The following is a 105,594-nucleotide window of genomic DNA, read 5'->3' as shown; positions in this document are numbered from 1 at the left end:
AATATGGATTAAAAATTCCGTGTTAAAAGATCGGGGTTAAAAACCCGCAACCAGCAATGCAGCATGTCTACATATACTAACCAAAGGGAATTGCATTTTAACTCTTAAATGATATATCTTTGTCATAATGAGCCTTCAATATATTTCTGACAATACGGGAAAGACTACCGGTGTATTCATTCCTATCTCTGAATGGAACGAACTCAAAAGTAAATACAAGGGTATTGAACAGGAGCATACGGACATTCCCGTTTGGCAGATGGAAGAAGCGGGAAAGCGTCTTCAGGATTACAGGAACGAACCAACACAGGCATTGGATTTTGATGCTGCCATGGAAGATATTGAAAAAGACCTTTAGATGTACAAAGCCATTATATTGCCTTTGGCCAAACAAGACATCAAAATAGCGGCTGAATGGTACGAGGAAAAACAGAAAGGCCTCGGCAAACGATTTATGCAAGAGGTACGCGGCAAGGTATCTTATATCAGAAGTAAGCCGAAGTCAATAGCTATATGTTATGATGGCACTCGTTGCGCAGTTCTGGAAGTGTTCCCGTTCATGGTTCACTTTATTGTGGACGATGTCCTGAAAATGGTGGTCATTTCTGCCGTATTTCATACTTCGCTAAGCCCTGACAAGTGGGTACAAAGATAGCAAGCTATTTATCGTCTTATGTTATAATTGACAAAAATTCCTGGTAAAAGGATTAGAATACTGGCAGCAGTTGGGATATGTTTTTAAAAGTTTGTGATGGATGATTATTATTTTCCCGCAAACAGGAAAAACATAGGTACTCCTTTTGTATTTTGCATGATAATTATTACCGGTAAAAAAGCATTGCTATTTATAAATATGGGATTAAAAATTCCGGGTTAAAAGATCGGGGTTACAAACCCGTAACCAACAGACAGTTTGAAAGCATGGCCGCGACTGGAATATGCTTTGCCAAAAGCATTGGAATACTGGCAGCAGCAAGGTTATGAATTTAAAAGCCTGTAACAGAAATTTTAAACATAAAAGCTTGTTTATAACAAATCAAAATTGCAAAACCGCTACTTCTTTTAGCTGTTATTTTTGTAGATTCGCCTCAAACTGTGATGGTTTAATAATTAATCACCTAAATAAAAATCAATAAAATGGCTTTTGATTTAAATATGATTCAGCAGGTTTACAATCGCTACGGCAGCCGTATCGAGGCCGCTCGTAAAGCAGTTGGAAAACCGCTAACGCTTACTGAAAAGATTTTATACTCCCATCTTTCGGCAGGTGACCCTACACGCGAACTTCAACGTGGCGTGGATTATGTAGATTTTGCCCCTGACCGTGTAGCGATGCAGGATGCAACGGCACAAATGGCCCTATTACAGTTTATGCAGGCTGGCAGGCCGCAAGTGGCTGTTCCTTCAACCGTACATTGCGATCACTTGATCCAGGCAAAAATTGGTGCTGAGGAAGATTTGGACACTGCAAAAAGCCAGAATAAAGAAGTTTACGATTTCCTTTCTTCTGTTTCTAATAAATATGGTATTGGTTTCTGGAAACCCGGGGCCGGTATTATACACCAGGTAGTTTTAGAAAATTATGCTTTCCCTGGCGGAATGATGATCGGTACTGATTCTCACACCCCAAATGCCGGCGGTTTAGGCATGATTGCAATTGGCGTTGGCGGTGCCGATGCTTGTGATGTGATGGCCGGATTGCCCTGGGAACTAAAATTCCCGAAACTGATTGGCGTTAAATTAACCGGAAAACTTTCTGGCTGGACTGCTGCTAAGGATGTGATCCTGAAAGTTGCAGGTATCTTAACCGTTAACGGCGGAACAGGTGCGATTGTAGAATACTTTGGCGAAGGTGCGCGTTCGATATCAGCAACCGGAAAAGCAACCATTTGTAATATGGGCGCGGAAATTGGTGCAACCACTTCTATTTTTGGTTACGATGAAAAATCCGAAGCTTATTTACAAGGAACGGAAAGAGGCGAAATTGCAGAATTAGCAAACGCCATTAAAGAATATTTAACCGGCGACCCGGAAGTTTATGCAAATCCGGAAGCTTATTTTGACCAGGTAATTGAAATTAACCTTTCTGAACTGGAGCCTTATGTAAATGGTCCGTTCACACCAGATTTAGCCTGGCCGATCTCTAAATTTGCTGATGCTGTAAGAGAAAACAACTGGCCATCTCAATTAGAAGTTGGTTTGATCGGTTCCTGCACCAATTCTTCTTACGAAGATATTACCCGTGCCGCTTCTATTGCTACACAAGCAATTGATAAAGGCTTAAAAACGCGGGCTGAATTTACAGTTACACCTGGTTCTGAACTGGTTCGTTATACTGTTGACCGTGATGGTTATTTAAATACTTTTGATCAGATTGGCGGCGTTGTCCTGGCAAATGCCTGCGGGCCGTGTATTGGCCAGTGGGCACGTCATACCAATGACCCTACCCGCAAAAATTCCATCATTACTTCTTTTAACCGGAACTTTGCAAAACGTAATGACGGTAACCCGAATACACATGCTTTTGTAGCCTCTCCGGAAATCGTTACCGCTTTTGCTATTGCCGGTGATCTGACTTTTAATCCGTTAACAGATACGTTAACTAATGAAAGCGGACAGCAGGTAAAATTAGACGAGCCGCAAGGTATCGAAATGCCGATTAAAGGTTTTGCCGTAGAAGATGCCGGTTATTTGGCGCCTGCTGTAGATGGCAGTACGGTTGAAGTAAAAGTTCGTCCGGATTCCGATCGTTTACAGTTGCTTGATCCGTTTAAAGCATGGGAAGGCACAGATATTTTAGGTTTAAAATTGCTGATCAAAGCTAAAGGAAAATGTACAACTGACCATATTTCGATGGCTGGACCGTGGCTGAAATACCGTGGCCACCTGGATAATATTTCCAATAATATGCTGATTGGTGCCATCAATTTCTTCAACCTAAAATCTGACACTGTTAAAAACGAATTAACAGGCGAATATGGTCCGGTTCCGGCAACGCAACGCGCTTATAAAGCAGCAGGAATAGGAAGTATTGTTGTTGGTGATGAAAATTACGGAGAAGGTTCATCCCGCGAACACGCTGCAATGGAACCTCGTCACTTAGGTGTTCGTGCAATTCTGGTAAAATCTTTTGCCCGTATCCACGAAACCAACCTGAAAAAACAAGGTATGCTGGCCTTAACTTTTGCAGATAAAGAAGATTACAACAAAATTTTGGAAGATGATACTTTTGACATCACCGGCTTAAATCAGTTTGCGCCAGGCAGTCAGTTAACTATTGTTTTGCATCATGCAGATGGTTCTCAGGAATCTTTCCCGGTAAACCATACTTACAATGCACAGCAGATCGAATGGTTTAAAGCAGGCGGTGCTTTGAATATCATCCGCAGGCAACAAAAAAATGTAGCCTAAAAGCAGCATGTATTAAATAGAAAAAGCCCCTGAAATTTCAGGGGCTTTTTCTATTTTAGGAAAGATTTCGGCCGGAAAATTGAAACAACTACGAATACTTCTTTTATCGGTATTTTTTTTAGGTCTTTCGGCTGCGCTAAAGGCGCAGGCTCCGGTTAATGATGATTGTTCTGGCGCAATTGCGCTCACTAATGTTTCCAATTTCTGTTCGGACAATGCAGCTTATACCAATGTAAATGCAACAGCAGGCGGTTTGGCAAAATCGCAAGCATGGCCTTCTGAAGGTAATGATGTGTGGTTTAAATTTATCGCCACAGCTTTTGATGTTAATATTTCGGTAACCGGAAATGCAAACGGCGGCGGCACGCTTACTTCGCCTTTAATTGCTTTGTACACTACGCCTGACTGCTCTAATTTTACAGAACTGATTGGCTCTAATACCAGTACCACAACTTTGGGTACATTATATAAAGGCGGCTTAACAATCGGCCAAACTTACTATATTCGTGTAAGCGGTGCCAATACTGGTACTTTTAAACTGTGCATCAATAATTATTTCCCCATTCTAAAAGCTGGCCAGGATTTTGGCAGTGCTTCTATCATTTGTGATACAACAGCTTTTACCCAAACTAATGTAACCGGTGCAGGTACTAACAACAGGGAATCTGCCGGGACTTGTTTAGATGTAAATTCTGGAAACGGGCCAATTGAAGCTAATTCTGCCTGGTATAAATGGACGGCCGCTAACAACGGAACATTAACTTTTACGATTACACCAACCATTTCCGACAATGATATTGATTGGGTTTTGTATGATTTAGGAACCAGTGGTGCAGCAAGCAATGTAACTGCGGCAAATGCCATCCGATGCGCTTCTGGCAGCGGTATTGGATGTACGCCATTTTACAATAAAACCGGGCTTAACTTAACTTCTACCGATTTAGTAGAAATGCCCGGTTGTGTGGCAGGACAAGATGGTTTTGTAAAATATGTTGATATGATTCAGGGGCACGTTTATGCGTTATTGATTAACAACTTTACTTCAGGGTCCAATGGTTTTACCATATCCTTTACCGGCAGTGGTGCCACGACCGGAACATTTTTGGGCCCAACCGCAAAACTGGATATGCAAGTAAACAATGCTTGTACAGCAAGCCCAAGTTTTACTTTCACCAATAAATCCACTAACTATACATCTTTAAAATGGAGTTTTGGTGATGGCGCCAGCATAGACTCTGCTGCCGGGCCAGGTCCATATACGGTTACTTATTCAACTCCCGGAACAAAAACTGCTGTTTTATTGGCGTATAATGCTCAAGGCTGTTTGACGGTTGATTATAAAACCTTTGATATTCCGGCAAAACCAGCCATACCTGTTGTTTTATCTGCTAAAAACAGCTATTGTTTGGGAGATAATTTAGTGTTAAGGGCACAAGTACCTTCAGCCAAAACAACTTACGCCTGGCAGGGGCCAAACGGTTTTACTTCTACCGATTCTGTAGTTACCATTCCAATTACCAATTACAATCAGGCCGGAACCTATACGCTTGCTATTACCCAAAATGGTTGCACAAGCGATCAGGCTTCTATCACCATTCCGCCTATTGGTAAAACGCCTGTGCTTAATTTCACCATTACGCCCAATAATCTTTGTACCAATCAACAAAGCTTTACCATCACCAATAATTCTACTGATTATACCAGTTTAAAATGGGATTTTGGTACTGATGCCAGCATAACCAGCGCAACTACAAACGGGCCTTTCACCATTACCTATGCTTCTTTTGGCAATAAAAAAATTACGCTTACCGCCGTTGGAATGCTGGGCTGTACATCAGTAATATCACAAAATGTAAATGTGCCACAGAAGCCGGTGGTAACGCAACTGAACAAGGTAAACGGCCCTTATTGCATTGGCGATACTTTAGTAATGAGCACAACGGCGCAAGCCAATACTATTTATAGCTGGACCGGCCCTAACAATTTTACCTCCAACCAAACAGTAGTGCGTATTCCTATTACTGGCCCTTCCGTTGCCGGAACTTATGCCCTCACTATTACGCAGGGTCAATGTTCCAGCGATCCGGTTGGTACAACCATCAATCTTTCGGATATCGTTCCTGTTCCGGTTGCTGCTTTTGATGTTACGCCAACTATTCCGCTTAGTGCCTCTGTGCCGTTAACCGTATCTTTTAAAAACCTTTCTACCAATGCCGATAGCTATTTGTGGGATTTTGGTGATGGCACAACTTCAACTGCTGTTAATCCGCAGCACACTTATACGACAAAAGGAAACTTTACGGTAAAACTAACGGCAACTAATAAAGGCGCCTGTTCTAACACCATATCGTTGGGCAAATTGATTTTGCGTTATAATGTTACCATTTTTATCCCCAATACTTTCACGCCAAACGGTGATGGCATCAACGATGATTTTGGGGTGAAGATTACCAACCTGAAAAATTACCGCATCCAGATTTTTAACCGGTACGGAACCCAGTTGTATGAAGCCAAAGATATTTTAAAACGATGGGACGGATTATATAACGGAGAACCCGTTCCCGTTGGCACTTATTATTATGTAATTACCGCAACTACTTTAAATGATGATCTGCTGAAAGAAGCTGGTTATGTAACGGTAATCCGTTAAAATAACACAAGGATAATCCAGCATTTGCAGGAGTGGTTTAATAAACCCACCATGTAAATCCTGAGTTTATTAAAAGAATGCAGATAGCACGGCACGAAGGGGAACATCAAAAATACAACACTAATTTTTTGCCGGTAAAAGAAGCATGACAGCTTTCGTTGATTTGATTTTAGCAGAAAAAATCAAATCGTAAAAAAGAATAATTATGTTTGAAGGCATTTACTAAAACCAATAAACCTGAAATCATTTTTCAGTTTATAAACCTTCCTAATTTAACTGCTGATGAAAAGAAACCTGTTGATAGGGCTGCTTATTTGCCTGAACACAATTGTTTTTGCACAAAAGAAAACATATAACATTACCGATTTTGGTGCCAGAAACGATGCGAAGACCATTAATACGGCTGCCATACAAAAAGCCATTGATGCTTGTTTTGAAAACGGTGGAGGAATGGTATATGTGCCGCCAGGCACTTTTATTACGGGTACTTTTAGCTTAAAAAGCAATGTTAACCTTTATCTGGAAAATGGTGCAACCCTAAAAGGAAGCGCTAACCTGAAAGATTATAAAAGTTTTACGCAGCCGGTTTATGGTTTAACTTATTTCGGACTACTTTATACCATAAACGCGCAAAATGTTTCGATAACCGGCGAAGGGAAAATTGATGGCAGCAACGAAGCTTTTCATGATTTTACAAAAGCTAAAAAGATTGATACGGCTACCACTCGTTTTACAAGGCAGAGAAACAATTACCGAAAGGTGGAAAACGGCATTGGCGATGGCCCTGTTGTCCCTAATAAAGACCGCCCGCACCAAATGGTTATTTTTTCTGAGTGCAGCAACGTGCAGGTACGCAATATTTCTTTGCTGAACTCGCCTTTCTGGACCTTACATTTTGCCGATTGCGATGCCGTACTGGTATCCGGAATTAAATTGTGGAGCGGGATGCTTGTTCCAAACGCAGATGGTATTGATGTAACCAGTTGCAGCAATGTAGCTATTACAGATTGTGATATCCGCGCCGGTGATGATGCCATTGCGATTGTTGGATACGATCATCATTTTGAAATACCTGGTTTTAGCGGCAAAAAGCATGTTTCCGAAAATATTTTGGTAAGCAATTGTAATTTGCAATCAGCTTCCAGCGGTATCCGTATTGGTTTTCTCGATCAGAATACAGTGCGTAATATCCATGTGGATAATGTTAATATTACCAATTCTACACGCGGGGTCGGAATATTTTTAAGGGATGAAGGTTCTTTGGAAAACATCACTTTTTCTAATATGACTATTGAAACCAAATTTCGTACCGGCGACTGGTGGGGAAACGGCGAGCCGATACATATTTCGTCTATTCGCGGAAAAGAAGCAGTAAAATTAGGGACAATCAAAAACGTTAAATTCAGCAATATTTTTTGTAAAGGTGAAAATGGGATTTTAGTGTACGGAACGGATGAAAGCATTATCCAAGACCTAACTTTTGATAATATTAATTTTGAACTATTTGACAGTAAACTAAATGAGGTTGAAGGCGGTAATATAGATTTAAGAGGTGTAATTGGAGATAAGAACCAGGTTTTTAAAAGAGATATTCCCGGAATTTTAATAGATCATGCAAAAAACATCCGGATCAGTAATTTTAAATTAACCTGGACTGATACCAGAATGCCTTTTTACACCCATGGCATTGAAGCCGCTAATTTTAACAATTTGCGCATCGTTAATTTTGATGGCGGCCCTTCGCCTGTTAATAAAAAAGCGGCAAGGGTTTATTTAGAAAATGGAATTGGTTTTGTAATAGATGATGCAAAAGGGGTTGTTGATAATAGTGGAAAGAAACGGTAGCACATTAAGCCAAAAACATACAATTAAATTAACAAACAGGATAATGCAGCGCTTTGCAGGTACGTGAGGGATAGTAGCGGAAAGCCCGGAGCGTAGCGAGGACTTGCAGCGGATAGCCCGACCCGAAGGGGCACGCCCAAAAGTATTTTAACACCAATTTTTAGTTGATAAAAGAAGCATCAGAAAGATAAACTACTCCACTCCCAACCCAATTTCCCGTAGCAAAATAGCAGCATTAAAAGTTTTGCAAGCGCCATCCTTGATCTTGTAATCAAAAAACATATCGTGGTTTTGCATTTTAATATCGAAATGAAAGTTACGGACCAAACCCGGATGTTCGTCAGCGAGATCGGCAATTTGCAGATCGTGTGTTGCAACCAAAGCTGCTGTTTGTTGTTTTACCAAACGTTCAATAAAAGCTTTAGAACCGGCATATTTATCTTTGCTATTCGTGCCGCGCAGCATTTCGTCTATTAAAACAAGCACATCGCTTTCGGTTGCTGTTTTTTGGAGGATCATTTTTAAACGGTCTAATTCTGCTTTAAAAGTCGAAGTGCTTTCATTCAGCGAATCTTTGATACGCATGTAACTAACCAACTTCATTACCGAAACCGTTAAACTTTTAGCACAAACGGGCGCACCGGAATAAGCTAAAACCAGATTAATTCCAAGCGTTCTTAAAAACGTGCTTTTGCCAGCCATGTTCGAGCCGGTAATTACATCAACTGTTTTTTGTTCCATTTTAAAATTATTGCTAATGCGTTTTTCTTCGACAATTAGGGGATGACCAAGTTCCAATGCTTCAACATAAAAGTCTTTTTCAATTGTTGGAAAAGGCCAATCCGGATGATTGTAATGCAGCGTACTTAAACTGATCAAAGCTTCAAAAGCAGCGATTACTTCGAAGCTATCCGTTACATTAGCAGAAGCGTTTTGGTGCCAGTTGGCAAGTTTGATGGTGCAACGCAAATCCCAAAGTAAAAAAAAGTTTAAAATTGCACCTACAATCATGTTTAAACGGTAATCAAACTGAGATAAAATTTTAGCTAAAGATTGGATAGAATTATGTGCTTTTTGTCCGTTTGCCGAACCGCAACTTGCAATCAAATTTTGCAGATAATTACTCTTCCAGAGTTTTTCTTCCATCCAATTTAAAACTGAAGCAAATGCAGAAAGCTGGTTACTGCTTCTGCTAAAACCAGTATAAACCTGGTTAACCTGCTTTGCATAAATTCCACTAAAAAAGAAATTAACAAACACAAGCAATCCAAGTAACTTTAAAAATAGGCCATTAAAAACAGCACCGATAATTAAAGCCGCAATTATAAAAGGCAACGCTTTTACATAACTTTTTAGCCAGTTTTTATGTATGAAAGCGAGCCTTTCTTTTAATCCTTCTTTAAGAGAAGACGATAAAGTTGTGAGTTCTGTACCGCTAAAAGCAATTAGTTCTGCACGGAAATCCAAAGTTTCTGAAGGATAATTTTGAAGTTCAGTTACAGCTTGTTGCCTGCTTTCGATGATTGCTTTTTCTACAGGATTTTTAAACCAATCCGCTAAAATATTTTTGCCCGATTGCGTGTTGCAGCGGTTAACGTAATGAAACAAAGATTTCTCGCCGAAAATATCCAAGTCATCTGTGTAAGGATGAAATCCATCAGCAAAAGCAGAACCATTATCGTAACTATTTTTTGCTTCTTTTAGATGATTAATTTCGTTGCTTAAAACTTTTAGCAGGTTTTCATCAAAAATCAGTTCCTTTTGTAGTTTTGATTGCTTGTTAATCAATTGTACAAAAGCAGTTACCATTGTTGAAACTATCCATAACGCATAACTCGATTTTATGCTCCCTAAGATGTAAATCAGAATAATTCCCACAAAAAAAACAATTAACCGAGAGAATGAAATTTGGTTAATGCGTTTTTTATAAAATAAAATTTTTGTTGAAAGAGAAGTAGCTTCTTCGGTATAAGTTTTTAAAACTTCCTGTTCCTTCGCGGTCATTTACTCCTGATTTTAATGTATAGCTTTGCAATTTGGCGAAATTATCCAATTAAGCTCAAAGTCTGTTATTTATTCTGATTATGAAAATCACGCTCCTCTCCGTCGGAAAAACCGAAGAAAAGTATTTAAACGAAGGTATCGACATCTACCTGAAACGTATAAAGCATTACATCAAGCTGGAGATTATCGAATTACCCGAACTTAAAAACACGAAAGGATTGAGCCAGGAACAGCAAAAAGCGAAGGAAGCAGAACTAATTCTGAAGAAAATAACTTCTATGGATTTTTTGGTTTTACTGGATGAAAGAGGCATGGAACTTTCTTCGCTCCAGTTTGCAGATTTGCTTAATAAACGGATGCTTGCCTCAACCCAAAACCTGATTTTTGTAATTGGCGGTCCTTATGGTTTTGATAATACTGTTTACCAGCGTGCAAATGATAAGCTTTCGTTATCCAAACTTACCTTTTCGCATCAAATGGTACGGTTGTTTTTTGTGGAACAGGTTTACCGTGCGTTTACGATTTTAAAGGGAGAACCTTATCATCATGAGTAATTTCTGTTGCCAGTTGTATGTTTTAGGTTGCCTTCTGATGTTATAACTATTGTTGAAAGTGGAAATGCTTCTTTTAGCACACTAATTTTTAGGTGATAAAAGAAGCATTTGTTGCTGTCATTTCGAACGAAGAGAGAAATCCTCTTCAAACATCATTGATATCGCTTTGATGAAGGTCCCTCCTATCGTCGGGATGACAATAAAAACCTATTCTGCCGGAGTTTCTGTTTCAGTAGTTTCTGCGGCGGCGGCTTCCGGTTCTGCATTAAATTCCGGCCTGCTTTTCAAAATTTCAAACCAACTGATAATTTTTTTAATATCAGAAGCATAAACTTTTTCTTCGTCATGATCTGGCGCTACTTCTCGAAAAAATGCACGTAAAGCTTTTCCGTCTGCTTTTTTGGCATCCGGAATATTTTCCAGCGCTTTCATCTTTTCCAGAATATCCGTCAGTTTTAAATCTTCATCTTCTCCAAAAACCGTAATTTCTTCTAAAGCCGCCAGCTTAGCCGTGTTTAAATTAACTACTAATTTCAGCTTTTGCGCGTCTAAACTTTCCAGTATAAACCCGGTTTTACTTTGTGCCATTGCCCGCCACAAACCTGGTTTCCCGGAAACGGAAACTATTCCATGTAAATTCATATTTTAAGTTTTAAGTTTTCTGTTGCCGGTTGCCAGTTTAGGGTTTCTATCTTCAATAATCATGAACCCGCAACTGGCAACGGTCAACCGGCAACTGTTCCTATCCTTCAATCACTTCAATACTGGTAATTTTATCGCCCTGGCGAATTTCATCTACCACGTCCACATTCTCAACCACTTTACCAAAAACGGTGTGGTTACGGTCTAAATGTGCTGTATTGGTACGGCTGTGGCAGATAAAAAACTGGGAACCGCCAGTATTACGGCCAGCGTGTGCCATAGAAAGTACGCCGCGGTCGTGGTACTGATTTTCGCCGGTCAGTTCACAATCAATTTTATAACCCGGACCGCCGCTGCCTGCACGGAAAGCTGTTGCAGGATCTTTAGAAAGCGGATCGCCGGTTTGGACCATAAAATTCGGGATCACACGGTGAAAAGCTACCCCGTTATAAAAGCCTTCTTTGGCTAATTTTAAAAAGTTTGCTACGGTATTTGGCGCATCCTGCTCGTAAAATTCTACGGTCATGTCGCCTTTTTCGGTTTTAATAATTGCTTTGCTCATTTTTTTGTTTAAGAGGTGCAAAGTTAGTATTTTGGTGATAATATCAGATTTTCAAAAAGATTTAGGATGAAATGTGCACGTGCTGTTTTTATTGCATTTATTTTTTGTTTGGCCGTTTCTGTTAGTAAAGCTGCTTCCATTTTAATTCCGATGGACGAAACGCAGCACGATCATTTAAAATCATACGGCATTGCGTTTTGGGTTTTAAAAAACGGCGAGGAAGTAGATTGGCTGCTGAATTATCGTGGCGGAAGTTTTATGCTGAAATATGACCAGAAAGCCGAAGCAGAATGCAAAATAAGAGGCGTAAGTTACGAGGTTTTAGCCGATGCAAAAGTTACTTCTATTTTAAACGAAATTACCGATCCTTCGGTTAATATGGATCTGGTAAAATTGGAAAAAGCACCTAAAATGGCTGTTTACTCGCCTAAAAGCAAATTGCCCTGGGACGATGCCGTAACGCTGGTTTTAACGTATGCCGAAATCCCGTACACGGTTTTATATGATGAAGAAATCATAAAAGGCGAACTGCCGAAATACGATTGGCTGCACCTGCACCACGAAGATTTTACGGGGCAATATAGTAAGTTTTATGCCGCTTTTCATACCGCTTCCTGGTATATTGAAGACCAGCAGCAGCAGGAAGCTTTAGCGCATAAATTAGGCTTTAAAAAGGTATCGCAAATGAAGCTTGCCGTAGCTAAAAACATCCGCGATTTTTGTTCAGGCGGCGGGTTTTTATTTGCCATGTGTTCTGGCACAGATACTTTTGATATTGCCCTGGCTGCTGATGGGACCGATATTTGCGAACGCATGTTTGACGGTGATCCCGCCGACCCAAATGCACAGGCTAAATTAGATTTTAATAAAACTTTTGCTTTCCAGAATTTTAAACTGGATGAAAACCCGTACAGTCATCAATTTAGTAATATTGATGTAACCACAAGCCGGACCGTAGACCGCTCGCAGGATTTTTTTACTTTGTTTGATTTTTCTGCTAAATGGGACGTTGTTCCGTCTATGCTCACCCAAAACCACGATAAAGTTGTAAAAGGTTTTATGGGATTAACAACTGCTTTCCGTAAAGATCTACTTAAACCAGGCGTTTTAATTTTAGGGGAGTTAAAATCTGCCGGAGAAGCACGCTACATTCACGGCGATTATGGCAAAGGACAATGGACTTTTTACGGCGGCCACGATCCGGAAGATTACCAGCATGCCATCGGCGACCCGCCAACGGATTTAAAACTGCACCCTAATTCTCCCGGCTATCGGCTGATTTTAAACAATGTTTTATTTCCGGCTGCCAGGAAAAAGAAGCAGAAGACTTAAATTATAGCATGTTTTTATAAACGGCACTTAAATAGCTGTGGATTGACTTGAAAAGTGTGGCGAAAAGTATCGGCGAAACCAGAGAGTAAAACAGTATCAATTCTTAAATTAGATTTTGTTGGCGTATCAATATTTTGAATTGCGAAATAAACGAAGTTTGCAATGTTAGGAAGAACCTTCAAGAAAATTGTGCTATCGCCTGCCTTTCCCGAAATTTTACCACCGCTTGAAATAGTAGTGTAAACATTTAAGGGAGGATTTGGATTATTTGAAATAACAACTCTCGCTTTTAATAAGTGTACTTTAAATGCTGAAAAATTTACTGTGTTATCTTTACCAACAATTATTATAACAGCATCTTGTAAACTGTAGTAATTTGGTGGAGAAAAAAATGCAAGTCGATATTCAAGTCCTTGACCCGTTGTCGTAAAAGAAATAGAATATTTTCCATTAATATCACATTTAGTGGAATCAATCACTTTACTAAATTTCGGTCCATAGAATCCACTTACATACTCCTAGACATAGACAGAGCCGTTTGGAATTGGTTTTTGTGCAATAGGATCACTTGCAAAACCTGTTAACTTAGTAACAGTTCCTCCTTCAATTGTTTTTTTACAACTTAAAAAAACGAAAAGAACTAATATTAGAGTTATATTCCGGCGAATGAAAATCTTAAAGCTTCTCATAAAATATTAAATTTAGATATAGCTGCTATTTGCATTAGCAATTAAAGAAAACTAATTTCAATAATATAATAGCTTTTAGTTTTGACTATAATAATTAGCTACTAAAAACATGTTTAAGTTTTATATGATTTATTTCCCATAATCTCTTACCACAAAAAATAGAAAATTTCTATACTTCTTTTATCTTCTTAATTTTTGAAAAACAAGATTTATGGACATAGAAGAAGCATTATGATTTTTTCATTTTTTTTAAAACTAAGTAAGTAAGAGAATAAGTTTTAAACTAAAGAAAAATAGGAGGAACTATATACCTTTTATCGTCTTAAACTTACTTAATTATAAAAATTCCAGCTTACGCCAAACTTCAACAGTGCATCCTGCATTGGGTAGCCAACGCTGTTCTTTGCATTTGCGCCCGGAGATACAACCGTATAAAAACCTTTGCTTAACAAGCCCTGGTTGGCATAATCGTATTTTAGGAAGAGGTTGGTGCGCCTTAACGTTCCTTTTACAAACAAATCAATTACCGGATAACTTGGGAAACTGATATTGGAATTATTATAAAACTGGCCTATTCCGGGCGCATAAGCTGGTGCCAGATAACGGGAATTATAACGTACTGTAAAACCAATATTGGTACTCAGCACATTAAAAAATCTTTTTACATAATAAAAGCTGTTATAGGTGTAAAACTCCGGTGTGCGTAAAACCGAAGGATTATCTGTTTTCTGGTAAACTAGGTAATTATCCAGATGCAAACCGCGCCAGGTAAAGTTCTTGCCCAGGCTTAACTTTAGCAAACTGATTGCAGACTTAGCTTGAGTAGGCTGCAAATTATTAGAATATACTGTAGTTGTATCTGTGTAAGGCGCTGCAAAGTATAAATAATTGCCCATCAAAAAATACTCTGCTTTTGCATCCAGTTTTAGCTTATCATTCAAATAATTAAAAGATAAGCTGGTTGTTTTGACTTTATTAAAATCAGTACCAACTTTGGAATTGTTTATAAATTGATAATGACTGGAATACCAACTGGTGTAAATTAGCGGAGGCGTGTTGTTTTGGGTATAAGCTTCCATAATTACCCGGCCAATTTTGTTGCCCAGCAATACGTTCAATTTGGCATCGTACAAATAATCTCCAAACTCTCTTCCAAGTGTAACCTGCTGTAAGTTGACATCCAAACCGGCACGGTCGCTTAAATTATAGCCTAAACGAGCTTTTAAAGTAATATCCTGGAAAGAATGGCTTTGTTCTTCTTGCTGAAAATTTGTGATTGATGCTTGCAATGGCTGACGTACCCATTGGCTGTATTTATAATAATCATGCACCAAACCTAAATCCAGTTTCAGTTCATTTCGTACAAACTTTACCGCGTTTCCCCGAAGGAAAAAACTATAAGAAAAATCATTCCGGAAATGTACAACGGCTAACGAATCTCTTGAATAATTAATATCATAAAGGTGATTTGGAAAAACACTGTATAAATCAGCCTCGTCCTGCAAGTATTTATATTCGGTACGGTTATAAGTAAAAGTATGCGAAATACGCTGTGTAGGCAATACGCTGGAAGATGAACCTGCACTGGTTTTTAAACCTTCTGTATGGCCAATGTAATAAAACTGCTTAATGTACAAACTGTTATTGCGCCAGTTATCGCGCGAATTATTCAACCTTACTGGTTCGGCACTTTTAGACAAAGCACTGTTGCCTGTTGTGCCGCTGGTTTTATTAAAAATGGTATCATTGAGGATAGAACCATTTTCGGGCGCTTTTAAATTATTGAAAGTTAAGTTCCCCAATAAATTGTACCGTTTACTTTTAGATTCGTACCAGGTAAAAATAGCTGCTTCCAGATGATCTGCTTTTTGCCTCGGGTAAAAACCAACAGAACCAATGCGGTTAAAATTAAACCCGGCGTTCCAGTTGGGTTTGATGTTTTGCGTATGCGTTACCCGAAAAACCTGCTCTTTCAATGCCCCGTTTACGTAGTATAAATTGGTAAAAGGCGTGCGGGCACGATAATAGGTAACATCTTCCGGCTTTAATAAATAAGCATCTAAAGAGTGCAGGCCAACATCAAAACCAATAGTTTTGGCAGGCTCGAAAAGCAGGTTACGATAGGCCAAACCTAAATTTCCTAATCCTATTTTCGGACTGCGTGGCTGATATAAAGCGCTGTAATTTTCAAAATTGGTTAAAGTTGTATCTAAAGGCACAACCTGCGTGCTGTCGTTCAGCAGCGTTTCATTTGTTACACGGATAAATTTAGAGGTAAATATAACGCTGTCTGCTTTATGCTCGTCGCGTTTACGGATCGTATCCAGCAACTGGTCGTCTGTTAAAGGTTTGGCAGTAGTGCGGTGGCTGGTATCGCCCTGCGTAAAAGGGTTTGTATTAGTAGTTGAATTTGTTGTTCTGCCATACTGTGCATAAACAGATGTTGCCGAACAAAAAACAAGTAATAAAAATAAAAATTTTAGCTGTTTCAATATCACAGTTGGGCAATCAGTTCTTTAAGGATCAACGTCATTTTCGGTTCGGCTTCCCGGGCAACGGCTATAATTTCTTCTACCGAAACCGGTTTCAGTTCATCCGGAAAACCTTCGTCTGTTAAAACAGAAACGGCAAAAACAGGCAAATTCATGTGGTTGGCCACAATTACTTCCGGTACGGTACTCATGCCTACTGCATCGCCACCAATAATCCGGAGATAACGATATTCGGCCCGGGTTTCCAGGTTCGGGCCGGTAACCGAAACATAAATACCTTGATGGCAGGTTATGCTGTTTTTACCGGCAATTTCTAAAGCTTTTTCAATCAGATCGTGCCGGTAAGGCTGGCTCATGTCCGGAAAACGCGGGCCAAGTTCTTCATCATTATTTCCGCGCAGCGGGTTGTCTGGCTGCAGGTTGATATGATCTTCGATAATCATCAAATCACCTTTTTTATAAGCAGGGTTTAACGCGCCGCTGGCATTAGAAACCAGTAACGTTTTTATGCCCAGCATTTTCATAATCCGCACCGGGAAAGTAATTTGCTGGATAGAATAACCCTCGTAATAATGCAAACGGCCTTGCATGGCCACTACTTTTTTTCCGGCCAAAGTTCCAAAAATCAGTTTTCCGGAGTGAAACTCTAATGTTGAGATCGGAAAATCCGGAATATTACTGTACATCAGTTGTTTCTCTATCTCTATTTCATTTACCAATGCGCCTAATCCGGTCCCTAAGATAATGCCTACTTCCGGTTCAAAACCGTTAATCCTACTCTGTATGTATGCGGTTGTTCTTCTGATACTTTCTAACATAATTTTCTATTAACTGCTTAAAACCTGGCGCTGTATCATTTAAAAAAGTCAGGCCAATCGGTGCAACAAAAACCGGCAAACCTGCAAGCAGATTTTGCAAAGCAGGTTCTTGTAAACGCTGTGCATCTTTTTCTGTTGTGATGATTGCTTTTTTATTTGCAGCACAAGCTTTAAAAGCTGCAACAAGTTTACTTATATTTTTAATGGTAAACTGATGATGATCGGGATATTTATGATGAATTAACACTGCTGATTGCTTACGCAAATTCTGTAGCAAGGGTTTTGGGTTGGCGATGCCGGTAAGCACAAACAAGGTAGTTTTTTTGCCGATAAAAGAAGCATCGCCCAAAGTTGTTGATAATGGCCGGAAAGGATGATAAACAATGCTGGTAAAAAACAATTGCTGGCCCTCTTTCAGCTTCACTTTTTTTAACATTTGCTGCTGATTTTCTGTGGATAAATCTTGCGGGCATTTACTAATCACAATTACATCAGCGCGTTTTCTGCCTGAAAAAGGTTCGCGGTAATTTCCCGCCGGAAGCATGAAATGAGGTTGATTGAATTTACTATAATCAAACAGTAAAATACTAAAACCTGGTTTTAAAGCGCGGTGCTGGTAAGCATCATCCAGTAAGACCAGATCGTTTTCTGCCTGTAGTTTTTCTACACCTTCTACCCTGCTTTCGCAAACAGCTACCGTAATATCCGGAAATTTTTGTTTGAACTGAAGCGGTTCGTCGCCTACGGTTTTTGCCATGCTGTTTTTACCAGCATAAAAAAAGCCTTTGGTTTGCCTGCCGTAGCCGCGACTTAAGGTTGCAATTTTATATTGGGGCTGAAGCAGGCTGATTAAAAATTCTGTCATCGGGCTTTTGCCTGCGCCGCCAACTTCCAGGTTTCCGATAACAATTACCGGAAGGTTAAAGCGCGTGCTTTTAAAAATCCCGGCATCGTAAAAATAATTCCGGGCGATGACAGCCAAGCCGTAGATCCAGGAAAAAGGAAGCAGTAAGTACCGGAAGTAATGCATCATTGAGCTTAAACTTTCAAATCTAAATTAAAAACCCCTTTTCCTGATTTATTAAATTATACATCAGATGCTTCTTTTATCAACCTAAAATCAAAATTAACAAAACAGCTTTTGCCTGTTCATAGAAAAAAAGAAGAAGTGGAAATTTACTTTTTCTAAAAAATCAAATTTTATATGGTAAAAAAATAAAACTTAAAGCGTTATATTTGAAACAGTGAAATTAAGGGATATTAAATTAGGTTTAAGCATGATGTTTATCAGCATCTTTATAATAAAGATGGCTATATCTGTTGCCCCTGTATTTATTGATCTTAATAAAAAAACGGTAAGCTCTGTTATTTTACAGTTAGAGCTCGAAACAAAAAACGATAAAGAAGACCTGAGCAAGGACACTTTAAAAGAAAAGAAGTTTTTTGACGAGTATTTTATTTGTTTTCAGGAATATAATTTGCCGGTTGTAGCATTTAACCACTTGCGCAATTTAGAAACCTGCTTATACACGCAGGCTGATAATCCTGTAGTCCCTACCCCGCCTCCCAACGTTTAGGCAGATCGTACCTGGCCATTTGCGCCGGATACACTTGCTGTTAATTAAATTTTTCTAAAATAACTTTTTAACGCCTGCAGCTACTGGCTGCCAGGCAGTATAAATGGGATGCCCTAACCTAAAAGGCTATTCCCAAGATCAAAAGAATTATTATCTGGCCCCTAATCGAAACACAATCATGTTAGTAGAATACGAAAATCAATACAACCACCCGCCATCGGAAGAAACAAAACCAAAAAAGGGCTACAATTATAATGCTATTATGAAAGGTAACCGTAACGTTAAATATTTAACATTTTTAACAATGAAAACGTATGTTAAGAAATACAAAAGGAGACCGCTCGCTTAAAGAGAATTTAATGCTGGCATCCTCTACAGCGTTTGTTGCAGGCGGCGTAAATGTTGCAGGTGTAATTGCCTTCCTGGCTTTTACGTCAAATGTTACAGGGCATGTAGCCAACCTCGCTAAAAATATTATTGATAAAGATTTTAAAGACATCAGAATATTTTTTATCTGGCTGATGCTGTTTTTTGGAGGTGCTTTTTTATCAGGTTTTATTATTAACTCTTTAAAACACAAAAGTAATTATAAGGCCCATGCGATACCCATCCTTGTAGAGATATGCATCCTGGCTTTTGTAGCCTTTTATGGAAATATTTTGTACCAGAAATCTACATTAGAGCGTGAAATTATAATAGGCTGCATTCTGTTTTCTATGGGATTACAGAATGCGATGGTATCGGTTATATCAGGAAGTTTGATCAAATCGACCCATTTGACTGGCCTTATTACCGATATGGGGGCCGAATTGGCAGAATGGATCCACCCCAACTCAGATAAAACCGTGGCTATTAAAAATAAATTGTATGTGCGTACTACAATTTTAGGATTTTATCTTTTGGGCGGATTGGCTGCGGGCTACTTTTTTAATATCTACAAGTTTAAGATCTTTTACTTTGTACCGGTAATATTGCTTACTATTTTATATTATGATCTTTCACCTATTATCAAACACAAAATTTCAAAAGCTTTTTTTATTTAGCACCGGTTTTAAACGATATTAGAAAATTTATAATGCTTCTTTTATGCCTGTAAATATCTATTTTAAATTGTACAGATACAAAAAAGTATGTAAATTTTACGCTTTGCACTTGTTAAAAGAAGCATACAAAATAACCCAGACGAATTTAAATCTGCTAAATAAAAAGGCACGCTAAGACATTAATTATACATCCTATTAAAATTAACATGAGCAACACAACCGAAAAAACGATTCACGATACCAGTCATATCACTTACGAGAGCCTTTTAGAAGGCAATAAAATATTTGTGGCAAGGACCTTAAAGGAAGACCCCGATTATTTTACACAACTGTCAAACGGACAAAAACCTCCTGTTTTATGGATTGGCTGCGCCGATAGCCGCGTGCCGGCAAACCAGATTACCAATACCAGGCCGGGAGAAATATTTGTACACCGCAATATTGCAAATGTTGTGGTACATACCGATATGAACATGCTATCGGTACTGGATTATGCTGTAAATATTTTACAGGTAAAACACGTTATTATCACCGGGCATTATGGCTGCGGCGGTGTAATAGCAGCCATGAGCAACCAGCAATACGGTATTATTGATAACTGGCTGCGCCATATTAAAGATGTTTATCGTTTTCATGCGGCAGAATTAGATGCAATTGAAGATGAGAAGAAACGTGCCGACCGCCTGGTAGAATTTAATGTGATTGAAAGTGTAGAAAAGATCTCTAAAACTTCAATCGTGCAGAACGCCTGGAAAAACGGCCAGGATTTAAGCGTGCATGGCTGGGTTTATTCTTTAGAAACCGGCTTGATTACCGATATGCGAGTGAGCAGAAAAAATAATGATAGCTTGCAGGAGGTTTTCAGGCTGGTGTAAAACTAAAATGCCCGGTAAACTGCCGGGCTTTTTGGGTTACAATTTTTTATGCCATAAAAGAAGCATGGCGGCGAATTTTGCTGGAGCGAATTTGCAATTGCTGGGGGCGGATTTGCAATCCGGCACTTTTGAGTTTGAGATCTGTGATCTCGTTTTTAAAATCCTGTTTATAAAAACTTCTATCCTAAAATCACAAGCCCAAAAAACAATGGTAAAAGAAGCATTTAATTTAAACAGATTGAAAATCTGTAGCTCAAAGGACGGGGTTACAAACCCCGACCAGTAGACAGTAGAAAACCTGTAGCCGAAAAGGGAACAGGCAGGATGAAACCCTCAGTTTTTTTTAATGCTTCTTTTAGGCATAAAAAGTTTTAAATTACCTGTATCCTCACTACTTTTACTCAGCCGAAAAACCGTATTTCTGTTTTAAACTTTTAAACATCATGACAAAGTTACGTTGCTTCTATTGGATAGCATTACTGCTAATTGCCTTTAGTTTCTCCTTTAAATTATACCCGGATGAACATAAAACATTAGCAATAGGCGCTAAAGCACCAGATTTTAACCTGCCCGGGGTTGATGGCAAAACGTATTCTTTAAATTCCTTTAAAAATAAACAGCTATTGGTTGTCGTTTTCACTTGCAACCATTGCCCTACTGCCCAGGCTTATGAAGACCGGCTGATACAACTTACCAAAGATTACAGCAACAAAGGGGTAGCGTTTGTAGCAATTATGCCTAACGATCCACAAGCGATACGTTTAGATGAATTGGGCTATACCGATTTAAGTGATTCGTTTGACGAAATGAAGATACGGGCAAAGCAAAAGCATTTTAACTTTCCTTATTTATACGATGGTAAAACACAAGCAACCAGCCGTGCTTATGGCCCTGCGGCCACTCCCCACGTATTTATTTTTGATGAGAACAGGATACTTTGCTATTCCGGTCGTATTGATGATACAGAAAAGCCAAGCAAAACCCCGAACAGCCAGGATACCCGCAACGCGCTTGATGCCATGCTGAACCACAAAAAACCAGCGGTAGCTACCACCAAAGTATTTGGATGTTCAGTAAAATGGGCCGAAAAAGAAAACTGGCAACAAAAAGCAACCGAAGAATGGGCAAAAGAACCGGTTAAAATTGATACGATTGGCGTAGCCGGACTAAAAGGATTACTACAAAATAAATCAGATAAACTAAGGCTGATCAATATCTGGGCAACCTGGTGCGGCCCTTGCGTTACCGAATTTCCGGAGTTTATCACCATGAACAGGATGTACCGCCGGAGAGATTTCGAGATCGTTACCGTAAGTGCCGATGATCCTGCCAAAAAAGATAAAGCTTTAAAGTTTCTTCAACAATCACAGGCATCAACCACCAATTACATTTTTAATATTGATGATAAATATAAACTGATCGAAGCGATCGATCCGAAATGGCAGGGAGCATTGCCTTACACCATTTTGGTAGAACCGGGCGGTAAAATTGTGTATGCAAAAGAAGGGGCGGTCGATCCAAACGAAATGAAGAAAAAAATTGTTGACAATCCTGTTGTAGGCAGGTATTATTAACAGGAAGTTTGAAATATGATATGCAACAAAAGTCTGGTTAAAAGCCAGACTTTTTTGAGGTTGCTGGGGCGGATTTGCAATCCGGCACTTTTGAGCTTTGGATCTGTTATCCTATTTTTAAAATTCTGTTTATAAAAACTTTTATCCAAAAAAAATCACAAGCCCAAAAAACAATGATAAAAGAAGCATTGGTTTAAACAGATTGAAAATCTGCAGCTCAAAGGACAGGGTTACAAACCCGACCAGTAGGAGATATTATAATCTTCTGATTAATGAGTTTGAGTATATTTCTACCCATTTTTAGGAAGGCAAATCAATGGAAAGTACGAAGCAAAGCTATCGGGCAACGAAAGTAAAATCACATCTGATATTTTACAGAAGAAGCGATGATGGAACTGTGGAAATAATCAGGATTTTGCATGAAAGAATGGATATTGAAACCAGGCTTAAAGGATAAAATTGGCTGAGTGAATTTGATTTGTCATATTTAAAATCCAAACTGTTTAGGAATTGAAAACCACAGCCAAAAGAAAGTAATTATCAATATTAAACAGCAAAATTTGTAAATATTACAAATCCAGGCCAACAAATATCTGATAATTTTTATCCGATAAAAGAAGCATCAGTAGATTGGGGCCCTCCCAGATCAATGACTGGTGCAGCCAGAATTAGCGAAACGATTTATTCTTTGTCGCATTTACCCCCTTAAATTGTCATGTCCGAACCTATCTTTAAGAGTCTTTATACTATAATTTTGTTCGACAACCGGTGGAAATATGAAAACCATATTCGACAAAACAACAAGAGGTGAGTTGATTAACAGGATCAACACGCTTAATGAAAACAGCACAGCCCAATGGGGCAAAATGAATGTTTACCAGATGCTGAAACATTGTACAAGGTGGGAAGAAATGATGTTAGGCAATAAAAAGTATAAACGTGCTTTTATTGGCCGCTTGTTTGGTAAAATGGCTTTAAAAAATGTTCTCAAAGATGAAAAACCCTTGCGACGAAATACACCCACAATTCCTGAACTTAAAATAAGTGGAAATGGAAATGTTTTGGCCCAAAAAGCAGAATGGGTTGCCAGGATTGATGAATATGAACATTTTTCAAACCTTGACTTCGTACACCCTTTTTTCGGAAAAATGACAAAAGAACAAATTGGACATATGGTTTATAAGCATATCGACCATCATCTTCGGCAATTTAATAGTTAGGCGTTATTGTAGGGCAACAGGCGTAACAATCAAACTAATAGACAAAATTAACTTGACGAATACCAAATAAATAAAAAATTATGAACAACATTATCTTTGACAGCGGGATATCGCTTGATGGCTTTTTTGCCGGCGATAACAGAAGTCCGGGCAACCCAATGGGCGGCGTTTCCCCAAAAATTCATAAGTGGATGTTTAAACAAAAAGCTTTTTGGAAAAACATCAACATGGAAGGCGGTGAAGAATACGGCCCAGACAGTAAATTAATTGATGATATGTTTGCAAGAACAGGTTCTTACATTATGGGAAAACGAATGTTTGAAGAAGGCGAAGTCCATTGGGAAGAAGATATATACAAAGCAGATGTTTATGTGCTGACACACGAAAAACGGGAACCCTGGGTTCAAAAGGGGACAACAACTTTTTATTTCATCAATGACGGGATACAAAGCGCATTGGAAAAAGCAAAACAATCAGCCAAAGGAAAGGACATAAGAATACAAGGCGGTGCAGATACTATTCAACAATATCTCAATGCAGGGCTTGTGGATGAATTTTTCATTCACATTGCCCCCGTTTTTTTAGGAAGTGGTATCCGGCTGTTTGACGGTATTAACAAAGACAAATATGATCTTCAAATTGTGGAAGTGATACCATCAGACCTGACAACACATTTGAGATACAAACTGACGATGAAATAAGGACAAAACCGCTAACAGCATCTTTTTTCGGAAACATGACAAAAGAACAAATTGGTTATATGGTTTATAAGCATATCGATCCTCATCTCCGGCAATTTAACAGTTAGCGGTAATTGTATTGCAACACCTCTAAGAGAATAAACGAACATAAAAAATGAAGAAAGAAAAAATAATATTTTGGACAGCAACAATAATCATCGCTTTATTTGAAGGAATAATGCCCGCATTGACTTCACAAACAGAATTAGCAAAAGAAGGAATCAGACATTTGGGTTATCCTGGGTATTTTGGAAACGCATTGGTTGTTTTTAAAGTTTTAGGAGTATTAGCGTTAATTATTCCACAGGTTCCTAAACGAGTAAAAGAATGGGCTTATGCAGGTTTTGCCTTTGACTTTATTTTTGCAACTATTAGTCACGGAGCAGTTGACGGCGTAAATGGACAAACATTTTTCCCTTTGGCCGTATTCGGAATTTTAGCCGTGTCTTACATTTACTATCACAAATTAAACTCTGAAGTTGTTTAAACTTTTTTTCTGGCCGATGCTTCTTTTATCACCTAAAAATCAAACACCAATTTTTACCCGGTAAAAGAAGCATGCGCACTAAGCCTGGGGCACATCAATCCTAAGCATATCCGAAGGGTCTGTACAAACTTAAACAGGCTTTGAAAGTTTAAACAACTTCTTTAACAAAAGTTAAATATTGTATCGTGTCGAGCACATTGAAAATATCAAAATCCAAGACAGGAAAGACACCGGCTGACTTTAAAAAAATGGAAGAGAAAAAAGAATTCAACATTGACAGAAAACTTGATCCAAAACAAAAGCAACAGAAATTACAAATTGGCTAAAAGAAGACTTTGAATTAGGACACGGACAGACTATGACTATTTATGCAACATTCAAAGGAAAAAACGAATGACAAGAAAAACAACGAACCGCTAAACACCCGAATTAAACAGACAGACGAGTAAAACCAGAATATGAGAAAGTTAATTGCAGCAATCAATATGACACTTGACGGGTTTTGCGACCATACGGCAATTATTCCAGATGAAGAAATACATCAACATTACGCTGACCTGTTAAGTAATGCAGACACTATTCTATATGGGAGGATAACCTATCAGCTTATGGAATACTGGCGAACTTTAGCAAAAAGCCCTTCAGGTGAAAAATCAATGGACGACTTTGCTGTTGTAATGGACGGCATTCCAAAAATTGTTTTTTCCCACACGCTTAAAAGTGTTGAATGGCAAAGTGCAAAATTGTCAGCTCAACCTGTTGAAGAATTAGTCTTAGAACTCAAACAACAATTAGGTAAAGACATTTTAGTTGGTAGTCGGAGTTTAATTATACAGCTAATGAAACTTAATTTGATTGATGAATATCAACTTTGTGTTCATCCTGTTGTAGCAGGTAGCGGTTTGTTGTTATTTGAAAACATAGATGGCAGAACTGTTTTTAAACTCACAAAGACAAAAACATTTAGTAGTGGTGCGGTAACGCTTTACTATGAGCCGACAAACGAAAAAACAACGAACTGCTAACATGGGCTTGGCAAAATGGCGGGCGACGTGTTTCTATGAGACATTTGTAGTTAAACAAACAACCGTGCATCTAACAAACTTTTGTGCTAAAAAGCCCACTTCGCCAAGCTTAAAAACGTTAGGCGTTATTGTATTGTGGCATCCTGCAGCCAGACATTTGGAATCAGAAATAAAAAAACAGCTTAAAAAATAAAAATTATGGCAGTAATCAACCCTCACATTAACTTCAACGGAAATGCCGAAGAAGCATTCAATTTTTACAAATCAGTTTTTGGCGGTGAGTTCGCAAAAGTGATGCGTTTCAAAGACCTGTCAAGCCCTGAATTTCCGGTAGCAGAAAATGATGCACATAAAATAATGCACATTGCTTTGCCTATCGGCAAAAATATTTTAATGGCCAATGATGTTCCGGAAAGTATGGGAAAAACAAATGAAAACGAAAACAGGTCTAAAATATCAATTAGTGCAGAAAGCCGTGATGAAGCCGATAAATTATTCAATGGACTTTCAGCAGGCGGACAAATTGAAGGACCAATTGGAGACAGTCCCTGGGGTTCATATTTTGGTTGTTTTAGAGACAAATATGGCATTGAATGGATAGTAGATTTTGATCCAAATTATAAAGGAGAAATTTAACCGAAGAAAAACAGCAATGCTTTTACAAAAGTGTGAACTTGGAACTTACTGCAAAAATCAATTTTGAAAAATCAAGAACAAACAAAATGGAATATGCAGTTGAAATGTACCGCATTATCTCAAATTGTGAATTAGCTATTTTTCCAGTGGCACGGAGATTATTTAGGGGCGATAGAAACGTTGGACAATGGTAAGTGGACACCATTTAATGCGACTAATTTAATTGAAGGGTTCCTTGACAAAGTATAAAAAAACACAGCAATAATGTCTGGTGAAAAGAAACAATGAACGTTAATAAGTATTGGCAAAAAGTAGGGCTAACGTGCTATTCAACATTTATAAATCCTATCAGCTTTTGCACTAAATTTAAGCTGACGTAATTTTACAAGTAATTTATACAAATTTAAAAAATGACATTCAGAATTTAATTGACGCTTGTTCAATGAAAAAAACGAAAGATATAAAACCAGAAATTACAGTTGAAACAACGGTAAAATCATCAGTAGAAAAAATTTGGAAACTTTGGACAACGCCTGCTGACATTATTCAATGGAACAATCCTTCAAGCGATTGGCACTCCCTTCGAGTTGAAATTGATTTGAAAGATGAAGGAAGGTTTTTATTCAGGATGGAGGCCAAAGATGGCAGCACTGGTTTTGACCACTGCGGCAAATACGATAAGATAATAACGAATGAGCTTATTGAATATACAGTAGCTGATGGCAGAAAAACAATAATTACATTTATATCAAATGGCAATGATACAACGGTAACCGAAACCTTTGAGCCTGAAACAGAAACCCCTGTTGAAATACAAAGAGATTTTTGCCAAGCAATATTAAACAACTTTAAAAAATATGCAGAAAATTAAAAGAAAATGTTTCTGGCCTGTGTTTCGAAATGCTTAAAGACAAATTTGAATTTCTACTGCTCCAGATTTTTCTAAAAATAATTTTGTAAATATTTCCTAATCAGCTCACTTCGTTAAGTTAAAGAAAACTTTAAAAGGAACATCACCTGCTGGGCCGGATTTGCAATCCGGTTATTTGAGCTTAGGATCTGCGATCCTGTTTACTAAACAAACCTGCCAAAGCTTCCGCTTAAAATCAACTTAAAACAAAAAAGTCCGGCCCAAAGCCAGACTTTTCCAATTTTACAATTCCCTCTCCAAAAAAGGATAACGATAATCCTTTGGCGGATCAAAAGTTTCCTTAATTGTTCTTGGGGAAACCCAGCGTAGTAAATTAATCATTGAACCGGCTTTATCATTCGTACCGGAACCTCTGGCGCCGCCAAATGGTTGCTGCCCAACTACGGCTCCGGTTGGTTTATCATTTACATAGAAGTTTCCGGCTGCATTTCTCAGCTTGTAAGTCGCTTTTTCAATGGCATAACGATCGGTAGAAATAATCGAGCCGGTTAAAGCATAAGGCGAAGTGGTATCAATAACTTCCATGATCTGCTCAAACGCTTCATCTTCATAAATATAAACGGTTAAAACCGGCCCGAACAATTCTTCGCACATCGTTATATATTTCGGATCTTTTACTTTAATAATCGTAGGTTCAATAAAATAACCAACTGATTTATCGTAATTGCCGCCAGCAATAATTTCTACGTCGGCATCTGCTTTTGCCGCATCAATATATTTAGCCAGTTTATCAAAAGATTGCTCCGTGATAACAGCGTTAACGAAATTACTAAAGTCTTCTACCGGCCCCATTTTAATAGATTGCAGATCATCCAAAACCTTTTCCTGAATGGCAGGCCATAAAGATTTTGGCAGATAAGCGCGGGAAGCAGCAGAACATTTTTGTCCCTGATACTCAAATGCGCCACGAACAATTGCAGTAGCAACAACATCAGGATTGGCACTTTGATGGGCTAAAATAAAATCTTTTCCACCGGTTTCGCCTACAATACGCGGATAAGCTTTGTATTTGTGAATATTATTACCAATGGTTTGCCAGATGGTTTGGAAAACTTTAGTAGAACCGGTAAAATGGATCCCGGCAAAATCAGGATGGTTAAAAATCACTTCTCCTGCAACCGGGCCGTCAACATAAATTAAATTGATCACGCCATCGGGCAAGCCGGCTTCTTTAAAAACCTGCATAATTACGTTAGCTGCGTAAGCTTGCGGATAAGCGGGTTTCCAAACCACCACGTTGCCCATCATGGCGGCAGATGCAGGCAGGTTTCCGGCAATAGCGGTAAAGTTAAAAGGCGTTAAAGCAAACACGAAACCTTCCAGCGGACGTTGCTCCAACCGGTTCCAAACACCTTTGCCCGAAGCTGGCTGCTGTGCATAGATTTCTGACATGTAAGCTACGTTAAACCGAAGGAAATCAATCAGCTCACAAGCAGAATCAATCTCTGCCTGGTAAGCATTTTTTGATTGGCCAAGCATCGTAGCCGCATTAATTTTATATCGGTAAGGGCCGGCAATCAGTTCGGCTGCTTTTAAAAATATCGCCGCACGTTGTTCCCAGGCTAAATTTTCCCAGGCTTCTTTTGCGGCCAATGCTTCTTTTATCGCCTCATTTACGTGGCCCCCATCGCCTTCAGAAAAATAGCCTAAAATATGTTTATGATCATGCGGCGGACGAATAGCTATCTTATTTTCGGTCCTTACTTCTTTTCCGCCAATGTACATCGGCAGATCCACTTCCTGAGCGCGTGCTTCTTCCAGCGCTTTTTTCAGCATAGCCCGTTCTACACTGTGCGGGCCGTAATTTAAGCCCGGTTCGTTTACTGGTTCGGGTATAGTGAAAAATCCTTTTAACATGTTAAGTTTTTTGTGTTGAAAATGCAAAGATAACTTTCTGTAAATATCACCGGAATTTGCAATTGCATTTAACTTAAATATGATGCTTCTTTTACCGTAGTAAAATTGTTAACCATTTCCGGACTTTGATCTAAAGCTTTGATTTGTGGTTGATAAGTTTCTGGCAAAATCAAAGCTTTTACCAAATGGTCTAACTTAAATTTCCTGCTAAATTTGTAAAGCGGAACAATCAGCACCAGCAAAGAAACTTTTCTCAATACTAATAATTGCCTTACATGCGGCGGCACTAATTGCGCCTGTACTTCTTTTAGCAGTAAATATCTTGCAAAGCCTAAATGCTTTTTATATTGTTTGTAGAGGTCAACAGTAAAACGGCTTTTTTCCAGATCGTTCCGCATATGTTCATCACGTACTAAAACCCATTGCTTGTAATTTCCGGGCAGGTCCTTCAAATCCATCCGCAAACCCATTCGGTAAAAAGTATTGTAAATTTCTTCTTTTTCTGCGGGGGAAAGTTTCCGGTAAAGCAGTTCGAAGGCGCGGACCGAATAATCTATCAGTAAAAACAGCACATCCCGGTAAGCCCAATCCGGAATTTTTGCATGTCGGTTTGCTTCAACTGTGGAATGAATTGCTGTGATTTGGTCAATTGCTTTATGGGCTTGGGCCAGTTCAGAAAAAACAATTCTTTGCGCATAAGTAACGGTAGAAAACAACCGGCCTAAAGGATCAGCAGGTAAACGGCCGGTAAAATATAACCAGTCAACAGCTTTATTTAAAGCAAATTCGGCAGAAGCACCAGCAAAAATAAACAGGACAGTATCCGCGTTGCTCCAAATTTTCCTAACAATTGAGCCTTTTTCTGAGAAAAGTTCCATTTTACCAAAACGTAAAAAAGAAGGTTTTGTGCGAGTATTCTTTTGCTATCGTTGCAGTTTGGGCACTTTGCAGTTCCGGCTTGTCATCTCAACGACAGGAGAGATCTTCTTCAAAATGAAATAGAAACCAGTGTTATTCGATGAAGATCTCTCCTGTCGTCGAGATGACAGAAAAAGTTGAAAGGCAAATAAAATTATTTTTTAAAATTCATTCTAATTCAATATTTTTAACCTATTGACAAACAACCGCTTTATGGAATCTGAATTGTATCTCCACCCAAGTTTTACAGCAGAAAAATCACAAGCTGCAAAAGTAGTTTCTACAGTCCAGCCTTACGTTTATGCCTGCGTTTTTTCTTCACTTTGCATTATTGTCGGTGTAATTTGGGATATTTCCTGGCATACCAGCATTGGCCGTGACGGACTTTTTGCTCCTCCGCACATGGTTATTTATGTTGGCGCGGTAGTTTCCGGCGTATTTTCGGGTTACCAGGTTTTAAGAACATCCTTTTTTAGTCCTGCGGAAGAAAAATCACAAGCTGTAAAGTTCTGGGGAATTTTCCATGGCTCATTAGGTGCGCTTTTTTGTATTTGGGGCGCCATTGCCATGCTTACCTCCGCTCCTTTTGACGATTGGTGGCATAATACTTACGGGCTTGATGTTACTATTTTATCTCCTCCGCATACTTTATTGGCGCTGGGTGCGATCATGATTCAATTTGGCACCTTAGTAGCTGTTGCTTCCAGCACAAATCATTTAAATATCAATGATTCGGCAAAAATACATCATTGGCTTTTTGCCATTGCTGCAGGAGTGCTGGTAGCGGGATTTTTTACCGTACTTTCTGATTATTTAAGCAAGCACCAAATGCATAGAGCTTTATTTTATCAGATAAGCAGCGTGATATTTCCCCTTTTCCTGATAATGGTTACACGTGCATCTAACATGAAATGGGCCGCAACAGCTACTGCTGCTGTTTACATGTCAATTTTATTGCTGATGCTTTGGATATTACCAATTTTCCATGCTTACCCTCGGCTTGGCCCGGTTTTAAATCACATCGACCATTATCAAGCCTTTAATTTTCCGCTATTGCTCGTTTTTCCTGCATTAGCTATCGATTGGATTTTTTATAAGTTTCCTAATAAAAAAGGATGGGTAAAAGCAGCATATTCTGCTATACTGTTTTTAGCCGTATTTTTTGTGGTTCAATGGTATTTCGGCACATTCCTTTTAACTTCAACCGTTGCGCGTAATAGCTTTTTTGGCGGTTCTTCCTGGTATTTTGGCAGCGATCCTGATTATGCTTTTCGTTATGCTTTTCGCCCGGAACAAGTAGATTCTGGTTTTAGCCTGATAAAAGGGTTATTAATTGCTGCTGTTTTTGCTGTTATTTCAGCTTTTGTCGGTTATAAATGGGGAAGCTGGATGAAAAAAGTACAAAGATGAAAGCTTTAAAAGCAATATTCTTTTTTATGCTGATGCTAATCAGCCCAATCACTTTTGCTCATGTTGGAAGCCCCGGAGTGGTTTACGAAGGAAAAGCCGGCCCGTACAACATTATGGTGAATATTAATCCGCCTGATGTTATTCCCGGAACAGCCAGCGTTTCTATTTATACTGAAAATCAGCAGGTAAAAACAGTATTGGTATCGCCCGTTTACTGGTACGCAGGCGATAAAGGTTCGCCAAAAGCAGATGAAGCATTACCGGTAAAAGGAACGCCGGGACAATATCAGGCAACAGTTTGGCTGATGTGGACCGGAACATCGAGTATGAAAATTACGGTAAATGGAGTGCTTGGAAAAGGTACAGCAGTTGTTCCGGTAATGGCGGTTTCTACTGCCCAACGTACTATGCCAAAATCTCTTGGCTGGATTTTAGTTGGTTTAGGTTTACTGCTGGTTATATTAATGGCTACCATAATTGGCGCAAGTGTAAGCGATGGTTTGCTTAAACCTGGAACAAATAACTTACCTCATCTGCAAAGAAAAAAAATTACCGGCTTTGCAGTTAGTTTATTAGTATTGGCTTTAATTCTTTACGGCGGCTCTTCCTGGTGGAACAGCTGGAGCAGAAATTATCGAAGAAATTTGTACTTCGCGCCGCAAGCCAAGTCTAGCATTTTAAATTACGACCAGCATCAGATTTTACATTTTCAGATCGATTCTAATTCACTCAAACCGTATAATAAATCCATGAGTTTTATCGTGCCGGACCATGGTAAACTGATGCATTTATTTATGGTGAGGGAAAACTCATTAGATGTATTTGCACACCTGCATCCATTCCGAAAAGACAGCCTGAACTTTTTTGTTGATCTGCCTGATCTTCCCGAAGGCCGTTATCTGGTTTTTGCTGATGTTGTACGCTGGAATGGTTTTACCGAAACTATCACGGATACTTTAGATGTCCCTCAAAAAACACTGGTAAAAACAGCATCGGCAAAACTATATTCAGCTTTCTTTCCTGATCCTGATGATACTTATGTAATTTCAAACACCAGCAATCAAACCGTAAATAATTTCGCAGGAAAAACAGTATTGTTATGCGGAAGCCCCGGAGAAAGCATGAAACTGGCAGACGGCTCTTCTGCTGTTTGGGAACATGCCGCTAATGTTCCTTTTGAGGCTAACAAAGTTTATCCGCTTACTTTTGCTATTCATGATCCATCCGGCGCAGCAGTAAAACTCGAACCTTATATGGGCATGATGGGACATGCGGTTGTGCTAAAATATGATGGTTCCGTTTATATGCATTTGCATCCGGTTGGTACTTTTTCGATGGCTTCGCAAGAAATTATTGAAGGCCGGATGAAGGGAAGTGAAAAACCTCCGGCGACTCCTGATGCTGCACGTTTTCGCGATAGTATTGACAGAGAAATCATTAAAATCAGGCAGATGAGCGAAAGCGATCGCAATAAATATCTCGCCGCGGCTATGCCCGTCATGGATATGCAGAACAATCAGCACAGCAAAATGGATGCTATGGTTACTTTTCCTTATGCTTTTCCAAGTGCTGGCAAGTATAGGATTTGGGTACAAATGAAACGTAACGGTAAAATATTGAACAGTGCTTTTGATGCGATAGTACAGTAATACTGCTCAGTTCCCCTGCTTCAGCCGATGCTTCTTTTACCGATATAAAATCTTCTTAATAAAACAATTGCCCTGCCATTAATAACCTGTTCCGTTTGCGTAAAAATACGCAGGCTAATCACGTAAAACATGCTTTAAAAACAGTATCAGCTACGTTGATAGGCTTTGCAAGTGCCTGTACCTTAGTCTTATTATTTAAACAAACCCAATTACTAATTTAAATTTTAAACTAAACGTTATGGACAATCAACAAAACACCCCTTACACTTTCGGTTGGTTACCCGACCTGCCCGACCAACGCGACTTTATGTACGCAGCACCTATGGCCGTAATGCAACAATTGCCTACAACAGTTGATTTACGCAGTCAATGCCCACCAGTTTACGACCAGGGACATTTAGGCAGCTGTACCGCAAACAGCTTAGCAGGCGCTTACGAATTTGACCTGAAAAAAGAGACGAAACCGGATTACATGCCTTCGCGCCTGTTTATCTATTACAACGAGCGTGTTTTAATTAACACGGTTAATTCTGATAGCGGCGCTTACATCCGGGATGGGATTAAAACCATGAACAACCAAGGTGTTTGCCCTGAAAAAGACTGGCCGTATGATATTAGTAAATTTACTAATAAGCCATCGCAAAAATGTTATGATGAGGCCAAAAAGTCACAGATCAAAAGCTACCAACGGCTGGTAAACTCGCTTACCCAATTAAAAGGCTGCCTGGCAGAAGGCTTTCCGTTTGTTTTTGGTTTTACCGTTTACGAAAGCTTTATGACCCAGCAAGTGGCACAAACGGGTATAATGCCAATGCCGCAGCAAGGAGAAAAAACCGTAGGTGGCCATGCAGTAATGGCTGTTGGTTATGATGATAGCAAAAACGCTTTTATCATCCGCAACTCCTGGAATACAACCTGGGGCATTAAAGGTTATTTTTATATGCCTTACGCTTATATTACCAACAGTAGTTTATGCGATGACTTCTGGACCATCCGGCTGGTTTAAACACTAAAAATGGAAACCATCAGATTAAATGCAGGTAAAAGCAGCATCGTCTCGTTAAAAAGCCTGGCATCTGCAGGTTATATGTGGAGTTACCAGGTTGACCGGAAAGATATTATATCAGTTTCCGAAGAAAGAACTGACGCCCCCTCCGGCAGGTTAAAAGCCGGAGAAAGTTTAGCTGAAAAATTTCGGGTACAAGGGCTAAAACCAGGAACAGCAAAGCTGATATTTAGCCAGAAAAGAAGCTGGGAACAAAATACGACGGCCATATCAACACTCATCTTCTCTGTAATTGTAAGCTGAATGCTTCTTTTACCGCTATAAAATCCGGTTAGGCTTATTCCACAAAATACGCTTGCTTATCTGCTTAAAAAAAACCAAGTTAAATCAAATAACATGAAAAACGTATTAGAAGACAAGGCGATAAACCCTCCTTTCGATAATAATTCAACAGACAAAAATATTCCTCAGGCTGCTGCACCAAACAATCTGTTAGGCCTTTGCAGCATTCAGGATTTCTCTGGTTCGCTGGGAAACCATAACTCAGATTTACATGCTACACATGCCGATGCACAAGGCTTTTACAATTATCTGTATAACTGGTACACAGCCAATTATTACATGAAAGATGGTGCTGTACAAACCTGGCTTTACGAAGAACCTAATGACCATTGGCAAAACTATTATGGTATTGATGCGGTTGATGTTTTTTATCATTCCGGACACGGTGCCATGACTGCAAACGGTATTTTCCAGGCGCCTACCGGTGGCAAATGGAATAATGAAACCTGGATTTCCAGCAACCATAACATGCTGATGGGCAACCAGCGTTTGCGTTATATTTTTTGGTCGACCTGCTTTTCCTGCCGTGTTTTTGGCGGAATAACACCTATTACCACCTGGTGGAATGATGATAGCAACCCAGGTTTCAGAATGTTGTTCGGTTTTGAAACCACCAGTTTCGACAATCCAAATTACGGCTCCAACTTCTGGAACCATTACAAAGCCGGGCAATCTTTTTCAACTTCCTGGTTGTATGGAAGCTGGGATATTTCCCACAACCAAACGCCTACTGTAGTTGCATCCGGCGCTACTCAAGCCGAAGCAACTAATATTGTAATGAACGAAAAGCTGTTTCAATGGGGCACAGTTGCACGCAACTGGTACCAATGGAGATGGCTGGTAGCAAGTTCTGTAGCTTCACATAATAAAATGCTCCCTAAAGAAATGCTGGTTGCAGAACTGGCCCCATTTAAAGTTGACCATGCTGAAGTAGGCAGGCTGGCAGACCAATTAGGGTTTTCGGGCAAAGCAATTGATGGTTTTGGCATCTCTAAAGAAGGCACGTATGTTTTGGATGAAGGTGAAAAAAAGATCACGATTAACCAGCAGGGTCATTTTAATGCAAAACTGGCTAACGTAAATTTTGAGAACCGTCGGCAATTAGACCAAAACAAGGCACGGCAAACTGCCGAGCAATACATGCGCGAACAGTTAGGCAAAGATACCGAACTGCAATTTCAGGCTGTTAGATTAGGGAAAACCTGCGGCGGCAGTACCAAAGGCAGCGGTAAACTGGATGAAGAATATGTAACAGATACAACTATTGAATTTAGGCAGGTGATTAATGGCGTACCTGTTGTAAATACAGACAATGGCGTAGTAAGGGTTACCATTGATAATGATGGCACGATTACCAATTTCCATAATTCGGTTAAAAAGGTGCTTAACCTCAGCAATAAACCTAAACAAATGCCTATTGACCCCAACCGGAACGGGCATGCGTTGGAAACACGCCAGGATACGGAACAATTGTTTGCGAAAAAATTAGCCGAATACAAAACAGAAAATGTAAAACCAATTTCTGACGAAATTGGCTATGATGTATCAGGCCGGCATGGCGGAGTAGTTGCAAAACGCGAATACGAAGTAACGTTCGAAAACGACCTGAAAAAATCAATCCAGGTAATAGTTCCAATTTTTGCCTGATAAAAGAAGTAGTCTGAAAAGTCCGAGAGTTAGGAAAGTCCGAAAGTCAAGAATAAGCCCGTGTACGCTTTTCCGACTTCCGGACTTTCCGACTTTCTTAAAAAATTACAAGCAATACTTCTTTTACAGGCAAAAAATTAGGGATACCTTTGCCTTATCGTGATTGTTGCTGCATCATCTATCCAAATTTCTAAAAAAGTATTACGGGCAACAGTAGGCGTTATGTTTTTTCTGGCGGGTTTAACTTTTGCCAGTTGGGCTTCGCGCATTGCCGGTATCCAGCAAAAATTAGGTTTATCAGATACGGCTTTGGGCGGCATTTTATTTACGCTGCCCGTTGGTTTAATGCTTTCGCTGCCGTTTTCGGGTTGGATTATTACCCGTATTGGCAGCCGCAAACTGCTTTTGTTTGCCTTGCCTTTATACGCTGTTGCCCTGGCTGGTTTAGGTTTTTCTGAAACCACTTTAGAACTGATTGCCTGTCTTTTTTGCTTTGGTTTTACCAGTAATGCCGTCAATATTTCTGTAAATACCCAGGCTGTAGGTGCCGAAAAGCTGTACAGCAAACCCATTATGGCTTCGTTTCATGGTTTATGGAGCCTTGCCGGGTTTACCGGTGCTGCTATTGGTACACTCATGATTGGTAAAGGCATCGATCCGTCTGTGCATTTTTCGCTCATCCTGCTGCTGGTTATTATTGGCGTTGCTGTTGCCTTTCGTTATTTACAGGATGATGCCGGAACAGTGCAAAGCGGGCCTGTTTTTGTAATGCCGGATAAATCGCTGATGAAATTAGGTGCCGTTGCCTTTTGTTCCATGATTTGCGAAGGCGCTATGTTCGATTGGAGCGTGATCTACTTTAAAAAGGTTATCCATGCCGAAAATGCCTGGATGGCTGCCGGTTATACTGCTTTTATGAGTACGATGGCCGGAGGCCGTTTTGTTGCCGATTGGTTTTCGGGCCGTTTTGGCTTAAAAAGAACTTTACAGGTAAGCGGCAGTTTAACGGCAACCGGTTTGATGATTGCTGTATTTTTTCCTTATTTAATTCCTGCCATTTGCGGCTTTTTGCTGGTTGGCGCAGGCGTTTCTTCAGTAGTACCTTTGGTTTACAGTGCGGCAGGCAGATCAAAAACCATGTCAACAGGCGTAGCAATAGCAGCCGTTTCTACCATTGGTTTTGTCGGATTTTTAATTGGTCCACCGGTAATTGGTTTTATTGCAGGTGCTTTTAGCCTGCGTGCCTCTTTTACGTTAATTGCCGCAATGGGCGTTTGCGTAGTAATTGTATCTACCAAAGCAAAACTTTAAATAGCAGCCTCAAGCTTACCGCTTATCATTTTTTAGGTGATAAAAGAAGCATTGTCTATTATCAGAATGCTTCTTTTATCACCTAAATTTTTAACATTAATCGGTTACCAAAGTAGTATAAGTTTGAGAACCCAGATTAAAAATTGCTTTTCCGTTTGTTACTGCAATGCTTTTTTCCTGGTTCATTGCCCTTTTCTGGTCGGTAACAAACATTTTTAAAGCTTTTACTTTTTCGGCCAATCCGGTTAAAATTACCTGGCGTGTAGTACCGTTATTTACCAAATGAATACTGTAAACACCCGTAGCATTATTGCCTAAAGCGGCACAGGAAACATTTGGCCGGTTAGCCGTAATTGGCATAGCATAAACATTTTTAGGGGTTGATGAAAGTTGTTTCAAGTTCCAGAAACGTTGTGTTGGACGAAGCGGACCATTATCACCAAAAATACCGCCGCCTGCAAGCGGAGAATAATCTGCCGTTAACTGCCACTGCAAAATAGTTAAAGGCTGGCAAATAGCTAAAAGGCGCACATACAAATTAATTTCCTGCAAAGCATAAGTTGGTTCGGCAAAAACCGCCGGATAATTATAAGCAGCCGCATCTGTACTTCCTTCGCCTACAATTAAAGGCAAATTTAATTCCGCTGCCGCATCAGCCCATTTTTGCAAAATTTCGGTTTCCCAGCCTCTCCAGGAATGAAAAGAAACAGCGCCGATATAAGGTTTGGTTGCCGGATCTTTCATAGCCGGATAAATAAACGCATAAGAAGTTGCATCAGAATTATCGCCTAACAAAAGCTTCGTTTTTAATCCTTTTGATGCAAAATACGCACCTAATCCCTTTATCAGTTCCGCATGTTCTTCTCCGGTTTGCCGTATATTGATGCCCAGGTCAGATTCATTGAAAGAAAAATCTGCTACTTCCACCCCGTAATGCTGCTTTAAATAAAGAATATAATCGGTGATGGATTTATAGATTTCGGGCGTTTGTGTTTTATCCAGTGGATTTCCCCAAATACCGTTAACGGGACGAAAATTTGGTTTCCCTACAATTGCCCAGGCTGGTGGCGCCCATGCAGTCAGGATTACCGGAATATTCATTTTGCCTAAGCGTTGCGCCATTTCCATTGCCTGCTGCACGTGTACGTCTAACTTTCCGCCTTGTGCTGCTGTTGTCGGATCAACATTTTTTTCAGGCTGCCAAAAACGCCAGGGCATTTCTACACGTCCCCAGGCAACACGCAAATTTTGTAAACTGTAATCAATTACCTGCGGATCCAGTTTTGGGTTTTGAATACGAAAATTTCCGCCAAAACCTGCAAATTCCCTTCCTTGTTTAGCTGTATTTAAGCTGAGTGCAATTGGTAATTTATCAACTTCGCCCGAAGCTTCGATACTAAACGTTTTATGAAAATTTTGTCCTTTTTGAACAGCGCCTGTTTGTATCGGCAAATAAACTTCATAATTTCCGCTCTTTGCATTTTTTTTGATGATAAAAGAAGCATTGCCATCCAGCGTTAGCAGCAGTTGTTGTTTGGCCGAAACCAGGCGAATTGTTTTTGCTGATGTATTGGCTTGAGATTGATCTCCTTTAACAAGCGTGCTTAAAGGAATTGCCGCTGAACCATTAACTTGAACAGAACCGTTTGCATAACCGGCAGGAAGCATCAGCGCAAAATAAGTGCCGGTTAAAGCAGTATCAGCATTGGCAGTAAGCTGAATATCTACCGAAGTTTTTCCTCTGCTTAAATCCTCTACTTTTTCTGTAAAATACAAACTGTCGATTTTTGTAGCAACAATTTGTGTATTGCCTTCGCGGGTATATTTTGGGCGTTGCCTTTCTTTTCCGGTTGATGCTGTTTTTATGCCATCTTTTCCAACAACACTCAACCGCGATTCAAATTCCATCAGTTGCCCGTCAACCCGTATTCCGGTAATATTTCCCCAGGGCATTACTTCGGTTTGCGCATGTGTTTTTTGAATGAAAAATCCTGAAAAAAGTAAAAACAGCAGAAAGGTTTTTTGTTGAAGCAAAGGATTACAGAAAGTTTTAATGCTGGAATTCATGGTGATATTTTGTTTTAGATGAATTTAATTGTAAGAAACAGGTTGACTAAAACCAGATTCGTTTCCCTGGAAATCAATCGCTTTAACTGCAATTTTTTCGGCCGGCTTTACTAATTTTTGTATGATAAAAGAAGCATTGGGCGTAAAACCAATACGCTGCCCGTTTTGGTAAATGTTATATCCTAACAAAATCCGGTTATCTGTTGATTTGCTCCAGCTTAAATTAGCTTGATTACTTGAAACTTGTAATTTCAAATTCTGCGGCACAGTTGGGGCAGTTTTATCGGGATTTAAGCGCTCGGTACAATTGATCAAAGCACGAAAATTATGATAAGTCCCTTTCCAGATTTGTCCTTTTAAAGCGGTTTTGTATTCGGGCTGCTTGTCCAAACCTCCCTGGTACCAATCGCCGTGTTCCTGATCGATCAGGTAAGTTTGCACGTAATCCCACAGCTTTTTAAACTGCTCAAAATACCGGTGCGGATCGTTCGGATACTCATCGGCCATTAACAAAAGCGTGTTCAAACCTTCCGCCTGTGCCCACCAGTTTTTGGTATCGGCAATAATGGTGATGCCGGGTTTATCCTTAAAATAATAACCTTCATCATAAAAACCGCCAACTTTATTGTCCCAGCCTTCAGCCAAAGCATGGTCAAGCATTTTCTTGCCAACCTTTAAAGTAGCCGTATCATTTTTCCAGCCTAAAGCGTGAGAAGCTTCGAGCATTAAATAAGCAGTTTCTACATCATGGCCGAAAGAAACATGATCGAGCCCGCGATGTTTTAAGATGACAGCTTCACTGGAATCGCGGTAAGAAACCGGTGTCCAGTCAGGCTGAAAAAACAAAACCAAATCTCCTTTTTGATTGGTGATCTTATCGCGCACCAGCAACAACATTTCCTGCAATCGTTCTTTTACTAAAGGATCAGGCCAGACCTGATATAATTCGGTAAGGGATTCTAACAAATGGATGGACGTGTTTTGATCTTTATAACCCAGCTCGGCGGTGGAAGGTGTGGAAGCAGTTCTTTTAATTGGCGTTCCATCGCGTTCCATGTGCTGGAAATAACCTTTGTAAACCGGATCGTGACTGTGTTTTTCCAGCCACTGAAATTCTTTTATGGCGAGGTTTAGCGCGCTTGTATCTCCGGATTCCTGATAATAAGCTGCCAAAGCATACAAAGCAAACGAGTTTCCGTAAGCTTCTTTCGGTGCGAAACTTCCTTTTTTGGGATTGCCTTGTTTATCTGTAAAAGTGTAAAAACCACCATACGTTTTATCCCACAAAACGTTTTTTAAAAATTCAAAACCTTGTTTTGCCCCGCTTTTATAATAACCAGTTTCAGGAAAAAGTTCGGCAGCTTTTGAAGTTGACCAAACATGCCGCGCCTGTGTCACAATCATTTTATCCTGACTGGCAGCAGGTTTAAAATCATAGGTAAAAGCACTGATAAAACCACCGTAAACCGTATCTATGGACCGCGGGTACCAGGGTTTCAGCAATTTATCCACCATAGAGGCTTTCATTTCCGAAGCAATTTTTAGCCGTGTATTTGCTGCTGATTGTGCAAATGCCTGCTGGTAAAACCCTGCAATAATTGTTGCTGTAAAAAAGGCAATTTGATAACAAAATTGTTTCATGATGCTTCGTTTATGCCTGTTTTTATGGGTTTAGGGTATGAGTGCAGCATGTAACGTTGGTTCAGCTTTTATTAAAATACCAGGAAAGGTATCTGTTTATAATGCAGTAAATGTAGTTTGTTGTTTAGAGCAGAAGTAATCAATTTTAATCAAAAAGTAATATAATTTGAACATTTAAGCTTAAACTAAATTTTGTGGATGCTTCTTTTATCCCCTAAAAATCTGTGCTTCTTTGCAATACTGTTTTTAAGGGGATAAAAGAAGCATTAACAAACAGGCTGCTAAGTGCAAACCGCGGCGAAACATCGGGCTGTTGATCAAAAAGAAAATATTCAAAACTGTAATTTAATTTTAGAGGTTATTATAGAAATATTATTAAAATTATTTATATAAGATTATGAAAAAGGTAAGTTTAGCAATGATGATGGCGATGTTTTTATGGATGGTACAGGATGCATCAGCACAAATAACCGGCACAAGTGGTACAACAACAACTGGTACTTCAACAGGTACTTCGCAAACCGGAACTTCAACCAGGCCGCTTCCTTCACCCAGCAGCCGGACACAAAGAAGTTCTACGAATACCAGAACGAACAGAAGTAACGGAACAACCGGTACCGTTGGAACAAGCACTACCGGAACAGGTACAATAGGAACAGGTACAATAAGCACTGGAACAACCGGAACTATCGGCACGGGTACTAATGGCACAGGAACTATTGGTACCGGAACAACTGGTACTATCGGTACCGGTACAACCGGCACTATTGGTACAGGTACAACAGGCACAGGTACTATTGGTACTGGTACCGGAACTACCGGTACAACAACCGGAACTACGGGTACAGGTACAACTACCACACCTCCTCCTCCTCAAAAATAAATCTTTGAGTTAAACCAGGATTTTTCTTTTAACAAGAGGTTGTAATGTTTGTTACAACAATACCAAAGAGGCGGGTAATTAACTAAAAATTACCGCCTCTTTGTTTTTAGTTATGATCCATCCTTACGTTCCAATTGCTATTTAGTGGTGAACTTTATAAAACCTGGACCCGAACAAAAAGATGACCACATAGCAGATGATTGGAAGATAATATGCCTGTGCTACATCGTGGTTAGCAACCATCCCCATAAAATAAGGCATTACCGCACCGCCCACAACGCCCATCGAAATAAAAGAAGAAGCTTGTTGGGTATGGCTGCCCAGGTTTTTTAAGCCCAAACTAAAAATAGTTGGGAACATGATACTGAAAAAGAAATTGATGCTGAACAAAGTAACATAAGAAACCCATCCCCAGCTTTGGGCAACAATTATACAGGCTATGATACTGCAAAAAGCAAAAGCAGCTAATATTTTATTAGGTGCGATAAATTTCATTAAATAAGTTCCAACAAAGCGGCCAATGGCCATCATCGCCATAAACAATACCATAAAGTTGCCTGCTTTTTCATCACTAAAACCCATCTTTTCGTGTCCGTAATTGATGAAGTAACTCCATGTTCCTGCTTGTGCTGCCACATTAAAAAACTGGGCAATAGCAGCCCAGACAAAATGGCTGTGCTGATATAATTTTTTTCCAGGCTCGGTATCTACATTTACGGCATCAGTGTCCTTTACTTCTGTAACTACATGAGGATCTGTAAGCGCCGGTACTTTCACAAAGAAAAACATAATAGCTACAGCAACTATAAAGCAACCAAGGCCTGCATATAATGATTTTACAGAATCAAGGGTATGGCCCGAACTGGCTGTAACACGCAACAGAAAATAAGTAGCTATTGCAGGCCCAACAATGGCCCCAACGGCGTTAAAAGACTGGGCAAAATTTACACGGCGGTCGCTTGTACGTTGATCGCCCAAAGCAGCAGCAAATGGATGTGCCACGGTTTCCAGCGTAGCCATGCCGCAACCCAGAATAAATAATGCCACTCTGAAAAAAGTAAAAGAATTGGCATTGGCGGCAGGTACAAATAAAAAAGTCCCTGCAGCAAATAAGCTTAACCCTAAAAGCACGCCCGTTTTATAGCCAAACCTTTTCATGAAGATACCCGCCGGGATACTCATGATAAAATAAGCGCCAAAAACAGATAACTGGATCAGTCCTGACTGTGCTTTGGATACATTTAAAACGTTTTGAAAATGCTTGTTCAGCACATCGCTCATGGAATGGGCAATCCCCCAAAGCATAAACAGTGAGGTTACAAATACAAAAGTGAGCAGAAATCTTTTTTCGGTAAAAGCGGCTTTTTGCGACATAATCTAAGTTCGTAAAATTTTAGGTTTGAAATTGGTTGGGTAAATGTAAACACATTGCACCACCTTCGGAAGTTTCCGGTTTAACATTTAAGGCCGATGCTGTTTTTACCATACTTTTTTCTGCAAATACTTTGATTTTTGTTGCGTGGAAAAAATCAAGCATATATCATAATTATAGCTTAAAAAAATGCTGCCAGCGATTTAAAATGGCAGCATCATTTAAAGTTGTTAATGCTAAAATCGCTTTTACCTATTTTATAGCTGAGGCCGGTCCAGAATATAAATGTTTTTGCACTGTTGTTCCTGGCAACGATGTGAGCTTTTTACGGCTGCCAATTGCACGGCCAATAAAGGCCGTTTTACCCCTAAATCATTTTTATCGCAATTACCTAAAAAACCCATCTGTCAGCTAGGTCTCGACTAATACATTTTACCCAGGCTTGATACTTCCTGTTGAAGCCAGACTGTAACATTTGCCATTTTTCCTGTTCTTAAAATTATTTTATATTAATATTAAATTCATTACTCATCCTGTTTAATGGTGTAACGATTACGTATTTCACAGTTATCGGACGGTTATTGGTAAAGGGCAACAATATCGGGCCTGTATATAAATTAGCGGTGTTATCTGCTTTGTAACCATCAACAGTATAGTATATTTTGCTATCTGCAACAAATGAAGTAATTGTCAATTTTTTCCTTCCGGTTTGCTGATCGTTATCAATTAATACAGCACCTTCCGGGATCCTGTAGTTAATTCCAAATTTTTCCATATCAAGTAAAACCTTAGGCAGCCGCTTTTTGCTGAAATCATCAAAATCTTTGTTTTCCGGCTTCGTCCATCCAACCTCCGCTACAGCCAATAACCTTGGGAAAACCATATATTCTAATTTTTGATTAGTTGGAACATATTCCGTCCACATATTTGCCTGTACACCTAATATATATTTTTGTTGTTCCGGGGTTAACACTTCCGGTACGGGATGATAGTTATACACGGTATTTAAGGGCAAAAATCCTCCGATAGCCAAAGGTTCGGTTTTATTGTCTTTTGCCTGCGCATGGTCAATATACATGTAGCCGCCGGGAGACATGATCACATGATGGTTTTCTTTTGCAGCCTGAATACCGCCCTGCTCACCTCTCCAGCTCATTACCGTAGCGTTAGGTGCTAAGCCTCCTTCTAATATTTCATCCCAACCAATCAAATTCCGCCCGTTCTGGTTTAAGAATTTTTCAATTTTGCTGATGAACCAGCTTTGCAATGCATCCTCATCCTTTAAATGATTATCAGCGATAATTTTTTGCGCCAAGGCGGAGGTTTTCCATTCGTCTTTCGGTACTTCGTCGCCCCCGATATGGATGTATTTACTTGGGAAGATAGCCATTACTTCCTTTAATACATTTTCGAGAAATTCAAAAGTAGGCTCACCGGGATTGTAAATGGTGCGGTGCACGCCCCAGAAACCGGGTACATGATAAGGGCCGGTTCCGTTACCAAGCTCGGGATAAGCTGCTAATACCGCAGTGCAATGGCCGGGCATCTCTATTTCAGGAATTACTTCGATATTCCTTTCCGCAGCATATTTTACAATGGCACGTGCCTGGTCCTGCGTATAAAATCCTCCTGTTCTTTTGCCATCGTAAATAAATGGCTTAAAATCGTTATAGCCGCCGATAATGCTCGAATCGCGCCAGGCGCTGATCGTGGTTAGTTTCGGATATTTTTTGATTTCCAGTCGCCATCCCTGATCGTCTGTTAAATGCCAGTGGAACCTGTTTAATTTAAGATAAGCCATAACATCGAGGATCTTTTTAAGCTCATCCACTTCAAAAAAATGACGGCATACATCCAGCATCATGCCGCGGTAAGCAAAATTAGGCTGATCTTTAATCGTTACTGCCGGAACCGAAAGTTGGTTATCCGGGCCATCCATCAATTGCAACAACGATTGTACGCCGTAAAAAACACCGCTGCGTTCTCCTTCTATATTTATCCCGTTACTGGTTACTTTAAGCTGATAACTTTCGGAAGGCATTTTAACAGCCGGTAAAGTGTTCAAAACGATAGCGCCCGAAGCAGCATTGTTCTCCACCTTTAAAACAAAGCCATACTTTTTATTGAGAAAATAATTGAACAGTTCTGCTACTTTTTTAGCATCGTTTCCCTTTGCTATAATCCTGGTGTTTTTGTTTATCTTAAAGGTGCCCGTACCCCTTTGTACAGCAGCAGGTTTAGGAATAATAGTTACGTCGTTTGCAAGCTGGGCATTTGCCATACTTGCAAAAAGGACTAAGAAAACAAGGGAGAGAAAATTTTTTTTAAGCATTATTGATAGTTTATATGATATAGGATATGTTTCAATTAGTGAAGTTGTTTAAACTTTTTTTTCTGGCCCTCTTTTTTTGGGGTCGATGCTTCTTTTAGTACCTAAAAATGCTGGTCCTTAAATTTTGATTTTTTAGGTTTATGCTTCTTTTATCACCTAAAAAATGTTAACCCTAGTTTTTTTTGATCGATTAAATGTAAACACCAATTTTTACCCGGTAAATCACTAAAGACCTATAAGGTTTTCAAAACCTTATAGGTCTTTAGTGATTAAATACAAACACCAATTTTACCCGGTAAAAGAAGCATGTGCCATTTAAGCAACAGTTAAACCTGCTCCTCCAATCATCATTTTTATTGTTCATGGTAAAAATCTTTATCAGACAGTTCCATCCAATCACTTTTGGCATTTTGCCATTTAAGTTTCAAGCCCGGCGCCATTCCTTCTGGTATCAGATAATTTAATTTGATGGGATGCAGGCCTGCCTTTAAATAAATTTCCTGTTTCACTTCTGTATTGGACCGATAGCCGAAATCTTCATCGATCAACGAAGCTTCGTGCAGGCGCAGATAAGCTTTGCCTTCTGCCTGAAGGAAGAAAGTATATTTGCCGTCTGCCGGTATTTTGATAAATCCTTCATAACAGATCATTCCTTCCTTAGCGTCCTGCTCTTTCCCGCTTATGTTTTTAGCCGTCCCTTTGTTATTGGGTTTTAAATTCTTCTCGGAGATCACCCAGGGAAAATCCCCCTGGTAAAACTTCCAGTTTATCCCCGGCAATAATTTTCCTGAAAACGTACTTGCAGGAATGGGAACAGTATCATAAGGGCGGGGCGCTCCGGCATCTGCACGGCGTACCTGCAATACTTTGGCCTTCATTTGTGCCTGTATTTTTTCAAAGCCCGGTTTAAGGGCAAGGTTATCCGTTTCTTTCGGATCTTTAACTACGTTGTAGATTTCAAAATCATCCCCGGCAGATTTAATCTGGTAGCGAACGCCAGCCAGGTCGCCTATCCGGATCATTTGCATCTGTTCCCTTTTCCTGTTTCTGCGGCTGGCTTCAAATTCTTTAAAAGCAGGGGTCCTTCCGCCTTCAAAATATTCTGCATAAACCAAGCTTTTTTGCTGTTTTCCTTTACCGGTGAGATCAGGCAGCAAAGAAACGCCGTCTGTTCTTTCGGGAGGCTGGATATGCGCTGCATCAGCAAAAGTGGCCAGCCAGTCTGACAGCATACTTGGCGTAGTAATTGTTTTTCCGGGAAGGATATGACCAGGCCAGACAGCAAGTGTTGGCATCCGCAAGCCGCCTTCCCAGCAATCCCTTTTGATGCCGTCAAAAGGGCCGTAACTTCCAAAAAAAGTAGGATGATTAGGCACAAAAGAAGCCGGTAAATAAGATTCGATAGAAGGGCCGTTATCAGAAGTAAAAACAACCAGCGTATTGTCTGCTATCTTCAGATCAGCCAGCAGTTGCATCACATCGCCTACGGCATCATCTATTCTGCGCACTGCGGTGGCATACCTTTTATAAGTTTCGGGCCAGGGTATTTCCGGTGTGGCGGCGTTGCTGTCATTATCGTAAGTGGCGTTTGCATATTCGGGATAGATATAAGAATCTACTTGGCCTGTTGCCGTATTGATCATGTGCCCGGGTTCGTCCAGCCATTGTAAGCCTCCTTTTAAGCCTCGCCCTTTGGGGTAGGCACCGGTCGGCAGTTCTAAAACTGCATGCGGACAATCATAGGCCAGGTACATAAAAAACGGGGCGGTAGCATCTTTGCTGTTTTGATGGTCGATGATCCATTTTTTTGCCCTGGCGGTCCACAAGTCAGTTGTGTAGCACTTTTCCAGGCCTGCCGATACCTCTTTATAATCGCTCCAAACCTGTTTTTTACCGTCGTATAAACCTTCCACCGGGTAATGCTCGTGGCCGTCCATGTGGCGCATGTATCCGTAATAACTGTCGAAACCTCTTTTTAAAGGATGTGCAGGCCAATCGGGACCATCTCCTGTAACACCTTGCAGCCCCCATTTTCCAACCGCAACCGTTTGGTAACCGGCAGCCTTTAATACCGTTGCCATCGTATGGTTGTTCTCTAATGCCTTGTCAAACTGGTTGTCCCGCACGTGGGCATTGCCCTGGTTTACGCCGGTTAACAAGGATGCCCTTGACGGTGCACAAACCGGGGCATTACAATACTGCTGGGTAAACTTTGCGCCCCGGACAGCCAGTTGATCTATATAGGGTGTTAACTCATAAGGCTTGCTCCTGTCGCCTGATTTTTGCCGCTCATTTTGAAAAAACACGCCGATATCACCGTAACCTAAATCATCTGTAAGAATAAAAATAATATTCGGCGCTTTCTGGGCACGGGCAGGAATTGCATTGGCCAATACCAGCAAAACGATACCGATAACTGTATAATTCTTTTTCATGCTTTTCGGTGGTTGTTTTTAGAACTGATTTTAAAATTTGTTCAACCTTATCTTATTTACCAATGCTTCTTTTATCACCTAAAAAATAGTATCCTCTTTTTTATTTGATACCTGATCGGATTCCAATTTTTGGGTGATAAAAGAAGCATTGTAATCCTGTATTTATCAATTTAACCCTTCTCAAAAATTAGGGTTGTTTATACAAACCGAAAGCAGAGATGGCGGGGTTTAACCGTGCCGATTCAATTTTTAACCTCACCTGGTCTGTTGTTACCGCAGGAAAACGCAGCAAACGCTTGTACCCGATAGTCGTACCTGCTGTTGCTTCCTTCCATTGATTATCGTTCCAGTATTCCAGCACAAATTTTTCAACCCGCTGGCCAACGCTGATGTTTTCCTGCAAAAGCAATACATCAAAAGTTTCAGGGCTTTTTAATTTGAAGGTGATGATGGCCGAAGTGTCTTTATTTTTAGTGATAAAATAAGTTTGGTAATCATCATCTAAAACTGCCTTTAAATTCAATCCGTTAGCACAGGAAACCGAAGCCCCTTTGGCAAGATTGGTAGCAAAGGTTTCATCACGAAGCTTTTTCCATTCCTGCAAACTCTTTATATCGCTTTTGTTGATCAGGCCATCTTTGTCCGGCGGGATATTTAGCAGCAGCACGCTGTTCTTGCCAACCGAATTATAATAGATATCGAGCAGTTTTTCCGGTGATTTTACCTTATCGTTTTCTTCCGCGTGAAAAAACCAGCCCGGCCGGATGGAAACATCTGTTTCTGCCGGATACCAGACCAAACCTTTGGCATTTTTTATTTTATCGCGGCCGCCAATGTCATTTCCCCTCATATCGCCTTGCGGTTTAAAACTTACCTCCTGCTGCGAGTTTCCGGTTATTGCAGCCGGATCTAAGTTATTTGCCGGCACCACACTCCATTCTGTATCCCGGCCGTATCCGGTTTCTGTACCTACCCAACGTACGTCCGGGCCCATTATCGCGATAGTTGCCGTTGGCTGGAGTTTGCGGATGAGCTGGTACCACCGGTCAAAATCATATACCTGCTTTTTACCATTTGGCCCCTCGCCGTTGGCGCCGTCAAACCATACTTCATCAATGCGGCCATACTGCGTCAGCAGTTCCGTTAGCTGATCTGCAAAAAACCCATTATAAGCATCTGTACCATACAAAGCCGAATTCCTGTCCCAAGGAGAAAGATAGATGCCAAAACCTATCTTGTATTCTTTACACGCTTCTGCTACTTCTTTAACCACATCGCCCTTTCCGTTTTTCCAGGGACTGTTTTTTACAGAATGTTCCGTGGTTTTGGTTGGCCACAAACAAAAGCCATCATGGTGTTTTGCGGTGAGGATCACCTGTTTAAAACCAGCTTCTTTAGCCGTGCGCACCCATTGCCGGGCGTCCAATTCAACCGGATTAAATACTTTCGGGTCTTCTTTTCCCGTCCCCCATTCGTTGCCGGTAAAAGTGTTCGGCCCAAAATGAAAAAAAGCGGTAAGCTCCAACTCTTGCCAGCGCAATTGACGGGGCGAAGGCGTAAGGGTTGCGGCCTTGTAAACGATATCTGCAAGTTTGTCTGCAGGTTTTATAATTACGTAATTGTTCTTTTCTTTTAAATCCTGTGCTTTTAAAATTGAAAAACTGCACAGGATTGACAGGAAAATCGGAACAGGAAGGATATAGCTTTTTAATTTCATAATCAGCTTAAATGGATGGGTATTTATGAAATGAGGAACAGGTATTAACGGTCTGTTTAATTTTATTTGGCATAAGGATGCTTCTTTTATCACCTAAAAAACATTGGCCTTTTATCTTTATACCGATAAAAAAAATATACCATTTTTATAGGGATAAAAGAAGCATGAGAGGTTTTAATAAAATCCCGGTCATTTCAGGTTTTTTACCCCTGAAACCGTCAGCGCATCTGAATTTTGAAGGTTAAATACAATCACCGTATTATTCCCTTTATTTAACCAGGAAGCGGGGCAATATAAGCGCTGCTGAGGGCCGCGGTTCCAGAACCTGCCTAAATTGTGGCCGTTTACAAACAAAACCCCTTTAGCATACTTGCTCATATCAAAATAAGTATCTCCGGTTGCTGTTAATTTAAACTCGCCTTTTAAGAACCGGCCTTTATCATTGTTGTTAGCTACATCGCTTGCTGAAACCTTTAAATCTTTTACAAATGCTTCATCCAAAGGAAGTTTGTACTGCTCCCAGTTCATCAAAGTCATTCCGTTGAGCGTAACCCTGTCGGTGATCCCTTTCCGGTCAATGATATATTGTGCAAAATTGATATGGCCCATACCTTCCATCAGGATATCCAGCACCGGAACTTTGGTATTGCTTTTGGGCAGGTTTACGCTCCATTTGCCGCCATCACGATAGATCGTATCGATAAATTTTCCATCTAAAAACACTAAGGCATAATCATGCGGTTCTGTGATGGTTAGCCTCCCTGATTTATGTCCGATCAGGCGTGTCCTGTAAAGCATTAATCCCTGGTTCTGGTCAAAAGCTTCCATTGGTTTTGGCTGTGCCGAATGCTGCGGTGAAGGAAGGTTTTGCCAGATACTGGTAAACGGGCGCAACTGAATTTCGGGTATTGCAATTGTTTTTACCGGCTTGGGTATTTCAGGAACTTTATAGGATACATACTGGCTGATCAATTTGCGCAGCATCCTGTATTTTGGCGTAGCATTTCCTTGTTCATCAATGGGGGCATCGTAATCATAACTGGTAATATCAGGCTGGTACTGCGTAGGAGAACCCGCATTTGCCCCGGCCGTATAGCCAAAATTAGTGCCTCCGTGGATGACGTAAAAGTTGAAGGATTTCTTGTTTTTCAGTAAATAAGTGATCTCTTTCCGGAGGGCAGCAGTATCCGGGGAAGCCCATTTTTCGCCCCAGTGCGTTAGCCAGCCCGGGTAGGTTTCACTGCTAAATGCCGGAACATTTGGGTCTGCCAGTTTTGCCTGGTTAAAATCTGCATCGCTGCCGCCACTGTCAAGCCCTACTGCCGTTCCTGCAAGGTGCCCGGCTTCCAGCATATAAGGTGTCGCGCCATCAGCTGTATAAAAAGGTACTTTAATGCCATTTGAAAGCCATAGTTTTCTTAACATTTCCAGGTATTCTTTGTCGTTGCCGTAGCTGCCATACTCATTTTCTATCTGCACCATTAAAACCGGGCCGCCGTTATTACACTGAAGCGGCACGATCTCTTTTGCTAAATGGTTGATATAACCGGTCATCGCGTTGATGTAGCGCGGGTCCATGCACCTTACCTTTATATCGGGTATTTTAAGCAGGTAGGAAGGCAAACCGCCAAAATCCCACTCGGCACAAACATAAGGGCCTGGCCGAAGTAAAACCCACATGCCTTCCTCTTTACAAATACGGATAAACTCTGCGATATTGTGGTTGCCGGTGCTAAAATCGAACAGGCCCGGGCTTACTTCCTGGTAGTTCCAGAAAACATATGCTGCAATCGTATTGCAACCCATCGCTTTGGCCATTTTGATCCGGTGCCGCCAGTATTCATGCGGGATACGTGCCGGGTGCATTTCGCCGCTGATGATTTGGAAGGGTTTCCCATCCAGCAAAAAAGCATCAGGACTTAAACTGAAATGATGAGGCGCCTGTGCAACAAGATGACGGGCAAATAAGGCAAGGAAGGTAAATAAGAGGACTGTTTTTTTCATATTTTAGGAAGAAGTTGGATACTGCCCGATTTTAATATTTGGCTTAGATGCTTCTTTTATCACCTAAAAAACGTCAAATTTTATTTTTTGCCCGGATCAAGATACATCACCATTTTATGGTGATAAAAGAAGCATGCTATTTTTACTGCCTGAAAATTCAATTGATATTATCGGTTTTATGATGCCTGCTATCAAAAGCCGCTATCATCCAAAGCAAATTTATTTTTACGTTCTTTCCATTTGCCTTTGGTAAAATCCGGAAATTCCTGCGGTTTGTTGCCTTGGGCGATGGACGCTTCGGACAGGGGCGTGATCACACTCATGGTAACAGAATCATAAACATCTATCGGCGTTTGTTTCTTTTGTTTAACGGATTGAATGAACGCGTTGAAAACGAACCAGTCCATCCCGCCGTGTCCTGCGCCCGATGCCAGACTGGCATATTTTTTCCAAAGCGGATGGTCGTATTTTTCGAACCATTCCTGAGCTGGGTCCCACACATCGTCTTTTTTAGACTGATGCTCGATGTAAACGCTTTTGTTTACATCCATCCAGATGCCTTTGGTTCCCTGCACGCGGAAGCCTAAGGAATACGGACGGGGCAAGTGTGTATCATGGCTTAGCAATACCGTTTCGCCATTGGCACAATTGAGCATTGTAGTGATCACATCACCGTTTTTATAATTAATCTTTGCGTTTTTATTGCCAGGTGCCATTTCTTCTACATAAGCGGCCAATCCTCTGGCTTTGGAACTGAAGGAAACCAGGTTGGTAAAACGGTTCCCGCGGTTAATATCAACATACTGCATGGCCGGCCCGGCGCCATGAGTTGGGTAAATATCCGCGTTCCTGTCGATATTAAACTGCGTGCGCCATTGTGCTTCGCTATAGGCAGATGGACCGAATTCAACACCTCCGCCGTAAGGCTGCTTCCCGTTATTAAAGAGCACATCTCTTAAATTATGCTGATAGCCGCCTTCAATATGAACAAGCTCGCCGAACAAACCCTGCCTAACCATATTTAAGGCGGCAAGTACATCACGACGATAGCAAACGTTTTCGAGCGTCATGTAAGGAATTCCGGTTTTTTCGGAGGTACGGACAATATCCCAATGATCTTCCAGACTAAGCCCTGCCACTACTTCGCAGCCCACGTATTTACCTGCGTGCATGGCATCGATAGCCTGCGGATGATGGAACTGCCATGGCGTGGCAATAATTACTGCCTGAATATCTTTTCTTTCCAGCAGTTTCTTGTACGCATTAATGCCGCCCGTAAATTCCTGCGGCAGCTTTTTACCGGCTTTGGTAAACTGCTCGCGGCAATGCTTCAGCGAATCTTCCTGCGTATCGCAAATCGCAACGATTTCTACGTCATCGCGCAGCAAACCCTCGGCAATATGGTTCCTGCCGCGCTCACCCACACCAATATAACCAAGTTTAACTACATCATTTGCTGTATTTGCGAAAACTGTACCAGAGGGCAGGATGCTGAAACCAGCTGCAACAATTGCCCCTTGTTTAATAAATTCCCTTCTTTCCATTATCAAAATTGTTTTATGTATGATTTATCCAATTTATAAATATTTTACTATTTCAAAAAAGTATCTGTAAAAAACATTTTTCCTGCTGTTAACCTATCAATTGCAAGAACCTGTCCTCTTGTTGATTATACTGACGGAGCAATTCAAACTGGTTTGAGGCCCGGATCAGGTTTTGTTCCGGATAAGTAATATGGTAATACTTGTCTCCGTTTAAAAAATCTGTTAAGAACCTTAAAGCTTGTAAATAGATCATCATCTTGCCTGAATAGATGAACAGGCCTTTTTCTTTCGGGGTCAATACTTCTCCCATTTCCTTCATGTAGCCGTTGTAAATGGCCATAAAAAAATCTTCCCTGATATGGATTTTAGCCAGGTCGCTTTCTTCTTCATTCGCAGGCGAAAGGCAGGTGCGCAGCATATCGCCTGCATCGCTCAGGTAGAAACCAGGCATAACGGTATCCAGGTCAATCACGCAAAGGCCTTTTCCCTGCCCGTCAAAAAGTACATTGTTGATCTTGGTATCATGGTGAACAACCCTTAAAGGGATTTCCCCATTGCTAATCAACCCTCCATAAATCCTGGCAATATCCATGTTTAAAAAGACCTCTTCAACTGCTTTTTTTGCCCTTTCAAGCCTGCTATGACCTGCCTGTGCACAGGATGTTTTAAATTCTTCAAAGCGCAGGCTCAGGTTATGAAAATCCTGAAGCGTGTATTTTAACTGCTTCAAATCAAAATCTTTTAAAAGCCTGGTAAACTTTCCGAATTGTACCGCTGCTTCATAAGCCTGCTCCTGGTGCTGAAGGTAATCTACAGTATGAGAACCTTGTATGAATGGCAATAGCCGATAAAATGAACCATCCTCAGATTGGATAAGATACTTGTTGGATAATGAGGGTACTGGCGCTACAAAAAGATATTCAGGAACAGTTTGTTGTAAAAATATTTGCAGTTTCCTGATATTGTCTGCAATGTCTTCGGGGCGCTTAAAGATCGTATCATTAATTTGTTGCAGGATGTAAGAACCTTTACTGCCGGTTAGTTTCCAGGTATAATTGATCAGGCCTGAACCAAATTTCTTCACCTCGTACCCCTCCGGTTCCAAACCAAATTCTGTTAAGGCATAGGTTATATTGTTGTTTTTAATTGTTTCCTGCTTCATTGTCAATTACCGTGTTTAACTTTTTTTCTGCTTGTAAAACTTGCCTCCCTATTTCCCTGCTTTTTATCGGTATCTAATTGTTTTGCTTTGGCTGATTAAGAAACTGATTTTATTGTATAGCCTTTCCTTTCTTAATATTTCACATATTTAATTTTATTTTTTGATAAAAACAAAAAACTTTTTTAAATTTTAAAAAAGAAATTAAAAGTTTTAAATTAGATGGCAGAAAACGGCTAAAAACTTGTTTTATACTTTCCCCCAATGTTTTACCATGCTTCTTTTACCAGGCAAAAAACGAGATGGATTTTTTAGGGTGATAAAAGAAGCATCAACCCAAAAAAATCACAACCTAATCACAAGGAACAGTTAAAACTTTGTTCCGTAATTTTTTTTGTGCTCCTCTTTTTGGCTAAAGCCGCTACCTGCTTTTATGCAACCCACGGCCTGAAAACCATGGCAATTTTAAATCTTGGTTTTTAAGACAGGTTTCTGTTTACTAATGCTTGATCGTTTTATACAGTTAGAACGTCATAGCCATGTTCAATTGCAGTTGCCATGGCCTTCAGGCCGTGGACAAAGGATAACCGGCAACGGGCTTTAGCCAAAAAATCAAAAACTTAACAACCAACATTTTTAGGTGATAAAAGAAGCATTAACCTAAAATCAAAAACTTAATGACCAAATTTTTTAGGTGATAAAAGAAGCATCGTGCTATCATTGAAGAGAGGGGCCTTTTTTAAAGCAGCCGGAAATTTATTCTTTGATGAAGATTTCTCCCGTTGGTTGAAATGACAACACACTGATTTTTAGGCGATAAAAGAAGCATCGACCTAAAAAATAAAAACCCGAGGGTTAATATTTTTAACAGGCGTACATGCCCGGAAGGAAAAAAAAGATCAGGCAAAACTGCCGGCGATGGAAAGCAGTTCTTTTACAATGTTTTTATCGGTTTGCTCTATTAAAAAGTCCTCTTGCCGGCTGCCTGTTTTTACTTCATCAAAAAGCATCTTGCTTTTAAAAACGTTTTTGGCAGAAGCATGATATTCGGTTGCATGTGTAAGCTGTATGAGCTGTTTAAAATTATCCGGACGAATGCCTGCGCCCGGCATAATAATGATCCTGCCTCTGGCCTGTTCCGTCAGTTTTGCAATGAGCGGCGCCCCTTTTAGGGCATCAACTTCCTGCCCGGAAGTTAAAATGCGTTCAAAGCCCATTTCAATGATCTCTTCTAACGCCTCGAAAGGGTCCCGGCAATGGTCAAACGCCCGGTGAAAGGTAGTCCCCAGGTTACCTGCGGCCTGTTTCAATTCCATACAGCGTTTGCTATCTACCCGGCCTTCTTTGGTTAACATTCCGAAAACAACGCCATCGCAGCCCAGTTGCCTGCATTGCAGGATATCAGCTTTCATGATTTCGGCTTCCAGATCAGAATATAAAAAGTCGCCCCCCCTTGGCCGGATAATCGGATAGAGTTTTATTTCCAGGTACTTGCGGGCCAGGGCAATTTGAGCAAAGGATGGCGTGGTGCCCCCTTCTTTCAGGTTATCGCACAGCTCTACCCGGTGCGCGCCCGCTTCCTGGGCAGCCAGCGCAGATGTTAAAGAATTGGCACAAACTTCAAGTTGGATCATGAGGGAAGGGATTAATAGATGCTTTTGCCCTGGATTAAGAGGTCCTGTTTTCCAGCATTACAAACCGCAAAGGAAAAACCTTTTTGGATGGCATAAGCGCCGTATTCTCCTTTTTTATTGATAGCGAGAAACCCCACTTGCAGTGTTTTGGCCTGTTCCGGTTTCTTTTTAATGATCCTGCTTACGGCTTCTTTACAGGCATCTTCGGGTTTATAGCCCTGGCGCATCAGTTCTACCACCAAAAAGCTCCCTACATTTCTGATCACTTCTTCGCCTACACCTGTTGAAGTTGCCCCTCCAACTTCATTATCCACAAAAAGCCCTGCCCCAATAATCGGACTATCACCAACGCGGCCATGCATTTTAAAAGCCATCCCGCTGGTTGTGCAGGCGCCGGAAATGTTCCCGGCCGCATCCAGGGCCAGCATGCCAATGGTATCATGGTTATATTGGTTTCCCGGCAATTTTTGCGGCGAAAAATGTTTGTTCTCGATATTGATCTCGGGCTGGTATTTAGAAGTTTTGAGCCATTCTTTCCAGGCCTTTTCTGATTCCGGAGTTAGCAGTTGCTTCTTTTTAAAGCCATTTTCTAATGCAAACTGTGTAGCTCCTTCACCCACCAATAATACATGCGGCGTTTTCTCCATTACCAATCTGGCAACAGCAATAGGATGATCAATATATTCCATGGCAGCCACGCCTCCGCAGTTGCCTTTTTCGTCCATAATACAGGCATCTAAAGTAACATGCCCGTCGCGGTCGGGATAGCCGGCTGCGCCAACCGTATGGTTATTCGGATCGGCTTCCGGAATTTTTACACCGGCTTCTACTGCATCCAAAGCTCTTCCTCCGGAAGAAAGCACTTTCCACGCAGCCTGGTTTGCCGCGATCCCAAAATCCCAGGTAGAAATAACGATTGGAAAATTTAGTGCTGATGCTTCTTTTACAATACTTTTCCCAAAAACTTTTGATTTTAACATTATTCCTGAAGCACCAATGATACCTGTTAATAAAAATTTACGACGATTTAGCATGTTGCTTTAGTTTGATTGATGATCGGTTTAAATTTATTCATTATATTTTGCATGCTTCTTTTAGCGGGATAAAAACTTAACTTGTATTGTAATTTTGTATCAAACAAAAATCACTGGCATAAAAGAAGCATTATTATTGTTACAGCTATAAGTTAACAGTGAAGTTGTTTAAACTTTTTTTGGATTAATGCTTCTTTTATCACCTAAAAATGCCGGCCGTTGCGTTTCGATTGATGTAAATTCATGCCCAACACCAATTTTTACCCGATAAAAGAAGCATGGCACCAATGCTGAAAATATTTAATGATTTCATACAATTAAAAATGTGGGGACTAACAGTTTAAACAATTTCAGCAGCCGGAAAAACACTGGAAAATTTGTTCATTAATAGCAAAGACAAGTTTCCGATCCTGGAAACTTGTCTTTGCTATGGAGGTTTTAAAACATTTACTTATTTCATGTCCCACCAGATCCTGCCTTTGGTATCCAAAGCAGTTGTTCCATAAGCCGGGTCTTTGGCAATCATATTTTGAATAGCCGAAGAATAGTTTGCAGAATTTTGATTTGAGCCTGAACTTAAATCCAGGGAATTTCTGCGAGGTATCAGCAGGTTCTGGCTGCCGTCCCACAAGCTCTCAAAATAGGCTATAGTGGAGCCATCACCAATTGCTCCATTGTTTCCTGCCCTTACATCTGTAAATTGAGGATAACCGGTACGTTTCCACATCGCCCAGGCTTCGTCAGGCTCAGTTAAAAAGTTTACCCAGGCTTGCGAATAGATGCTTGGCAAGCCTTTATAAGGAAGCGTTGTGGCAAAATTGCCGATAACCACATTGGAAGCATTCGGAACATTGATTGCGATGGCAGCGGCTTTATATTGGTCGAATGATGCCTGCACACCAGCGTAAAACCATTGAGAAGCAGATTTTCCTAATCCGTTACCCCCTTTTTCCGCTATTTCTGCCATCATAAAACAGGTTTCAGCATAGTTTAAATAAGGTGTCCGCATTTTTATAGTACCCTGGTCTGTCGCATATATTTCATCAGAATGCATTAAATTCTGGGAAGAACGTGCATCAAAACCCCCAAAACCTCCGTTTTTAACAAACAAACGACTTTGTATGGCCGATAGCAGGCCTAAGTTTTGCGTGCCGGTACTACCAATTGTAAAAGTCTTTGAACTGGTACCGCCGGTAAAACCATAAGCTGAACTAACCGATGCCGGGAAAACATGCTTTCCCCAGTAGCGAACCATGTTCTCCGGTTGCAACAGTGCAGCTTTTGCTGCTGCATTTCCATTTTGCTGAACGTTTACATAACCTGAGTAATTTGTTCCAAAATCATTCTCGCGCAGCATAAACTTGATACGCGGATCATTGGTTGATTTTAAGAATTCTACAAAAGGAAATGCGGCATCATAACTAAACAGGATAACATTGATGTCGTCCACGTTATTGTTCCAGTTACGGGTTTGATCGTAACCAAAAGAACCCGCATTAGAAGAGATGATATTACTTGCAAAGTTAGTCGCAATATCATTCAGCACGCTTGTTAAATTCGTAGCATCCCGCTTTTCATATCGCTGGGCAATTTTGATACGTAAGGTATTTGCAAATGCCAGCCATTTTGTATAATCACCGCCAAAAAAGAAATCCTGGTTGCCCAGTGCTATTTGTCCGCTGGTATTGTTTTTTAATAAGGTTGCAGCGTCTTTTAATTGCTTGTCATACACTTTATACAGCGTATAATCGTAATCATAAGCAGGTAAGGGATATTGAACATCGTTAAATGCCTGTAAATAAGGCATTGCCCCAAAAATATCACTAACCCTCCAGGCAAGGTAAGTATCAATAACAGAGCTTATGGCCTTTAGCCCCTGGTAAGACCCCTGTTGCTCGGTAGGGAGAGAATTGATTTTATCGATAATACGGTGCATATCCCTGCCCATGCCTGTATAATAATCATTATAATATGGAAAGCCCGGGTTTGGCCCTGTTGTTTTTGTTGGGTTCCAGTAAGCGCTGGCAAGGCCTGTCGCATCTGCACCATCAGAAACAATATATTGCATATACGTCATGGTAGTCCCGTATTTCTTGGAAGTATTGGCACGACTTGTTAAACCAAAATCGGCCGTGGCACCTGTAAAAAGAATTTCAGGGCTCACATCACTTAATTTATTCGGATTGGTGTTAATGTTAATCAGGTCTTTTTTACAGGAATGATTTAACAAAGCAAAAGCCAGCAATCCTAATATATATATTTTTTTCATCTGGATATAATGTTTTTAATGGGTAAAAGCTTTCCTGTACATTGCTGCACATCAAGTTTCAATTTTTTCAATTTGCAATTACAAGGTTATGTTTAACGAAACAGCGTAGTTACGGTAAAAAGGGACACCGCCGGTAATATATGGCCTGAACGGATCATTACTTTGCAGGGATTCAGGGTTTTGATCTGCAGACAATGTTTTATATAAATAACCAATATTACGTGCTGTCAGGTTGATCCTTGCCCCTCTCAACCCTACTTTGCTTACCAGGCTTACCGGCAGTCTGTATCCTACAGTAATCTCGCGCAGCATGATCCAGGTATTTTTAGATACAGATTCGTTGGCATTTAAATTAGTACCATAACCGTAGAAGGTGTTATAATAAACAGAGGCCTTCATGGGTTCAACCAGGCCTTGGTTATAAGCATCCCTGAAAGTCATCCCTGCAATGCTAACACCCGGTTTAAGCGGGCTCATTTGTCCTGCATCAAAAACTGCATTCGGAACCACGCCATCGTATCTGGTTTGTCCGGTATAAGAATCGGTACGGGCAACGCCGCCATGTTCCTGATCGCGGAACTGTAAAGTTTGTGCCAGAGTTCCCTGAGCCATGGCGTAGTTGTAAGCCTCAGAATAAACATCTCCACCAAAACGCCCATCAACCTGGGTAAAAAGGCTTATGCTTTTATAGCGAAGTGTCCCACTGATACCGCCTACAAAGTTAGGCTCAATATTACCGATGTTAATTCTTTTTTGGGTGGTAGAATATACCGGGTTCACTAAATTGTAATTTGCCAGGTCATATTTAAGGTTAGGGTCTGTATTGGTTATCCGGCTACCTACCTGAACTATTGGAAAGCCAGTTGCAGGGTCAATTTTAGAAGAAGAACCTACATCAGCAGTAAGTACACCGAAAGCCCCGCCTTCATAAGCATATACATTGGCGCCATCGTAACCCCCGCTTAACTCCCATTCCGTAATCCCATTGCCCAGGCTTTTGATCTTGCTATGGTTAACCGCCCCGTTTATGGCAAAATCTAAATGCCAGTCTTTTGATTTGATAGGCGTTACATTCACTAAAAACTCAAGCCCTTTATTCTGAATGTTACCCGCATTTACAAATAATTTGCTATACCCGGTTTCGATAACACCCGGTAAATTTAACAGTTGATTAAAGGTATTGGTTTTATACCAGGCAAAATCAACATTTACCAGTTCGTTAAACAATCCAAAATTTGTACCTAATTCAATAGAACGTTGCTTTTGAGGTTTTAAATTGAGGTTTGGTTTTACATCGCCGTTAAATTGCGTAGCCGAAGGCACCACCTGGTTGTTGTTATTTATTATACTGCCGGGCGTATAGCCATTGCCGGTACTGTATGGGCCGGCAACACCGGCATTTCCAACATAAGCCAAAGAAGCCCTTAATCTACCTGATGATAGCCAGCTTGGCGCATGCTCTTTTAATTGGTCATAAAAAGAGTACGAAAGGTTGGCAGAAGGATAGAAAACAGAATAATTGTTCGCCCCTGGCACAGTAGTTGGATAAGTTAACGTTGACAGCCAATCATTACGGCCGGTCAATTCCAGGTTTATAAATTCTTTATAGTTTAAATTTAAATCCCCTGCTACACCAATAGTACGTGTTGAAGGTTTGGTTATACCATAACCGGTATAATTATTGTCGTTATTATAGACCTTAACATTATTGATTGAATTGGCCAGGAAGAATTGATTTGGCACTTTTAACCCTCCATCCGTGCTGGCGTTAGCCTGTTCGCCCATCATGTCGCCATAAATTTCATTAATTAAACGAAAATCAATGTTTAGGTCCTTGTTCACTTTTTTAGCAGCATGGGCCATAAACAAAAGGTTGTAATTAGTGGCGTTTGAACCGCTAATAGCATAGGTACCGCCTGTGTTGTTGATCAGGTTCCCCATGTTCTTTGTTTCGCTAAAAATCTTATAAAAGTTAATGTTGCCTTTACCAGAAAAATCCAGCCATGGCGTAACCTGGGCCTTTAACTGTACATAGCCTAAAAATGAATTTTCCTGTTTACTGAAGTTATTTTTATCGAAAATTGAAAAAGCATTCACCACACTACTCAAATTGCCATAAATGCTGCTGTTGTCAATCGTATTATCCGGTTTCCGGTATTGGGCATACCAGGCCGCATAATCTAAATTCCGGGGCAAATAATAGGTATTAAAGGCAAGGTTTTGTCCTCCGCTATAATAATACCGGCCTTGCGAATAAAAGTTTTTGGTAACCGTATTGGCATAAGAAACACCAACTTCGGTAGAAAATACCTTATTTAAAGTTGCACCGCCTTTAAAATCAAAGGCGTTTCTGTTTAAGCCATTATTTGGCAGCATGCCTTTGCTGGAGTTGTTGGAGTACGATAAGCGATAATTATAATTATCCCCGGCCCCGCTGAAAGCAATATTATTGTTTATGTAGTTTCCATTCTGATAAAAGGTTTTCCAATTATCAGGCTGTGGCGAATAAGGGACCAGCTTTGTCCTGTCATAAATTGCAGGGTGTAAACTGCCGTCCATTACTGGCCCCCAACTGCCTACCGTGTTGGCCTGGGTCCCATCAGGTGCAAAATTGCCTTCCCTGGTTGCATAACTTCCCCGTCCGTAAATATTTTGAAATGCAATAGGGCTTTTATAAATATTCTGGGTTTGATAGGTAGAATTAAATTCAATACCTAAGCCCTGTCCCGCTTTACCCCTTTTTGTAGTAATTACAATAGCGCCGTTTAGGCCTCTGGAACCATAAATGGCAGTTGCTGCCGCTCCTTTTAAGACCGTAATAGATTCATAATCATCCGGGTTTAAGTTTTTTAACTGCGAACCGCCGTCGGCATCATCCGCATTCTGCTGGTTATTCATCAGGATGTTTCCATCAACCACAAAAATTGGCTGGTTGTTTGCCTGGCCCGGTTGATTGCCTAATACTTTCGCGCCCCTGATTTGGATATAAGGGGAAGTTTGAACTCCCGCAGCAGACATTACATTAATGTTAACGCCTGCAACTTTACCCTGCAAAGCAGCAATCGGGTTAACTGTATTTGTTCTGTCCAGTTCTGCCCCTCCTACAGTTGTAGCCGCATAACCAAGGTTTTTATCTTCTTTTTTAATACCATAGGCAGTAGTTATGGTTACTTCGTTTAATGATTTGGCAGAGGATACAAGGCTGACGGTAAGGTAACTGCCTGCGCCAACCAGAACCTCCTGGGTATTGAAACCGATAAAGCTAAAAACTAAAACATCACTACTTTTTGCCGATATCGAGAACTTACCGTTGATATCTGTGCTGGTTGCTGTTTTGGTGCCCTTGATGGTTACGCTGGCTGTGGGCAAAGGCTCGCCTGTATTGTCTTTGACAATGCCGGTAACTTGTTTTTGCTGTGCAGATGCCAAACCTATAAAAAGGCTGAGCAACATACAGAGCAATAAGCGTTTGGTAAACATTCTTCTCATTTTGTTTTAATTTAAGTGATTAATAATTGGAGTAACTGGGTTTAGTAAAAAGATTGATGGTATAGATAAACAGTTTATATTATACAGAACTTATGTATCGTAATGCTCCATTACCAGAGCAGCGGCGCCAATAATTTCTGCCTGATAACCAAGGGTTGAAACCTTTATCGCTGTTTTTTCGGCTATTTTGGGAATACAGTGTTCATTAATGGCCTGCTGCACCGGGGCCAGCCATAATTTACCTGCCAATGAGCCCCTGCCACTCAACACGATCAATTCAGGGTTAAACAAATGGATCAGGATAGCTGCACCACGGCCTATATTATATCCTATTCCGGATAACAGTTCGACAGCAAATTTATCCCCCTTTAAGGCAGCGTTAATAATTGCCGCTGTCGCTTCCTCAACATGATCGATCTTCAAGTCTTTCAAAGCTGATTGCCTTCCCTGCTTTAATCCATCTATGGCTTGTTCAACCATTACTAAAAGGGAAGTTTCGGTTTCCATACAGCCCATTTTTCCGCAACTGCATAGTTTATCATTATTAAACATCGGTATATGGCTAAACTCTCCGCCAAGGCCATTACTTCCCCTGAACATATTTCCGTTAAGAAGCATCCCCAGGCCAATACCCCAGCCAATATTGATCACCATTACATCGCGCTTTCCCCGGGCAGCTCCAAATTTAAGTTCCGCCAATGCGATCAAACTTGAATCATTGTCGATAAAAACCGGCAGCCCGACCGTATTTCCGATCAAAGTCCTGATGTTTTTTCCATCTGCATTAAAAAAAGAATGATTAACGCCTTCTTTCAGGTCAACAAAACCCGGCATCCCGATCCCTACGCCTGCAATTTTATCTTTTGGAAGCCCCGACCTGTTTATTGCCCCAGCAATGGCTGCTGTTAATACAGTAAGCGCCTCCGGATTTTTCAACAAAGGCAATTCCAGGGTTTCCACCGGTGTTATAAACTGGTTTTGCATATCCATAACTGCTATGCGCGTTACAAATTGGTCCATAGCTACCGATACCACATACAGCATATCCGGCTTAAGGGAATACATTACAGGGCGGCGGCCGCCGGTAGAAGTTGCGTAGCCGGTTTCTACCACCAGGCCATCCTTAATCTGGCCATTCAGCATTTTGGTCGTCAGCGGCAGGCTCTTGTCAATATTCCTGCTTAACTGCGCGCACGAAAGCATCTGGGCAAAGTAAAGTTGCTTGATTATTTTTTTTCCGTAGCCGGATGTTTTCTCCACCTCAATGTTTTTTTAATATTAAACCCATACCAGGACCAGATCATTTGCATACTTCTTTTATCACCCGAAAAAACTGAAGGTCTTACTTATTTTACTTAGGCGTTTCCATCTGCTTTTTTTATCTAAAAGACAGAAAAGAAGAAGAACTCTAAAATCTTCTTAGTATTTATAACGAAGTTAGATTACTTTTTTAAAAAAACAAATAAGTTTTATAAAAAATTTAAAAAGTTTTTTAGGAGAATTTTAAAACGTATCTGATTAAATAAAAGGAAAGGCGAGGTTTACTGCAGGGTGAGCTATCAAAGCTTAGCGCATGCCTGTAAAAGCAAAGGCTTGCGTCAAGCTTTTAAGTCCGAAGATGAGCCGCCGTAAGCACACTAATTTTGCTGATCTGACAGAAATCGTAAATTTGAACATGGAAGTAAAAGTGCAAATACCATTTGATGAACTGGTTGCCATAGTTAGACAACTCTCATCTACACAAAAAGCAAAACTTCAAAAGGAATTAACTCAAGAAGTTGAACCTGTTGCAAAAAAATCACGGCTAACAGAATTGTTGCTTAACGGGCCTGTTTTTACAGAAGATCAGATTAAAACCATTGAGGAAACACGTAAATCGATCAATCAATGGCGGACAAAACCCTTATGATTGACACAACGCTGTTGATTGACTATTTTCGAAAGACCGATAAATCTAAATCGAGACCCGTTCAACTTTCAGAGCAATTTGACCAGCTCGCCATTTAGACTGTAACGGAATTTGAAGTTTATAGCGGTGCAACTGCGACACAGTTAACTTTTTGGAATGAATTGCTTTCTGAAGTCTTTGTGCTTCCTTTTGATAGTCGGGCTGCACATATCGCCGTTGATATACAACGAGACTTAAAAAAATTACGAAATTCAATTGAAAAGGCTGACTTGTTTATTGCAGCAACAGCAATTGCAAATGGACTTACTTTAGACACTCTAAACCGTAAACACTTTAACAACATAAAACAGCTTACCCTTCTTGCCGAGAATAAAGGTGGCTAACATGAATTTGTCAAAAAACTGGCTGACGAATTAAACATCAAATTTGTTTTGCTCCTATGCTTCAGTTCCGGCTAAGGGATCAAAATATCGATGGTAAAAGAAGCATCAGCATTTGAATATTAATTTAACTTGGTTTGGCCTAACGAATTTCTAATTCCAGTTCTTCAAGTCCTCGCCGAAAACGGCCATGCTTCTTTTATCACCTAAAAATCCGTTTTCATTTTAAGCTGATAAAAAAACAGTCACATTTTAGGGTGCTAAAAGAAGCATCAAAGCCTGTCCAAATTTATTGAACAGGCTTTGACAGACAGACAAAAATCAAAAACATAAATAAGGTTGCAGGCGCAACTGGTTTTATTTTAACCCGCCTTCTCCTTTATACAGATCAACAGGACCATCTAACTCTACGGCCAGCACAGACATGTAACCGTCTTGCACCTGCTGCGGCACATGGATATAAACCAGGCCGGGAACAGGGCTAAATGAAACTTTGCCCACAATTTTAGAGGAAAGCGTTTGAGCTGTGCCCACTACCCTGATCTTTTTAATTTTATTTTTTAAGCCCTTGAGCACTACATCACCGTTAACTTTTCCGGGCAGGAACAAATAAAGTGTTGCACTATCTTTAGACAAAGTAGTTGGGCCGTAAAAATGCCCCGGCGACAAGCCCGCCAGGGTGTTAAAAACCGCTTCTTCGTGCTTTTTGTTCCACTTGCCCAGCTCTTTTAAAACATACACTTCCTGCGGAGGTATAGACCCGTCCTCCTTCGGGCCGATATCCAGCAGCAGGTTGCCGCCATTGCTAATGGCATCTGCAAAAATGGTGATGACCTGGTAAGGTGTTTTCCAGGCAGTATCCTGCGGCTGGTAACCCCAGTTGTTGTTGATAGTCATGCACAATTCCCACCAGTTAAACTTTGGCCTGGTTACCGGAAAATTTTGCTCGGGTGTATCATAATCGCCATATCCCTGCAAGCGCCCGTTAATAATGGCGGTGGGTTTTATCTTTAATATATTTTTGCGTACGGTGGCCGCCTGCCATTCATCAGCAGAATGCTCCCAATCACCGTCAAACCACCATAAATCCGGTTTATAGGCTGTGTTCACTTCGTTGATCTGCGCCTGGAAAAACTTTTGGAACCGCTGCCAGCGCTGCGGGTCATTGCTGATCTTGTAACGGTTACTGTCTTTGGTAAAAGCAGGATAATCGGGATAGCTCCAGTCGATCAAAGAAAAATAAGCACCCTTTTTAATCCCGCGTTTATCCAGTGCAGCATAAAACGGTGCTAACAGGTTCCGTTTTGCAGGTGTGTTTTTCACGGTGCTGTAATGCTTTTCTTTTGTTGGCCAGAGGGCAACGCCATCGTGGTGTTTGGTGGTGATGACGGCATAGCGCGCGCCGCTTTCTTTAATCAGCGAAGCCCATTGCTCCGGGTCGTACTTTGATGCCGTAAAACCTTTTAACTGCTTCATATAATCGGCGTAGCTGATCTTTTTGTTGTAAAAACTCCAGCTTTCGTCTATCCCGTTAACTGCATAAATACCCCAATGGATAAAGATCCCTAGCTTGGCATCGGCAAACCACTGCATCTTTTTGCGGATAGAATCGGGGTTTACTTTTGATTGGGCAAAAGCTGAGGCAGATACTGTGATTGCAATTATAACGGATAGTGCTGTTATTATATTGAGCTTTTTTTTCATGATTTGTTTTGGATGATTAACAATGCTTCTTTTAGCACCTAAAAATCGGTGTTCTGCCTGTTTACTCCTTCAAACGGATGCGTTTTTTAAATTTTTCTTCCCCGTTTATCAGTACTTTCAAATAAAAACGGCCTTTCGGGAACCGGCTGAGGTCATACGTAAATATACCTTCTTTAAGTTGGGGATAATCATGTTCTTCCACTACTTTATCTCCCGGATCGGTGATGATCTGTACCTTCACGTCTTCCGCAAAATTAGCATAATAATCAAAGGTGGTTTTATCATTGGTGCGCGTTGGGTAAAGGCCAAAAGAAGTTTGTGCGGTAACAGGAGCTATCGGCCCGCCAACTTCAAAAGCATATTGCACGGCACTGCCAAAATCAGAGTCAATATCTTTGATCATGAAGCCGTTTTTGTTCAGCAGGCGCACTTTTCCGCGTCCGCCTTTAGGGTTTGCCCAAAATTCCAGCCCGTTGCCTGCCGTATCCTGCAGCATAAACTGATATTGGCCTTGTGGAAGATGTACGGTATCGCGGTAAATGGTATTTGCCTTTAACGAACCTAATGCCCGCCCTTTTACGGTTTCCCCTTTTTCATTTACTAAAGCGTAGCTGTTTTGCCCTGGCTGGTTATTGGTGAGCAGATAAACCACCAGCACACTATCCTGCTTCGGAACCGCTTCAAAAGCACTAATCATCTTATTATCAGTTGGGTAAGCGTCCTTTTTTCCATTCGGCAACATCAACTCAACCTCAAATGCGTTTATGCCGGTTTGAGCATTAACCGTACCCTGTAGGGTAAGTATAGTAGTTGCGGCAGGCTTTATAATCCCTTTCCAATCCGTAACCCTTTTTGGGAAACCTTTTATACCGTAGCGTACGCGCAGTTTGGTTATTGCGGCAGAACCCATGTTCTTCACCAAAATTTGTGGTTTGATTCCGGACGGGTTTTGACGGCGGTAAGCATCTTTTAAAGAAGGCGTAATTACATCTTCCACGGCTATATCGTTTTTTACAGCTGCTTTTTTATACTGGATCAGATAAGCACTGATCACCTCCGTGGCACTGGGCTTGGAAGAAACATAGTTCTGCATATTGATGTCGATCGTATGTTGTTTGCCCGATCGCAGGTCCAGGTCATAAATATCAGGCTGCATCAAAGTGCCGGGACACCAGTTGGCGCGGTTATAGATCCAGGTGCCAGCCTGCGGATACAGGGGATTATCGCCGCAGGTTTTCCAGATGCTTCTTTTATCGATCATTTTTCCGTCATACCAAAGCTCTCGGTATTTGCTGCAAAATTCGCCGCAACCGTCGGGTACATCCATCCCGTGCCCGGTTTGCACCACACGCAAACGTGCAAAACCTGCCTGGCTAAGGGTATTGAAAACAACAGGTTTCAGTGCTTTTTCGATGCTGTTGCTGCTGTCGCCATAACTATACGTGCCATCATAAATTTTCTGGATAGCAATTGGCTCCCATGCCGGTTTCCCTTTCACTATTTCAAAATCAAGGGTAACGCTCCAGCCGCGGTCTTTGTTCGGTTCGTATCCGGTATGGTTGTATTCAATTTCCACACTGTCACGCAGCAGCAGGCTAAAATCGGTCACGTCCACTTCCCACTCAAAGGTCCAGTCTTTGCTAAAAGCGCCGCCATAAGGGGTTAGCATCCTGCCGATCTCATAATCCTGCGAAGCACCTTTTTTACCGCCTTTTCTCCGGATAGTAATATGGTCTTTATAATCCCAATCAGCACAGCGCATACTATCCGGGCAGCCAAATTTGACTTTCAACTTGATCTGGCGTACAGGCGTATTGGCCGAGGGAAATTTTCCCCAGGCTTTATAAAGTTTAGACCCTTTTACCGGATCGGTAACAACGGTAACGCGCTTGTGTGTAATCACATGAAGCGTATCAGCCGCATTGCTGTTTAACGCCAGGGCGAGAAAGAGTACGCAAAGGCAGCAGGACAATTTTTTATAGGAGAAACAACTCATTCGGGGTTATTTAAAAATTTGATCATTATTTTGCCTGATGCTTCTTTTACCACCCTAAAATTTGCTTTTACTTTTCTGCGGATAAGGAACAAAAAGCACATGCCATTTTAGGGTGGTAAAAGAAGCATTAAAATACACGGATCAAAATCCTGATTTACCGGTTTTGTATTGTCAGCGGAAAAGACAGGTAAAGTATGGAGATGGCAATTTCTACAGGCAAGGCACCATTCATTTTACACCTCCTTGTATTTTCGCTAACAATGCTGCCAGTTCTTTTACTTTATCAGGATACTTGGCGGCCAGGTTATTTTTCTCGCCGATATCATCTTTCAGATTATACAACTGAGGGCCGGGCGCGCTGCCGGTTTCTATCTGCGTTAGCGGGTTAACTGCTGCACCTTTTGAGGGTTCAATATATTTCCAGTTATCTTTTACAACGGATAAAGCGCCGCCCTGCTGCACCAATACCTTACGCCCCTGTTGCGTTTTACCCATAAACGCATTCAATAAATTTTCACCATCAGCTGCTTCTCCGTTTGGTACAGGCTGATGAAGGAGCTTTGAAAAGGAAGCCAGCAAATCCATCTGGCATACTAAAGCTAATGATGTTTGTGGCTTAACTGCCCCAGGCCAGCTCAGGATGAACGGAATGCGTGTCCCTCCTTCAAAAGCACTGTACTTGCCTCCCCTGAGCGGGCCGGCCGGCGTATGCCCGTTTAATTTTGTTACGGCTTCATCTTCATAACCATCATTTAAAACCGGGCCGTTATCGCTGGTAAAAATGATGATCGTGTTTTTGGCAAGGCCGCTAAGCTTTACTTGTTTTAATATTTCACCAACGGTCCAATCGAGTTGTAAGATAGCATCGCCACGATAGCCTAACCCGCTTTTGCCCTTAAACATGGTAGCAGGCATACGCGGTACGTGTGGTTCTGTTAAGGCAAAGTATAAAAAGAAGGGCTGGGTTTTATGCTCCTCTATAAACCGCTGCGCTTTGGATAAAAAGGTTAAGGAAAGCTCTTCGTCAACCCATCTGGCTTTATGGCCGCCGCTCATGTAACCAATACGGCCGATGCCATTAACAATGGTTTGGTTATGCCCCTGACCGGGCGATGCTTTCATTTTCAACAGTTCCGGATGGTCTTCACCGGTTGGGTCATTCCCTACTTTCTTATAATAATCTACCCGGATGGGATCTTGCGCCTCTGTTGCCAGCACCTTTCCGTTCTCCATAAATACAGTAGGCACACGGTCTGCTGTTGCCGGAAAAATAAAAGAATAATCGAAACCGACTTCATTAGGCCCCGGCCTGATCTCAGCGTTCCAGTTTTTGGCCACTTCTGCGCCTAAGCCCAAATGCCATTTACCAACAATAGCCGTTTGATAGCCTGCATTTTTAAACATACCGGGCAAGGTAATCCGGTTTGTTGGGATGATCAGGGCGGCATCACCGGGCAAAATGGCCGCTCCTTTACGCCATGGATATTCGCCCGTCATCAACGCATAACGCGATGGCGTACAGGTTGCCGAAGTACAATGTGCATTGGTAAAACGGATGCCTTGCTTGGCCAAGCGGTCAATATTGGGCGTACTGATTTTGGTTGCCCCGTAAGAACTGAGGTCGCCATAACCCAGGTCATCAGCATAAATAAAAATAACGTTAGGTTTCTGAGTTGCCTTTTTGCCCTGCTGCCCGAATGACAGAAACGTTGCAGAAACAAGCATTGAGATCAATACTATTTTTTTCATAAATCTATGCTTATGTTAATTTATTCAAAAAAAGATTTTTGGGTAGTTACATAACCTGTAGGCCTGATAACAGTTACAATGCCTTTTCCATTAAACAGATCATCCACTTCAAAATTTACCTTTTGGCCGGGTTTGATTTCGGGCAGCTCATACGCTTTGTAATTAGCGTAGTTTCCCGTATTGTCTGAAACGTACAATTTATAGCCTTTTACTGTATGCTGTGGAAGGCCTATGCTCCCAAAGATCACAACATTGAGCTTTTTGCCTCTTTTCTCCAGGCCTTGTACCTCGATGGGAGAAGAGAGTTCCCGTAAAACTTTCATTGAGGGTTTGGGTTTGCCGTACATGTCGTAAACGCCATGGATCCTTCTTCTGTACTTATTATCTTCGGAAGTGCCGGGATAGTGTGTACGGTAATCGGTCAGGTCAAAATATATAGCACCTTCAACATAAGGCTTGCTTTCGTAAACCGCCATGTGATAGATCAGGTCTTCCACGCGCCTTTCGTCACCTCCTTTAAAATTCGGCCCACACAAACCGAATTCTGATATAAAAAAGGGTTTATCAGCATAGGAAGTGTGAATACTGTCCATATAATTCGATAACTTGGCCTGCGGGATATCCCACCAGCTTCCTGCGTATTCGTTCATCATAATATAATCGCCCAGACTGCCCGCATCCGGCACAAATTTAGGGTCGTTGCTAAAACCGTTCTTTAAGGTATTGCTTACATAACTTACCTTACGGCTTGGGTCCAGGAGCCGTGCTTTATCGATAAGGCCCTGGATCATCGCTTTCATTTTATTGTCACGGCCCCGCAGCTCGTTTCCTACGCCCCAGGCAAAAATGCAGGGGTGGTTGTAGTGGTTGCGCACCATCTCGGCCAGTTGCTTGTTCGCAATCTTTTCGATCGTATCGTTAACGGGCGTTTCTCCTCCCCATAGCGGGATTTCTTCCTGAAGGATAATGCCGTTACGGTCGCAGAAATCATAGAAAGCATCGTCCTGCTGAAAGTGCACACGACTGAAAATAGCGTTCACATCTTTCATTAATTTACCATGGCGGATGATCTCAGCTTCCGTTTCTGCAAAACCAAAGTTGGGGTTAGAACCTGCTGTCCACTCTACTCCCATTAACTTGACCCTTTCGCCGTTTAAAAAAGTTTGTCCTTTTACAAACCTGATATCGCGAAATCCAACATTGGCACTGATCTGATCAACCGCTTTTTTGCCGCTTAACACCGTAACGCTAATGCGGTACAAATTCGGAAAATCAAAATGCCAGGGGTTTACTTTTGGCAAAGTGTAGTTTACAACCGCTTCGCCGTTTAGCCATTCCGGTTTCGTTACCGCTTTTAAAATCGTTTTGTGCGTAGGCTGATTTTCTTCTGAAACAGTAACCAAAAGCTTAATGTCTTTACCGGCTGCTCCATCAAACCCAACTTTAACTTTTAATTTTGCCGATTGGTCTCCGATATTTAAAACAGGTTCTGCATTTAGGAAACTGGCAGCAGGTTTTCCGCTCACGATCAGTTTAACCGTCCGGATCAAGCCGCCGTCATTCGGCCAATCGAACGAAGAGCCAAAAGGCACTTTATTTTTGCCATAATCGTTGTTGCACGCTACAGTCAGAATGTTCTCTTTCCCATAATTAACTTTTCCGTTCAGGTTGATGTAGATCTTGTTAAACCCGTCGCCCATGTTCTCCCGGATTTCCTTTCCGTTCATATAGATGTAAGCGGTATGGTTGATCGCGCCGAATTCCAGCACTACGTTTTTGTTTTTCCAGCTGGCAGGGATAGTTATTTTTCTTTGGTACCAGCCCCAGCCGTAATGGTTTTCATTCTCTTTCTCGATATTCCAGGTATGCGGCAGTTCTACCGTCCGCGATTGGCCCAGTGGTTTTTCATACCATTTTTGAGTCAGGCCTTCTGCTTTTTTATCAGTTGTAAATTGCCAGTCTTTGTTGATCTTTATCGTATCCCGCTGCCCAACAGCAACAAGGCTTAGCGAAATACAGTAAAACAGGGCAACGAAATACTTCATCATAATTTTTGCATTTATAGGTTTTTGTTTTTGGATTTGGGTTGATTTACCGATGCTTCTTTTAGCACCTAAAAATCATCATCGTTTATTTATTTTTTTTAGAAAGTCTGCACACTGATTTTTATGCCATAAAAGAAGCATTAAAAAACCCTCAGTTCTTTTTGCTGTATAAGGGATGAAAGCGGATACCTTTTTGTTGCCAGCCCTCAAAATGCCATTGGTTTAACCTGTTCACAAAACCATTAAAATCCTTGTTTTGGGGCGGAGACCAAAGCGTTTCGGCAACGGCAGTGAGCCTCGGCAGCAGCATATATTCCAATTGCTCCAGCGAAGGTATAAATTCTGTCCAAAGCGCACATTCTCCACCTAAGATATATTGGGTTTCGGCAGGTTCCAATTCTTTTGGATAGGGATTGTAATTGTACACCTTTTCTAATGTGTTGATAGAAAATTTTGCAGCGTAAGGCTCTCCTTCCGGCCCTGCCTGGTAACGGTTGAAGTAAAGCGGGTTGCTGGGCGACATCACTACATGATGGCCCTGTTTTGCGGCCGCTATTCCGCCTTTTTCGCCGCGCCAGCTCATTACCGTTGCTGAAGGCGCCAATCCGCCTTCTAAAATTTCATCCCAGCCCAATAACTTTTTATGGTTTGCCAAAAGGAATTTTTCCATCCGGCGGATAAAATAACTTTGCAGCCCTTCTTCATCTTTTAACCCTTCTGTTTGGATCCTTTTCTGACATTTAGGGCATTGCTTCCAGTAAGATTTGTCCACTTCATCGCCCCCGATATGAATATATTTTGAAGGAAAGATCTGCATCACTTCTTTCAATACATCCTGCAAAAAAACAAAAGAGCTGTCATTTCCGGCACAATAATTAAAGTTGATCTGTGCTGAATTAACGATGCCGTTAAACGTAGTGGAATTAGGCACTTCCTGCGGGTGCTGCGTGCAGGAAAACTGCGGATAAGCCGCCAATGCCGCGCCGGAATGTCCCGGCATTTCAATTTCCGGTATCACGGTAATGTTCCTGGCCTTTGCGTAAGCTACCACTTCCTTAGCCTGCTCCTGCGTGTAATAACCGCCGTAAGTATAAGGTGTACCGGTTAAAGTTGAATCTTTTTTATAAAAAACGCTTCCGGGGATTTCTTTACGCCATGCACCAACTGAGGTAAGTTTTGGGTATTTTTTAATCTCCAACCGCCAGCCTTCATTATCGCACAGATGCCAGTGAAAAACATTCATTTTGTACAAGGCCATAAGGTCGATCATTTCTTTTACGGCATCAACTGTAAAAAAATGACGGCTTACATCAAGCATCATTCCCCTCCATTTAAAACGCGGATAATCGGTTATATCCATTGCCGGAATTTGCAGTGCCACATTGGTCCTGACGGCAGGCAAAGTTTGTATCACTGATTGAACGCCGTAGAACAAACCTTCTTTGTTATTGGCTTTGATGAGGATGGAAGACGGCGAAACATTGAGCTGGTAACCTTCTGTACCCAGATTTTGTGCCTTTACCAGTTCCAAGCAAATATTTTTTTCCCTTTTTTTGTTCGCCAGAAGGCTATAACCCGAAATATTTTTAACATAGCTGGAGAAATAGTTGCCTAATTGTGCAAGTTCTTTGTTTTTGGGTGGATATTGTATTCCCGTACGGGCATCGATCACAAAATAACCCTTTCCGATATCAACCTTAGCTGGCTGCGGGATGATATTGACCTGTGCATTGGATTTAAACAGGATGACAAATATTAAAAATAGCAGGAGCGCTGTTATACGTTTTTTTCTAATAATCATTATTACATCTTATCATCACGATCAAAAAAATTCTTTTCGTCATCAATTTTGTTTTATGCTTTCCGGAAACCTTTAAATTTTCTTTATTCCATGCTTCTTTTATCACACTAAAATCCTCATGCTTTTTGCAAACACTCGTTTCATTTTACCATAATGATTTTTAGGCGATAAAAGAAGCATGGCATCATTCAGTCCTGTTTTCTTTATGCTTCTTTTATCGCCTAAAAATCATCGTGCCCGGGCAAACACCGATTTTATCCTGCTAAAAGAAGCATGCAGTACTTAACTAATAACCCGGGTTTTGATCGGTACTGTGAAACGCCTTATTGGTGTTCAGTTCTGCTGGCGGAATAGGCATTAACATGGCTTTGGTAAGGCCTTCATCCGTAACTGGCAAGCTATATTCTGTCCAGTTATTAGCTGTAGAAAAACCTGCTATAGCATCGGCCTGCGCATTATTCCTCGTGGTAATTTGTTTTAACCAGGTTATCCCTCTTCGCCGGGCTTCCATAAAAGAATGTCCTTCCTCAGATAATTCAAACAAACGTTCATCAAAAATAACCTGGCGCAGATCTGCCTGGGCAATGGAAGCGGCAACATTAGCAGGCTGACTTGCTGCAGGAGTTACGGAATTACGCGCCCTTGTTAGCACAATATTTACATAATTAACAGCGGTAGCAGTATTGCCCAGTTCATTTTCAACATCGGCCATCAGCAACAAAAAATCGGCATAACGATATACATACAAAGTTTTATTGCTGATCTGACCTGTTTGGTTAGGATCGTAATATTTTTTGTAAAAAGGATAAGCATTTTGAACATACGTTGTAACGGTAGGATATACTGTTAAAAGCGCACCTGTTAGAACATTTGTATAGCTGATATGAAAAAATGTGGCATCCAGACGGGGGTCACCCGGATGCATTTTTTTAAAGTAACTATAAAAAGCACGGGAAGAACCTTTGTTATCAAAGTTGATTCCTTTTAAAGTACTGTTGACAGGAGAAAATGACCAGCTTCCTTTATTAAAGGCTGAATTAAGGCCGAGCGCAGAATAATTAAGTTTAAAAATGGATTCTTTAGATGTCCGGTTATTGATATCAAATAAGCCCGCATAACTACTTTCAAGCGGAACAGTCCCGCCCCAGGCTGTAAATACTTTGGTACCATATTGTTTTGCCAATTGCCAGTTTGAAGAGCCTTGCCCTTCGGAACTGGCCAACAAAAAATATACTTTGGCCAGCATCGCATTAGCAGCAATTTTAGAGGGCACGGATGAGTCTGGTTCAGTACTGTTAAGATCTGCCCCGGCGGCAACCAGATCAGCAACTATTTGGTCTATAACCTGTTGCTTGGTTGACCTGGGAACATCTGTTGTTTCTGGGGTTGCAGGCGTTATCTTTAGTGGGACACCACCATAAATAAACACTAAATTATAATAACAAAGCGCCCTGATGAATTTTGCCTGGGCAATCAGGTTGGTTTTGTTTGATAAACTGCTTTTATCTGCGGCTGCAATAAATATGTTGCACTGGCCAATTGTTTGGTATAAACCGTTCCAAAGCATAGCAACAAAGCCGCCACCGCCACTGGCAATAATATTCAGGCTCGACAATTCATCGCCGGTTTTCTTCATCCATCCAATTCCAGAGCCCATCTCTGAAACCATAATTAGTGCCTGGCCATATACGCCCTGCGAAGCCAAATAACCATAACAAGCATTTAAAGCCAATTGCGCGGAGGCCGCATCTGTAAATAAAGTCTGCTCGTTAAGCGTATAAGCGGGTTCTTCTAAAAGTGCCTTTTTACAAGAGAAATTAACACAAGAACCTATTAGTAAAAGCGAGAGTAATATCTTTTTCATAATCCTATTTTTAAAGACCAATATTAATACCGAGTATAAATGATTTTGCATTTGGAAATCCGTTCCAGTCAATGCCCTGGCGCAGCCCGTCAAAACCAAAAGAATTTACTTCAGGGTCATAACCTTTATATTTTGTAAGCAACAGCAGGTTTTTTCCGGAGATGTAAAAGCTGCTGCGGCCTAAACCCATTCTTTTCATTACTTGATCAGGAAGGGTATAGGAAAGCGTTACATCACTCATCCTGAGAAAGCTGGCATTTTCTACAATCCTGTCAGAAATAACCGTTATATTTGAAGCGCCGATACGGGGAGTAGTGTTACCGGGGTTTTGCGGCGTCCAGATACTGTTATATACATCCTGCCTTATATTACTGGTGCCAAAAGTCCCGGCCTCAAAATAGTCGTTGGCGTTGATCTTTTGAATCCCTTGTACCCCGTAAAAGGTGGATGACAAATTGAACTTTTTATAAGAAAGATTAAAGCCAAAGCCATAAGTGTAAGCCGGGTTTGGGTTTCCGATAAAAGTTCGGTCGTTTGCGTTTACCACGCCGTCGCCATTAACATCAACAAACTTTACATCCCCAACTTTAGGACTGGCGCCGCCGGTTATGATAGAGTAAGTAGTAAGCTTTTTGGTACCGTCGGCTGCAGTATAGGTAATATCGTTTAAGTTCTGAATAATGCCATCTGTCTTGTAACCATAAAACATTCCCGGGGCATAGCCAACTGCAAAAATATTGGCATAATCCTGATAAAAAGACTGGCCAATTGCGTTTCCGGTAAATGCACTTAACGTATTTGCACCAAATTGTGCCGGTAATTGGCCAATATCCAAAACTTTTGATCTGTTAACTGCAATATTACCATTCAGGCTTAATTTAACAGCGGAATTCCTTAATATTTCTCCGTTAAGCGCTAATTCGATGCCCTGGTTGCGGATAGAGCCCTGGTTTACCAATAAACTTGTAAACCCGTTTGATGCGGGTATCGTTTTGGATAAAAGCAGATCGGTAGTAGTTTTACGGTAAACATCGATACTACCGTTAATCCTGTTTTTTAATATTCCAAAATCCAGACCCAAATTATCTGATTGAGTAGTTTCCCAGGTAAGATTGGTGTTGGCGAGCCCCACAGAAGATGCGGCTAAAAGTTTATTGCCGCTTGGATCAGCATACGATATATTAGAAGTGGTGAACTGATTGATGGTTGAATAAGGTGCAATGCTCTGATTTCCGGTAATGCCCCAGCCCACCCTTAATTTAAGCTGGCTGATCAAACCGCTGTTTTTAATAAAATCCTCCTGGTCTATTTTCCATGCCAGGGCAGCAGCCGGAAAATATCCCCATTTATCTTTTTGAAACTTACTTGACCCATCAGCCCTAAAGTTTAAAGTTGCCAGGTATTTACCTCCAAAAAAGTCGAAATTAGCCCTTCCTAAAAATGAGGCGATCTGATAATCGGATTGAAGCGGAGTAGCCACATTAACCACATTTGCAAGCGCTAATCCTTTTGTTCTCAGAGAATAAATATTAAAATTTGTCCCGGTAACGTTATTGATCAGGCTGTTGTAATTATCATAAGTAGCCCCTAAAATGCCATCAAATTTAAAAACAGGACTGATCTGCTTATTGAAGCCTAAGATATTTTCAATGGTATAATTAGTGCTGTTAGTATTGGATACCCCAAGATTACCATTGGTATTATAGCCAGGAAATAATGAGGTACCAAACCACCTGGCCCGATCATTGTAACTATTAACGCCGCCAACCCTAACGCTATAATTAAAAGCATTTGAAATGGTGTATTTAAGGTTAAGTGATCCGTTAAAATTGCCGGTATTAGCGATATCATCATAATCAGCTAACCAGCTGTTAACACTTGTACGGTTCTCATCATTAAGTATGCTATTGGGCGGCAATATAAATGGCTGGCTGGATAATGCATCCCTGGTGATATTGGCATTACCCGTGCCCCTTAAGTTATCACCACCCTGCGACATGTTATTTTTCCCCATTGAACCGCCCAAAACCAGATTAAGGTTAAGCCTTTCTGTAAGCTTGGAAATTAAGGTTGCCCGGAAAGTGCCAAGTTTTAAACCCGATCCCCTGCTAATTCCCTGGATATTTTTAAAGCCGCCAGATAAATAGTAAGTGGTATTGTCTGTACCACCGCTGGCGCTTAAAGCCGCATTTTGAGAAACAGCATTATGGTAGGCCACATTTTGCCAGTCAACATCCTGAATAACAGAATAGGTGCTTGGATCGGATGGGTTATAGGCAGGCCCGGTAGTTCCTGTTTGATAAAACCGCACCTCATTACCAGAGAAATAATAGCTGGGAAGTACACCGCCAGCAGCATTCTGACTATTTTGATAGTTGGCATAATCTGTTGCATCTAACAAGTCCCGCTTTCTTGCTATTGTTGAAACTGTAGTATTGTAACTCAGGTTTAGTTTAGCGCGCCCTTTCTTTCCTTTTTTTGTTGTAATGATGATGACCCCGTTTGCCCCGCGCGAGCCATATATGGCTGTTGCAGAGGCATCTTTTAAAACATCTATGCTTTCTATATCTTCCGGATTAAGTGCTACCAACGGATTCTGCGCTGTTTGAATATCTGAACTGCTGAAAGGTGAAGGTTGTGCGGCGCCGGTAGATTGTTGCGGCACATTATCAATTACATAAAGCGGCTGATTGTCGCCCCTCAAAGAGTTTGCACCCCGGATGATCACCGAAACCGCAGCGCCGGGCTGGGCGGTAGTTGTTGAAACATTAACCCCTGCAATTTTCCCCTGAAATAACCTGTCCACCGAAGTAAAAGTAGCCGCTTCTGTTTCCGTTGGTTTTAAAGAAGCCACCGCGCCTGTCAGGTCACCTTTTTTTACAGATCCATAACCTACGACAACCACTTCATTAAGCTTGGATTCATTAACTGCCATCCGTATCGTACCCAGGTTGGGTTTGGCAGGCAGTTCTTTGGTTAAATAACCGATAAAAGAAAATTGCAATACCGCATCAGACGGGACATCAGAGAGGGTAAACTCGCCATTTAAATTGGTTGAAACTGCTTGTTGCGACCCTTTTACTTTTACGGTCACCCCGGTTAACGGCTCTCCTTTTTCATCCACTACCTTTCCTTTTACCTGGATCGGGGCAGCATTTGTATGTTGCTGTTTCTCTTTTACAACTACCGTATTTTCATCAATGGTATAACTAAAAGGCTGATTAGCAAAAGCATGCACCAGCGCTTCTTCCAAACTTGCGTTTTTCAGGTTTATATTTACAGGTTTAGCTTTTTTGATAAGCGATGAGTTATAAAAAAAGTCATACCCACTCTGCCTGCTGATTTTTTTCAGCACATTTCCCATAGAAACGTTCTCCCCGGAAAGTGTAATTTTTTGTGCATAGCCACCTGCCCTTGCCTGGAACAGGATTGCTATCATCAAAACGAAGGTTAGCTTCATGATCATCAGAACTTTTCGGTGGGAATAGGACATACTATTCGCCATCCAATAATAAATTTTCATAAATTTGATTTTGGGTTTAATAGAGGTTGTAGTAAAACTGATACTAATGAAAGCCCGATACATGGCCTGAAGTGTTAGCAGCACTTCGGGCTTTTTTACAAAGCTCAAATGGTTCTGAAAGTAAGTTTAAGGCATAACCGTTACCCTCCTTCCTTCTACCCGAAACCTGACATTTCCTGTCAGTTCCAATATCCTTAAAACCTGGGATAAATTTTTAGAGCGTGATATTGTACCGCCAAATTTCTGGTCCAGGTTAGCATGCTGATATACAATTTCTACATTATACCAGCGCGAAAGCTGGTTCATGATACTTTTCAGGTCATCGTCGGCGAATTGAAAGTAACCGTTTTTCCAGGCCACAGCATCTTCTGCATCCACATCTTTTACCGTAAACGAGTTGTTTTTTTTGAGGATTAAAGCCTGCTGGCCCGGTTTCAAAACCTTAACCTGGCCATCGTTCATAGCAACTTTTACCGATCCTTCCAATAAGGTGGTTGCAACAGCACTTTCATCCGGGTAAGCACTGATGTTGAAATGAGTGCCTAATACTTCAACAACCTGATATCCGCTGACTACGCGGAAGGGCATTTGGGCATTTTTTGCAACTTCAAAATAAGCTTCGCCGGTGATTTCCACTTTTCGTTCGCTTCCTTTAAAAGAAGTTGGAAAGCGGATGGATGACAGGGCATTTAGCCAAACCTCCGTTCCGTCTGCCAATACCACCTGATATTCCCCTCCCACCGGAGTAGAAATAGTATTATATGCAACAGTTGCATCGTTTGAAGCCTGTTTTTCATTTACAGTGTATCTCAAAAGCCCCGCGGTTGTTTTACTTACAGTTATTCCATTTTCATGGGCAATAGCTCCCGAAAAATTATTGTCCAGTACAATCTTCCTGTTATCGGCCAGGGTTAAAACTGCACTGCTTTTACCCGGCGCTATAGTAGTTTGATAAGCAGATGCCAATTTTGGAACGTGCCTCTGTTTATTTTTTAGAAAAAGCATTCCGGCAATCATAAAAAGGACAACAGACGCAGCATAAAGTGAAAAACGGATACTGCGGGGGGCAAATAAGTTTCTTACCGCTTTTTTATGGATAGGCAAAGCGTTATAAATATTGTCCAGATCTTCCTGCAACTCTTCCTGAGAGATGTCTATGTTTGAGTTTGACCGCGCATATTGAATATACCAGCTTTCGAGCAGGGCACGTTCCTGGTCTGTTAACGTACCTAACCGGTATTTCTTTAATAATTCCTGAGCTTCTTTTTCTATCATTACGTTTAAGGTTTTTTCGCCTTAATTATTGTAACGACGATTAACCGGGCAGGCAGTAGTACTTTAAAAAATATAATCATAAGAACTTATGCGCAGAAACCCTTTACGCTTAGGATTAGCCATGCTTCTTTTATCACCTAAAAATCAGTGTTCAGCATATTTCTATAAAAAAACCAGGAGGCTTAATTTTTAGGTGATAAAAGAAGCATGAAATATGAAGGGCAGAATTTAGAAAAATGATATAAGGTTATCATTTAATCCTGATCAGCTGGATAATTTCAACGACGGTTAGGGCAATAATAACTACTGTATCCAACTTAACCTTCAGCTTTTTTATGGCTTTGGTGATGTGTTTCCGCACGGTGTTTTCACAAATATCCAATTCTTCAGATATTTCCCTGTAGGATAGCTGTGTTTTCCTGCTTAGTTCAAATACGGCCCGCATTTTGGGTGGCAGTTCCGCTATCTGTTGGTCTATGATTGCCGTTAGTTCTTTTTCACGTAACCAATCATCCGTAATAAATTCGCCCTGATCAATAAAAGCTTGTAACGATTGCTGATATCTGGCTGCAACTTTTTCGTGCGAGAACACATCCAACACCTTATTACGGACCGAAGTATAAAGATAAGATGCGAGTGAAGTTGTTAAAATCAGGCTTTCCCTTTTTAACCAAAAGCTGGCAAAAATATCTTGTATAATATCTTTGGCCTCGTCCCTGTCCTTCAGCATTTTCAGTGCATGCTTGTACAAGGCCCCGCTATAACGGAAATAGATCTCTGAAAAAGCATTTTCGTTGCTTTGCTGAAAAAGAGCGAACAAAACTTGTTCCGGCAGGTCTTTATACGGCCGGTTTTCCATATTTGCTTTCATGTTTCAGATCAAACACCTCCTCTTGTATAAACGGCATAATAGCTTTTTTAAAAACAGGTAACGCACTGATTTAGGTTGATAATTTCGGAAGTGCAGAACCAATCAAATGAATAATTAAGTTATACATAAGACTTTTAAAAATACAATTTAAAAAAGCATTTAAAGAAATATTAAATTAAAAATATTTTGCATGGGCTTATTTATAGTTTTATCAACAGAATTGAAAATAATTTTTTATGCCTGAAATTTTGGTTTTCAAGTCCTAAACCAATTCAAAAACAATAAAAGTTGCGGTTTTTTAGGCGATAAAAGAAGCATGAAAATATCCTGAAAAAACCTACAACAGATATTAATGCTGTAATTTAAACTTATCGCCCACCGCCTGGAGCAAAGGCTGCGTATCTGTTTGTTTCCGGTAAAGGTATCCTCTTGATAATTCCCAGATCATTACCCCTCTGAACCCCTTTTCTATCGCATAATTGCATTTGATGCCAATCGATATGGCATCATCATAAGTGATCATTTCCTTGTTTTTTTCATTGGTTAAATAAGGCACTTTTGAAGCATCGGACCAGTTGTAAACCCAACCGGGAGCGTTGAGATAATTTTGGACGATATCAGCATAACTTAAAGATATTGATGCAGATTTTGCCCCGTATAATCTGGTATAATCCTGATGCAGCCAACCATAAAACCCTAAACCGACTACCAGTTTATCCAAAGGGACTTTTCTTTGCAGATGAAAATATTCGTACATCGATTGGTCAACGCTGATATTTCTTCCGGCAGCAATTGCCTCAGGAGCAGGATATAAAGGGCAGTTAAAACCTGCAAATTTGGTGAAGCTTGCTTCATAACCATAAGTCATGATATTAAACCAGTCGCAATAGTGGGTAAGTGCTGCAAAATCGTACCATTGGCCTAAGGCATCCAGTTTGGGGCAGGCAAGCGTTATCGTAAATGGGCGGCCATGATCGAGCTTATTGCTCTTGTCCACCGCATCGCGCAGCTCTCTTGTAAATTTGGTGATCCCCTCCCCTTCTTGTTTTGATCCGGGATATTCATAATCCAGGTCAACACCGTCAAAATGGTATTTAACGCATGTTGCCAAAACATTTTGAATAAAAGAACTTCTCAGCTTATCATCCGCAAATAAGCCTTTTAGGTCTGAAGCATGCAGGTCATTTCCTCCGCATAATCCCAAAATAACTTTCACCTTATTTTTGTGGGCTTCAGCAATCAGCCTGGAAGCAAACCCGAAAAATGTTTTTTCTTTCAGGTCATATTTTGCAAAAACATCTTCCGGGCCGTGATACCGGAGCGCAGGATCTGTTGCTGAAACAGGTTCCATAAACGACAGGATGATATGGGTGAGGTTTTTGTATTCCAGGTTATCCCAATCAAAAGGATGCTGTTTGGATATGGTGAGATAGCCCGCTACAACCTTGTTTTCAGTTACCTGGGCCCGGGAAAAAAGAGAAAAAAACAGCAGCGGAAAAAAGCAAATTAAGTTTCTGTTCATTTTAACAATCCGTTTGATCTTTAATTTTTCAGTTATTTTTTCATCCTTTATCAGGAGTTTAATAAATGATGTTCATTTATTTTCGATGCTTCTTTTATCGCCTAAAAATCAAGATCCTTTAATGCTTTTGGAGATCAAGTTTGTATCCACAATTTATGGGCATAAAAGAAGTATCGTACAATATGCGGCAGCAATTTTATTTATTTAACCGGATACCATGCTTCTTTTATCAACCAAAAACCTTAACGCATGCGGGCTTTTGATGCAGAACGCTTATTGATTTTAGGGTGATAAAAGAAGCATGAAGAACAGGCTGAACAAAGCTTTTATTGCCCGGCCTGGTTAAACACCAGTTTTACAGCAGGTAAATTAAAGGTGGGGTTAACTGCCACCTCCACTGTTCTGGGCAAGCCTGTTGTATTGGCTTTGATGCTTACCGGCACTTCTAAATCACCCGAACCATATACCCTGGTAATGGAGCACCAGGCTTTTTTATCGTCTGGCACTACAATCCACCAGCCATCAGCGCCAGCGGTAATCAGAATGCTTGATGTTCCACCAGCGGCAGGCAGGGTTGCAGTGCCCGCTTTAATGCTTGCACTAAAAGGAGAAGGCTGGGGTTTGACGGGAAGATCATCTTTTCTACATCCCCATAAAACAGAAGACAATAAAAGTGTAGCGATTATATAAATTTTTAATTTCATTAGGTTGATTTTTTAATGATTAATGTTTATTTATTAACAATTACCAGCCGGGATTTTGCGTCCACTTTCCTGCCGTTAACTGAAGCATCCGGTCCTGGATTGGCAATAGGTAATCCCTTCCCAGATTAAAACCATAGCCAGCAGGCAGGGTATTTTTATACGGGTCCATATATCTTTGCGCATCTCCGGGAGTTCCGGTCAAATAAAAGTTAATGGATTTCCCTGCAGGAGGAGTATCATAATACAACAAGGCATCTTTGTAAAAGCCTGTAGTTTTATTTTCATTGGAGATATTGCTGCCCACAAACAAAACGCCCAGCGGCCTTTTGCCTGCAATCAAAACATCTGCCGCCGCCCAGCGCATAATATCATCTAAACGGCTTCCTTCCGCTGCAAATTCTACCCTGCGTTCCCGGCGTACACATTGTAATACCTTGTCCAGATTTTTAAACGGATACCCAGGATCGGTGTTGTATTCCCTGTCGAAATCCACTCCTGGCATGCCTGCACGGTCGCGCAAAGGCTGTAAGGCCGTTTTGATCTGATTAGGGTCTTCCCCAAGCTCTGCAACAGCTTCGGCAAAGTTTAACAAAACCTCTGCATAGCGGAACTGGATGGCAGGAGCGGAACTTTTAAAATCATCCGAAGTAGCAGACACATCTGTATATTCAATATATTTATGCAGCGGGAAACCAGTGGTGCTCCTGTTGAAACCGCTTTGGTTAATGGGTGGAAAAGGAGGAACAACAACGCCAGGCCTAAGCGGATCGCCGGGTATTCCGGCAGTTTGGGAAAGCCGTGGGTCACGCTTGTCGGCCATTAGTTCATTGGCATATACGCTCTGGATTTGTGTGCGTAACTGACCTGTAAAAGGAGTTCCTGTACGGGTAAGGTAATCATCAACTAAAGAAAGTGTTAAACCAATATCTCCGCCATCGGTAGATAAATATTTACTTACGCTGTGGCCAATGTTGTCATTTACGTTGTATTTGCGCCACAGCATTACTTCCCGGTCTGCAGAAAGGTCTTTCGTGATAAATAAATTGGCATAATCAACCAATGGCTTCCCTGTTGTGGAAACCGCCCACCTTCCGCTGCTCATTACCGTGCTGGCCGCAACTTTTGCCTGTGTAAAGTAATCCTTTATTTTTGCATCGGTTACCTCTTTTGCCCAAAATGGGTCTCCTTTGGCTTTATGGTATTTTTCCCAGGTTGCTTCGTATAAAGCCACTCTTGATTTTAAAGTTAAGGCAACATCCTTATGTACCCGCATGGTTGCACTGTTGCTAACTGCAGGAAGCAAAGTTACCGCCCTATCCAGATCGGCCAGTACAGAATCTATCACCAAAAGGCGGGAATCCCTTGGCACCTGGGTCATTTCCTGATCAGCGGTAAGCACATGGTTTACCCAGGTTACCGGTCCATACTTTTTTACCAGGTTAAAATAAAAATATGCCCTGAAGAACTTAGCCTCGCCCAGGTATTGATTGATCAGCGTTTGATCGCCTGTGGCGTGCTTATAATTTTCCAGGAAATAATTTATACTTCTGATGACCGTATATTCACTGATAGCTGTAGCGTTGCTCAAGGCTAAGCCACCATTAAGCCTGGTGTTCACATTCGTGAAGATCATGTTATCGCTGTTAGCATCGTCAAAAGCAATACCTGCCCCGCCTGTAACCCCTGGCTGCCCCGGAAGTTGTTCGTAAAACTGATTGACATAGAGCCTGAGTTCATTGGTAGAGGACAGATTACCTGCCGTAGATAGAACATCCAGCGGCGGCTGGTCTAAAAAATCCTTTTTGCAGGATACGATGGTCAGCACTAATGCAGCCAAAAACCATATTTTTAATAAGTGTTTCATATACTGATATTTTAAAGGCCTATATTAAGTCCGATGGAATAAACTTTACTTAACGGATAGATTTTACCAGCATCGGCGCTTGGAGTCAGCAGGTTGTTATTTTGGTCTGAAACGGTAGCAAGCGTTTCAGGATCAAGCATTTTAGCCAGCTTGGTAAAGGTTAGCAAATTCTCCCCGGTAAGAAAAACATTCACCTTTTTGAGTTTCATTCTGCTGATGAGGGCAAGAGGAAGGTTATAGCTTAAAGTAAAATTTTTCAATCTTAAATAAGATGCATCCTGAAGATACCTGTCAGAAATTTGCTGCGTTTTGTTAATATAACTATTGATAGACCCTACTGGCGAGGCATAAGGATTTGGATAATAAGCATTTGGGTTAGCTGGCGTCCAGTAATCCAGGTGCTGTTTAAACACAGTTACCTGAGCTAAGGCTCCGGAACCCCAAAAATAGGCATCTCCAAGCTGTGGCGCAAAATCCCTTTTGCCTACGCCTTGCCACAACATGTACATTGATAAACCTTTCCAGCTTAAAGAGCCGTTTAAGGAGTAAAGGTATCTGGGCGTTGAATTGCCAATAATGGTTAAATCGCCCATATCGCCAACCTTATTGGCGCCACGGTTAATTTTATTGTCCCCGTTTAAGTCGCGGTAAGCCACATCTCCGGGAACCCATGCTATGGAGGTCAGGTAAGAACGGTCTAACTTATTATATGCTGCCGCATCCGCTGCATTCTGAATTAATCCGGAGGTTCGGTAACCCCATATTTCACCTACGGTCTTCCCTTCATACCAGGTAGCTGTAGGATTAGATTTGGTTGGGTTTTGATATTTAGTAACGATTGATTTAGAATCAGCAAGCAAACCACCGATCGTATAAGTGATCTTTTCACTAATGTTTCCTCTCCAATTTAAGGAAATTTCCCAGCCGCGGTTGCGTAAATCTGCATTATTGCTTACCGGAGGGGTTGTTCCATACATATCTGCGATATCAAGCGTAGGACCTAACATGTCGCGGGTATTTCTTTGGTAAACATCCAAAGTTAAATTAAGGCGGCCCTTAAATGCAGACATATCTAAACCGAAATCAGTATTCTCCACTTTTTCCCAGGTAACGAAAGGGTTAAAAGCGCCAGGGGCATATATATTGGCTTCCCTCCCACTTCCAAAGTAATATCTGGGGCCGGTACCTATACCGGGTGTAGATACATTCATGTTTTCAGAATAAGAATATAAACCTGCGCCGGATTGGTTTCCCAGAAAGCCATAAGAACCCCTTATTTTCAACTCATCGATCCAGGAAACCTTATCCTGCATAAACTTCTCTTGCGCCAGGTTATACCCTGCCGAGAACGAAGGAAAGAAACCCCACCTGGAACCTGCTGCGAACCTCGATGACCCGTCATAACGCCCATTCATTTCCAGCAAGTATTTACTCTTGTAATTATAGGTAAGCCTGCCAAATGCACCCATTGTGGCCCAATGCGTACGCGATTCGGCAATGGTTTGAGCGCCGGTAGACAAGGAGATGCCCGGGCGGTTGGCACTGATCAGGTCCTGTGCGTTGGCAGTAAGGCTGCTGTATTGGTTTGATTCCTGCTGGTATCCAACAGTTAGATCAAAGTTGTGCTTTTGCTGTATCGAGTAGGCGTAATTGGTATAAATATTGGGTGAAAGGTAAGTAACCTTCTCCATCGTTCTGCCATAGCTTCCTTTTATCGGGATGTTATATTCTGATCTGTTCACCGCTATCGGAGTTCCGTCGATACCATAAATGGTGCCTGGAAGTTTCAGGGAAGACGACTCGTTGCTCTGTTGCCTGAGGTTCAGGTCCATAAATATCTTCCATTTTTTTACGGGCTCAAGCTCTAATCCGGTCAGTAAAGCCAGCGTTGTATTGTTATTTTGCGCTTTTGAGCCCGACTGAAGATACGGGACCATCGATTGTTCAGACCAGTTGCCATTCAAATCATAAGGAGAAACATTCGGGCGCATACGGGCCAGATTATGAAAGAACAAGTTTTCAAAGCCTGCAAGAGGTGTAACGTTTTTTGAGGTTGTGTATTTAGTGTTTGCTTTTACTTTGATCCATTTGGCTAATTGCGAAGTTACTTTTGCGTTGAGGTTATACCTGTCGTAATTGATATCGGCATACCTCAAACTTCCCCCTTCGTTATAATAACCGCCCGAAATGTAATATTGTACCTGGTTACTGCCCCCGCTCATGCTCAGGTTATGGTCCTGCCTTACAGCAAATGGTTTATAATGGAGTTTAAACCAGTTGGTATTGGCTACCCCATTTGAGCTATTTTCCCAATTGGAATAGTTGTTACTGTTTACCTCAGGAAAGATGGACATACCGGTTGGGTCATTTATATATTTAGCCAATAACGCGAGTTTATCGTCTGAATATTGCTTCGTGCCCAAAGCATTGAAGGTGGCAGCGTTAAAATAGTTGGCAAATTCAAGTGAGTTTGCCATATCCGGCAGTTTAACAGGAGAAGTTAAACCTACATTGCCAGAGTAGTTTAAAGACATTTTATCTGCACTGCCTTTTTTAGTGGTTACCAAAATAACCCCATAAGCCGCCCTTGCTCCATATATTGCTGCTGCAGAAGCATCTTTTAATACAGAAATTGACTCAATATCATTGGGGTTTACATCTGCCAGCGACATTTCCAGGCCATCAACCAATACATAAGGGCTATCGCTTCCGCTTAAATTGGCCGTGCCGCGAACATTTAAGTTAAAACTTTGGCCCGGCTTGGTATTGCCGCCTACATTTACATTTAAGCCAGGCACCAATCCTTGTAAACTTTGGGTGACGTTAACTACAGGCCTGTTCTCCAGGTCACTGCCTTTAACTACAGAAACCGCCCCGGTTAAATTTTCTTTCTTCTGCGTTCCATAGCCAACCACAACAATTTCGTTTAAACTGCCTGATTTCGCCTTCAATTTAATAACCATTTCAGATTTAGCAGCAGCCTTCACTTCCTGCGTTTCGTAACTTAAAAACGAAACTACCAGAACAGCATTTTCATCAATCCCTTTAAAACTGAACCTGCCATTTGCATCTGTCATCGTACCTGTAGCAGTTCCTTTAACTTTAACCGAAGCCCCGGGCAATCCCAGGCCGCTTTCGTCAACCACTTTACCACGGATATCCATTAAGATATTCTGAATATTTTTAAGGAGGCCCTGCACGCGCTTTTCCTGCACGACAATAGCTTTTGATTGTATGGAAAACTCAAAAGGCTGATCCAGAAAACATTGTTTTAAGGTATTCTCTAATGTCTCTTCTTTTACGTTTATGGTTACCGGTTTTGCGCGTTCAATATCCGTAGAGATAAAGACCAGGTCGAACCCACTCTGCTTTCTTATCTGCTTCAAAACCTTTTCGAGCGGTTCGTTTTTTGCGGATAACGTGATCTTTCCCTGCGCCAGGCTAACGGCCTGGGCCTGTAAAAGAGCGGTAAACATCAGTAAAAAGATCAGTTTCATGGCCAGCAGGATTTTATGTACCGTACAGGAACCTCCGGATGATTTAAAGTTGTAAATTTTCATACATAGATTGTTTAGGTTTAGAGTGATGGTATATTCTGTATTAAAAAATTGTGGTGGATCAATAATCCTTGTGCAGTACAAAGAATATTGCAGATGACAGAAGCGCCAAGAAAAAGCATGCTTCTTTTATCGCATAAAAATCAGCGTTGCATACACTCAAAAACCTATAGAAAGTTTAATGATTTTTGGGTGATAAAAGAAGCATCAAAAAATACCGGGTAATAATTGAAGGACTTCTGAACAGATCCGGCTAAAGTAGAATTACGGCATAACGGTAACCCTCCTTCCTTCGGTCTTGAATTTTACTTTTCTGGTCAATTGCAAAAGGTCCAGCACCGCAGACAGGTCCTTCTCCTGGGAAATAGAACCGCCTATCCTGATGTTGTTAAAATCCTTTTCATAAAAAACATCCACATCGTACCACCTGGATATTTTAGACATGACCGACTTCAACGCCTCATTATTAAAAATAAAGTTTCCGTTCTTCCAGGCCAATGTTTCTTCTGTGTCTGCATTTTCAACCACCAGAGCTTGTGCTTTCAGTACAGATTGCTGGCCTGGTTTAAGCACTACCTCACCAGAACCGTTAGCGCTTATTTTAGGTCCTGTTGGCCTGACACGGACACTTCCTTCCAGCAAAGTGGTTTTAACAGCTCCTTCATCTGCGTAAGCGTTGATGTTGAAATGCGTGCCGAGAACTTCGATCTCCTGTCCGGCCCCGCTTTTTAAAGAAGAAGCCGTGGTAACTTTAAAAGGTATTGCTTTATTTTTTGCTACCTCAAAATAGCCTTCGCCCGATAGTTCAACCTTTCGCTCCTTCCTTGTAAACTGGGTTGGATATTTTAAGGACGAAGCAGCGTTTAGCCATACTTTTGTGCCATCTGGCAGTTCTATTTTGAACTTTCCGCCCCTTGGCGTTGTGATGGTGTTAAAAACTGATGTATTGCCTGCAGTTTTTGGATTAGGGTTTTGAGCAGTATAAATTATTTCGCCTGCTGTGGTTTTGGTGATAGAGATATTGGATTGCCTGGCAATTGGCCCGGAACGGGAAACGTCAAGGTCTATTTCTGAACCATCTGCAAGCGTAAGAACAGCTTTGTTGGTACCAGGCGCAATAATGCTCCTGTGCTTTTTGCCGATGACAGCCTGAAAACGGTTGTTGCTGTTGCTGAAGAACAAAAAAATACTTATAAACAGCGTAACCAGAAGCACGGCAGCAGCCAGCTGTAGCCACTGCAGTTTGAAATAAGCTTTCGAAACCACAGGTGGCTTTTCTGCAGAGAAAGTTTGCTGCCGGATATGGTTATACATCCTTGCCTTTACCAAATCTTCCTCATCCGGTTCATCTGCCAGCCATTCTACTTCCTCTAAAGAGGATGACCTATACCACTCCAGCAAACGTTCACGCTCTTTGGCAGACGCTGTATGGTGCAGGTATTTTTGAATTAAGGAATTTATTTCTTTTTGTTGCATGCGCTTTTTCCAGAAAAGAGGTAAAGATGATCTTGAAATGCTTTTATTTCTGGGTTAAAACAAGTTTTGCATCGTCATCCTGGTACTTGTCGATCTGCTTGTTCAATTCGTTTTTCAGTTCTGCCGTGATCTTTTCGTAGCCCTTTTTGCCATACAGGTTGTTCATCTCTCCTTTGTCGTTTTGCAGGTCGTACAACTCCCAGTTGTTCACCCTTTTATAGAAACGGATGAGCTTATACCGTTTGGTCCTGACACCAAACTGAGGGGAAACCGCATGTTCTCCATTTTCATAATAATGATAATACATTTCATCGCGGCCTTTGGCTTTTTTGTTATTGAACAAGGGCAGCATAGATTCGCCCTGCATGTCTTTTGGAATGGCCACTTTAGCCGCATCCAGCATGGTAGGCGCAATATCAACGTTCATCACAAAATCCTCAGACTTGGTTTCGGGTTTGATCACACCGGGATAACGCATTACCATCGGTGTCCTGAAGGATTCTTCATACATCCACCGCTTGTCGAACCAGCCATGCTCGCCTAAATAAAAACCCTGATCAGACATATAGATCACGATCGTGTTTTCTGTTAAGTGGTTCTTATCCAGATAATCCAGGGTACGGCCGATATTGCGGTCCAGGGATGTGGCCGTGCTCAGGTAATCGCGCATGTAACGCTGGTATTTCCACTCTGCTAAAGCGTTCCCGGATAAGTGCCTGGCTTTCAAGTCTGCCTGGATCGGTTTGTAATAGGCATCAAATTTTTGTCGTTGGGCGGCATTCATCCGGTTTATTGTGCCTTCTTCTTCGCCTGGCTGCAGCATTTTCAGGTCGTAGCCCATTTGCATATCTTTAGCAATGCTCATTTCCTGCTGCTGGGCAGCTATCCGGTTGGCATAATTGTCATAGAAATCATGCGGCAAAGGGAAGGTTGTTTTGTCAAACCTGCCCATATCGCAAGTATCCGGCAGCCAGGTGCGGTGGGTGGCTTTGTGGCCGATCACCAGGCAAAAAGGCTTGCTTTTATCGCGTTTGTCCAGCCAGCTTTCCGTCTCATCCTCCACAATGTTAGAAACATAACCCTCCACTTTCTTTTTACCGCCGTCCATTGTTAAAAAATCAGGATTGTAATAACTGCCCTGGCCGGGAAGTATCTCCCAGTAATCAAAGCCCTGTGGCTGGCTTTCCAGGTGCCATTTCCCGATCCAGGCGGTAAGGTATCCGGATGCTTTCAACTGTTTGATGAAAGAGTCCTGATCGCCGTTGAACCTGGAATTTTCATTATCCTTAAACCCATTTTTGTTGCTGTACTTCCCGGTAAGGATTACGGCCCTGCTGGGCCCGCAAATAGAATTGGTAACGTAAGCTTTGTTAAACGTAACACCACCTTTGGCAATACGGTCTATATTGGGTGTTTGCATCAGCTTGCTGCCGTAGGCGCTGATAGCCTGGTAGGCGTGGTCATCAGAAATGATGATCACGATATTAGGCCTTTTTGCGGTTTGTGCCTTTTGCTGTGCATCAGCCTCAGCTAAATGGACAAAAAACAAGACGCCAAAAAAGGCAGATCTTAAACTATTGTTAAACAAGGTTTTGGTTATTCTCATCATGTTGTTTTTAGGCTTCTTCTCAATTGAGGTTATTGTGTTTTGACCACAATTGACATATTGTACCCTAAAGGCAGGGTTTACCCTTAGTCGGGTTAAATATTTTTTTATTTTTTTGACAAAACGCTAAGCAGATGTTGAGGTTGTTTAAACTTTTTGGTACCCATTTCAATTTGGTCCTCCAGCATGCCCAGGTTTGGTGCCCATGCTTCTTTTACCGGATAAAATTGGTGTTTACATTTAATCAAAGACCTATAAGGTTTTGAAAACCTTATAGGTCTTTAGTGGATCAAAAAAACAATGGTCAACATTTTTTAGGTGATAAAAGAAGCACCGGCCCATAAAAACAAAACCTAAGGACCAACATTTTTAGGTGATAAAAGAAGCATCGGCCCTAAAAAAGAGGAGCAGAAAAAAAAGTTCAAACAACTTCGTTATAATTTTTTGTCAAGATGCGATCTGAAAGGAAATATTCTCTTCCTAACAGCTTATCCTGTACGGGCAATAAGTAATTTCAAATGGCAGGGTTATACAGGTGGCCCATCGGTTAAAGGTTATATATTTGAAAACTGAAAAATTTAACTTTAATAACCAATTATGAATTTTGCCATTCCATTAAAGTCGGTATTAATACTGTTCATCTTATTGTGCATTTCGAACTCATTTTTGTGTGCACAGCAGAAAAAAGCACCGATCATGGGTTGGAGCAGCTGGAACAATTTCCGTGTCAATATCGATGAAAAAATGATACGTGAACAAGCCGACGCAATGATTGCTTCGGGATTATATAAAGCCGGCTATCGTTTTATCAATATTGATGATGGCTATTTTGGTGGCAGGGATGCTTCGGGAAAACTGTTTGTAAACAAAGCAAAATTCCCATCAGGTATGAAATTGTTGGTCGATTATATCCATAGCAAAAAGCTGAAAGCAGGTATTTATACCGATGCGGGTAAAAATACCTGCGGCTCCATTTATGATAAGGACAAAAACGGCATAGGCTCCGGTATTTATGGTCATGTTCCGCAAGATTGTAACCTATTCTTTAAAGAATGGGGGTTCGATTTTTTGAAGGTGGACTGGTGCGGCGCAGAAAAGATGAAGCTGGACGAGGAAAATACTTATATGCCAATCATAAACGCGGTCAAGGGTATCGACAGCAACATCGTTTTTAACGTTTGCCGCTGGCAGTTTCCCGGAAAGTGGGTGATCAATAAAGCAGATTCATGGCGCATATCAGGTGATATCAGTGCTGATTTTGGATCCATTCTAAAAATTATCGATATCGATACTGATTTGGCGAAATATTCGTCGCCCGGCCATTACAATGATATGGATATGCTGCAGGTAGGCAGAGGGATGAGCTATGATGAGGATAAAACGCATTTCTCTATGTGGTGCATGTTAAATTCACCCTTACTGGCAGGCAACGATTTGCGTAGCATGTCTAAACAAACCATTGAAATCTTGACCAATAAAGAGCTGATCGCCTTAAATCAGGATACCGGTTTTAAGCAAGCCTACAAAGTTTTAACCGATAAGCCTATAGAAGTTTGGGTTAAGCCATTAGGCGCTGATCATGGCAAATCAAAAGCTATCGCTATTATGAACCGGGGCGAAAAAGAGGTAATTTTTAACTTTAACGCCGAAAAAATAGGTATTAGTACCAAAAGCAAATTAAGAGACCTGTGGCTTCATAAAAAACTTGGAAAGGCAGGGGGAATTAAACAATTTACGCTACCTAAACATGGCATCATTGTTCTAAAAGCCGATTAATCATCCAGAAATTGATAAAATTACCATCACTTTAGAAGTAAAACCGGCACGCACCGGCGGATTTTGCTTTTAGTTTTTATTTGTAACATCAACCTGGCACCAAAGGGTAATATCATCTTTGCAGTAACAACTTTTAATGCTGCTGCAATCGTTGCCTACTTATCTTCCATGCTTCTTTTATCACCTAAAAAAACAGGCGGCCTTACGCTTTTTTATCAATTATCAATCTAAACACTGATTTTTTGCCGATAAAAGAAGCATTGCATTTTAGGTTTATGGGAGAAGATAGTAAAGGTGATGCACTACAACACAAAGAACAGGATGCCCGAACTTTTAAGGGCCGCTTTAAGTGTTTTTAGCCCTTTGGTAAGGTGCGCTTCAACTGTTTTTTCGGCAATGCCCATCTGGCTGGCAATTTCGGAGGTGCTTTTTCCTTGCTGCCTGCTGTATTTGAACACCAGTTTGCATTTGTCGGGCAACTGTTCCACAATTCCGTTAATGTATTCTTGCAAAAAACGGGATTCGATCAGTTTATCGTCCATAGAAACGGTTTCCTGCTGATATTGCGTTTCGGCCAATAATTTCCTGTGTGCTTCCCGGTGGATATATTTAAAAACAGAAAACTTAACTGCCGTGGCCATATAGGCTTTAAAAGACTGTATTTCTATCAGTTCCCTTCGGTTCCATATACCCACAAACACTTCCTGAACAACTTCTTCGGCCACAGGTTTGTCTTTGGTATAATGGTATGCAATGCCTAATAAAAGTTTCCAATAGCGATGGTAAAGCTCTGTAAAGGCAATATGGTCCCCCGACTTCAATAGTTTCGTTAATTCAATATCGGTACGTTTATCCAGTACAGTCATCAAAATTCAGCTAATATTAAATCATATACAGCTTGTTAAATACCTATAGTCAAAATATCAAAACGCCTCATTTAATTGTAACCCAACTGGCGTTTCATTTTTAATTAACCCTGTGCAAATGATGCAACTGATATTTTCATCTTCAGATTTAGGCGTTATTAAAAAAATAATGACGGTTAACCAGGGCGGCAGTAGTACTTAAATTTAATTTTTAATACTTTTAATAAGGAATTTAACAGCCAGGCTTAAAGCCGGTTTAATCATGTCCGAATTTGAGATGCTTCTTTTATCACCTAAAAATGGGCAAGGCTGTTTGTATTGAAAGTAAAGAGTAAATGCAGATTTTATAGTGCTAAAAGAAGCATCAGCATTTTTTCCGAGATAAACTTAAACAGTTAAGTCAGAAATATCCTTGTACCAAATCATTTTATGGCGATACTTTACAGGCAGACTAATTTGGCAATAACGTTTCCTGTTCTGCCAGAAACAAGGCCTTTCCAAAAAACTCGGACAAATGAAAGTTGGGTTTTTCTGATCCCACTTTATTCCAGGCTAAAAAATGCGGTTGCGGTAAATCATCGCCGCATTTAAAAAAATTGACACGGCAGTCAAGGCCATTCAAATTAACATCCGGGTGATGGATGAAAATAGTTACCGGGATCATCAGCGTTATTTCCCAGCAATAAGAAAAATCACCATTTAAGCGCCACAATTTAGTTTGTGTTGCAATGTTTGCAATAATATCAGAAGGTAGTTCTTTTCTATCAAATTTATTGCTGCCATAGCCAACAGAACAAGTACCCGCACAATTAAATTCCAGGTTATAATAATTACTATCATTTTCGATGCCGATAAAAAACTCCACGCAACTATCCTTGTAAACGGGATCGTTGATTTGATTGTAAACCATCCGCAGGTGATCTTCCATCACGGTAAATTTTAAAAATATACAAGTATTGTTGTGGCCAATCCGGAAACAAACTTCAGGTTTATACGAACCCTCGCTCCATAATAAATAATCAAGGCTTTGCGGTGGTAATTTATTCAACTGCAAATCGATGTGATCCAAGCTGAAATCAGTGTTCAGCGATGACAAAAAAGGTATTTTTAGTTGTTTCATTGGATAAGAAAAAGGATCAGGGCAGCAAAAACTTATCATTGGTTTTTTTTAACCATTCTTGCAAAGATGGCCTTAACCTTTTAACGATGCTGTCGTTCTCAGCATAAATATTATTTAACTCAAATGGGTCATTTTTTAAGTCGAACAGATAGGAGGTCAGCACCTTATTTTTTCTAACATAAGCTAACTTATATTTTAAGGTTCTTATCCCCCTAAAACCCGTATTGGTATTGGGCGGGACCACTGCACCTAAAAGATATTGTTCGTTACCCAGTTTACCCTGACCATTAGTGATATAGGATGCCATGCTGCTGCCATCCAGATCACCGGGGATTTTGTTATTTAACCCAGCTAAACCTAACAAAGTAGGGTAAATATCCGGAACATTCATCAACGCAACGTTATCCATTTTAGGCTTGATGTGTCCTTTCCATTGAACGATAAATGGGATCCGTAATGACTCTTCATAGATATTGTTTTTTGAAATTTCATCATGCTTGCCAAGGCAATTGCCATGGTCGGCCATAAATATTACGATGGTATTGTCGTCGAGTTTGCTTTGTTTCAGATAATTCAAAATGCGGCCAGCCTGTGTGTCAACCCCAGTGATACAGGCATAATAGTATTTTACGTTTTTGCGGTATTCATCACCCATAGGAGTTCCTGCAGGCGGAATATTAGGGTCTTTTAATAAGGTTGCCATAGGAACATTCTTGTATAGATCAACATATTCCTGCGGAACACTTTCGTAATCCGAATGTGGCGGGTTCATGGATACCACTAAAGCAAAAGGTTTATTTTTATCACGATAGCTATTGTTATCATTTCTTAAAAACTCAAGTGCTTTGGTTGCTTCGTGCTGCGGCCCCCACTCGTTTTCGTAATGAAAATTATCGCGGCTGGCCTTGGTGTCCCAATACATGGGTTTTAGGTGATGGTCATAAGTGCCGTAGGCATACCAATAATCAAAACCATGCCTGCGGTCGGGCGGGGTCCATTCATTCCAGGCCACCGCGCCTTCGTTATTATAAGTGGGGATATAGGGTTTGTGTGGCGAATCAAGATGCCATTTGCCGATATAACCATTATCGTAACCATTGGCCTTTAATACGTCGGACCAGCAAGTGATACCGGCAGGAAGTTCAACGCCATAAGGGGCCGTATTAGAATTTACGTTACCGTAAACGTGGTTTTTAAGCGGATACTTCCCTGTCATCAGCATCGCCCTGGAGGGAGAACAAACCGGGTAATTGGCTATCATTTGCAACCCGACATAACTATTTTTGGCAAGCAGATCTAAATTTGGCGTTATCACCGGTTCTTTCCCCTCAAATCCCAATGCCTGCCCGCGAAACTGGTCGACCAGGATGATCAATATGTTGGGATGTTTCTTTTCGGCCACAACTTTCTTCTTTTTAGGATTGACGAACGCGGCTATGGTTACGATAACAGTTAGTGTAAAAATAATCGCAGATATATTTCTCAGTTTCATTCTACTATGTCTTTAACGTATTATTTGTGTGCTTATCTTCTAAAACTTTTTAGATTCTGTTCGAAGTATTTGATATGCTTCTTTTATCTAAGTTGTTTAAACTTTTTTTCGGCCCTCTTTTTTGGGACCGATGCTTCTTTTATCACCTAAAAATCACCAACTGACCTATAAGGTTTTGAAAACCTTATAGGTCTTAAGTGATTAAATGTAAACACCAATTTTACCCGATAAAAGAAGCATGGGCACCAAACCTGGGCATGCCGAAGGACCAAATTTAAATGGGTACCAAAAAGTTTAAACAACCTCATCATATAAAAATCTATAGGCAATAGTATTTTTTAATTGTACTAAGTTTTAACCCCAATTTTATAGTGCTAAAAGAAGCATTAGGTTTTTTGTGATATAAGCTTAAGCAGTTTCTATGGTGATGTTTCTATTTTAAAGCTATTTACCCGATTTATTAATTTAATTATTGTCGTTTACAGGTTTTTCGGACATCCAAAGGGGAGGAGGCAGTTTTGCTTTCCAGTCATTATATTGTTTTAGGAGTGACTGAGATAGCTTATTCCCTTCTGAGTATAAATTCTGCTTTTCGGCAATATCGTTCCTTAAGTTATACAATTCGGGGGCCTTGTTCGGCAGCGAGATCAATTTCCAGTCACCTTGTCTAATAGCCCCGATACCGTGGCCCAAAAACCAATAACTAATTCTTTTATCCATTTTTGGATGCTTTAACCCACCAACAGGAAGCAAACTTATACCATCTAATTGCGGTTGCACCTGTTTGTTTTGTGCGGCATATAAAAAGGTTGGGATCAGATCAAGCGTAGATACTACTTTATCACAAACAATACCTTCCGGAATATGTCCTTTCCACATCATCGCCATGGGCACACGGATGCCGCCTTCATAAATGTCGCCTTTCCTGCCGCGTAAGGGATAATTATCCGCAAAACTTTCTACAGTTTGCCCGCCGTTATCATTGGTAAAAACGATCAAAGTATTATCAAACAGGTTTAATTCTTTGAGCTTTGCTATTATCTTACCTACATTTTCATCCAGTGTGTAAGTCATAGCCGCATTTAATGCCCTGCCTTCGGTTTTAAATTTTGATCTGAATTTTGCCAGCACTTCTGGCTTGGCCTGCATAGGTGTATGCGGACAGTTAAAAGCTGCATATACAAAAAATGGCTGTTGATGGTTCTTTTCAATAAACTTTATTGTTTGATTGCCGATAGCATCTGTCATATAAGGAATGGAATCAGCCGGAACGGAAACGCCGTCTTCTAAAACCAGTTTGGCCTTACCCGTAAAATAAGGGCTGCTGCCCCATAAAAATCCCCAGGCATAGTCAAACCCACGATTTTGGGGCTGAAATTTTTCGGCAAACCCTTCATGCCATTTCCCAATAATTGCAGTTTTATAACCTAAAGGCCTTAAATAATCACCTATTAGTTTTTGACTTAAAGGGATCCCAAATTCCTCTTTCGGTATATTATATTTTACGCCCTGAACATAATTGTAAACATGACCGAATTCAGCTTGGTTGATACCTGTTAACAAGCCAGCCCTGGAAGGACAGCAAACGGCTGCGCTAACATGGGCATCAGTAAATTTGATGCCATGTTTAGCTATTTCGTCAATATTCGGTGTCGGAACCAAGTGGTCGGTCATGAAACTAAAATCGGCGTAGCCGGCATCGTCAGATAAAATAAAAACGATATTGGGTTTTTGCTGAGCCATCAATTTGGTTACCCAAAAAAGAATGGCCAAAAAACAAATCATTTTCCTTTTCATATTATTCTTGTATTTAAAATTCTGCTGTATATTTTTTGGTAAATTAACCGCATCAACCTTACATTTTGTTTAAAAGCCTGTACAAGGAATATCGTCAATTGCTAAAAATATTTTTACTCCTGGTTTTCCAAAGTTTACCGCTTTAATTAGCGTGAATATTGACATTTATGGTTTTTGCATTTGATCTTTAAGTAGTCCTAATTCTTTTGCCGACAAAGGTTCGGGTGTTTGATTAGGATGAAAAGGGTCGTAAAAATATAAACCATCCTGCTGGTACAATTTTAATTGCAACTTTACACGCTCTTTAAACCGGGGCAAATCCTTTTGGCCATCTGCGCCCCAGCTGGTTTCGGCTAAGGCAGTTATCCGCGGAAATAGCATATACTGTAATTTTGCTTCGGTTGAAATATTCTCTGTCCAGAGTGCCGCCTGTACCCCTAATATTTGTTTCTGCTGCACTTTGGCTATGCCTAAATCAGCCGTAGTAAAGTTGTATAACTTATCCAAAGGCACATAATCACCCTGCCATTTACGGCCAAAGTGCTGGGTTGTATCCTGCACAAAATCAAAGTAAAAAGGGATGCGCGGGCATAATACGATGTCATAACCTTTATCAAGTGCCTTTTTAAATTGCGCTTTTTTATCATGTCTCCACCAAAAAATAATGGTTTTATCTTTGGGCAAATCGCTGTCGGCGGCTTCGTCCCAAAGTAAAACCTTATTGTTTAGTTTAAATAAACTATCTGCCATGCGTTTGGTAAAATAATGTTCAACCTCCAGCAAACCGGGCAGTTTTTTATCCTGCATAAGCTTTTGGACCTCTGCGTTGGTTTTCCATTTCTCGTTACCAAAACTTACTTCATCGCCACCGAGGTGTATCATTTGTGATGGAAATAGCGCGTCGGTTTCCCTTAAAATATTTGTTAAATAGGTATAGGTGCTATCTTTACCAGGATTAAAAGTAAAATCCGAATATTTTGCGGAGCCGCCGCCGCTAAACGCCGGATAGGCCCTGTTTGCCGCGGTGGCATGGCCGGGCATATCAACTTCTGGTATCACCTCAATAAAGCGCTCTTTGGCGTAGGCAATAATCTCTTTAATATCTTCCTGGCTGTAGTACTGGGCTGGCGCCAGTTTATCGCTATAGTTACCAATTCCGCCTATCAGGGTTAACAAGGGATAAGCTTTGATCTGCATCCTCCAGCCGGGCTCATCGGTTAGGTGCCAATGAAATTTATTGAGTTTGTAAAATGCCATCCAGTCTAACAATTGCTTTACCGTTTGCTTACCCCAGAAATGGCGCGATTCATCCAACAACAAACCTCTCCAGGCATAACGTGGCTGGTCGGTTATGCTGAAACAATTGATGCTAACTGTATTATTCTTCACTTCGCCCAGACGGACCAATTGGAGCAATGAGGTTATCCCATAAAAAATGCCCTGAGGTGTTGCCGCAGTAATTTTTGCCCCTGTTGGTTTTATTTCAAGCGAGTATGCCGCTTCATCAACCTTTTTGCCCGGTTTAGTTAAATTAAGTTGAATTGCCGCTGTATTTGCTGACTGCTGGATACTTAATGCAAGACCACTGTACTTTAGCAATTGCTGTTGCAGGTAACCCGCCTCGTTCTGCAAAATGTTGTTGGCGTAAGCAATGGATACAGAATTGTTGATTTTAAAACTACCACTTACGGTTTCGATGTGGGCAGGTAAAGGGATAATTGCGCATTGCTGGGCAATTAAGCGGTTACCCAACATCACCAACAAAACTAAAACAAACTTTTTCATCATATATTTATGGAGGCTGTTTAAATTTATATCCGCTTGATTTATCATGCTTCTTTTATCCCTGTAAATTTTGTTTTTATAAGATGTACCAATACAAAAAGCGTAAATATTTTTTATTTTTTAGGTGATAAAAGAAGCATGTAAAATCACCTTGATACATTGATATAGCTTCTAAAACACCTGCTATTGCTGGGCCCTATTTTTCTCTAAGATCAATATTTGGCTACCGGCCAGTAAAAACGCACCAACACCATAAACTTCGGTATTGTCAAAACTTACCTTATCCGGCGATGCACCGATGGGCTGCACAAACCCCAGTTTACCATCGGGATGTACGGAAGAAGCCAAGGCCTCCCATGCCTTATTAATAACCGGGCAATATTTGTTGCAGGATAATATTTGTTGATTAACGCCCCAGGCCAGCGCATAACAAAACAGCCCGGTACCGCTGGTTTCTTTGGATGGATAACTATCCGGATCGAGCAGGCTGGCGTGCCAGGTGCCATCGCTTTGTTGTAAAGCAGCTATCTTTTCGGCCATTTGCTTAAATTGGGCAATAAACTTATTGCGGTTAGGATAATTTTGAGGCATGTTGGATAGCAAGTTGACAAGGCCGGCCATTGCCCAGCCATTACCTCTGCTCCAAAAAACCTTTTTACCGTTCTTTTCCTTTTGGGTAAAATAACGGCTGTCCCTAAAAAACAAATGCTCGTCTTGGTCATAAAGGTACTGGCTAGTTTTCCACCAAAGTTTACTGGCGGTATCCATGTACTTTTTGTCGTGCGATACTTTGCTTAAATTAACCAGGGCCGCAGGGGCCATGTACAAAGCATCGCACCAGGCCCATTCCCGCAGATGTATCTTATTAACCCATAATAAAGGTTCTGTATGTGGCACCGAAACCAATGAATCGGCCATATTTTTAAAGTCGGCAATATATATTGGATTTTTATAAATGCCGTATAATTGCGTATAAGTTTGGGCGATACAATAATCATCAGCAAAACTGCGGTTAGGGCCTATTTTCCAATCCAGGCTTTTACCCACGTCAAGCAGTTTATCATAGTAAGTGTTATTGCTGGCAATTTTGGCCCAGGCCATCATCCCCGTGTACATTACACCATTTGTCCAATCCGTTTTCGGGTTTTTCCAGCCATTGGTTTCCAACTCATTCCATTGCCAGTCAGCTACCTTTTTCATGAGTTTATAGGTACTGTCTGCCTTAGGTGCTGTCGGTTCTAAACCGGAAGCCTTTGTTAAACCCGGTAAAAATAAAAGGGAAATCAATACTAAATTATAAACTATTTTCATCTGAAAGCTAATTAAAGCCAGTTTAATGGCCAAGGATATGGGGACATGCTTCTTTTATCACTATAAATTGTTAAGCCTCACCCCGGCCCTCTCCACAGGAGAGGGAGGTACACATGCAAAATCATATGAGGTTTAATGATTTTTAGGTGCTAAAAGAAGCATCAGGTTTTTACGTATATTAATGATTTGCTATAAAATCTTTGACTGCTTTAGCCCAGCCTGTATTTATATCCACATATATCTTTTGCCCCTGTTCATCACGCATACCACTGCTTGTCCATAGGAGTACACCTTTAGCCCCTAAGCTGTACAACATTTGCAAGTGGCCCATCATTTCATCGTAGGTAAGCATTCTTTTAACCCCTTTATGGTTCACTTCCGGGGTGATATACGGAAGGATGGGTTTACCCGGAAAATTATATTTTTTACAGGCATTGATGTTATAAATTGCTGCCTTATTCCAGTTAACGGTGTCTGTATCGTAATTATAAAGGGATGGGCTAAAATAATCTACCGAGGCGGCCACCGCTGAATATGCCTTGTTTACCTTATCAAACCGGCTGATATTTTCCGAATAGGCATAGGTGTTTGGCGGCACGGTGGCATACAAACCTATTTTTGATACTTTATTTGTCTTTTTAAACGCATTGATCACCTCGATCATCCTTGACGGTGTTTTGATGGTATCCCATCTGTCCCAGCCTTCCAAGTCTAACGAAACCGGGGTGTTAGGATAAACACGCGCTGTCTGTGCAAGTGCCTGTATGCGTTCAGGATTTGGCACCCCGTTCTTCTTATCCCCGCCCGGATAATCAAGCATCTTCTGCTCGTAAATTAAATTTAAATCCTGAAAGCCGTAGGCTCGAAGATACTGTTGTAATTCCTGGTGAGAAGCCTTAACAATAGTACCGTTTTCGGTATAACCGGCATATACAATAAAACTGTACACTTGAAACTGGTGTTTCGCACCCCCATTTTGGGCATGACCTGTGCATACGGCTGACATCAGTAGAACGAACGCTAAAAATCTAAAAAGTATCTTCATGGATTAGTTTGATTTAATTGGAGTAAAAACCACAGTAACAGTTCCTGCTTCTGCAGCAGGCAGTACAAGGCCTAACCGGGTAAAGGCAGGTGCGTTTTCTTCGATGGTTTCAGATTTTACAATGAAGCCGTTTTTTGTTTTGATCGTTGCGATCATTTTTTGTTTCTGACCATCAAACTCTATTTGATCTGGAGCAATCTGTTTCCATTTGGCACGTGTTATCAGCGCAAGTTCAAAGCTTTGCCTGGTTTTAAATTCAAAATCATCTTTTACTGTCAGGTAACCCAATTTTTCCCTGTTATAGGTAAATGTCCGAACAAGTTTGTTTAAAGCCGGCACTGTATATGCCGAGGAAATGTCCATTATAAACTGATCTTCCTTATCGGTAAATTTGGTATTTAATATTTTGGCTTGGGCGCTTGCCCCTTCGTGTTGTTCTTGCCCTGCAACTAATGGTACCGGGTGTCCATAAGATGCCAGTAGTTTATAAGTGTAACGTTCAGGGCCAAAGGTTTTTGCTGTGTAAAAAGAAGGCCCGCCCGGATCGCCCATCAGCATTTCTTCGCCAACTGTTATACTAAAAGAACCAACATCATTATGATTATGGATCTCGTTGTTGTTGCCGCCCTTTAATGCTGCACCCATCATGGCTTGCGAACCCGTAATTGGACGTTCTATCAATACCCCGGCTTCTTTAAAATAAGAGCGTGGCCCGGATGTTGATTTTGACGTGTTTACATCAACTTTACTTTCCGAAGCCGAATTAGGAAAGGCGTGCATGACATCGTCACAAAGGTTAGCGGTTCCGGCAAAAGTAAGGTCATTATATTTTTTCAGCCCCAAACCCAGATTGCGGTTGCAATACCACAGTATCGCGGCCGGTGCTTTTATCCCTACATGGCAATCGGCAATAGTGGGATAAATACCATTCATAATTTCAAGATTAGGTGCATACAGGGCTATCCGTTTTACTTTCGGATCGGCAAATAAATCAATCGCATGATTGGTTGCCTGTAAAATACTTTCGCGAAGCAGAATATACTTACTGAAACCGTAATCGTAATATCCCAGACCTTCTGTGCAATAGCCTTCATCTGTAAACCCTGCTATGCTGTTTTTAGAATACCTTTCGGCAATTGTTACAAACTTGGCCCTTTCCTGTTTATCAGGTATAATGGCTAAAGCTGCACCGGTAACACCTGCCAGGCAAACGGAGTTCCAGTTGCTGGTTACCGTTAACCAGTAGCTGTCTTTATTTCCTGTTGCTACCGATCTTAAAACCGGGGTAAAAACATGCTTGTTCATTTGGCTCAAAACCTCTGCACGCAACTCCGGCGTTAGTTTATCATTTAATAAGTAAACAGCTTGCGCCACATTTTGGGCAAAACCTGATGCACCCAGATCAACAGTATAATTACGGCCCTCGATATTTTGCTTATTTTTATCATGAGCTGGCAGCGACCATGACTTTTGATGGATCAGCTCATTCAAGACCATTTGGATGGTAGGCACAAAGCGGCCTTTATTCTCCAGACATTCTGCCCAAACAAGGGGCGCCAGCCAACTCAACCTGTCTTTCATCATTTTCTCGCCCCCGGGCCTTGTTCCTTTGGTAAAATATAAAAGGTATTGTTCGTCGCTCCAGGCCGGAAAAGGCTTGTTTAAATAACCTTCTGCTACTTTAATTACCTGAGAGTATTTAGGGTTATGATCTAATTTATCCCAAACG

76 protein-coding genes and 1 pseudogene (1 of these 77 only partly in view) are annotated in these 105,594 nt (G+C 41.0%); 30 read left to right on the top strand and 47 right to left on the bottom strand.

Annotation, left to right across the window (positions count from 1 at the left end; all coding sequences use genetic code 11):
• Positions 1–127: 127 nt before the first annotated feature.
• The 5 genes from GO621_RS03195 (at position 128) to GO621_RS03175 (ending at position 7,906) form a co-directional block, all read left to right on the top strand.
• Positions 128–358, top strand: coding sequence for an addiction module protein (locus GO621_RS03195; protein ID WP_157564102.1), 231 nt, complete (start codon positions 128–130; stop codon positions 356–358).
• Positions 359–655 carry a type II toxin-antitoxin system RelE/ParE family toxin gene (locus tag GO621_RS03190; protein WP_157564100.1) on the top strand — a complete coding sequence of 99 codons (297 nt, stop codon included), beginning with the start codon at positions 359–361 and terminating at the stop codon, positions 653–655.
• A gap of 482 nt (positions 656–1,137) precedes the next feature.
• Entirely contained in the window at positions 1,138–3,411 is a 2,274-nt protein-coding gene (locus GO621_RS03185; protein ID WP_157564098.1) for an aconitate hydratase, read from the top strand.
• A gap of 79 nt (positions 3,412–3,490) precedes the next feature.
• The gene (locus GO621_RS03180) at positions 3,491–6,061 is read left to right on the top strand and encodes a gliding motility-associated C-terminal domain-containing protein (protein ID WP_157564096.1); all 2,571 of its coding nucleotides are present in this window, start codon (positions 3,491–3,493) and stop codon (positions 6,059–6,061) included.
• Positions 6,062–6,343: 282 nt separating this feature from the next.
• Complete coding sequence (locus GO621_RS03175; protein WP_157564094.1) at positions 6,344–7,906, top strand: glycoside hydrolase family 28 protein; 1,563 nt, start codon at positions 6,344–6,346, stop codon at positions 7,904–7,906.
• A 192-nt stretch (positions 7,907–8,098) separates the two neighbouring features.
• Here the strand turns inward: GO621_RS03175 and GO621_RS03170 are convergent, their stop codons facing one another.
• On the bottom strand, positions 8,099–9,910 hold the full coding sequence (locus tag GO621_RS03170) for a MutS-related protein (protein ID WP_157564092.1): 1,812 nt from the start codon (positions 9,908–9,910) through the stop codon (positions 8,099–8,101).
• 80 nt (positions 9,911–9,990) lie between these two features.
• Here GO621_RS03170 and rlmH point away from each other — a divergent pair, with 80 nt between their 5' ends.
• Positions 9,991–10,464, top strand: a complete 474-nt coding sequence (gene rlmH, locus GO621_RS03165; protein WP_157564090.1) for a 23S rRNA (pseudouridine(1915)-N(3))-methyltransferase RlmH — start codon at positions 9,991–9,993, stop codon at positions 10,462–10,464.
• Positions 10,465–10,671: 207 nt separating this feature from the next.
• Here the strand turns inward: rlmH and GO621_RS03160 are convergent, their stop codons facing one another.
• The gene (locus GO621_RS03160; RefSeq protein WP_157564089.1) at positions 10,672–11,106 is read right to left on the bottom strand and encodes a DUF5606 family protein; all 435 of its coding nucleotides are present in this window, start codon (positions 11,104–11,106) and stop codon (positions 10,672–10,674) included.
• 100 nt (positions 11,107–11,206) lie between these two features.
• Complete coding sequence (locus GO621_RS03155) at positions 11,207–11,668, bottom strand: peptidylprolyl isomerase (protein ID WP_157564087.1); 462 nt, start codon at positions 11,666–11,668, stop codon at positions 11,207–11,209.
• A 150-nt stretch (positions 11,669–11,818) separates the two neighbouring features.
• On the opposite strand from GO621_RS03155, the gene GO621_RS03150 reads away from it, so the two are divergent.
• Positions 11,819–13,000 (top strand): asparagine synthetase B, encoded by a 1,182-nt coding sequence (locus tag GO621_RS03150; RefSeq protein WP_198170114.1) that lies wholly within the window; start codon positions 11,819–11,821, stop codon positions 12,998–13,000.
• A gap of 14 nt (positions 13,001–13,014) precedes the next feature.
• On the opposite strand, the gene GO621_RS03145 is transcribed toward GO621_RS03150, so the two are convergent.
• The 4 genes from GO621_RS03145 to lpxK all read right to left on the bottom strand — a co-directional run bounded on the left by GO621_RS03145 (position 13,015) and on the right by lpxK (position 18,032).
• Positions 13,015–13,479: a hypothetical protein gene (locus GO621_RS03145; protein WP_157564083.1), complete on the bottom strand. Its 465-nt coding sequence runs from the start codon at positions 13,477–13,479 to the stop codon at positions 13,015–13,017.
• Positions 13,480–14,021: 542 nt separating this feature from the next.
• A complete protein-coding gene (locus GO621_RS03140; RefSeq protein WP_157564081.1) occupies positions 14,022–16,181 on the bottom strand; it encodes a putative porin in 2,160 nt (719 codons plus the stop codon).
• Positions 16,182–16,183: 2 nt separating this feature from the next.
• Positions 16,184–16,999: a purine-nucleoside phosphorylase gene (locus tag GO621_RS03135; RefSeq protein WP_157564079.1), complete on the bottom strand. Its 816-nt coding sequence runs from the start codon at positions 16,997–16,999 to the stop codon at positions 16,184–16,186.
• A complete protein-coding gene (lpxK, locus tag GO621_RS03130) occupies positions 16,956–18,032 on the bottom strand; it encodes a tetraacyldisaccharide 4'-kinase (protein WP_157564078.1) in 1,077 nt (358 codons plus the stop codon). The genes GO621_RS03135 and lpxK overlap by 44 nt, the downstream gene beginning before the upstream one ends.
• A 211-nt stretch (positions 18,033–18,243) precedes the next feature.
• On the opposite strand from lpxK, the gene GO621_RS03125 reads away from it, so the two are divergent.
• The 13 genes from GO621_RS03125 to GO621_RS03065 all read left to right on the top strand — a co-directional run bounded on the left by GO621_RS03125 (position 18,244) and on the right by GO621_RS03065 (position 27,047).
• Positions 18,244–18,576 carry a hypothetical protein gene (locus GO621_RS03125; protein ID WP_157564076.1) on the top strand — a complete coding sequence of 111 codons (333 nt, stop codon included), beginning with the start codon at positions 18,244–18,246 and terminating at the stop codon, positions 18,574–18,576.
• A gap of 314 nt (positions 18,577–18,890) precedes the next feature.
• Positions 18,891–19,619 (top strand): YoaK family protein, encoded by a 729-nt coding sequence (locus GO621_RS03120; RefSeq protein ID WP_157564075.1) that lies wholly within the window; start codon positions 18,891–18,893, stop codon positions 19,617–19,619.
• A 206-nt stretch (positions 19,620–19,825) separates the two neighbouring features.
• Positions 19,826–20,494 carry a carbonate dehydratase gene (gene can, locus GO621_RS03115; protein ID WP_157564074.1) on the top strand — a complete coding sequence of 223 codons (669 nt, stop codon included), beginning with the start codon at positions 19,826–19,828 and terminating at the stop codon, positions 20,492–20,494.
• Positions 20,495–20,558: 64 nt separating this feature from the next.
• On the top strand, positions 20,559–20,780 hold the full coding sequence (locus tag GO621_RS03110) for a hypothetical protein (RefSeq protein ID WP_157564073.1): 222 nt from the start codon (positions 20,559–20,561) through the stop codon (positions 20,778–20,780).
• 157 nt (positions 20,781–20,937) lie between these two features.
• The gene (locus GO621_RS03105) at positions 20,938–22,068 is read left to right on the top strand and encodes a redoxin family protein (protein ID WP_157564072.1); all 1,131 of its coding nucleotides are present in this window, start codon (positions 20,938–20,940) and stop codon (positions 22,066–22,068) included.
• A 316-nt stretch (positions 22,069–22,384) separates the two neighbouring features.
• Positions 22,385–22,525: a type II toxin-antitoxin system RelE/ParE family toxin gene (locus GO621_RS03100; protein ID WP_157564071.1), complete on the top strand. Its 141-nt coding sequence runs from the start codon at positions 22,385–22,387 to the stop codon at positions 22,523–22,525.
• A 319-nt stretch (positions 22,526–22,844) separates the two neighbouring features.
• Positions 22,845–23,288, top strand: a complete 444-nt coding sequence (locus GO621_RS03095) for a DUF1569 domain-containing protein (protein ID WP_157564070.1) — start codon at positions 22,845–22,847, stop codon at positions 23,286–23,288.
• Between the two features lie 80 nt (positions 23,289–23,368).
• Positions 23,369–23,989, top strand: a complete 621-nt coding sequence (locus GO621_RS03090) for a dihydrofolate reductase family protein (RefSeq protein WP_157564069.1) — start codon at positions 23,369–23,371, stop codon at positions 23,987–23,989.
• Positions 23,990–24,143: 154 nt separating this feature from the next.
• Positions 24,144–24,515 (top strand): DoxX family protein, encoded by a 372-nt coding sequence (locus tag GO621_RS03085; protein WP_157564068.1) that lies wholly within the window; start codon positions 24,144–24,146, stop codon positions 24,513–24,515.
• A gap of 310 nt (positions 24,516–24,825) precedes the next feature.
• Positions 24,826–24,912 carry a hypothetical protein gene (locus GO621_RS19345; protein WP_394350179.1) on the top strand — a complete coding sequence of 29 codons (87 nt, stop codon included), beginning with the start codon at positions 24,826–24,828 and terminating at the stop codon, positions 24,910–24,912.
• Between the two features lie 61 nt (positions 24,913–24,973).
• Positions 24,974–25,540 carry a dihydrofolate reductase family protein gene (locus GO621_RS03075; RefSeq protein WP_157564067.1) on the top strand — a complete coding sequence of 189 codons (567 nt, stop codon included), beginning with the start codon at positions 24,974–24,976 and terminating at the stop codon, positions 25,538–25,540.
• Positions 25,541–25,738: 198 nt separating this feature from the next.
• Positions 25,739–26,176, top strand: a complete 438-nt coding sequence (locus GO621_RS03070; RefSeq protein ID WP_157564065.1) for a VOC family protein — start codon at positions 25,739–25,741, stop codon at positions 26,174–26,176.
• Positions 26,177–26,618: 442 nt separating this feature from the next.
• Positions 26,619–27,047, top strand: a complete 429-nt coding sequence (locus GO621_RS03065) for an SRPBCC domain-containing protein (protein WP_157564063.1) — start codon at positions 26,619–26,621, stop codon at positions 27,045–27,047.
• 282 nt (positions 27,048–27,329) lie between these two features.
• Here the strand turns inward: GO621_RS03065 and pruA are convergent, their stop codons facing one another.
• On the bottom strand, positions 27,330–28,964 hold the full coding sequence (pruA, locus tag GO621_RS03060; protein WP_157564061.1) for an L-glutamate gamma-semialdehyde dehydrogenase: 1,635 nt from the start codon (positions 28,962–28,964) through the stop codon (positions 27,330–27,332).
• A gap of 68 nt (positions 28,965–29,032) precedes the next feature.
• Entirely contained in the window at positions 29,033–29,842 is an 810-nt protein-coding gene (locus tag GO621_RS03055) for an oxygenase MpaB family protein (protein ID WP_157564059.1), read from the bottom strand.
• A 253-nt stretch (positions 29,843–30,095) separates the two neighbouring features.
• On the opposite strand from GO621_RS03055, the gene GO621_RS03050 reads away from it, so the two are divergent.
• The 6 genes from GO621_RS03050 to GO621_RS03025 all read left to right on the top strand — a co-directional run bounded on the left by GO621_RS03050 (position 30,096) and on the right by GO621_RS03025 (position 37,247).
• Positions 30,096–31,292: a hypothetical protein gene (locus GO621_RS03050; protein WP_198170112.1), complete on the top strand. Its 1,197-nt coding sequence runs from the start codon at positions 30,096–30,098 to the stop codon at positions 31,290–31,292.
• On the top strand, positions 31,289–32,941 hold the full coding sequence (locus GO621_RS03045; protein ID WP_157564057.1) for a hypothetical protein: 1,653 nt from the start codon (positions 31,289–31,291) through the stop codon (positions 32,939–32,941). Before GO621_RS03050 ends, GO621_RS03045 begins: the two co-directional genes overlap by 4 nt.
• A 238-nt stretch (positions 32,942–33,179) precedes the next feature.
• Positions 33,180–33,947, top strand: coding sequence for a C1 family peptidase (locus GO621_RS03040; RefSeq protein ID WP_157564055.1), 768 nt, complete (start codon positions 33,180–33,182; stop codon positions 33,945–33,947).
• Positions 33,948–33,956: 9 nt separating this feature from the next.
• Positions 33,957–34,250, top strand: coding sequence for a protease inhibitor I42 family protein (locus GO621_RS03035; RefSeq protein WP_157564053.1), 294 nt, complete (start codon positions 33,957–33,959; stop codon positions 34,248–34,250).
• 93 nt (positions 34,251–34,343) lie between these two features.
• A complete protein-coding gene (locus GO621_RS03030; protein ID WP_157564052.1) occupies positions 34,344–35,936 on the top strand; it encodes a DUF6345 domain-containing protein in 1,593 nt (530 codons plus the stop codon).
• A 159-nt stretch (positions 35,937–36,095) separates the two neighbouring features.
• The gene (locus GO621_RS03025) at positions 36,096–37,247 is read left to right on the top strand and encodes an MFS transporter (protein WP_317163380.1); all 1,152 of its coding nucleotides are present in this window, start codon (positions 36,096–36,098) and stop codon (positions 37,245–37,247) included.
• Positions 37,248–37,343: 96 nt separating this feature from the next.
• Here the strand turns inward: GO621_RS03025 and GO621_RS03020 are convergent, their stop codons facing one another.
• On the bottom strand, positions 37,344–39,314 hold the full coding sequence (locus GO621_RS03020) for a glycoside hydrolase (protein ID WP_157564050.1): 1,971 nt from the start codon (positions 39,312–39,314) through the stop codon (positions 37,344–37,346).
• Positions 39,315–39,338: 24 nt separating this feature from the next.
• On the bottom strand, positions 39,339–40,955 hold the full coding sequence (locus GO621_RS03015) for an AGE family epimerase/isomerase (protein WP_157564049.1): 1,617 nt from the start codon (positions 40,953–40,955) through the stop codon (positions 39,339–39,341).
• A gap of 397 nt (positions 40,956–41,352) precedes the next feature.
• Here GO621_RS03015 and GO621_RS03010 point away from each other — a divergent pair, with 397 nt between their 5' ends.
• Positions 41,353–41,838 carry a hypothetical protein gene (locus tag GO621_RS03010; protein WP_198170111.1) on the top strand — a complete coding sequence of 162 codons (486 nt, stop codon included), beginning with the start codon at positions 41,353–41,355 and terminating at the stop codon, positions 41,836–41,838.
• A 141-nt stretch (positions 41,839–41,979) separates the two neighbouring features.
• Here the strand turns inward: GO621_RS03010 and GO621_RS03005 are convergent, their stop codons facing one another.
• The 13 genes from GO621_RS03005 to GO621_RS02950 all read right to left on the bottom strand — a co-directional run bounded on the left by GO621_RS03005 (position 41,980) and on the right by GO621_RS02950 (position 64,087).
• On the bottom strand, positions 41,980–43,212 hold the full coding sequence (locus tag GO621_RS03005; protein ID WP_157564047.1) for a sugar MFS transporter: 1,233 nt from the start codon (positions 43,210–43,212) through the stop codon (positions 41,980–41,982).
• Between the two features lie 19 nt (positions 43,213–43,231).
• Positions 43,232–43,375, bottom strand: a complete 144-nt coding sequence (locus GO621_RS18740; RefSeq protein WP_198170110.1) for a hypothetical protein — start codon at positions 43,373–43,375, stop codon at positions 43,232–43,234.
• A gap of 334 nt (positions 43,376–43,709) precedes the next feature.
• Positions 43,710–45,491, bottom strand: coding sequence for a beta-N-acetylhexosaminidase (locus GO621_RS03000; RefSeq protein WP_198170109.1), 1,782 nt, complete (start codon positions 45,489–45,491; stop codon positions 43,710–43,712).
• A gap of 404 nt (positions 45,492–45,895) precedes the next feature.
• Positions 45,896–47,977, bottom strand: a complete 2,082-nt coding sequence (locus GO621_RS02995) for a sulfatase-like hydrolase/transferase (protein WP_157564043.1) — start codon at positions 47,975–47,977, stop codon at positions 45,896–45,898.
• Between the two features lie 187 nt (positions 47,978–48,164).
• Positions 48,165–49,694, bottom strand: coding sequence for an alpha-L-fucosidase (locus GO621_RS02990; protein WP_157564041.1), 1,530 nt, complete (start codon positions 49,692–49,694; stop codon positions 48,165–48,167).
• Positions 49,695–49,883: 189 nt separating this feature from the next.
• The gene (locus GO621_RS02985) at positions 49,884–51,698 is read right to left on the bottom strand and encodes a glycoside hydrolase family 35 protein (protein ID WP_157564039.1); all 1,815 of its coding nucleotides are present in this window, start codon (positions 51,696–51,698) and stop codon (positions 49,884–49,886) included.
• 191 nt (positions 51,699–51,889) lie between these two features.
• Positions 51,890–53,242: a Gfo/Idh/MocA family protein gene (locus GO621_RS02980; RefSeq protein ID WP_157564037.1), complete on the bottom strand. Its 1,353-nt coding sequence runs from the start codon at positions 53,240–53,242 to the stop codon at positions 51,890–51,892.
• A gap of 88 nt (positions 53,243–53,330) precedes the next feature.
• Positions 53,331–54,404 carry a phosphotransferase enzyme family protein gene (locus GO621_RS02975; protein ID WP_157564035.1) on the bottom strand — a complete coding sequence of 358 codons (1,074 nt, stop codon included), beginning with the start codon at positions 54,402–54,404 and terminating at the stop codon, positions 53,331–53,333.
• 896 nt (positions 54,405–55,300) lie between these two features.
• Complete coding sequence (locus GO621_RS02970; RefSeq protein WP_157564033.1) at positions 55,301–56,035, bottom strand: copper homeostasis protein CutC; 735 nt, start codon at positions 56,033–56,035, stop codon at positions 55,301–55,303.
• 11 nt (positions 56,036–56,046) lie between these two features.
• Complete coding sequence (locus tag GO621_RS02965) at positions 56,047–57,015, bottom strand: N(4)-(beta-N-acetylglucosaminyl)-L-asparaginase (RefSeq protein ID WP_394350178.1); 969 nt, start codon at positions 57,013–57,015, stop codon at positions 56,047–56,049.
• Between the two features lie 505 nt (positions 57,016–57,520).
• Positions 57,521–59,338 (bottom strand): SusD/RagB family nutrient-binding outer membrane lipoprotein, encoded by a 1,818-nt coding sequence (locus GO621_RS02960; RefSeq protein WP_157564029.1) that lies wholly within the window; start codon positions 59,336–59,338, stop codon positions 57,521–57,523.
• A gap of 78 nt (positions 59,339–59,416) precedes the next feature.
• Positions 59,417–62,827 (bottom strand): SusC/RagA family TonB-linked outer membrane protein, encoded by a 3,411-nt coding sequence (locus GO621_RS02955; protein ID WP_157564027.1) that lies wholly within the window; start codon positions 62,825–62,827, stop codon positions 59,417–59,419.
• 90 nt (positions 62,828–62,917) lie between these two features.
• Positions 62,918–64,087, bottom strand: coding sequence for an ROK family protein (locus GO621_RS02950; protein ID WP_317163379.1), 1,170 nt, complete (start codon positions 64,085–64,087; stop codon positions 62,918–62,920).
• 358 nt (positions 64,088–64,445) lie between these two features.
• On the opposite strand from GO621_RS02950, the gene GO621_RS02945 reads away from it, so the two are divergent.
• Together GO621_RS02945 and GO621_RS02940 are read left to right on the top strand one after the other, a co-directional pair.
• Entirely contained in the window at positions 64,446–64,736 is a 291-nt protein-coding gene (locus tag GO621_RS02945) for a hypothetical protein (protein WP_157564025.1), read from the top strand.
• 113 nt (positions 64,737–64,849) lie between these two features.
• A pseudogene (locus GO621_RS02940) lies at positions 64,850–65,119 on the top strand (type II toxin-antitoxin system VapC family toxin); the annotation flags it as partial.
• 354 nt (positions 65,120–65,473) lie between these two features.
• On the opposite strand, the gene GO621_RS02935 reads toward GO621_RS02940, so the two are convergent.
• The 15 genes from GO621_RS02935 to GO621_RS02865 form a co-directional block, all read right to left on the bottom strand.
• The gene (locus tag GO621_RS02935; protein WP_157564023.1) at positions 65,474–66,820 is read right to left on the bottom strand and encodes an alpha-L-fucosidase; all 1,347 of its coding nucleotides are present in this window, start codon (positions 66,818–66,820) and stop codon (positions 65,474–65,476) included.
• 61 nt (positions 66,821–66,881) lie between these two features.
• Positions 66,882–68,816, bottom strand: a complete 1,935-nt coding sequence (locus GO621_RS02930) for a peptide-N-glycosidase F-related protein (protein ID WP_157564022.1) — start codon at positions 68,814–68,816, stop codon at positions 66,882–66,884.
• Between the two features lie 228 nt (positions 68,817–69,044).
• Entirely contained in the window at positions 69,045–70,565 is a 1,521-nt protein-coding gene (locus GO621_RS02925) for a sulfatase family protein (protein ID WP_157564020.1), read from the bottom strand.
• Between the two features lie 20 nt (positions 70,566–70,585).
• Positions 70,586–72,613: a glycoside hydrolase family 2 protein gene (locus GO621_RS02920; protein ID WP_157564019.1), complete on the bottom strand. Its 2,028-nt coding sequence runs from the start codon at positions 72,611–72,613 to the stop codon at positions 70,586–70,588.
• A gap of 148 nt (positions 72,614–72,761) precedes the next feature.
• A complete protein-coding gene (locus GO621_RS02915) occupies positions 72,762–74,411 on the bottom strand; it encodes a beta-N-acetylhexosaminidase (protein ID WP_157564018.1) in 1,650 nt (549 codons plus the stop codon).
• 286 nt (positions 74,412–74,697) lie between these two features.
• Positions 74,698–76,275 (bottom strand): RagB/SusD family nutrient uptake outer membrane protein, encoded by a 1,578-nt coding sequence (locus GO621_RS02910; RefSeq protein ID WP_198170108.1) that lies wholly within the window; start codon positions 76,273–76,275, stop codon positions 74,698–74,700.
• A 10-nt stretch (positions 76,276–76,285) separates the two neighbouring features.
• Positions 76,286–79,798, bottom strand: a complete 3,513-nt coding sequence (locus GO621_RS02905) for a TonB-dependent receptor (protein ID WP_232335577.1) — start codon at positions 79,796–79,798, stop codon at positions 76,286–76,288.
• A 126-nt stretch (positions 79,799–79,924) separates the two neighbouring features.
• A complete protein-coding gene (locus tag GO621_RS02900; protein WP_157564016.1) occupies positions 79,925–81,073 on the bottom strand; it encodes a FecR family protein in 1,149 nt (382 codons plus the stop codon).
• A gap of 250 nt (positions 81,074–81,323) precedes the next feature.
• Positions 81,324–81,944, bottom strand: a complete 621-nt coding sequence (locus GO621_RS02895) for an RNA polymerase sigma-70 factor (protein WP_232335576.1) — start codon at positions 81,942–81,944, stop codon at positions 81,324–81,326.
• A 349-nt stretch (positions 81,945–82,293) separates the two neighbouring features.
• Entirely contained in the window at positions 82,294–83,466 is a 1,173-nt protein-coding gene (locus GO621_RS02890) for a glycoside hydrolase family 18 protein (RefSeq protein WP_157564015.1), read from the bottom strand.
• Positions 83,467–83,792: 326 nt separating this feature from the next.
• Positions 83,793–84,170, bottom strand: coding sequence for a BACON domain-containing protein (locus GO621_RS02885; protein ID WP_157564014.1), 378 nt, complete (start codon positions 84,168–84,170; stop codon positions 83,793–83,795).
• Positions 84,171–84,210: 40 nt separating this feature from the next.
• Positions 84,211–86,034, bottom strand: coding sequence for a RagB/SusD family nutrient uptake outer membrane protein (locus tag GO621_RS02880; RefSeq protein ID WP_157564013.1), 1,824 nt, complete (start codon positions 86,032–86,034; stop codon positions 84,211–84,213).
• Positions 86,035–86,045: 11 nt separating this feature from the next.
• Positions 86,046–89,594, bottom strand: a complete 3,549-nt coding sequence (locus tag GO621_RS02875) for a SusC/RagA family TonB-linked outer membrane protein (protein ID WP_157564012.1) — start codon at positions 89,592–89,594, stop codon at positions 86,046–86,048.
• Positions 89,595–89,855: 261 nt separating this feature from the next.
• Positions 89,856–91,067, bottom strand: coding sequence for a FecR family protein (locus GO621_RS02870; protein WP_157564011.1), 1,212 nt, complete (start codon positions 91,065–91,067; stop codon positions 89,856–89,858).
• A gap of 43 nt (positions 91,068–91,110) precedes the next feature.
• Positions 91,111–92,676 (bottom strand): sulfatase family protein, encoded by a 1,566-nt coding sequence (locus GO621_RS02865; protein WP_232335575.1) that lies wholly within the window; start codon positions 92,674–92,676, stop codon positions 91,111–91,113.
• A gap of 693 nt (positions 92,677–93,369) precedes the next feature.
• Between GO621_RS02865 and GO621_RS02860 the strand changes: the two genes are divergently transcribed.
• Complete coding sequence (locus tag GO621_RS02860) at positions 93,370–94,449, top strand: glycoside hydrolase family 27 protein (RefSeq protein ID WP_232335574.1); 1,080 nt, start codon at positions 93,370–93,372, stop codon at positions 94,447–94,449.
• Between the two features lie 302 nt (positions 94,450–94,751).
• Here GO621_RS02860 and GO621_RS02855 read toward each other — a convergent pair whose 3' ends face one another.
• The 8 genes from GO621_RS02855 to GO621_RS02820 all read right to left on the bottom strand — a co-directional run.
• The gene (locus tag GO621_RS02855; protein WP_157564009.1) at positions 94,752–95,315 is read right to left on the bottom strand and encodes an RNA polymerase sigma-70 factor; all 564 of its coding nucleotides are present in this window, start codon (positions 95,313–95,315) and stop codon (positions 94,752–94,754) included.
• Between the two features lie 451 nt (positions 95,316–95,766).
• Positions 95,767–96,435 carry a carbohydrate-binding family 9-like protein gene (locus GO621_RS02850; protein WP_198170107.1) on the bottom strand — a complete coding sequence of 223 codons (669 nt, stop codon included), beginning with the start codon at positions 96,433–96,435 and terminating at the stop codon, positions 95,767–95,769.
• A 16-nt stretch (positions 96,436–96,451) separates the two neighbouring features.
• Positions 96,452–97,927 carry a sulfatase family protein gene (locus GO621_RS02845; protein WP_157564007.1) on the bottom strand — a complete coding sequence of 492 codons (1,476 nt, stop codon included), beginning with the start codon at positions 97,925–97,927 and terminating at the stop codon, positions 96,452–96,454.
• 465 nt (positions 97,928–98,392) lie between these two features.
• Positions 98,393–99,724 (bottom strand): sulfatase-like hydrolase/transferase, encoded by a 1,332-nt coding sequence (locus tag GO621_RS02840; protein WP_157564005.1) that lies wholly within the window; start codon positions 99,722–99,724, stop codon positions 98,393–98,395.
• Positions 99,725–99,889: 165 nt separating this feature from the next.
• Positions 99,890–101,557 (bottom strand): beta-N-acetylhexosaminidase, encoded by a 1,668-nt coding sequence (locus GO621_RS02835; RefSeq protein ID WP_232335573.1) that lies wholly within the window; start codon positions 101,555–101,557, stop codon positions 99,890–99,892.
• A 135-nt stretch (positions 101,558–101,692) separates the two neighbouring features.
• On the bottom strand, positions 101,693–102,709 hold the full coding sequence (locus GO621_RS02830; protein ID WP_232335572.1) for a glycoside hydrolase family 88/105 protein: 1,017 nt from the start codon (positions 102,707–102,709) through the stop codon (positions 101,693–101,695).
• A gap of 289 nt (positions 102,710–102,998) precedes the next feature.
• Positions 102,999–103,826 (bottom strand): hypothetical protein, encoded by an 828-nt coding sequence (locus GO621_RS02825; RefSeq protein ID WP_157564001.1) that lies wholly within the window; start codon positions 103,824–103,826, stop codon positions 102,999–103,001.
• A gap of 42 nt (positions 103,827–103,868) precedes the next feature.
• Positions 103,869–105,594, bottom strand: the 3' portion of a protein-coding gene (locus GO621_RS02820; protein WP_157563999.1) for a heparinase II/III family protein. The gene runs 212 nt beyond the window's last position; only the last 1,726 of its 1,938 coding nucleotides appear in the window; its start codon lies off the right edge, out of view; the stop codon is at positions 103,869–103,871.

The sequence above is a fragment of the Mucilaginibacter arboris genome (genome assembly GCF_009754915.1).
Taxonomy (GTDB): domain Bacteria; phylum Bacteroidota; class Bacteroidia; order Sphingobacteriales; family Sphingobacteriaceae; genus Mucilaginibacter_A; species Mucilaginibacter_A arboris.
Note: the sequence above shows the minus strand (reverse complement) of the source record. Positions and strands in the feature narration are given on the sequence as shown.

Excerpts from the sequence above, each read along its gene's own strand:
- GO621_RS03195 (WP_157564102.1), top strand. The coding sequence starts at position 128 with ATGAGCCTTCAATATATTTCTGACAATACGGGAAAGACTACCGGTGTA.
- GO621_RS03190 (WP_157564100.1), top strand. The coding sequence starts at position 359 with ATGTACAAAGCCATTATATTGCCTTTGGCCAAACAAGACATCAAAATA.
- GO621_RS03185 (WP_157564098.1), top strand. The coding sequence starts at position 1,138 with ATGGCTTTTGATTTAAATATGATTCAGCAGGTTTACAATCGCTACGGC.
- GO621_RS03175 (WP_157564094.1), top strand. The coding sequence starts at position 6,344 with ATGAAAAGAAACCTGTTGATAGGGCTGCTTATTTGCCTGAACACAATT.
- GO621_RS03170 (WP_157564092.1), bottom strand. The coding sequence starts at position 9,910 with ATGACCGCGAAGGAACAGGAAGTTTTAAAAACTTATACCGAAGAAGCT.
- rlmH (WP_157564090.1), top strand. The coding sequence starts at position 9,991 with ATGAAAATCACGCTCCTCTCCGTCGGAAAAACCGAAGAAAAGTATTTA.
- GO621_RS03160 (WP_157564089.1), bottom strand. The coding sequence starts at position 11,106 with ATGAATTTACATGGAATAGTTTCCGTTTCCGGGAAACCAGGTTTGTGG.
- GO621_RS03155 (WP_157564087.1), bottom strand. The coding sequence starts at position 11,668 with ATGAGCAAAGCAATTATTAAAACCGAAAAAGGCGACATGACCGTAGAA.
- GO621_RS03150 (WP_198170114.1), top strand. The coding sequence starts at position 11,819 with ATGGACGAAACGCAGCACGATCATTTAAAATCATACGGCATTGCGTTT.
- GO621_RS03135 (WP_157564079.1), bottom strand. The coding sequence starts at position 16,999 with ATGTTAGAAAGTATCAGAAGAACAACCGCATACATACAGAGTAGGATT.
- lpxK (WP_157564078.1), bottom strand. The coding sequence starts at position 18,032 with ATGATGCATTACTTCCGGTACTTACTGCTTCCTTTTTCCTGGATCTAC.
- GO621_RS03120 (WP_157564075.1), top strand. The coding sequence starts at position 18,891 with ATGTTAAGAAATACAAAAGGAGACCGCTCGCTTAAAGAGAATTTAATG.
- can (WP_157564074.1), top strand. The coding sequence starts at position 19,826 with ATGAGCAACACAACCGAAAAAACGATTCACGATACCAGTCATATCACT.
- GO621_RS03110 (WP_157564073.1), top strand. The coding sequence starts at position 20,559 with ATGGCGGCGAATTTTGCTGGAGCGAATTTGCAATTGCTGGGGGCGGAT.
- GO621_RS03105 (WP_157564072.1), top strand. The coding sequence starts at position 20,938 with ATGACAAAGTTACGTTGCTTCTATTGGATAGCATTACTGCTAATTGCC.
- GO621_RS03100 (WP_157564071.1), top strand. The coding sequence starts at position 22,385 with ATGGAAAGTACGAAGCAAAGCTATCGGGCAACGAAAGTAAAATCACAT.
- GO621_RS03095 (WP_157564070.1), top strand. The coding sequence starts at position 22,845 with ATGAAAACCATATTCGACAAAACAACAAGAGGTGAGTTGATTAACAGG.
- GO621_RS03090 (WP_157564069.1), top strand. The coding sequence starts at position 23,369 with ATGAACAACATTATCTTTGACAGCGGGATATCGCTTGATGGCTTTTTT.
- GO621_RS03085 (WP_157564068.1), top strand. The coding sequence starts at position 24,144 with ATGAAGAAAGAAAAAATAATATTTTGGACAGCAACAATAATCATCGCT.
- GO621_RS03075 (WP_157564067.1), top strand. The coding sequence starts at position 24,974 with ATGAGAAAGTTAATTGCAGCAATCAATATGACACTTGACGGGTTTTGC.
- GO621_RS03070 (WP_157564065.1), top strand. The coding sequence starts at position 25,739 with ATGGCAGTAATCAACCCTCACATTAACTTCAACGGAAATGCCGAAGAA.
- GO621_RS03065 (WP_157564063.1), top strand. The coding sequence starts at position 26,619 with ATGAAAAAAACGAAAGATATAAAACCAGAAATTACAGTTGAAACAACG.
- pruA (WP_157564061.1), bottom strand. The coding sequence starts at position 28,964 with ATGTTAAAAGGATTTTTCACTATACCCGAACCAGTAAACGAACCGGGC.
- GO621_RS03055 (WP_157564059.1), bottom strand. The coding sequence starts at position 29,842 with ATGGAACTTTTCTCAGAAAAAGGCTCAATTGTTAGGAAAATTTGGAGC.
- GO621_RS03050 (WP_198170112.1), top strand. The coding sequence starts at position 30,096 with ATGGAATCTGAATTGTATCTCCACCCAAGTTTTACAGCAGAAAAATCA.
- GO621_RS03045 (WP_157564057.1), top strand. The coding sequence starts at position 31,289 with ATGAAAGCTTTAAAAGCAATATTCTTTTTTATGCTGATGCTAATCAGC.
- GO621_RS03040 (WP_157564055.1), top strand. The coding sequence starts at position 33,180 with ATGGACAATCAACAAAACACCCCTTACACTTTCGGTTGGTTACCCGAC.
- GO621_RS03035 (WP_157564053.1), top strand. The coding sequence starts at position 33,957 with ATGGAAACCATCAGATTAAATGCAGGTAAAAGCAGCATCGTCTCGTTA.
- GO621_RS03030 (WP_157564052.1), top strand. The coding sequence starts at position 34,344 with ATGAAAAACGTATTAGAAGACAAGGCGATAAACCCTCCTTTCGATAAT.
- GO621_RS03020 (WP_157564050.1), bottom strand. The coding sequence starts at position 39,314 with ATGAATTCCAGCATTAAAACTTTCTGTAATCCTTTGCTTCAACAAAAA.
- GO621_RS03015 (WP_157564049.1), bottom strand. The coding sequence starts at position 40,955 with ATGAAACAATTTTGTTATCAAATTGCCTTTTTTACAGCAACAATTATT.
- GO621_RS03010 (WP_198170111.1), top strand. The coding sequence starts at position 41,353 with ATGAAAAAGGTAAGTTTAGCAATGATGATGGCGATGTTTTTATGGATG.
- GO621_RS03005 (WP_157564047.1), bottom strand. The coding sequence starts at position 43,212 with ATGTCGCAAAAAGCCGCTTTTACCGAAAAAAGATTTCTGCTCACTTTT.
- GO621_RS18740 (WP_198170110.1), bottom strand. The coding sequence starts at position 43,375 with ATGCTTGATTTTTTCCACGCAACAAAAATCAAAGTATTTGCAGAAAAA.
- GO621_RS03000 (WP_198170109.1), bottom strand. The coding sequence starts at position 45,491 with ATGGCAAATGCCCAGCTTGCAAACGACGTAACTATTATTCCTAAACCT.
- GO621_RS02995 (WP_157564043.1), bottom strand. The coding sequence starts at position 47,977 with ATGAAAAAGAATTATACAGTTATCGGTATCGTTTTGCTGGTATTGGCC.
- GO621_RS02990 (WP_157564041.1), bottom strand. The coding sequence starts at position 49,694 with ATGAAATTAAAAAGCTATATCCTTCCTGTTCCGATTTTCCTGTCAATC.
- GO621_RS02985 (WP_157564039.1), bottom strand. The coding sequence starts at position 51,698 with ATGAAAAAAACAGTCCTCTTATTTACCTTCCTTGCCTTATTTGCCCGT.
- GO621_RS02980 (WP_157564037.1), bottom strand. The coding sequence starts at position 53,242 with ATGGAAAGAAGGGAATTTATTAAACAAGGGGCAATTGTTGCAGCTGGT.
- GO621_RS02975 (WP_157564035.1), bottom strand. The coding sequence starts at position 54,404 with ATGAAGCAGGAAACAATTAAAAACAACAATATAACCTATGCCTTAACA.
- GO621_RS02970 (WP_157564033.1), bottom strand. The coding sequence starts at position 56,035 with ATGATCCAACTTGAAGTTTGTGCCAATTCTTTAACATCTGCGCTGGCT.
- GO621_RS02965 (WP_394350178.1), bottom strand. The coding sequence starts at position 57,015 with ATGTTAAAATCAAAAGTTTTTGGGAAAAGTATTGTAAAAGAAGCATCA.
- GO621_RS02960 (WP_157564029.1), bottom strand. The coding sequence starts at position 59,338 with ATGAAAAAAATATATATATTAGGATTGCTGGCTTTTGCTTTGTTAAAT.
- GO621_RS02955 (WP_157564027.1), bottom strand. The coding sequence starts at position 62,827 with ATGAGAAGAATGTTTACCAAACGCTTATTGCTCTGTATGTTGCTCAGC.
- GO621_RS02945 (WP_157564025.1), top strand. The coding sequence starts at position 64,446 with ATGAGCCGCCGTAAGCACACTAATTTTGCTGATCTGACAGAAATCGTA.
- GO621_RS02935 (WP_157564023.1), bottom strand. The coding sequence starts at position 66,820 with ATGAAAAAAAAGCTCAATATAATAACAGCACTATCCGTTATAATTGCA.
- GO621_RS02930 (WP_157564022.1), bottom strand. The coding sequence starts at position 68,816 with ATGAGTTGTTTCTCCTATAAAAAATTGTCCTGCTGCCTTTGCGTACTC.
- GO621_RS02925 (WP_157564020.1), bottom strand. The coding sequence starts at position 70,565 with ATGAAAAAAATAGTATTGATCTCAATGCTTGTTTCTGCAACGTTTCTG.
- GO621_RS02920 (WP_157564019.1), bottom strand. The coding sequence starts at position 72,613 with ATGATGAAGTATTTCGTTGCCCTGTTTTACTGTATTTCGCTAAGCCTT.
- GO621_RS02915 (WP_157564018.1), bottom strand. The coding sequence starts at position 74,411 with ATGATTATTAGAAAAAAACGTATAACAGCGCTCCTGCTATTTTTAATA.
- GO621_RS02910 (WP_198170108.1), bottom strand. The coding sequence starts at position 76,275 with ATGAAAAAGATATTACTCTCGCTTTTACTAATAGGTTCTTGTGTTAAT.
- GO621_RS02905 (WP_232335577.1), bottom strand. The coding sequence starts at position 79,798 with ATGAAAATTTATTATTGGATGGCGAATAGTATGTCCTATTCCCACCGA.
- GO621_RS02900 (WP_157564016.1), bottom strand. The coding sequence starts at position 81,073 with ATGATAGAAAAAGAAGCTCAGGAATTATTAAAGAAATACCGGTTAGGT.
- GO621_RS02895 (WP_232335576.1), bottom strand. The coding sequence starts at position 81,944 with ATGAAAGCAAATATGGAAAACCGGCCGTATAAAGACCTGCCGGAACAA.
- GO621_RS02890 (WP_157564015.1), bottom strand. The coding sequence starts at position 83,466 with ATGAACAGAAACTTAATTTGCTTTTTTCCGCTGCTGTTTTTTTCTCTT.
- GO621_RS02885 (WP_157564014.1), bottom strand. The coding sequence starts at position 84,170 with ATGAAATTAAAAATTTATATAATCGCTACACTTTTATTGTCTTCTGTT.
- GO621_RS02880 (WP_157564013.1), bottom strand. The coding sequence starts at position 86,034 with ATGAAACACTTATTAAAAATATGGTTTTTGGCTGCATTAGTGCTGACC.
- GO621_RS02875 (WP_157564012.1), bottom strand. The coding sequence starts at position 89,594 with ATGAAAATTTACAACTTTAAATCATCCGGAGGTTCCTGTACGGTACAT.
- GO621_RS02870 (WP_157564011.1), bottom strand. The coding sequence starts at position 91,067 with ATGCAACAAAAAGAAATAAATTCCTTAATTCAAAAATACCTGCACCAT.
- GO621_RS02865 (WP_232335575.1), bottom strand. The coding sequence starts at position 92,676 with ATGATGAGAATAACCAAAACCTTGTTTAACAATAGTTTAAGATCTGCC.
- GO621_RS02860 (WP_232335574.1), top strand. The coding sequence starts at position 93,370 with ATGGGTTGGAGCAGCTGGAACAATTTCCGTGTCAATATCGATGAAAAA.
- GO621_RS02855 (WP_157564009.1), bottom strand. The coding sequence starts at position 95,315 with ATGACTGTACTGGATAAACGTACCGATATTGAATTAACGAAACTATTG.
- GO621_RS02850 (WP_198170107.1), bottom strand. The coding sequence starts at position 96,435 with ATGAAACAACTAAAAATACCTTTTTTGTCATCGCTGAACACTGATTTC.
- GO621_RS02845 (WP_157564007.1), bottom strand. The coding sequence starts at position 97,927 with ATGAAACTGAGAAATATATCTGCGATTATTTTTACACTAACTGTTATC.
- GO621_RS02840 (WP_157564005.1), bottom strand. The coding sequence starts at position 99,724 with ATGAAAAGGAAAATGATTTGTTTTTTGGCCATTCTTTTTTGGGTAACC.
- GO621_RS02835 (WP_232335573.1), bottom strand. The coding sequence starts at position 101,557 with ATGATAAATCAAGCGGATATAAATTTAAACAGCCTCCATAAATATATG.
- GO621_RS02830 (WP_232335572.1), bottom strand. The coding sequence starts at position 102,709 with ATGAAAAAGGTAGCTGACTGGCAATGGAATGAGTTGGAAACCAATGGC.
- GO621_RS02825 (WP_157564001.1), bottom strand. The coding sequence starts at position 103,826 with ATGTCAGCCGTATGCACAGGTCATGCCCAAAATGGGGGTGCGAAACAC.